This window comes from Bradyrhizobium sp. CCBAU 45384, assembly GCF_028128665.1.
Classification (GTDB): domain Bacteria; phylum Pseudomonadota; class Alphaproteobacteria; order Rhizobiales; family Xanthobacteraceae; genus Bradyrhizobium; species Bradyrhizobium manausense.
This window is the reverse complement of sequence record NZ_LBIZ01000114.1, coordinates 223,603-324,986: the sequence shown is the minus strand read 5'-3', so window position 1 is coordinate 324,986 and position 101,384 is coordinate 223,603. Positions and strand designations below refer to the sequence as shown.

Below are 101,384 nucleotides of genomic sequence, written 5' to 3'. Positions count from 1 at the left end.
GCCGCGATCTGCTCGCGAACTTTGCCGATCTCCGCGGCGACGCCGAGCCCGTTCAGGACAACATCGGCGCCTTCAGCCGCGAGTGCCCTGATGATGCCGAGCCCGATGCCACTGGTCGAACCCGTCACCAGGGCGACCTTGCCGGCGAGTGTTCGTGCGGTCTGGGACGCTTGCGGCTTGAGGGGAATATTCATGGCCGATCCTCCAATGACGCCGGGGCGGCCTCCTGGCCGGGCCCCTGACTGATGCGAATTGTGAGCGATGGCCTCAAGAAGGGGAAATGCCGGATGGCTTCCGAAATGATACGCGCCCGCTATCGGGCGCGGGATGTCCTTCCCCGTCCCGATCGGCTAAGTTCCGTCATGATCCTGCTGGGAGCCGATCCATGGAAATGCACCAGGTCCGCTATTTCCTCGCGGTAGCGCAACTGCTGAACTTCACGCGCGCAGCCGAGGAATGCAACGTGACGCAGCCCTCGCTGACGCGGGCCATCAAGCAGCTCGAGGCCGAGCTTGGTGGTGACCTGTTTCGCCGCGAGCGGCCGGCCGCACAGCTGACTGAGCTCGGTCAGCGGATGCATCCGCTGTTGAAGCAGTGCTATGAGGCCGCCGCCGGAGCACGATCGCTCGCCTCCTCATTCAAGAGCGGTGAAGTCGGCGCGCTGCGCGTTGCCCTGACCCATGCCATCGATCTGTCACTGCTCATTCCGCATCTCAACCAGATCAGGCGGCAGTTCAACCGGCTCGAATTCCGCTTCTTGCGTGGCTCAAGCCGCGAAGTCGCGGAGTATCTCAAGAAGGGTGAAGCCGAGCTCGGCATTGCCGCCGAGATCGACGGGGCCTGGGAGAGGCTCGACGTCTGGCCGCTGTTCACCGAGAATTTCGACCTCGTGATCGGCAAAGGGCACCGGCTTGCAAGCCAGAGCACGATCGAATTCGACGATCTTCGCGCTGAGCAAATGCTGAGCCGAAACTATTGCGAGCATGCCAGCCGGATCTCATCGAGCTTGCGCGAGCACGGCATCGACGTCGATCATGGCCACGAGATCTCCAGCGAGCGCGACCTCATCGAGCTTGTCGAGGCCGACATCGGCATCGCGATGGTGCCGCGCACCTCACCGCTGCCCGACAACCTCAAGCGCGCCGCTGTGAGCGGCCTCGACGCGCGCCGCACCGTTAACCTCTACGGCGTCGCCGGCCGTCAGCGGACCGCCGTCGCCAACGCGGTGATGCGGATGCTGCGCGGCGCGGATTGGCGGGCGATCGCGGGGTGAGCTTGCGGTCCTGCCCGAGAGGATTTCGCAGCGGCAGACCTAATTCTCCCGGCTCGCGCCCTCCAGCGCTGCGAGCAAATCGTCGATCTCCATGCGCTTGCGGAAATCGGGGTCGACGAAGCGGGCTTTGACGAGGCCGTCTCGGCCGACCACGAAGACAGCCGGGATCGGCAGCATCCAGCCGTCATTGCCGTGGAACTTTGCCATGTCCTGGTAAGACAATAACCGCTGGATTTCGGTGCCGAGCCAGATTGCGAGGTTAAGCGACAATGCATAGCCGTTGTCGAGGTCGGTGAGCACCGGAAACGGCGCGCCCGAATCGGCAATGAACTTTTCGGTATATTCCTGCGTCTCCGGCATGATCGCGACGATCTGCGCGCCCATCGCACGGATCCGGTCCTGCGCCTGGATCACGGCGCGGACGTTCAACCGGCAGTAGGGACACCAGTGTCCGCGAAAGAACATCACGGCCACAGGCCCGCGCGCAAGCAATGATGGCAGCCCAACGAGCTGCCCCCGATCGTCGGGCAGCATGAAGGGCGGCATCACCTCGCCCGGACGCGGCGCGTTCTCGCCGCCCCCGTTCTGGCTCAATCGATCCACCAGGCGATCGACCGCCTCCCCGTAAGCGGGGAATATCTCGCGGCCGGCCTCCGCATAGGCACGAAGCTGCTCGTTCAGCGTGCCCTCCATGTCGCGGCAGCGTTGAAAGGCAAGCTTGAGCCGTTCTGCATCGGTTGGGGTCAACGACGTCATCTTCCGCTCCGGTACCATGGGTTCGCATTATTTTGACGTTCGCGCCACCCTGCAAGGGGGCATTGCCATCCGACGCCAGATCGTCGGCCGGTAGAAATGCCATTCCACGATTGGTTCGATAGCCGCTGCCTATCGCGCCGCGATAGCGCGGGGCTATCGCGTCGAGAGCGAGACGGCATTTCATTCAGCGCGCGTCTTCGGCGAGCCTGACGCCATTGCCAATGACCCTCGCGGTTGCGGCCAACAACGGAGACGATCCATGATCACGCATTCGAGACTGTCGCTTACCCTCTTGCCCACCGTCGCTTTGGCCGGCGCGGTCATGTTCGCGATCCAACCCGCCTCTGCCGGCGAATGCCCGGCCGACAAGATGAAGCCGAATGCCCGGCAGATGGTCGATTACAAGCCAGTCGGCGTCACCGACGTCACGCTCGGCTCGATCGACCTCGAGAAGCAGCCGGCCAACATCAGGGATCGCGAGCTGCGCTTTCGCAAGCTGACGATCGAACCCGGCGGCATCGTGCCCTGGCACAGCCATGACGACCGTCCGGCACTGATTTTCGTGCAGCAGGGCGAGATCGTCGAATACGCCTCCAACTGCGTCGATCCGATCGTGCACAAGGCCGGCGATATCAGGCCTGAAGTCTTCGGGACCTCGCACTGGTGGAAGAACCTCGGCAAGCAGACCGTCATTCTCTATGTCGGCGACGTCCGCAAGGATCAGCACGACCACAATATGTAGCGAGTGCATCAAGCCCCTGCCCTCGTTACTGGATGTGGCGCCCGGAATTCCCCATGCTGCCCCGCGTGCCGGGCGTCACATCGTCCTTCTCGTCAGGAGATGCAGTGTCATGACTGATTTGTCCGCCCGCATCAGACCGACCACCATGACGATGCATGGACCCTCGCCGGGCGTCGCCTTCCGTTCGCTCGTCATCGGCTTGACCGCATTCCTGACGGTCGTCGATCTCTTTGCGACGCAGGCGATCCTGCCGTCCCTGACACGCCATTACGGGGTGACGCCGGCGGCGATGGGCTTTGCGGTCAACGCCTCCACCTTCGGCATGGCCATCTCAAGCCTCGTCGTCGGTGTCTTCAGCCCGCATATCGACCGGCGGCTTGGCATTCTTCTCAGTCTCACGCTGCTGGCCATCCCGACCAGTCTGCTTGCGGTGGCGCCCAACCTCGCTGTCTTCACGGGTCTCCGTATCGCGCAAGGCCTGTGCATGGCCTCGGCGTTTGCGCTGACGCTCGCTCATCTCGGCGAACAATGCAGCGCGATGGATGCCGGCGGGGCCTTTGCTGCCTACATCACGGGAAATGTCGCAAGCAATCTGATCGGGCGACTGATCTCGGCCGCGGTCGCCGACAGCCTTGGGCTGTCCTGGAATTTCTACTTCTTTGCCGCACTCAATCTGACCGGCGCTGCTCTGGTCTATTTCACCATCAATCGCGTCCAGCCAATGCATGTGATGTCCACGGCCGCCTCGCCGCTTGCCGCCATGTTCGCGCACTGGCGCAATGAACGGCTGCGCGCGGCCTTCGGCATCGGCTTTTGCATCCTGTTCGCCTTCATCGGCACCTTCACCTTCGTGAATTTCGTCCTGGTGCGGCCGCCACTCTCGCTCGGCATGATGGACCTTGGCCTCGTCTATCTCGTCTTCCTGCCCTCGATCGTCACCACCCTTTTGGCCGGCAAGGTCGCCACCAGCATCGGGACACGACCGGCGATCTGGGGCGCGCTCGCCCTCGCGGCGCTCGGCGTGCTTTTGATGCTGCGCCCGCATCTTGCCGAGGTGCTCACCGGCATGGTCCTGGTCGGCGTCGGGACGTTCTTCGCTCAAGCGGTAGCGACGAGCTTCGTCGGACAGGCCGCGACCGAAAACCGCGGCGTCGCCAGCGGTACCTATCTGGCCTGCTATTTCCTCGGAGGTTTGACGGGTACCGCGGTGCTCGGACAGATATTTGACTTGATGGGATGGACTGCGTGCGCAATTGGCGTCGCGGTTGCTCTTGGTTCAGCAGCACTTTTGACGCTCAAGTTGAGGATCGCCTGAGGCCAACCACATGGCACGCGCGATGCGGCTCACCTCAGCGAGATCGTGATCTCGCTGATATTGGCCGCAAGCTCGAGCCCAGCCTTTGGGCCCTGCAGCACGATGGTGACGCCCTTCTCGTTGCGGAGCTGAACGCCATTGACGCCGCCGACCAGCGCAAAGCCGCCGCCGACCGAACTGTAGGTGCCGGCGAAGTCGCTGACGTCGCTTATATCAGAGGCCCAGCCATCGAAGCGACCGACCGTGGCGCCGGCCGTGATGCCGAGGCTCAGGCCGGTGATTTTGAATGGATAGGTCTTGCCGCGATAGGTCAGCACACCGCGGCCGACGCCGCCACCGACCAGCAGGCCGGCCTTGACGATCTTGACCCTGACATGGCCGGCCGCCTGGGCAAAGGACGGCGTCGCCGGCGCTGCCAGCCCGATCGCGAGCAGGAGGACCGCGATCAGACGGAACGCGCGACGGCGGACGGCGCTGCGCCATTCAAGGTTTTGCGGCATCGACCTTCTTCCAGGTCTGATCGGGATCGAACAGCGTGGTGCGCGCGGCGATGAACTCTGTGCGGTTGCCGAGATCCTTCTGATAGACGGTGCCGGCATGATTGACCAGGAAGGTCATCACGCCGGAATTGCCATATTCGGCGGGCCAGGCGATCAGGGCGAAGCCGCCGATCATCTTGCCCTTGACGACATAGTTGAGCGCGCCACCCGGCGCATCGCGCCCCTGCCCCTTGAGGATGCGGAAGTAGTAGCCGTGATAGGGTGCGGGCCCGACGTCGCTCGCCTCGTAGCCTTCCTTCGAAGCAGCTGCCGCGAAGGGGCCGAGCGGGCTCGGATCGCTGTCGTCGCGCCAGAACAGCCCGTCCTTCTTGCCGGGCGACGAGACGAAGCGCTGGGCATAGACGCCGACGCCCTCGCCGCGGTCCTTGTCCGCGTATTCATTCTGCGCGTCGACATAGGCGAGCGCGGTCTGGATCGCGTCGAGCTCGTTGCGGCCGATGCGCCGGCGAAGCACCTCGATGCGGCCCTCGTCCGTATCGAATTCCCAGCCGTTCTTGGTGTTGACCAGCGGAATCGGGAACGGGAAATCATCCGGTCCCAGCAACAAGGTCGCGGTCTTGTTGCCCTCCGCCTTGATGCCATGCTTGGCGTCATACATCGAGGAGAAGCGCTGGCGGATGTCCTTGTCGGCGACCTCGTCGCCTGACGAGACGATGTCCGCGGCTGCCCGGCCCAGCACTTTCAGGATGTCTTTCGGGCCCGCCTTGACTGCGTCGGCAAGTGCTGCGGCAGCGTCCTCCGGGGACTTGTAGGATTCCTGCGCTGATGACGGCGAGGCGAACAGTGCGAGCACGACCACGCCCGGCATGATCGCACGATGGAACCATGTCGCGCCGTTCATGGCGTCACCTCCGCAGGGATTTTCGCGCCGCCCGCGAGCCAGTCGCGGTAGGTGCGGAATGTCAGCCCGAGCTTTTCGTAATAGACCCTCAGATATCCGTCGCTGCCCCGGGTCACCGCGTCAGGCATTACCTGCTCGACCTCCTGCGCCATCACGCCGACATAGGCCTTGTCGCTGCCGATATAGCTGAAGCGATAATAGCCGAGCCCGTTCAAGAGATGGCCGAGCAGGACGATGTCGTGCTTGAGCGCGAGATCGGAACGCCGGCCACCGCCGCCGCCACCACGACCTCCTCCGCCTCCGAAGCCGCCGCCTCCCCCACGCGCGGCCATTCCTCCGCCACCGCGCCCGGCCATGCTCGGTCCACCGCCGCCGCCGCGCGGCATGCTGGCCATACTCGCGCGTCCGCGTGCCGATGCCGCGGCTGCCGACCGGCCGGACGAGACGTTCATGGCGCCGCCGCGATTGCCACCACCACCGCCGCCGGCACGGTTGGCTGCCTTGGCGCGGTCGCCACCGCCTTTGTTGCCACCCTTGTTGCCACCCTTGGCACGATCACCTGCGCCAGCACGATCACCACCGCCAGGCCGATCGCGCGTCCCTGCGCTGGCACGATCGCCTGCACCCGGACGATCTCCGCGATCACCGACACCGCCGCGATCACCGGCGCCGCCACGATCGCCGGCGCGATCACCAGCCCGATCGCCTGCCCGATCACCGACACGATCGCCTGCACGATCGCCTGCACGGTCGCCCGCGCCGCCCTGACCGGGACGCAGCACCTGGTTGCCGTCGCGCCCGCGAAAATCCATGCGGTCCGACGCGCCGGCCCTGATATTGTTGTTGCCGAAGCGCTGCTGGACGTTGACGTTGTTGTAACGCACCCCGCCGCGATGCGCCGGATTGTGCTGCCAGCCGTTGCCGATGTTGGTGGTGCGATGATTGACGTAGACGTTGCGGTTACCCCAATTGCAGCCGCCGCCCCAGTAATTGCCCCAGCGCCCGATCGCCCAGGCGGTGCCGAAAGCGATGCCGGCTGCGACCACGCCCGCACCGATATAGGAGGGGTAGCCCCAGTAGTACGGCGGATATTCCGCATAGGGCCAGGTGCCGTAGACCGTCGCCGGATCGTAATAGGGCACATACATCGTCGCAGGGTCCGCCTGCTGGATGACGACGACCTGCTTGCCTTCCTGGGACTGGACGCTGACCTTCTGTTGCTTGGTGGTGACCAGCTTGTTGTTGTCGTAGGCCTTGTTGCGCAGACGCTGGATTGCATCCATCACGTCGGGCTGCTGGGCGAGAAAGGCGTCGCCGAGCTTCTGGGTCCATTCGAGCTTGTCGCTCATCATGGCAAGAACATCGGCGGTGCTGGCGAGCGCCTTGACGCTGTCGTCCCAGCTCTGCTTGTCGACCTGCGTCTTCAGCGCGTCGCCCTTGAGGGTCTTGTTATCCTTCAGCCAGCGATCGGCCTGCACCACTTCGAGCGGATAGGTCGATGCCGCCAGCACGTTGGCCAGCAGTTCGTCGGGATAGAGCGCGATCGGCGCGACCAACGCCTCGAGCTGCTCTGGTTTCAGCAGCTCGGCGGCAGCGGCTGGTGGCGTTGCGGGCTGCGTCTGCGCAGCCGGTGCAGCCGGCGTAGTAGCTTGAGCCATTGCCGCGGCAGGAACCGCCATTACCAGCGCAAGCGCCATCAGGATCTTGCCGCAGCGAAACATCACGACCTCCACGAAGCTTTCCGCCCGCGACCATCGGGCCGGGACATCGGCGTTTGTTGATCGAGATCAACGAAACGGAGCCTCCGCGCTGTTGCGACGCGACAGACCATTGGATCCAGATGCCGGTGATCAGCGGAGGAGTGGCAGGCGGATGGTGAACCGTGCCCCGCCCGCCGGCTGGTTCGTCGTGCTGATCGTGCCCTGGTGGGCCTCGACGATAGTTTTCGCGATCGCAAGCCCCATGCCCATGCCTTGAGGCTTGGTGGTAAAGAAGGGATCGAACACATTGGCGAGATCGGGGGCCGTCACCCCCGGCCCGGTATCGACGACATTGACCTCGGCCTCCCGACCGGCGCGCACGGTCCAGACGCGGACCTCACGCTTGCCGGTGTTCGCATCGGAGATCGCGTCCATCGCATTGATAATCAGGTTGAGAACGACCTGCTGAAGCTGGATGGGATCGCCCTTGACGTGCAGATCGATCAACACCGGCGTGCAGGTCAGCGTGATCCGGCGTCCATCGGCAACGGCCCTGGCGAGGCCGACCGCTTCGCGGACCGTGTCGTTGAGCTCGATATCCTTGATCTCGAACGGCGTCTTCTTCAGGACACTGCGCAGCCGGCGGATGACCTCGCTTGCCCGCTGATCGTCCCGCCTGATATCGGCGAGGATCAGCCGGATCTCGTCGATATCGGGGGAATTGCCCTGGAGCATGAGCTCAGCCGTCTCGGTATTGGTCAGGATCGAGCCCAGCGGCTGATTGAGCTCATGCGCGATCGAGGTCGTCAACTCGCCAACGGCCGAATAGCGGTTGGCGTGGGCGAGCTCGGCGAGGCGCTGGCGCGACTCGATCTCCGCACCCCGGCGGCGATGACGCTCATGCAACAATCCACTGATCAAGCCGGCCTGCATCAGGATGATGGCGGCGATCAGCAGCATCTGCCAGCGATAGCGCTCCCACACGGTCGCCTCGCGAAACAGAATCTCGCTGTCGGGAGGCAGACTGCTTTCGCTGATGCCCCAGCGCTGCAATTCGCGCCAGTCGTATTTCGGCCGTCCGAATTCGATCGGCTCGTACGTGATGGCAGACGGCTTCTCGCCTCCGAGAATACGCATCACCGCATCGACCGTCTTGCGGCTTATCTCCGCCGTGAGCTGCATCGGGCCGCCAACGGTGCTGCCGCCGAAGAAGGGGTCCTGGTAAGAGAAAATCGGCGCGTTGGCGACCGCGCGCAGGCTGCGCAAGGCGAGGTCCCCCTCGTGGACGATGCCTGCGGCGTCGACCGACATCTGCCCCCAGAACAGCACGGTATGGGGCGGAAGCCTGGCCGCGCGCGCGAGGATCGCCTCGAACGGCAGGTCCGAATACCAAACGAGGTCGACCCGATCGCCCAGCGGGATCAGATCCCGCTTCAACGCGTCGATCCAGAATTTCTCGAGCGGTGATGCTCCGATCACAATGGCGACGGTTCTTGTGTCCGGCAGGACGCGCAGGATATTGTCAAACACCGCCATGAAATCGAGATGGGCCGACACAACGGCGTCGTTGTCGGTAAGATCAGCGCGATCCACCAGCCGTTCCTCGACCACGGTCAGCACCATCGGCGTATCGGGAAAAAGCTTCGCGCGATATCGCTGCGCGAACCTCGCCGCCGGAGCACCAATGCTCAACACGATGTCGGGCGGCGCGCCCTCGTAAAGCGAATGCAGATATTCGACGAAGGGCGCTTCCGGACCAGGATTGTTGAAACGCGCGCTGAGCAGCGTGTGTTCCTGGATGTCGAGCGGCCAAGCCGATCGCTGCTCGAGCCCAGCCTTGATGCTTCGCGCATACTCGCTCCAGGGGCGGAATTCGCGCCCGAAGGAATGCAGCATGAGCACACGCTTGAGTTCGCCGCGCGCGCTGCGCTGGGCGGCATCCGCGCTGCCGGAGAGAGCGGCCAGCAACAGACTGAGCCAGAGCCAAACCGGCCCCAGCTTGACCGACATCCGGGATTTGCGCCCGCTCATCTCGCCTCCGCCGGCGACCTTTTTCGGCCGCTTCTGACTCATAATTCTAGCGGGAGACGCACCGGCGTGACAGACCTAAGCGACCTTGTTCCAGCCCTCAATGACCGCTCAGGACCAGCGTCTTGATGGGCATCAGCAAGGCCTGGATGCGCAGCAGCATCGCATGCACGAGGCCGACGCCATCGACGACGTGGAGCGCGATGGCCCGGCTGGTGCTGGTATGCGCCGCGGAAATTTCCTCATGATTGCTGGTATAGGCGTTGACGACGCAGCTGCTGCCCGCCGTCACGCCGTCGAGCCCGTTCTTGTACAGCGGTTCGAGAAACACGAGGATCGTGCCGGACTTGGGCGCGTTCTGTGCCTCAATCAGTTGCTGTCCGCTTTGGAACTGTCCTGCAGCGATATAATCCTGCACCGTCGTGATCACCATCGGGATGATGACCCATGGCTTGGAGATGCAGGCGGCTTCCGCCACCATGCCTTCCTGCAATACGCCAGCCTCGATCTGTCCGAAGCCAGCCTGCAGCACTTTTTTGCCCGCGCCCTCCGGAATGAGCACGCCAGCCGGTCGCATCAACTGGTTGACGACGTCGCCGGGGCGAATCAGGAATTGCTCGACCCGGCCGTCGACGCCGGCGCGGACAATGGTTTTGTCGAGATCGACCTGGGCCTGATCAAGCGCCGCTGCGGCACTGGCCTTCTGCGCCGGCAGCAGAATTGAGACCTGCAGGCTTGCGGACTCTTTCGCGGCGGTCGCGGCGTCAACGCCGGATTGACGCTGATCGACCAGCACCTGCAGCTTCTCGATGTCTCGTTGCGGAACAATGCCGGGATTGCGGCGCTGTAGCTCGCTCTTGACGTCGAGTTCATCCTTGGCCTGCTGAAGATTAGCTTTCGCCTCGCCAATTTGCGCTTCCGCCTTGGCTACGTCGGCCTGCGCCGTCTGCATCGCTGCGTCTACCTCGGCAACCTTCCGCTTGGCGGTTTCGAACGCGGCCTGTTGCTTGGAGCTATCCAGCGTGAACAGGACATCGCCCTTCTTCACGGCCTGGCTGAAACCGACCTTTACTTCGGCAACCCGGCCCGATCCCTCCGGCAGGATCGGCACTGTGCGGAAATAGAGCGTTGCGGAGTCCGTGGCCGGATGAAAGTAAAAGATCATGGTGATCAGCGAAATCGTCAGCATCAGGCAGCCGGTGATGCCCCAGCGCAGCTCATACCAGACCGAGAAGAACGTGATCTCCTTGCCAAAGCGCTTGCCCTGGCCATAACGGCGATAAAGGTAATCAGGCACGATCGTGAGGAGCGAGCAGAACATGAGCTCAAACATGGCTATGCTCCTTCTCCTTGGCGGCAACCGGCGTTTCGGCCGGCGACGGTGCTTCAGCTGGTTCGTTCGCTTCTCCCGGTGTCGCGTCGGCAATTTTCTCGACGGAGTCAGCGATGCTGCGCAACGGCGTTCCAAAGTCGGGAATATCGATCAACGCCAGCAGCAGGCCGGCGATCCAGAAGATGTGCATATGGGTGAACAGCGAGATCAGGCCGAGCACGGCAACGAACTCGAATTGCAGCTTCTGCGACTTGTGCGCCATCCGCTCGGGCAGGCTGTGCAGCTTCCAATACAGCGTGCCGACCCACAGCACGGCGCCGACCAGGAATATCCCCATCACCACCATCAGCGTGTCGGCCCCGCTCCCCGGCGCGAGATAGAACGGCAGATGGTGCGGTGCCATCGGATTGAGCTGATTGTCCAATTGCCTCTCTCCCGGTGAAACGCCTTGGGCGGCACTGTGTTCGGCTAGCCTCCCAGATTGCTTGATTTGAATCAAGGGAACGCCGCGCGCCGGACCTAGCGTTGGTCAACGCTGTTCGAACAATCACAGGGAGCCGCAGCCATGCCCGGGCTTGACGATCTCATTCCCAGTGCGACGCAGATCCGCAAAGAGGCCGCACTGAAGGAGGCCGAGAAGGCGGAAGAGTATGTCCGGCTCGCTGCGGCCGCCGAGGCCGAAAAGCACGCGCTGATCGAGCGATTGAGCAAGCCCTCCGGCAAGACCGAGGAGGAGAAGATCAAGCTCGCCGCGACCATCATCCAGCGTGCCGTGCGAAACGGCCTGACCGAAGTGATGGTCTATCGCTTTCCCAACTCGCTCTGCACCGACAAGGGGCGCGCCATCAACCAGATGGAAAAGGGTTGGGAGAATACGCTGACCGGAATCCCCAAAGAGATCTTCCAGCTCTGGAAGGACTATCTCCAGCCACGCGGCTATCGCATCGCCTATCAGGTCATCGAGTTTCCGGGCGGCATGCCCGGCGACATCGGCGTGACCATTGCATGGGACGACTGATAACGACGCTAAGGCGCGATGAGATTCGGTTGAATCGACATCGCGCTTTAGCTCTTTGTTTGAGCATGATCCTATCGGAAAACCGCTTCACACCTTTCCGGATCATGCTCTAGCAGCGAAAGGACAGGCATGGCCAAGAACGAGCCCGCGGAGAAAATGAAGCGCAAGGCTTATGAGAAGGAGCTCGAAAAGCTCCAGGTCGAGCTCTGCCACCTTCAGGAATGGGTCAGGACCCAAAAACTGAAAGTGATCATCATCTTCGAGGGGCGCGACGCCGCCGGCAAGGGAGGGACCATCAAGGCCTTGACCGAAAAGGTCAGCCCGCGCGTCTTCCGCGTCTGCGCCCTGCCCGCCCCCTCCGACCGGCAAAAGACCCAACTCTTCCTGCAACGCTATATCGAGCAATATCCGGCCGGCGGCGAGATCGTGATTTTCGACCGCAGCTGGTACAACCGCGCCGGCGTCGAATATGTCATGGGCTTCTGCTCGCCGGCCGATCACAAGCGCTTCCTGGAATTGTGCCCGCTGGTCGAGAAGTTCGCCGTGGACGCCGGCATCATCCTGATCAAGCTGTGGCTCGAGGTCGGAATGGAGGAGCAGGAGCTCCGCTTCAAGGCGCGGATCGAGGATCCGCTGCGGCAGTGGAAGCTCAGCCCGATGGACACCGAGTCATTTGGCCGCTGGTATGATTACTCCCGCGCGCGCGACATGATGTTCGAGGCGACCGACACCAAGCATGCGCCTTGGCGGCTGATCCGCTCCGACGACAAGCGGCGCGCCCGGCTCAACGTCATCTCGCATATCCTGCAGACGATCCCCTACAAGAAGATCAAGCGCGAGAAGGTCAAGCTGCCGCCGCGCTCCCACAAGGGTCGCTACAACGACCAGGCCAGCCTGCGCGGACTCAAATTCGTCGAGGAGCGATATTGACGTGCACGATCGCCACATGAAAACGGGCTGCATTGACGCAGCCCGTTTTGTTTGCGCAAGCCTTGCTCCCGCTATTTCAGCTTGATCGTGACGCCGCCGACCGCGGCCGACACTTCGGCTCCGACCTTCGGTCCGCTGAGCTGAAGGATCACGCCATTGCCGTTCTGCAATTGCACCGCGCCGGCGCCGGCCGCAACGGCCCCACCCGCTCCGCCCGCGGCATAGGAGCCTTCGATCGACTGCGGCCCCTTCAGGTTGAGCGCTCGACCGACCAGTTTGGTCGTGGAGGCACCGACCGTGAAGCCGACGCTCATCCCTGATACCGTGAAGGGATATTTGTGGCCCCTGTAGAGCAGCACGCCCTCCCCGCCGCCGACGCCGACGATGAAGCCGCCCTTGGTGAAGACCACGGCGACCTGGCCGGTATCGGCACGCGACGGCGTGCCGAAGCCGGCCACACCGACGAGCAGAGCGGCGAGAGCGAGGCGCGTTGCAGACTTTCTCATGAGTAGTTTCCCCTTTGCAGTCACACTGAGTTACTGAGCCAAGATCATTGCGAAGTAGCCGAACACCGTGAGCAGGATGCCCGAAACGGCATAGCCGACCGGGAATCCGATCCAGGGTACGGTGCTCTGGATTTCCACCGCCGCCTCGCGGCACGGGCCGGAGTGCGACCGCGCACCGGCCACACCGCCCATCAGCACGGCCGGATTGATCTTGAAGATGTGGTACCCGATCGCCCAGACGATGAAGGGCGGGATCGTGCAGGCGATGAAGCCGACGATGAAGATTTTCAGGGCCACCGCGCCCGTCAGCTGAGACAGCAATCCGGCGCCCGCATTGATGCCGACGATGGCGACGAAGACCACGAGCCCGAGATCCTCGAGCACGTTGCGCGCCGCATTGGGGGTGTTGCCGAAGAAGCGCAGCCGCGACACGATCGATGAGACCAGGACGCCTGACAGCAGCAGGCCGCCGGCATTGCCGAGGCCGATCTTGGCGCCGAAGGCGGGAAATTGGATCATGCCGATCAGGAAGCCGACGATCATGCCCGCCGAGAGCGTCAGCAGGTCGGTCGAGGTGTTGGTACGCGCGATGCGTCCCCACATCTCACCGAGCTCGTTCACGGCCCCCTTCAGGCCGACCACCGAGACGATGTCCATCCGCTGCAGCTGGGTTTTCAGACCAGCGGGGATCTGCACGCCCCCGCGCTCGACCTTGGTGACCTGCAACTGGCCAGCGATGGCCGTTTCGCGGAAGGATTCGAAAGTGCGCCCGACGACATCCTTGTTGAAGACCACGATTTCGGCCTGATCCATGGGGATGCCGAGCGTCCGGGCATCGGCCACTTCGGGGCCGATCAAACCCATCTTCTCGGTGAGGTGCTCGGTCGAGCCGCCCAGAGCGATGATGTCGCCTTTTTGCAGCACGAACTCGGGATCGGCGCCTTGTGGTTCGCCGTCGCGCCCGACATTGACGATCCGGTATTCCGGATTCATCGCCCGGAACTTGGCAATGCTGAGTCCGGCTATTGCGGGATTCTCCAGCCGATAGGCGCGCAGGCCAAACTGGCGGTAGCCGGTCAGGCCGCCGCCTTCGAGATCCTTGACCCCGAATTCCTTTTCATACTGCTTCGCGGCGGCCCTGGCGTCGACACCCCACCAGCGCGGCAGATATTTGCAGATCAGGATGATGCCCACGGTGCCCCAGATGTAGGTGATGCCGTAGGAGAGCGCGATCATGCCCGAAGCCGCTTCAGGAGCCATGCCCGCTGGCAGCTTGACGACTCCCGAGGTCACGGCCTGTTCGGCCGATCCGATCGCGGCCGACATGGTCTGCGAGCCCGCCAGCATGCCTCCGGCAGCGCCCACCGGCAGATCGAAGAGCTTTGCGCCGACCACGACGAGAGTAAGGCCGATCACGCTCGACACCACGGCGAGGAGGGTGAATTTGAGGCCATCGCCGCCGAGGCTGTTGACGAAGGACGGGCCGACACGCAAGCCGACGCCATACATGAACAGGTAGTAGAACAGGCTCTTGGCAAAGTTGTTGAGCTCGAGTTTCACGCCGTAGGTGGACGCCCAAACCGAGAGGCCGGCACCCACCACAATGGCGCCGGCGACCATGCCGAGGCCATAACCCTTGACACTGGCCCGACCGATCCAAACGGCGAGGCCGACGGTGAAAAACAGCAGCAGATACGGGTTCTGCTGAAGGAATGTGAAAAATCCCTGCATGGCGGTCCCTCCGATACTTATGAAGCCGCCTTGAGCTTCGGCTGCGCGCCGGGCTTGGGCCGGCCGATCTTCGCCAGGGCTTCGGTGCGCACGAGCTTGAGCCCTTCCTTGGCGTCGTAACCATGGATTTCCTTCACATCGAGCTTGCGCATGAAGTCGATGGTCTCCTGGGTGATGACCTGGCCGGGCACCATGATCGGGAAGCCCGGGGGATACGGGATCACGAAGTTCGCCGAGACCAGCTCGGGGCCGGCCTTCAGCCGACGGTCGATTTCGGGATCGTTGAGGCGGATATGCTCGCAGCCCGCGACGTCATAGGCGGCATAGAAGCCGCTGCGAATGTCGCCCTCGTTGGTCTTGGTGCCGGAATCGCCGCGGAAGCTCGGATGAAAGTGGGAGAAGTTCGGCAAGTCAGGCACGTCCTTCATCAGGCTCTTGACGCGCGCCTCGAAGGTCTTGCGCGCGTTTTCGCCGCCCTGCAGCAGCCCGCGGTCGACCTCGCCTGCGATCTCGGCGAGAACCCGAATGAGATGCGCAACATCGCTGCGGGTGTTGTTGATGTTGGACTGGACCAGGACCGAGTTGCGCGAGGTCTTGTTGACCTGAATGTTGTACTCGTTGGCCAGAATGCCCTTGAACTGGGTACCGTCATAGCCGGCCATGCCGCACACCAGCGTCATGCGGGTCGGGTCGAGGCAGAACTCGTCCTCATCCAGGCTCTTGAGCGTATTCGCCCAGTTCACGCCGGGAGCGAGAAAATCCGTGAAGCCGCTCTGGCGGTATTGCGCCGGCACCATGGCGTCGGCGCCGAGGATGCGGAAGTATTTTGAGAGCAGCGGATTGTTGTTGACCGCCTGGCGGATCGCCAGCGCGATCTCGATCGCATTGGCGACGAGCCCATAGCCCTCCAGCTCCATCTGTCGCCGCGAGATGTCGAGGCTGGCGATGAGCTGCTGGTTCGGGCTGGTGGAGGCATGCGTGAACACGGCCTCCTTGAACTGCTGCTCGACCGTGTGGAATTCGACGTCCTTGACCGACAGCATCGAACCCTGCCGGATCGCCGACATCGACTTGTGGGTCGAGTTGGTCTGGTAGACCCGCAGGCGAATCTGGCGCGGATCGGGAACGAGCCTTGTGCTGAGCAGCACCTCATCGGTCGGGTTCTTGCCGAGCTGCGCCTTTTGCTTCTCATAGGCATCGACCGACTTCGGATCGCGCATCCACGCCTCGATCTCGTTGGCGGCGCCGAGGCCGGTGCGGCGGCGCAGGAACGGCGAGAAACGCGCGAAGCCGAACCAGGCCTCGTCCCACAGGAAGATCAGGTCCGGCTTGATGGCGAGACATTCCTCCATCACCCGGCGGGTGTTGTAGATGTGGCCGTCGAAGGTGCAGTTGGTCAGGTCCAGCATCTTGACGCGATCGAGCCGGCCCTCGGCCCTGGCGTTGAGCAGCGCCTGCTTGATCGTCTTCAGCGGCACCGCGCCATACATCGAATATTCCGTCATCGGGAACGCTTCGACATAGAGCGGCTGCGCACCGGCGAGCACCATGCCGTAATGGTGCGACTTGTGGCAGTTGCGATCGACGATCGCGATGTCGCCCGGCGCGAGCAGCGCCTGCACCGCCATTTTGTTCGAGGTCGAGGTGCCGTTGGTGACGAAGAAGACGCGGTCGGCGCCAAGCGCCCTCGCCGCCTTTTCCTGGGCCTTCTTGATGTTGCCAGTCGGCTCCAGCATGCTGTCGAGACCGCCAGTGGTTGCGCTGCTCTCGGCGAGGAACAGGTTCGGACCGTAGAACTCGCCCATGTCGCGGATCCAGTCGGATTTGAAGATCGACTTGCCGCGGGCGATCGGCAGCGCGTGGAAGGTGCCTATGGGGCGCTGCGCGTATTTCTTGAGATTGTCGAAGAACGGCGTGTCGTAGCGATCCTGGATGCCTTCGAGAATCGACAGATGCAGCTCCAACAGCTCTTCCACCGAGTAGAAAATCCGGCGAACGACATTGGTTTCAGGATTGCCGGCAAGCTCTTCGACGTCCCGATTCGAGATCATGTAGATGTCGAGCTCTGGCCTGACGCGCTTGATGATCTGGGCGAGGCGCAAGGCGGACGCATCGGATTCATCCTTGAGGCCGGCCATGGCCGTTAGCGAACGGAGGACCGGCGCGTCGTGCCGCGAACGAAGGCCAAAGCCCTCGTTGATGACGACAGCCCCCAGATTCGGGTTGAGCATGGTCGCGCAGAACGCGTCTTCCAGACTGCCGACGATGACGGGTTCGTAGATGAAGCCATCCTCCGGACGGCGCAGCTTGCGCCATTCGGCCGCAAGAGCCGGCCATTGGCTGGACGATATGCCGGTGACGATCAAAGTCTCGAAATAGGGTCGGCGCGCCTTATGCCCGGCGAAGGTGGGCGAGATCAGTTCGGGCGCATCGCCATTGCCGTCATCCTTCGCATTCCAATCACCGGCATGCTGGCGGAACGATCGCGTGGCCAACGCCTGAGTGATCCGGGTCGCAAGCGACCGCGACGCGGCCGCATCGCCTGACGATGCTGCTTCGCGCAGGGCCGCCATCAATTGCAGGCCGGGATAGCCGTGGAATTCTTCCGTCACCGACAGACTGGCCAGCGCCTCGTCATAGGCAGCGCGATCGCCGCCGCGCGCCCAGGCTTTGGCAGCCTCGACCAGATCACGCCAATCGTCCGCCCGCGCGCCGGGACCGGAGAAGAACTGGTCGATGCGCTTCTGCGCCGCCTTGGTGTCCTTGGACATATGTCTCTCCCGATCCTGACAGGCAAAAGGTGATGCGGGATCGTGCTTTGCGCGCCTGTCGCTCCATTGATCCAAGTCAACGGTCGCGCGCATTCTCGGCAGGCGCTATGCCGTTCGCATTGCAACAAGCTCGTCAAGCCGTTCGCTGAGCCGGACCGCCTGTGCTTTCGCCGAGCACGCTGTCGAGCGAGCGCAGCCACTGACTGCTGTCGGTCTTCTCACTGAGCCCCTCGGCGCGCAGGAGGTCACGAAGCTGCGCATGCGCGCCGACGATGCAGAGGCCCACCCGGCGTGCGGCAAGCTCGTCGCAGAGATCGTGCAGCATGCGCGCGCCCGCCAGATCGATCGTGGGCGACGCCGAAAGGTCGCAGGCGACCAGATGGATGCCCGGCGAACTTCGCAGCGCGGTCAGGACCGCATCCAGGATAGTTTCCGCGTTGATGTAGAGCAGCGACGCCTCGGGGCGAAACGCGATGATTCCAGCAAGCGGCTCGACATCCGCATGCCGCGCACTGTCCGAATAGCGGCCACTGCCCGGCAAGCGGCCGAGAAATGCGACGTTCGGCCGCGAGGCGCGCGCCAGCAGCAGGAAGATCGACGCGACCGAGGCCAGCAGGACACCCTGGAGGATGCCGAGCAACAGCACAGCGATCAGGGCGATCGACGCAGCATAGAAGTCGATCCGGCTCACCTGCCACATCCGCACCAGCGCACGGATATCGACCAGCTTGTAGACCGCGGCAAAGACGATGGCCGCGAGCACCGCCTTGGGCAGGTTGGTCAGCAGCCCCGTGAAGAACAGAAGACAGAGCCCGAGCGTGACCGAGCAGATGACGAGCGCCAGAGGCGTTCGCGCCCCGGCGCTGTCATTGACCGCCGATTGCGACAAGCCGCCGGCGACAGGATAGCCATGGCCGAAGGCGGCCGCGAGGTTCGCGGCGCCCAGCCCCAAAAATTCCTGGCGGACGTCGAGCGGATAGCCGTGCTTGACCGCAAAGCTCCGCGCCGCCGAAACGCCCTCGATGTAAGCCAAGAGCACGCAGCCGGCGGCGAGCGGAAACAATTCGTCGAACTCAAGCAGGCCGAACGTCGGCATGCCCAGCGCCGGGAGCCCTTCCGGGATCTTCCCGGTAACGGGCACACCGAGGCCGGGAAAGCCTGATATCGTCGCCACCGCGATCGCAATCGCCACCACGGTGATACCGACCGGCTTGCCAGGCCATAGCCGCTCGCCGAGCAGAAGCAGCAGGAGGGCGACAGCACCGATCGCGAGCACCAGGAGATCGAGATGACCGAGCTGACCGACCAGCTTGAAGGCACGGTCAAAGAAATTGTGTCCGCCGCCGGCGACGCCGAAAAGGCTCGGCAACTGACTCATGATGATGGTAAGCCCCGCCCCCGCCTTGAATCCGACAAGGATGCTGTCGCTGACGAGCCGGACCAGCACGCTGAGCTTGAACAGCCAGGCGATGAAGCAGAGCACGGCAACGCCGAAAGCCGCGAGACTTGCAATCTGCGCATACTTCACGGCATCGCCACCGGCGAGCGTGCCGACGGTCGCGGCAATCATCAGCGAGATCGCCGAGGTCGGGCCAACCGCCAACTGCCGCGAAGTCCCCAGCAAGGCATAACCAATGCCGCCGAGCATATAGCCATAGACACCGATCTGCGGCTGCAGGCCGGCAAGTGCGGCGTAGGCCAGCGAGACCGGAATGGCGTAAGCGGCGAGTGTGACGCCGGCGACGGCATCGGAGGGAAGCCATTCGCGACGATAGGCGGCAAGCCAGCCGGCCGGTGGAAAGAACCGCGTCCATTTCGATTCGGATGGCGCATTCATGTGACCACCTCGCGTGGTGTGGCTTCGCAGCGCAGCAGGACAATCAGGAGTGCGATCACGGGAATGCCGAGCGCGAGGCTGGGAATGGTCCCGGTGGCGAAAGCCCCGGCGGCTGCGCCGCAGCCGAACAGCGCGCATAGCGCGAAGAAGGTTGCCGACTTGCGCAGCGTCCCCAGCGGGGCACCTCCGTAGGCGACCGCGAAGAGGTTCTCGATGGTCTGACGCATGTTCCCGGTGATCATGACCGTGCTGCAGGCTGCGCCTTCGACCTTGATGAATATGGCCGATTGCATGGCCGCGACCATGGAAATGCCGAGCGTTCCGGCAACATCCGGCAACCTGTTGTGCAAGATTCCGATCACGATCAAGAAGACTATCTCGACCAGGACGCTGAGCGCACTGGCCCGCTCGCCGGCCACGCGGCGCAGCCAGGCGGCCATGACGATGCCGGCGGTGAAGGCCAGGATGGGCGGCACGAAATGCAGTGCCTTGGTCCAATCGCCGGCCATGGCGTTGACCCAGAGAAAGATCACGTTGGCGGTCTGGGCGTTCGCCAACACGCCGTGGATGATCCATGTGTAAGCATCGATGAAGCCGCCGGCGAAGGCCAGCAGCAGGACAATCTCGACCGTTTCGTCGCGGCGGACCGCGCCGGCGGCAATGTTCAAGGTGCTCATGTCGACACTACGGGGCGTAAATCCTTCATCGTTTCATAGACCCCGCCGTGTCCTCGCCGGGGCTTGATCTGGATCAAGCAATCTCCTCCCGCAGCAAATCAAATCGCGGCAAAAGCGCCGGGGAACGTCGACCATGGAAACCGTCAGGTGGATCATCGTCACCGCACCGGAAATCTTCCTGCTGCTGGCGATTGCCATCGGCACCATCCTGGGCCGGATCAAGATCAGCGGATTCTCGATCGGCACCACCGCCTGTATCCTTGTTGTCGCTGTCTTGATCGGACAGCTCGGCTCCTTCTCCTTTCCACCGATCCTGCGGGCGATCCTGTTCAGCCTGTTCGTCTTCACGATCGGCTACCGGTCCGGGCCGGAGTTCTTTGCCTCCTTGAGCGTCCGGACGCTGGCGCAGGTCGTGCTGTCGCTGGTGATCGGGGCAACGGGCCTCGTGCTCGTGCTCATCCTTGCACACCTGCTCAAGCTCGATACCGGCACCGCCGCGGGCCTCACCGCCGGCGCGCTGACCCAGTCCTCGGTGATCGGCACCGCGTCTGGCGCGCTGGCGCAGCTCGGCCTCGCACCCGACATCTTGAAGCAACAGGAAGCCAATATCGCAGCCGGCTATGCTGTTACTTATGTGCTCGGCTACATCCTGACGCTGCTGTTCGTCCCATTCGTCGCGCCGCGGGTGATGCGGGTCGATCTCAAGGCGGAGGCCAAGAAACTCGAGACCGAGCTTGCCGGTGGCGTCCCCGCGAAGACGGATAATCTCTCCTACCGCAAATTCCAGGCACGGGCCTATCGCGTCTCGGCCGCCGCCGGCCGCACCGTCGAAGCCATTGAAGCCGAGATCGGCGGACGTACCGTCGTCGAGCGGATCGTCCGCCATGGCGCCGACGTCGGACCGCATCACGATGTCGTGCTCGAAAACGGTGACGACATCGTCCTGACCGGCCCGACCGCGGCGATCGTCGCGGCCAAGCCGGTCATCGGCGCTGAAATCGACGCCGACGAATTGCTGCGCAACCTGCCTGGCAACGTCGTCGACGTGCTCATAGAAACCCGCAAGCTGCACGGCCGGTCGCTCCGCGAGGTGGTCGACATCGTCGGGGACGCAGCCCGCGGCGTCTTCCTGCGCGCACTGACCCGGATGGGCCGCGAAGTGCCACTCGGGCCCGATACGCGCGTCTATGTCGGCGACGTCATGACGCTGGTCGGCAGCACCGGCAATATTGCGCGGGCGACGGCGCAGGTTGGTTCTGCCCTCAACACGAGCGATCGCACAGATATTGCTTTTCTTGCCGCCGGCATTGCCGTCGGTCTTCTGGCCGGCCTCGCCAGCCTCAAGGTTGGCAACGTGGCGCTGACGCTCGGCGGCGGAGGTGGCGCGTTGATTGCGGGCCTTGTCTGCGGCTGGCTGCGTTCGCGCAGGCCGACCATGGGCGCGATGCCGCCAGCCGCCCAGCAGACCTTGAGTGATATCGGCCTTGGCGGTTTCATTGCGGCGATTGGCCTCGGCAACGGCCTCGCTGCCTGGTCGGCGATCCAGGCCCATGGCCTGCTCCTCGTCGGCATGGGCGTGGTCGTCACCCTCGTCCCGATGACGGTCGGAACGCTGGTCGCCTACTACGTGCTGCGGATGAACCCGGTTGTGACGTGCGGCGCGCTGGCCGGCGCCATGACAGTGGATGCCGCCGTGACCGGTGCCTGCGATGTTGCCGAGAGCAAGACGCCGGTGCTTGGCGTTGCGGTGCCGTATGCGGTCGGCAACGTCGTGCTGACGGTGCTCGGTCCGATCGTCGTCGCCGCCACGTATTCGGGATGACGGAGGGCATGATGGGTCCCTTGCCTGCAATCCTCCGCCGGTTCATGACTGCCGTCCTTGTCCTTCTCGTCCTTGCGGTGCGCGCGCATGCCGAGGACGACGTGCGGATTCAGGAGGAGATCTGGGCCCTGCCGCTGCCGCTGCCAATGTTCGCCTATTTGGCCCGACCGGTCGGTGACGGTCCCTTCCCGCTGGTGATCATGAACCATGGCGTCTCGCTCAAACCGACCGATCGTAGCTTCTTTCCGCTGGTCGAATTCCGCGACGCCGCCAAATGGTTCGCCAAGCGCGGCAATCTGGTGGTGGCGCCGGTCGGAAGCGGCTACGGGGCCGCCGCCATCGATATTCCAGAACGGGCGCTCTACGGTCCGTTCTTCTCCAAAATCGGCAATTGCATCAACCCCAACTTCCACGATGCCGGCCTCGCCCTCGCGCAAGTCGACCTCTGGATCATCGACTACTTGGCGGCCGAGAAACGCATCATTCCGAAAGACGTCGTCGTGGTCGGGCAGTCCGCAGGCGGCTGGGCGGCGATCGCCCTGTCAAGCCTGAACCCGCCGCCGGTGAAGGCGATCATCACCTTCGCCGCCGGCCGCGGCGGCCGTGTCGGTGGCAAGCCCAACAACAACTGTGCGCCTGACAAACTGGTGGAAGCGACCGCCGATTTTGGCGGCACCTCGCGCGTGCCGATGCTTTGGATCTACATCGAGAACGACACGTTCTTCGGCCCCGAATTGTCGAAGCGGATGCGCGATGCGTTCACGGCCGCCGGCGGCAAGGCCGAGTACCATTTGATGCCGCCATTCGGCCACGAGGGCCATTTTTTCATCGGCTCACCGGATGCGATCCCGATCTGGTCGCCACTGGTGGCGAAATTTCTCGATGCGCAAAAATAGCGCCCCGATCCGGAAACGCGAACCATGACCAGCGCTCTCAACTATCTCTCAGCCTTTTTGGTCCTCCTCATCACCGCGACGTCAGCGTTCCCTGCCGAAGTCGCAACGCGTGGTCAGCGCGAGGCCCAGGACATCAACTACGGCGACTGGCGGAAACTATGCTTTAAGGCGGGCGGCGCACCCACGTTGTGCCGGACCACGATCACAGGCAAATTCCCGACCGGTCAGATAGCCGTGCGCATCGACTTGATCGAGCGCGACGATACCCCGACAGCGCGACTGCAGCTGTTCGTGCCCGTTGGCATGTATCTGCAGCAACCGGTCAAACTCACCATCGACGAGGGTGCTCCAGTCCGCGTGCCGTATACCTGGTGCCTGACTAACGCCTGCATCGCGGCCGACGTCGCGTCGGCAGACGTGGTCAAGCAGCTGGAGGCGGGAAAGACGCTGACACTCGAGACCGTCGATTCCAATCTGCTGGCGCTCACGACGTCTATTCCCCTGGCGCAGTTCGCAGCCGCGCACAAGGGCCCACCGGCGAAAACGCTGGAGCAATATGTCGACGAATGAGAGATCCGGCAGATCAGGCGGCCGATGCACGCATCACCGAGGCGATCAGCGATTCCGCCGAGAACGGCTTTGTCAGGTATGCAACGCAGCCTGATGCGATCGCAGCGGCATGATTTGCCGCGCTGTCATTGCCGGTGATGTAGATCACCGGCGCGACAACCCCCTGCCCTGCCAGTCGGAGCCGCAGCTCAATGCCGGACTTTCCGTCAAGATTGATGTCGAGCACGATGCAGATCGCCTCCTCGAACCTGCCCTGATCGAGCAAGGCGTTCGCTGAATCGAACAGCGTCGCAACGAACCCGTGCGCACGAAGCAGCCTGCTCAGGCTGGTCCGCATCGAAGGATCGTCATCGACGACGAAAACTGTTTCGCGGGACGGCAAGGAGCGACCTCTCGGGCCGGCGCTATTTGCTGCGCGACGCTCGCATGGCAGCACCGCCCCACGAACTTTCATATTGTCCCTTGGGGCAGTCCCGTTGCCGCAAACCACGATCCCGGCGCGATCAGAGAGCTAATCGCCCTTCGTATCGAGCAATCCAAGTCGTTCCGCGATCGAAACAAGCTCTGCAAGCGAATGGACTTGCATCTTCTCCATCACCTGGTGGCGGTGGGCCTTCACGGTTCGCTCGGTCGTCCCCAGTTCATAAGCGATCTGCTTGTTGATCTTGCCGCGGACGATGAGATCAAACACCTGTCGTTCACGCTGGGTCAGCCTGGCGAGGTGCGCGCGAAATACCTCCAGCCTGCCACGTTGACTTCGCACCGCGTCCTGCCGCACCAGCGCGCGTTCGATCGCGTCAAGCAGCAACTCTGACGAGACCGGCTTGGTCAGGAAGTCTTCCGCTCCGGCCTTGATCGTCCGCACCGTGGTTGCCGTATCGGCATGTCCGGTCAGGAAGATGATGGGCAGCGTCGAGCCCGATGCTACCAGCCGGCTCTGCAATTCGGGGCCGCTCAGTCCCGGTATCCGCACGTCGAGCAAAATGCATCCGGGCTGATCGTCACCTGGCGCGGCGTCCAGCAGGTCCTGCGCCGATGCATAGGTCGCGACATCATAGCCGGCGAGCTTCAGCCGGCGTTCTATCGCCGTCCGGAACGATGCGTCGTCATCAACTACGTGGACCAGACCGGGCACTCTTCACCTATCGCAGAGTTCAACGATGACGAATGAATGACCGAAGCGATATTCGGCAAATTGAACGAAAATCAAAATATGTGCTTCCTCACGAGATCCCTTCCGTAGGCGGCAAAGGACTTCTCAATCCGCGCAAGTAAGTCCATTCGGTCCCTGGGTACCATGTACCTTGGGACAATGGTTGGGAATACCGCGTTAGTCGTAAATCAACTTCAGCGGGAATGGGATAGCGCGGCCGCATCTCCTGCGACGAGATATTCTGTCCGACGGACCAATTCGGCGTAGAGCTGAGGAGTTGGCCTATGTTCGTTCGCATCACCACTGATTCTGCACCGCGCCCCAATTCGCTCCGCGACCTCGGCATGACCAGCTCTTCAACTGCGCTGGTCAGTCTGAGCGAATTTTCCTACAAGAAAGGCGCTGAAGTCTACGGCGAGAAAGAACCCGCCGAATATGTTTATCAAGTCAAGTCCGGGGCTGTGCGGAGCTACAAGCTGCTGTCGGACGGTCGCAGGCAGATCGGCGCCTTTCATCTCACCGGCGATATCTTTGGGCTGGAAAATGGCAGCGAGCACAGATTCACGGCCGAGGCGATCGTCGATACCACAGTACGTCTGGTCAAGCGGCAGAGCCTCGAACTGGTCGCCGAAAATGACGCGATGGTCGCCAGGAACCTGCTCAGCATGACCACGAACAACCTGCAGCATGCGGAAGATCATATGCTGCTGCTCGGGCGCAAGACCTCGCTGGAGCGCGTTGCGGCGTTCCTGCTCGAGATGGACAGGCGGCTGACCGCGGCAAGTGTCATGGCGCTGCCCATGTCGAGGCGCGATATCGCCGACTATCTCGGCTTGACGCTGGAGACCGTCTCACGCGCCCTGTCGCGTTTGCACGAGCTCGGCATCATCGGCTTTATCGGCAACACGCAGCGTCAGATCGTGCTGCTGGACCGGCACCAGCTTGCAAGCCTCGATCTACCGGCTTGACCTGACGGGAAGTCGCTCATGGACGTTGTGTGGAGCACCATCCAGGATCGTTCGCGCGACGTCCGTTGTCCCGGTGATGATGATCTGCACACCGATGCAGAGCAGGAGGAACGCCGACAGCTTTGTAACCACGCTGGTGCCCTCCTCTCCGAACAGGCGTGCCATCGCGCTCGACTTGCGGTAGGCGTGGTATATTGCCGCGGTTACGGCGAGGGCAACCGCCAGCGAAACGATCGACGATCCAAACATTGCATCCAGGCTGTCGGTCCGGCTGATTCCGATGGCGATGGCGGTTGCTATCGTTCCAGGTCCTGTTGTGAGCGGGATCGTCAGCGGAAAGAACGCCATGCGCTTCATGGTCGCAAGATCGGCGGTCGCCTCGGCGTGGGGGCCGGCCGCACCGGACGTGGCGTTGAGCATCGACCAGCCGGTTGCGGCGACCACGAGGCCCCCGGCAATCCGCAGCGCTGGTATGGTCACGCCGAAGAAGTTCAGAATCTGGCTGCCGAGAAATAGCGAGGCTAACAGAACAGCGAAGGCGTATCCGGCAACGCGCAGCGCAAGATCCGCGCGCTCGTCCTCCGAGAGGCCTCTGGTCCGGTCCAGGAAGATGAAGGCCAGTCCGTAAGGATTGATGATCGCAAACAGCGCGCCAAAACCGAACAAGAAATCGGCAACCCAGCGGGATGTCACGAAATTGGGCATCTGGCCTCAGCTCCGCTTGCGCCACAAAAGGCGCTTGTACGAGCCAGGCCGGCACGGGACGCTGCCGGTCGCGCTCACGGCACGTGTTCCTTTCCTCTGACGACATCGTCCGTGATCAGTCCGACGTGGTCGAGCGTCTTGCGCAAGACCTCGAACAGGATTGCGGCTGACCAGCCGAACAGCAGCACGCCGTTCATCGCGGTCAGCGGCCCGATCAGCCGCCATTCGCGCACCGGCGTGATATCGCCATAGCCAAGCGTCGTGTAGTTGACGAAAGCGAAATAGATGAGGTCGCTCTCGGGAGCGGCCACGGCCTGGACGATGGCATAGGTCCATGCCCATATCAGGACTTCCAGCGCATGCGCGACATTCAGAACCGCTGCGGTCGCAACCATCACGCCCATCAGATGCAATCTCGGCCGCTCGACCTTGCGAAGGCCTGCGCTGCGGGCAATTGCGACGGCGATGAGCGTAACCAGTGCGTGAATGCCGATGTTGACCGCGCTGATCAGCGCGCCGACCGTCAATTGCAACAGCATAGGGTTCGACCAGACCTCAATCGCGCAAGCCGTCCCGGACAGCCGACGCCCCTCTCCGGCATCGACCGCCCCCTGAAGCGCGCCAAACAGCCATCCAAGAGCGGCTGCAATCGTCGACGTTGATTTGGGTCAACGGTCGGCAACAACGTCCGGCACCGGCGCGGCCCGCTCGATGCGGATCCAGGCGGCCGCAAGCTCCCAGGCAACCGCCAGGATGATTGGCCCGATAAAGAGCCCGATGATCCCATGCGCAAGCGTTCCGCCGATCACCCCGATCAGGATCACGAGCGTCGGCGTGGTCAGCCCGCGCCCCATGACCAACGGCTTCAGGATGTTGTCGAGCAGACCCACGATGACGAAGAATATCGTCAGCGGCAGTGCTGCGGTCATGTCCTTGTCCATCCAGATCCAGATGACCACGGGAAGAAGAACGATGGCCGCGCCGATCTGCACGATTGACAGCAATAGAACGATGACAGCGAGTAAGCCCGCGCTCGGAATGGCGGCGAGCTTGAAGCCGATGCCGGCGAGCAACGCCTGGATGATCGCAACGCCGATCACGCCCTGTGACACCGCGCGGATGGTGGCGCCGGAAAGCTCCAGAAAATGCTCGCTCTGTTCCGGCACGATCCGGAACAGAAAGCCACGGATCGCACCGGCAAGCTGCGGGCCGTAGGGAAAAAGGAGCCCGGCGACCAGCACCGACAGCAGGAACTCAAGCATGCCAATGCCGGCGCTGCCGACGAAGGACAGCATGAACCCCGCAAGCGGCTTCAGATACGGCGTCACCTCCTGCAGCACCGCTCGGATGTTGGTGTAGGCCAGATTCCAGAGATCGTAGAGCTGCTGGCCGATCACGGGCCAGCTCTTGATCTGCTCGGGTGCGGCCCGCAACGCGAGTTCGCCAGCACTGATCTGGCTTGCGATGTCCCTGATCCCGTCGACGGCACTCAAGCCCAGCCACGCCGCGGGGCCGATGACGATGCCGAGCATGATCACGGTGAGAATGGCCGCCGCGATACGCGGGCTGCCGCCGAGGAGTTTGGCGAGCCAGCTGAACGCCGGATAGAACGCCACCGCCAGCACCGCGCTCCAGGTCAGGATCGGCACGAACGGCTTGATGATCAGGAAGGTCCACGCCACCAGCAGTCCGAGCAATCCGAGCCGGATCACGAGCTGGATGACGCCGTCGGTCGTCAGAACTTGTCGAATTGTCTTCAAGCGCGGTGCCCGTGTGCTCAGGAGCCTGCTCAGCGTAGCGGCTCCGCTCGTGCAGCCGGCTTGATCCAGATCAAGCAGTTCCGCCGCAGTCACCAGCCTGATCGCCGGATGCTGACGACGGTCGTCGTCTCCGCCTCACGAACGCAGCGAGACACCGATGATCGATGCCGCGAGCTACACGCGCCGGGACACGTTGCGCGACGGCACGTCCGTCGAAATTCGGGCGCTCCACCCTGAGGACGAGGTCGAGATGCTCGCGGCGCTGGGACAGACCAGCGCGCAGTCGCGGCGGCGTCGGTTCTTCGTCCCGAAGCAGCATTTTTCGGACAGGGAGCGCGACTTCTTCATGGAGATCGATTTCGAGCGCCATGTCGCGCTGGTCGCTTGCGTGGACGATGCGGGCATCGTCGGCGGCGGTCGCTACATCGTCGTAGAGCCAGGCCGCGCCGAAATGGCCTTCATGGTGATCGACGCCTGGCAGGGGCGCGGCATCGGTGGCCTGCTCCTGCGTCACCTGATCGCGCTGGCGCGCGACGCCAGGCTGGGCGAACTGACGGCAGAGGTGCTCCCCGAGAATGCAGCCATGCTCCGCCTCTTCGATAGATTTGGATTCGTGCGCGCAAAGGGCTGGGATCCCGATGCCATCCACCTGGAATTGAAGCTGACCTAGATCGGATCAAACTCCAGTTAATTCAGCCAATTAGACGGAATTATTGACGCTGAAATTGAACCTGGCGCCGCACTGCTGCTGTCCAATATACGCGTGTGGACGGCGCTTGCTGTCGGACTTCTCGTGATCGGGTTGTCGGCCGCGCTCATCGCCTTCGCTCAACCCCGTCAATCTGGACGGAATATCGCTATCGGCGACGCTCTGCTGGTGGCGGGATGCGATCGACGATGACGGCGGGCCGGCGGTATTTTCTGACAATCAAACGCTCGTGGCCCGGCGCGGTTCTTGTCCGGTGATCGCGCGCCGGGCCTAACCATTCCCCGCTTCCCCCGTGAGGTTTGGCTAAGGTGAAGATAAAACGATTCTCGGGACAGCTTATACTTGTTTGTGCAAGCCCCAGAACGCGATCAGCAGACGGGTGATGGCCCCCGTTCCGAGAGAACGCTTTCCACACCCACGACGCGCAGTAGCTCGCAATCGTTCCGAGATACCGCTAATCGATAATTTGACTCTCGCGGGTGTCGGGCTTCGATGGCGGGATGAGTGTCCGTCTCATCAAGCACGAAACCGTGCCCGGCACCGGAAGCTTCAAGGTGCGCTTCGCTGATGGGCGCCGAAGTCGTTATTTCTACTTCGACGACCTACCGTCGCGACGGCTACGTCCGGGGCAAGTGCCCCGCGAACAAGCACTCGATTGGGCCAGAATGTTCGCCCGAATTATGCGCGACGTGATCGATCGCTGGGGCCCGCCAGCGAACCGGCGGGCCTTTGATTTCTGAGCCGCCGCTTGACATCTGTCCCCGCAGCAATCGGAGCAACAATTGATGTATCTGCCGTGCCGTGTGCCTGCTAGCCTCCTGAAAAAAGGGGGCGGGCGTGGATCGATTAAAAAGCGCAGTGGCGCACCTCGAGGCGCCTGATTGCCCAAATTGTCACGTCGCCATATCGTCGGCGAAAGCGCGGCTGATGTGGCAATTTGCTGCCGCCGACTTACATGCTGGCCATGCCAAAACAGTTCGAGTTCTGCAGGCCGCAGGCGCGCAAGGTTGTGCCGGTCGGTGATGATTGGATCGACGAGGTTAAATATGACGGCTACCGGGAGCGCGTGATCCGCGACGGCCGCGACGTCAAAATCCTGTCCAAGAGCGGGCTCGATTGGACCTGGCGCTTACCTTGGATCGCCGAGACCGCGCTAAAGATGAAACAGCAGCGCTTCGTCATCGATGGCGAGATCTGCGTGCTCGACGTCCAGGGCATATCGGACTTCAACGCTCTGCAATCGAACAAGCATAACGGAGAAGCCCAGCTCTACGCCTTCGACCTGGTGGCGCCCGAGGGCGATGATCTGCGCGAGCTGCCGCTGTTCGAGCGCAAGGCGCGCCTCGGTAAGCTGCTCGCGCGGCGGCCGGAAGGCATCTTCGTGGCGCCGTTCGAGCGGGGCGAGATCGGTCCGGATCTCTTCCGCAAGGCCTGCGAGCTCGGCCTCGAGGGCATCGTCTCGAAACGCCGCGATCGCCCCTACCAAGCTGGCCGCTCAAGGGGGTTGGATCAGGTCAAGAACCGGAGTCACCCTGCAATGAGCCGGGAGTTATAGGCCCGCCAGCGTGAACCGGCGCCAACAGAAGGGCCGCAGGCTCCGCTCTACAACGGCTCCTGCGGCCCTACACCGCGACGTTCTGCACGATCACGCGGCGCACCTCTGGGCCTAGGACCATCTATCGCCCTAGAGAACGCCACACCCAAACGGCCGATTAAATTTAGAACACTGTATCTTTTTGGACTGAGGGATTGAATCCCGAGCAGAAGGATATGAACCGGCGTGCCGGGTTGAGTTTGGTGCGTCGGGCGGTCTCGGAGCGTCTCGTCTCCAGCCCCCGAGATGCTCGGGACCGTTCGTCTGAAAATAAATCCCGCGACTCACATTTGTTGTGGCCGGAACTAGTGGTGCCGGGAAGATTCGGTAAACCGGGGCTGGCTGATACTTCACTTAAATTTTTCACCCGGAAGTTTTGACCAATGCGCGCGGGCCGCAGCTGCCCCCAGCTGCGGCCTTCGTATTCTGCGAATTCCACTTTCGGAGATCCAATGCCCAACGAACATTGCTTGATCGTACATGCTGCTGGAAGACAATTGGACCTGCTCCGCGGAGAAGCTTCGCGCATCGCAAAGGGAAAACAGATTAACTGGTGGACCGATCGCGGCGACGCCGGTACACGCTTTTGCTTTGAAGACGCGAATGCGAAAGAGACGTTCGCGCTCACTTGCGACAATTTCGGCATCCGTTGTCGAGACGACTAGCACAAAAGAATCCGCCGACCTTGTGAGCCGGCGGGAGTTTCTGAACGCACCGAGTATCAGCGCCTATTGGCGGGGATCCCCGACAGCGCCGACGTCGATCTCGGTCTGGTCAGGTTGCCGGCCAACGCCCTCATTTTTCCTGCCTGCCCGATCCCGGCGAGCCGCTCGACCTTTCGAAGCCGCGCAACCCGCGCAACTTCTCGAAGGAATTTGCCAGGCGTGCCGAGCTCATCGGTTTCGGCGGCATTCGCTTTCACGACCTCCGCGGCATTCACTCGACCGCTCTGCTCGATGGCAACATTCCGGTGCATCGAGTAGCAGAGCGCATCGGTGATGATCCGGCGGTCTTGTTGAGAAACTATTCGAAGCGGAAGCGATCGAAGCAGGCCGACGCGTCAATCGCGACGACGCTAAACACCTTGGCGAAGGGCTTTCTTGCCCCTTAGGGTGGTTGGGTCCAGTTCGCTCATTGTTCAGAAGGCGATGGAAAACGAATTTCAAAAATATTTTTTTGATATCAAGAACTTACTGGCGGAAGGGGTGGGATTCGAACCCACGGTACCCTTGCGGGCACGCCGGTTTTCAAGACCGGTGCCTTAAACCACTCGGCCACCCTTCCAAGACTGGCTGTCAAGTCTGGGTGTCGCTTAACGTAGTCGGCCGCGCAAGGCAACGCGAAGTTAGGGCTGTCCGCATCGAGCCGGCCCACCAAATCCGACCTGTCAGGCGCGCGTCAGGCTGATCTTCTAGCCTGGCAACACTTGGGGAGAGTCAATAGCGCTTCCCCTCAGCCATCCCCGCCATTGGCGATGCCACCCAGGGCGTCGCTGGTCGCGAGGCCCGGTCGGATTCGCCTCCATGTCCGGGCCTCGTTTGGCTTGCCGCAAAGGAAAACGCGGCGCCCCCAAGGACGCCGCGCGAAGTCTGTTGCTGAGTTTGGTGTTGCCCGCCTCAGCTCAGTAGCCGCAGGAGGCGCAACCCATCTGCACCGGCGCGTAATAGGAATAACCCGGCGAGACCATCTCGACGCGCTGGCGCGTCGCGTATTGCGGCGGGATCTGCTCGTACTGAACACCGGGCGGCGCCACCATCACGGTCTGCGGGACCATCACGGTGCGATACTGCGCCGGCGTGCGATGCGCGACGACGGCGCCGGGTGACACCATCACGGTTTCGTCGACGGTGCGGTATTGCGGGGCGACGTATTGCTGCTGATAGCACGTCGTGCACGGCTGCGGCGGCGCGTAGCAATTATAGCAGCCGGCAGAAGCTGCGCTCGTCATCGCAATCGCGGCGACGACTGTTCCGAAAACAACAGCAAGAGTACGAGACATTATGGTGGTGCCCCAATTGCCCGAAATGGATGTGCGAAGGTGGCCGCACTATAAGCCGCAAAACGCATCTCTGCCGAAGTTCGTCGGGGCATCCTCAATGCGAACGGCCGGCTTTCGCCGACCGTTCAGAACTTGTTGACCATGCGCGAGCGCGAGAGTCACGCTCACGCCGATGCAGAACATGCTTACTTCGTGCGACGCTTGACCTCACGCACGGCGCCGCGCGCAGCGCTGGTGGTCAGCGCAGCGTAGGCCTGCAGCGCGGTCGAGACGCTGCGCTTGCGCGCCGCGGGCTGCCAGGCGGCATCGCCCTTCGCCTCCTCCGCCGCACGGCGGCTCGCGAGCTCCTCGTCGGAGATCTCGAGATTGATGCTGCGGTTCGGGATGTCGATGGCGATGCGATCGCCGGTGCGCACCAGAGCGATGTTGCCGCCTTCGGCCGCTTCCGGCGACAGATGGCCGATCGACAGACCCGAGGAGCCGCCGGAGAAGCGGCCGTCGGTGACGAGCGCGCAGGCTTTGCCGAGGCCCATCGATTTCAGATAGCTGGTCGGATACAGCATTTCCTGCATCCCGGGGCCGCCGCGCGGGCCTTCATAAATGATGACCACGACCTCGCCGGCGACGACCTTGCCGCCCAGAATGCCTTCGACGGCAGCGTCCTGGCTCTCGAACACACGTGCGGGGCCGGAGAATTTCAGGATCGAAGAATCGACACCTGCGGTCTTCACGATGCAGCCGTCCTGGGCGAGGTTGCCGTAGAGCACCGCGAGGCCGCCGTCCTTGCTGAAGGCGTGCTCGATGTTGCGGACGACGCCCTTCTCGCGATCGGCATCGAGCTCGTCGCAGCGGCGATCCTGGCTGAAGGCGACCTGTGTGGGGATGCCGCCGGGCGAGGCGCGATAGAAGGTGCGCACAGCCTCGCTCTTGGAGCGCTTGATGTCCCAGCGCTCCAGCGCCTCGTTCATGGTCGGCGCATGCACGGTCGACACTGACGTGTCGATCAGACCGGCACGGTCGAGCTCGCCGAGAATGCCCAAAATGCCGCCGGCGCGATGCACGTCCTCGACATGGACGTCGGCGACCGATGGTGCGACCTTGCAGAGCACGGGCACGCGGCGCGATAGGCGGTCGATGTCCTGCATGGTGAATTCGACCTGCCCTTCATGGGCGGCGGCAAGGAGATGCAGCACGGTATTGGTCGAGCCGCCCATCGCGATGTCGAGCGTCATCGCGTTCTCGAACGCCTTGAAGTTGGCGATGTTGCGCGGGAGCACGGAGGCATCGTCCTGCTCGTAATAGCGGCGGACGAGGTCGACGATGGTGTGTCCGGCCTCGACAAAGAGGCGCTTGCGGTCGGCATGGGTGGCGACAACCGTGCCGTTGCCGGGCAGCGCGAGGCCGAGCGCCTCGGTCAGGCAGTTCATGGAGTTGGCGGTGAACATGCCCGAGCAGGAGCCGCAGGTCGGGCAGGCCGAGCGCTCGATCACCTTGACGTCGTCGTCGCTGACCTTGGAATCGGCCGCAGCCACCATGGCGTCGATGAGATCGACCGCCTTGGTCTTGCCCTGGAGCTTGACCTTGCCGGCCTCCATCGGGCCGCCCGAGACGAACACGGCGGGGATGTTGAGCCTCAGCGCTGCCATCAGCATGCCGGGCGTGATCTTGTCGCAATTGGAGATGCAGACGAGGCCGTCGGCGCAATGGGCGTTGGCCATATACTCGACGCTGTCGGCGATCAGCTCGCGCGACGGCAGGCTATAGAGCATGCCGTCATGGCCCATGGCGATGCCGTCGTCGACCGCGATGGTGTTGAACTCCTTGGCGACGCCGCCGGCCTGCTCGATCTCGCGGGCAACCAGCTGGCCGAGGTCCTTCAGGTGGACGTGGCCGGGCACGAACTGGGTGAAGGAGTTGACGACCGCGATGATCGGCTTGCCGAAATCGCCGTCCTTCATGCCCGTCGCGCGCCAGAGGCCGCGGGCGCCTGCCATGTTGCGGCCGTGGGTGGTGGTGCGGGAGCGATAGGCTGGCATGGCGGTTTCCATCCTCGGGGTTGGGTGGCGCGGGCGGGAAATATGGAGCCGCCTCGCACCTTTCCGGCCGGATAGCGCACGGGGTGATCAGGCGCAACGGGAACTTGGATCGGACAGGGCTCCCCTGCTCCCGGCGCGGGCTTGGAGGCGAACGTCGCGAGCGCCGGGATGAACGAAGCCGTACACGGCTCAACCTCGGTTCGCGCCAACTGCAAGATGCGGATGCACATGATCAGCCAAGAGCACAACGGTATTCTCGTCCGTAGTGCTCCGGAATGGAATCCTATCGGGACCTCGCGTACATCACGCTCATCGATCGGCGGCCACTTCCAAGGGCATCATCCTCTGATCGCGCACTATGGGGTTGGGGGACCACATGGGGCGGGGGATTGAAGGCTGGGGCAAGGTGACGAGGTCCGGACTCCTAGGCACTCCGGACCTCGGAGCTTTTTACTTAGAACGCAGTTTCGCGCCGCCGGCTTTATGAGCCGCGCGGCGCGAATTCGTTGTGACGGCGTCTTGTTGACAGCGTGTTGCCGGTCCCGCGCTCAGCGGGTTTGCGGCTCGATGGTCACCGTGCAATCGCCCTGCCCCAGCGTTGCGACCACGATATCGCCAGCGGCGGCGCCGAGCGGAATCGGGGCGGATGAGCCGCCGCCGGGCATCTGAACCGTCACGCTCAGTGAATCGGTCCGCGCACTCGAGCCCACCGTTGACGGTTCGACTTCGGCCACGTTGCCCGAGGCATCACGCCGCATGATCCGGCAATTGACGCCGCTGCTTGCGTTGCTGCCGCCGGTCGCGGCCATGCTGGTTGATGCACTGCCGCTCATCTCCGCCCGGGCTCGCGACGGATCGCGAGGCACCTGGCTGACGATGCGATGCGTCCGCGGCTCCACGATGACGACGTCATCGTCCGTCGCGAAATACTCGTAGTCGCGATATTCCGGCTCGATCGAGACGATCTCGGGCGGCAGCCTGTACAGACGCACGTGCGGGGGAATTGTCTCGCCGGCGCGGATCGAAATGTTCAGGTTGCGCTCCGGCTCCGCCAGGCGCTCGCGGCTCAGTCGTTCCGAGATTTGCACCTGCTTCTCGGAGCTCACCCGGGTCTGCTGGCTGACCTGCGTGTTGGTCTGGGTGGTTTGATTGGCCTGATTGGTTTGCGTCCCGGTGGCGGGCGGTGCGCTCTGCGCGTTGTTGGTTGGCGGCGTCCGGCTCGTGTCGGTTGCGGTGGCCGGTCGATTGCCCTGCTGCGCAGGGCTCTGCTCCGCGGCGTTGCGCGGAGGTTGGGTCTGGTTACGCTCGCCCTGGTTGGCCGCGGCTCCCGTGCGCTCGTTCTGCTGAGCAGCGGGACCGCTCTTGGATTTCTCGGTCTCGGCCGTTGATTTCTGCGGCGCAGACTTGTCCGACTTGGTCTCGGCGCGGCTCTTGTCGGCGTCGTGGCCCGATTTCGCGCTTTCAGCCTCCCGGTTGCGATCCTTCGATGGCTCGCGGGATTCTTGCGCCTGCTCCCTGGCATTCGGCGCGTTGTGCTCGGCAGCGGTGGCCGGCTGACGCTTGTCCTCACTCGCCTCGTGCTTGGCAGCGCCGCCTTTCTCCTCGCGGGCGGCGCCTTGAAGCTTCTCCTGCCCACCCTGCACGCGTTCCTGGGTGCGTTCTTGGGCGCGTTCCTGGCCAGCGCCACCGCGCTGCGGCGCAGCGCTCTTGGCCGGTTCCTCGGTCCGTTTCTGCTCGTCCTTGCGCTCGGGCGCCTGAGCATAGGCAACGCCGGATGCGAGCATAAGTCCAATCGCCGCGGTCGATAACATCAAGTGCTTACGCATGGTCCCTCTCCTCAACAATTCGCAATGACAGACGCGAACGCTCTGTCGCCGCGAATGTTCCTGAAGCGGGAACGTCGCTTCCAGCCGCCGCCTGCGGCTAAGCCGATGCGTTCGGCACGTTGCGGTCGAGATCCTCGAGCCAGGCCGCAGCGCTCGAATCCGACGGTGCGCGCCAGTCACCGCGCGGCGACAGCGAGCCCCCGGCAGAGACCTTCGGTCCATTTGGCATCGCCGAGCGCTTGAACTGGCTGAAGGCGAAGAAGCGGCGTAGGAAGACCTCGAGCCAGCGTCGGATCTCCGGCAGATCGTAGGCTCTGCGCTTGTCGGCCGGGAACGCCGGGGGCCATTCGCCCGCGGCGACATCCTTCCACGCCTGGAGCGCCATGAAGGCGATCTTGGACGGCCGCATGCCGAAGCGTAGCGTGTAGAACAGGTTGAAATCCTGCAATTCGTAGGGCCCGACAGAAGCCTCTGTGCTTTGCGGCTTCTCACCCGGTTTCACTGGAACCAGCTCCGGCGAGATTTCGGCCGCGAGGATCGAGGCCAGCGTTGCATTCACGTCGGCGCTGAACTGCTTCGATGTAATCACCCAGCGGATCAGATGCTGGATCAGCGTCTTCGGCACGCCGGCGTTGACATTGTAATGCGCCATCTGGTCGCCGACGCCATAGGTGCACCAGCCGAGCGCGAGCTCGGAGAGATCGCCTGTGCCGATCACGATGCCGCCATGATGGTTGGCAAGGCGGAACAGATAGTCTGTGCGCAGACCCGCCTGCACGTTCTCGAAGGTGACGTCGTAGACCTTCTCGCCTTTGCCGAAGGGATGCCCGATATCCTTCAGCATCTGCGTCGCCGTGGTGCGGATGTCGAGTTCCTGCCAGGTGGTCTGCAACGCCTTCATCAGTGCCAGCGCGTTGGTCTTGCTCTCGCTGCCTGTCGCGAAGCCCGGCATGGTGTAAGCGAGGATATTCTCGCGCGGCAGGCCGAGCAGGTCGATGGCCTTGGCGGCGACGATCAGCGCATGGGTGGAATCGAGGCCGCCGGAGACGCCGATCACGACACGCTTGGTACCGGTGGCGCGCATGCGCTGCACAAGGCCCGCGACCTGGATGTTGTAGGCCTCGTAGCAATCCTGCTCGAGCAAATGCTCATCGTTCGGCACGAACGGGAAACGCTCGACCTTGCGCAGGAAGCCGATATCCGCAGACGGCGGCTTCAGGGCAAATGTCACTTTCCGGAATAGCGCCCCGCGCTGGCGGCGGTTGTCGTCGAACGTGCCCATCAAGGCACGCTCCTGCCTGAGCAGGTCGAGGTCGACGTCGGCCATCGTGATCTGGCCGTCTTGCCTGAAGCGCTCGCCCTCGGCCAGCAGCACGCCGTTCTCATAGATCGAGGTCTGGCCGTCCCAGGCCAGATCCGTGGTGGATTCCCCAGCGCCTGCAGCGGAATAAACATAGGCCGCAAGGCAGCGCGCCGAGGTCGACTGGCAGAGCAGCGCACGCGAGCGTGCCCGCCCGATCGTGATCGGGCTGCCGGAGAGGTTGATCAACACGCTGGCGCCGGCCAGGGCCAGCTCGGAGGCCGGCGTCACCGGAATCCACATGTCCTCGCAGATCTCGACGCCGATGGTCAGGCCCGGTACGTCGTCGGCCGTAAACAGCAGGTCAGTGCCGAATGGCGCCCGGAGCTTGCCGATGGCGATCGCCTCACCAGTGATGCCGGCGCCGGAGGCAAAATGGCGACCCTCGTAGAATTCGCGATAGGTCGGCAGATAGCTCTTGGGCACGACGCCGAGAATGCTGCCGCGGTGGATGACGACGGCGCAATTACAGATGCTGACGCCGAAGCGCAGCGGGGCGCCGACGACCAGCACGGTCATCAGGCCTGCAGAGGCCTCGACGATCGAGGCCAGCCCGCGCTCGACCGCATCGAGCAGCGGATCCTGTTGGACGAGGTCCTCGATGGCGTAGCCGGACAGGCACAGCTCGGAAAACACTGAAACCGCGACCGACTGCGCGTCGCAGGTCTTCGCCGCCGCGATCACCGCCTCCGCGTTGGCCGCGGGATCGGCCACATGGGAGGTGGTGACGCAGGCTGCAACGCGCGCAAAGCCATGGGCGTAGATCGAGTGGAAGCTCATCGCGCAAAGGACCCTTAAATCTTGCCAGAAGCCAGCCTCGGCCGACGCTGGACTCTATGTAGCCCATCGACCTGGCCCCGTGCAGGCCATCGGCCATCATGCATAACGGATCTGCAAGCCACGCCTGATGTCAGGCGCTGCGCGCCAGCAGGCCGGCAAGGTCGTTGCGCAGCCATTCGGCGATCCGGGGCCAGGCATGGGCATGGGTCCGCGCCCCCATGAACAGGCCGAGATGGTCGCTCGGCTCGGAGCGTGCTGCAATGAAAGCCGGCGGCGTGCCGAGGAGCTTCGCTGTGGCAAATGCCTGCGCGACCGGTACGACATCGTCGTCAAGCCCGGCCAGAAGGAACACCGGTGCCCTGACATCCCTCAGGTCGATCGCGCGGCCGAGCGCCATGAACTGGCCTGATGCGATCCGGTTCTCGCGAAAGATCCAATTCACGATCTGAAGATAATAGACGCCGGGCAAGTTGAGCGTTTCGCTGTTCCAGCGATCGAAGCGCGCCAGCAGGGCCGTCCCCTCCTCGTCCGAGAGGTCTCGCTGCAACGCGGCTGCGACGTCATCGGGGCCGGGCGCCTTCGACCAGACATGGAGCATCTCCTCGCCACTGACATTACCGCCACCGCGGGCGACGAGCTGATCGTAGACCATCTCGGGTGCATTGCGGGCAAGCTGCGCCAGTCTGGACTCGACCGAGAGGTCGACCGGCGCACCAACCAGCACCAGCCGCCGCACCTTGGCCGGGAAACGCGCCGCGTAGAGCAGCGACAGCCAGCCGCCCTGGCACAGGCCGACCAGATCGACCGGCGCGCCGATCTCGTCGACGGCGACGTTGAGATCGGACAGATAGCTATCGATCGAGAGGTGGCGCATCTCAGGCGTGGCCGAGCGCCAGTCGGTGAGATAGACCCGATCGATACCGCCCTGTTGCAGCGACTGCACCACGCTGTGACCGGATGCGAAATCGGCAATCAGGGCCCGATGCAGCGCATAGGGCGCACACACCAGCGCCGGCTGGCCGGATCGCGTCCGCGCGCAATCGCGCAGCCGCATGGTGGCAAGCTCCAGCGCCACGGTGCCTGATGTGGTCCAGGGCAGCTCGCTCTCGCTCTGCTCGGCCGGACGGCGCTCCAGCCACCAGAAGCAGGCATCCATCGCGAGCTTTGCCGCCGCAAACGGCCACACCATGGGATCATCGGGGCCACGCCCCGCCTCGCCGGGCCGCTCGCCGCTCTTCTCCGCCGCCATTACCTGATGATCCTCACAGGAACGCCTCCAAGCTGATGGTGGAAATGCCGAGCTCCTTAAAGCTGCGATGGGTCGCCGCGACCGAGCCGTCGAGGTCGATACCGCGGCAAGCGTCCTCAATCACCGCAACTTCGAAGCCAGCCTTGCGGGCATCCTCCGCGGAAAAGCGGACGCAAAAATCGAGCGCGAGGCCAGCCACGAAGACGGTCTTCAGCTCGCGCTCGCGCAAATAGCCAAGGAGGCCGGTCGGCGTCTTCTTGTCGTTCTCAAACAGCGCCGAATAGGAATCGATCCCGCGGCGAAAGCCCTTGCGCACCACCAGGCTTGCCCGCGTCAGGTCCAGATCCCGATGAAATTCGGCGCCAGCCGTGCCTTGGACGCAATGGGTCGGCCACAGCACCTGGGTGCCATAATCGAGCTCGATGGTCTGAAACGGCTGCTTGCCCGGATGGTTCGCCGCAAAGGAGATGTGGTTGCCCGGATGCCAGTCCTGCGTCAGCACCACATTGGCGAATTTTTGGGCGATCCGGTTGATGGCGGGCACGACCTTCTCACCGTCGGGAACGGCAAGCGCCCCTCCGGTGCAAAAATCGTTCTGCACATCGATCACCAGCAGCACGTCGCGGTCGGATATCTTCATCGAGAGGGTCCCAATCGCAAGTCTAATGCCATCCGCCCGGCGCATCGGGCGCCGGCCGCTCTCGCCAATGTCGACCTTCCCGGGCGGCTTCGCAACCACCGCCTTGAATGCAACGCTTTGCGGACGACCGTGTTGACTAGCTGTACCTGACCGCGGAATCTCTGTTATCCGCCGTCATACGGATCGGAGCAACGAAGCAGAGGAGATGGGTTCCTGTGGCCAAAGGCCACGGCAGCCAAAAGGCCATGAGTATCGGCAAGACAGGAAACATTCTTCTCGCCGATATCGGCGGCACCAATGCGCGCTTCGCACTGAGCAATGGCGAGCAGATCGGACCGATCGACTACGTGAAGGTCGCCGACCATCCAACGGTCCGCGAGGCCATCACCGACGTGCTGCGGCGGGCCGACAGCGAAAAGCCTGTCAGGGCCGTCCTCGCCGTCGCCGGCCCCGTCACCAATAACCGCTGCGTCATGACCAACAGTCCCTGGGTGATCGACGGCAACGAGCTCCAGCCGGCGCTCGGCTTCGACAGCGTCCATGTGCTCAACGATTTCGAGGTGGTGGCCTGGTCCCTGCCCGCCTTGCAGCCAGCCGACCTGATTCCGCTCGGCGGGCAGGACGGCATGCTTGGAGAGCCACTGCTGGTGGTCGGGCCCGGGACCGGTTTTGGTGTCTCCTGCCTGGTCGAGCGCCACGGCTCCCGGCTCGCTGTCGTCACCGAGGCTGGGCATGCCACCTTGCCGGCGGAGAACGAGCGCGAAGAACGGGTGATCGCCGCGATGCGCCGGCGCTTCGGCCATGTCTCGATCGAGCGCGGCGCCCTGTCCGGTTCTGGGCTGCAATCCCTCTACGAGGCGATAGCCGAGGTCGACGAAGCCCAGGTGCCGCAACGCGACGCGGCTGGCATCACCAAGGCCGCGCTGGACGGTTCTTGCGAGCTCAGCCGCGCGACGCTGGAGATGTTTTGCGCCATCCTCGGCTCCGTCGCCGGCAATCTCGCGGTGACCTTCGGCTCCAGGGGCGGCGTCTACATTGCCGGTGGAATCGTGCCGCGCTTTCCGGGATTCCTTTCGGCTTCAGCGTTCCGCGCGCGTTTCGAGGCCAAGGGGCGCTTCCAGGATTACTTGCGCAACATCCCGACGCGCCTCGTCATGAAGCCTGATGCAAGCTTCGTCGGCCTGAAGATGTTCGCCGACCACAATCTCGATTGAGGGCGGCCGCCTCGCATCGGCGCTCTCCAGCGCTTCACAGCTGACCGCAGCCAATTCGCGGTTCCACGCTGATCGTGCTTGCCCTCAGGCGTCCGATGGGAAACAATCCTGGCGTGTGTGGCGTAACGTACCGGGGGCGTAACATGCGTAAGCAGGATGTTGGATTCGACTATCACCGCTATCACCGGCTGCTGACCGAGGCAGACGATGAAACCAAGCGGATGGCGCTGATCGAGCTGTTGATCGAGGAAAAAGCGCGGGACCGCCTGGCTGCACAGCGCGCCTCGGATCGCGCGGCGATGACGGCCCACACCATCGCGACGGTGCTGCGGGGCGGCCGCAACTAGGGCTTGCAAGGCCTGCTGCCGGCGGCGAGGAGTCCGCGATCGATTGCGATTCCGTTAAGGATCCCTGCCAATCCTGTATCAAACTTTCTGCTCTAGAAGTTCCCTCGCCTGATGCAATTCAGGATCAAACAGAGGGGGAATGACCATGAGCATGATTTCGCTCGCCGAAATGCCGGCTGCCATCCAGACCCGGTCGAACGATTATTCTTTTAAAGCAATTGCCATCTTCTGCTGCCTGGGCCTCATTGCCTCATTCAGCCTGATGGCCCAGGGCGTCGACCTCAGCGCCGGCCTGATGTGAATCCCTGACGGATCGTCCGTCGCGACATGGCCGCCCCTTCCGGGCGGCCATTTTCGTGCACGATTGCCTGCACCGTCGACAGAGTCAGTGCGGGACTTTGGCAGGCATGTCCGGAAACAGCGAGTCGATGATGCTCTTGAGCTGATCGAGCGCAATCGGCTTGCGGAGAATGGGTCGGCGCCGGAGCAAGGACGGCAGCAATTCCGGCCCGTAGCCGGTGGCAAACAGAAACGGCTTGCCGCGCCGCTCGATCAGATCGGCGACCGGATCGACATAAACACCCATCAGATTGATGTCGAGGATCGCGAAATCGTACTGCGCGGTCATCGCAAAGGCGCTCGCATCGCGGACATTGTCTGCTTCTGCGACGACATGGTGGCCAAGCTCTTCCACCATGTCAGCCATCATCATCCGGATCAACGCCTCGTCTTCGACCAGGAAAACGGAGAGTCCGTCCGCCATATCAACCCCGCAAGCCTCGCTGCAAAGCTAAGCATACCCGATTTGCGAAAAGGATACACGAATTCGTGGCCTTCTATTTCCACGAACGCATGCAATCCGATTCAGGCTCGATCAATCCAGTCTGGTCAATCCAGCCCGCGCTCATGGCTGAGGCGAACCATCTCCTGGATGAACACCTGCTTCTGCTTGTCATCGAGGCTCGAATACAGCGGCTCGGCCGCATCGGCGACATTGCGCTGGTCGGCAGCGCGGTCGATCAGGAACTGCGCCTCGTTGCGCATCTGCTCGATGATGTCGTCGGGCGGATCGCGCTTGGCCCGCTCCATCCGCAGGTTGAGTCGCTCCGCGCCATTATGCCCGAGATAATGCATGGCACTGGAGAAGCCGAACCAGTGCTTCTCCTGATCGGGCGTGAGATTCAGCTCGGTCTTGATCCGCTCGATATAGGAATCGCTGTTGGCGACGATCTGTTCGGCGGTCAGTTGCGGCGCGCCGGGCTGGGTCAGGACCGTGACGTCCTTATTGTCCTTGCTGTCCTGGGGGGCGTTCTTGGCTTCCTTGGTCGGCTTGGCCCCCTTGGCGCCTTTTGCCGCCTCCTTGGCGCCTTTGGCATCCTTGTCCTTGGCAGCGCCCGGCTGCTTGGCGTCCTTGCCTGAGTCCTTGCTGGCGTCCTTGGCGGCCGGCGCCTGGCCGCTGTTGTTGTTCCCGACGCCGAGCACGCCGGTGAAGACGCCGACCACGCCGCCGATGGCGCCGCCGAGGACGCCTCCGACAGGACCGGCCGCCTTGTTACCGGCTGCGGCGCCGTCCTGGACGCCCTTGACCAAACCTTGTGCATTCGCGACTGCGGTCGCGCCGACGAGGAGTGTCAGCACGGACCCGAGCGCAAGCCATCGTCGCAGGCCAAGCCGCACAGGCGGCGCCGGGTTGATCATTTGGGTCTCCATCTCGGTCTGCTTGCCTTCTTAAGGAAACGGCAGGCGCCCTGCCGGTTGCAACTCTACAGTTTTCGCCGAGCCGAGGTCTAGCTACGGACCATCACTGTCCCGTTGGAAAGACCTTCGGCGGCGATGCAAGCTCATTTGGAACTGCGGCGTAATTGCGCACGGAGCAATTGGCGGCTTCGCCCGACGTGTGCGTCGCAATAAGGGCTGCCGCGGCTCACGCTGCGACGCAGCCGCTGTCGCGTCCCATACACAACGTTAGTTCTAGAGAGCGATGCATCAGGCTTTCTCGACAGATGCGATCAATCATGATCTGATCGCGCTACCAATTTGCCGCGTCCCCTGCGTGACTTAGCGCTGGAGACGACGAGGCCAACAAGAAACGTCCAACAATAAAATCAAAGAACAAACTTGGGAAATTCAGAGGAAACGACAGAACAATAAACAACACCAAGACGAGGAAACGAGATGTCACGCAAAAAGCTGACACGACGTCAATTTGTAGCTGCCACTGCAATGTCCTCCGCGGCGCTGATCACGGCGCCGTATGTCCGGGGCGCTTACGCTGCCGGTAAACTTTCGATCGGCTTCTGGGACCATTGGGTGCCCGGCGCCAACCAGGCCTCGACCGATCTGGTCAACGAATGGGCCGCGAAGGAAAAGGTCGAGGTTTCGATCGACTACATCACCAGCAACAACAAGAAGATTGAGCTGACCGCGGCGGCCGAAGCACAGGCCAAATCGGGTCACGACATTCTTCAGATGCCGAGCTGGTGGCCGCACGCCTATTCCGAGAATCTCGAACCGCTCAACGACGTGGTGGAGCCGCTCATCAAGCAGAACGGCGAGGTGAACGGCACGGTCAAATATCTTGCACAGTCGGGCGGCAAATGGCTCGCGGTGCCGGCGACGCCCGGCAGTCAGATCAAGGGCCCTTGCACCCGCATCGACCTGATGAAGAAGTTTGCCAACATCGACGTCCAGGAAATGTATCCGGCCGGCAGCCCGCCCAAGGCGGACAACTGGACCATGGATACGTTCCTGAAGGCCGCGGAGGCCTGCCAGAAGGGCGGCTTCCCGTTCGGCATCGGCCTCGGCGAAACCACCGACAGTGTCGATACCGCCGGCGCGATCTTCCAGTCGTTCGGCGCCGAACTCGTCAACGCCAAGGGCGATATCACGATCAAGACAGACCAGGTTCGCCAGGCCATGGAGTATTACAAGAAGCTGATCGCGTTCCTGCCCCCTGACGCGCCGTCCTGGGACGACGCATCGAACAACAAATGGCTGATCTCCGGACGCGGCGCGCTGATCATGAATCCGCCCAGCGCCTGGGCGGTTGCCAAGCGCGACGCGCCCCAGGTTGCCGAGCAGTGCTGGACTCACGGCTTCCCGGCGGGCCCGAAGGGACGTTTTGCGCCCTTCCTGCCTTACTTCTGGGGCGTCTGGAGCTTTGGCAAGAACAAGGAAGCGGCCAAGAGCCTGCTCGTTCACCTGTCCTCGCCCGCAGCGATCGAGAAATTCGTCTCGGTGAGTGGTGGTTACGACCTGCCAGCCTATGCGAACCTGACGAAGCTCAAGACCTGGGCCGAGGAAGGTCCGCCGAAGGGGACGCTCTTTCACTATCCGGACCCCTACCGGCAACAGACGCTCTCGATCGCGGCCTCACCGGCGCCGCCGAAAATCGCGCAGCAGATCTACTTCCAGGCGACGTTGACCAAGATGGCGTTGCGCTTTGCCCGCGGCGAAACGCTGGAGCAATCGCTCGCCTGGGCGGAGGGCGAGTGCGAAGGCTTCATGCGGAGCTAGAGGGCCAATGCAGATAGCTTGCGCGACCCTGCGCAAGCTATCTGTGCCGCCGACATTGCCGCGAGAGCGAAGCCGATCCCATGGCCGGCTTCGCCGTTCGACCGTTTATTTACAAGGAATCTGATTCAGGGAATCTGATATGGCCGATGTCGTCGTTGAGCAAGGTCGCATCGCTCGTGCGACGGGTGCGCGGAAAGGATCGAGCCTGCGCAATACGCTCGGGCGCAAATCGACGGTTGCGTTCCTCCTGACGCTGCCGCTGATCCTCCTGATCGCGCTGCTCGTGCTCTATCCCGCCTTCTTTTCGCTCTATCTGGCGACGCTGAACAAGGCGATGACGAAGTTCGTGGGCCTCGGCAACTTCACCTTCCTGTTCAAGCGCGAAACGTTTTGGATGGTGGTGAAGCAGTCCTGCATCTTCGCGATCACCGCCGTGATCTTCAAGGCACTGATCGGCTTCATCGTCGCCCATTTCGTCCACAACATTCCCGGCAAGAAGCAGCGCAAATGGCGCGGCATGCTGCTGGTGCCCTGGGTTATTCCGCCGGCGATGAGCACGCTGGCCTGGCTCTGGCTGTTCGACCCCTCTTACAGCGCCTTCAATTACACCCTCTCCTTCTTTGGCGTCGGCCCGATCCCCTGGCTTGGCGAGACTTTCTGGGCCCGCTTCTCCGTCATCCTCGTCAACGTCTGGTACGGCGCGCCGTTCTTCCTGATCATGTATCTGGCCGCGCTCAAATCGGTTCCCGACCAGCTCTATGAGGCGGCGGCGATCGACGGCGCCAATTGGTGGCAGAAGATCTGGTACGTCACGCTGCCGATGATGCGCAACATCATCGCCATCACCACGCTGTTCTCGCTGATCGTCACCTTCGCCAATTTCGATATCGTGCGCATCCTGACCTCGGGCGGACCGCTGGACACGACGCATTTGTTCGCCACCTGGGCATTCCAGGTCGGCATCCAGAGCAGCGACATTCCGCTCGGCGCCTGCGTCTCGCTGTTCATGGTGCCGATCCTCGCGGTCGCGGCGATCTTCATCCTGCGCGACGTCTCCAAACGCGGGAATGAAGCCTGATGAGCACGATGGCAATCGACAAAGCCGGACCGAGCCGCAAGGTCAAATACGGCAGCATGAGCCGGGATCGCGCCTGGGCGCTGCGCTGGTCCTATTTCTTCCTGGTGCTGTTTGCGATCTTCTTCCTGACGCCGCCCTTTTACATGGTGATCACCTCGCTCAAGAGCAGCGCGGAGATCTCGGCGGCGACCAATCCGTGGTGGGTGTTTCATCCCACCCTGTCGAACTATGTCGAGCTGCTGACCTCGAACCAGTTTTTGCGCTTTTTCTGGAACTCGTCGATCATCTCGATCGTGGTCGTGATCGTGACCATGCTGATCAGCATCCCCGCCGCGTTTGCGCTGGCACGAATGAAGTTCTGGGGTTCGGCAACGCTGGCTACCGGCGTCTTCCTCACCTATCTGATCCCGGACAGCCTGTTGTTCATTCCGCTGTTCAAGATGCTCGGAGTCATCCAGGACCTGACCGGCATTACGCTGCTGAATCGCTGGTATGTGCTGGTATTCATCTATCCGACGCTGACCGTGCCGTTCTGTACCTGGATCATGATCGGCTATTTCGCCTCGATTCCGAAAGAACTGGATGAGGCCGCGATCATCGACGGCGCGTCCTGGCTCCAGACCCTGCTGCGGATCTTCATTCCGGTGGCACTGCCCGGGCTGATCGCGGCGACGATCTTCGCCTTCACGGTGTCCTGGGCCCAGTTCCTTTACCCGCTTGTATTCACGACGTCGATCGACCAGCTGGTGCTGCCGGTCGGCATCACCACGACGCTGATCAAGGGCGACGTGTTCAACTGGGGGCAGATCATGACCGGCGCGCTGCTCGGCGCGGCGCCGCCGCTGATCATCTACGCCTTCCTGATGGACTACTACATTGCCGGCCTGACCGCCGGCGCGACGAAGGGTTGAAATCGAGGGGTTGAAGTGCAATGGCCGACGTTTCCCTGCGTAAGGTGATCAAGCGTTACGACGATGTCGAAGCGGTACGCGGCATCGATCTTGATATCGCCGACCACGAGTTCATCGTGCTGGTCGGGCCGTCGGGTTGCGGCAAGTCGACGACGCTGCGCATGATCGCCGGCCTCGAGGACATCAGCGACGGCGACATCATGATCGGCGGCGACGTCGTCAACGACGTGCCGCCGAAGGATCGCGACATCGCCATGGTGTTCCAGAACTACGCGCTCTACCCGCACATGACGGTCGCCGAGAACATGTCGTTCGGGCTGCGGCTGAAGCACTATCCCAAGGCCGAGATCAAGGCGCGGGTGACGGAAGCCGCCCGCTTGCTCGACATCACCGACCTGATCGACCGCAAGCCGAAGCAGCTCTCGGGCGGCCAGCGCCAGCGCGTCGCCATGGGCCGTGCCATCGTGCGCAACCCAAAGGTCTTCCTGTTCGACGAGCCGTTGTCCAATCTGGACGCCAAGCTCCGCGTTCAGATGCGGATCGAGATCAAGAAGGTGCACCAGAAGGTGCGCACCACGACGGTCTACGTCACCCACGACCAGGTCGAGGCGATGACGCTGGCCGACCGCGTCGTGGTGATGAACAAGGGGCGGATCGAGCAGATCGGTACGCCGAACGAGCTCTACCACAGGCCGGCGACGCGCTTTGTCGCAGGCTTCATCGGCTCACCCGCGATGAACTTCATTCCGTGCCGTCTGGAGGATGCCGGCGGCACGCTCCGGATCCGCCTCACCGACCGCATCGCCTTCGCGCTGCCGCCGGCCCGCGCCGCGCGCTACAACGCTTTGCCGCGCAGCGACAGACTGCTGCTCGGCATCCGGCCCGAGCATCTTGCGGAGTCGCATCCGCATCTGGAGCCGGGCGTGGAGACCTTCGACACCGTGCTCGACGTCACCGAACCGATGGGGATGGAGACGCTGGTCTATTTCGGCCTCGACGGCACGCCGGTGTGCGGCCGCGTCAATCCCAATGCCGGCGCCAAGGACGGGGCTCCCATGCGTTTGGCGATGGACCTCAACAATATGCACCTGCTAAACGAGGAGACCGGCGTCGTGCTGTGATGCCGGTCTGGGAAGCTCGAAGCAGGCGGGGAGCGATGGCGACCAATAAGAAGAAGATTTTTGTTACACAAACCTTGTCGCAAGGGGCACGCGCTCTCCTCACCCAGCGGGACGATATCGAGCTCGTCGAGTTTGCGAACCTGATCTCCGCCAAGGATTTCGAGGCCCTGCTCAAGAGCCACGCGCCGGTCCACGGCGTGGCGCTTGGCGCCACCGCCTTTGGCGAGACCGAGCTCGAGGCCGCCCGCGACATGAAAGTCGTGACCCGCATCGGCGTCGGCTACGACGCTGTCGATGTGCCCGCGCTCTCCCGCCGCAAGGTGCCGCTGATGGTCGCGGGCAGCGCCAACTCGCCTTCGGTTGCGGAAGCGGCGCTGTTCATGATGCTGACGCTGGCCAAGCGCGCCAATGAGATGCATGCCTGCGTCAAGGACGGCAAATGGGCAGAGCGGCTCAGCATGCTGCCGTTCGATCTCTACGGCAAGACCGTGCTCATCATTGGCTTCGGCCGCATCGGCAGCCGCACCGCAAAGCGCTGTTTGGCCTTCGAGATGAAGGTACAGGTCTACGATCCCTATAAGCCCGCCGCCGATATCAAAGCGGCCGGATGCGAGCCGGTCACCGACCTCGACGCCGTGCTGCCCAGCGCCGACTTCGTCACCATCCACTGCCCGAAGACGCCGGAGACCGTCGGCCTGTTCGACACCGCGCGGATCGGCCGGATGAAGCCGAGATCCTATCTGATCAACACTGCGCGCGGCGGCATCGTCAAGGAGGCCGCACTCTACGACGCGCTGGTGTCCGGCAAGCTCGCCGGCGCGGGTATCGACGTGTTCGAGGTCGAGCCGCCACCGGTCAGCAATGCGCTGTTCGCGCTGCCCAACGTCATCATGGCTCCGCACGTCGCCGGCGTGACCGTCGAGGCGGTCCAGCGCATGAGCGAACAGACCGCGCGCAACATCCTGAGTGTGCTGGACGGCGACCCGATCAGGCAGAACGTCATCAATCAGGACGTGCTCGGCTGAGGCAAGTCCGAAGGCGGTCGACCTGTCCGACCGCCTTCGGAAGGCCAAAATGCGTCCCATTTTGGTGCAGATCGGGCCCCAACTCAGCCTTAATCGAACCCGCGTAATGTATCCGGCCGCGGCGGCAGTGGGACAGACTTGCCGGTCGCGTGGCGCTGGAGGATGGACCCTTGTCAGAGATCGACCCGACCGACCAAGCGCTGGCGACCATCGCCAGCATTTTCGAGCACCCCGAACAGACCCTTGTTGTCCGTGAAACCGAGATCATTCGCGAGACCGAGATAGTCGCCGTCGGTGAGCACTCGGCTGTTGAGGAACATCACGTCGTCGACGAGCATGACGAGCATCCGGTGGTCGAGGAGCAGCCGCTGGTGCCCGATCACACCGACGCCGACGGCTACAGCAAGGTCGGTCCCGGGCCGATGGTGGCGATCCGCCTCAAATGGACGGTCCATCGCGGTGACGACGGCCAATATTACGTGCACGAGACCATCGGCGAGCAATCCGCTCCCGTGGTCAGCGGCCCGATGACCAGCGAGGCCGCCGTGCATTTCGTCGACGAACACGAGAGCGAGGCGCATCGGCGCTTCGAACTCCTGCGCAGCGAGATTTCCGGGCGCAGCTCGCTTGCCGATTACGAGCGCAAGGGCGAGGCGTAAGGCTATTTGCGCCGATCTCTCCGTACACCTCTCCCCGCTGGGGAGAGGTAAACGCGAACTCTACTTCCTTCCTAGAAAATCCTTCTTCACCAGCTCGACGCCCGCGTGCCGCAACAGGTCGTAGGCAGTCGTGACATGAAAGAAGAATTGCGGGATGCTGTTGGTGAGCAGCAGCGTGCGCCCGGTAAAGGGCAGTTCAGTCCCGTTCTTCAGCTTGAAGAAGACCCTCAGCTCCGCCGCCGCATCGATGTCGGCGCGCGGCAGGCTGTCAATGAACTCGATTGAGGTTGCGATCCGCGCCTGAAGCCCGGCCATGTCGTGCTCCAGCGGCGGCAGCGCGACCGGCTCGCACTGCGCCAGCAAGGCCGGCGCGACGGTGGCATGGCGGCAGGCTTCACCAACCTGCTGCGCCAGGTCGTACATGTTCGGCGCAAGGCGCATGCCGAGCAGCACAGCCGGATCGAACTTGCGGGCCTCGGCATAGGCAACGCCCTTGTCGAGCAGCACGGACAGGTTGCGCAGATAGGGCACGAAGAGGCCGACCGAGGCCTCGTACATCGAGATCGTCACGCCGGGATTCCCTTCAATTCCGTCTCGCCAGAAACTGGCATCTGGTCTAAATCCACGTCCACGAGCTGCACAATGACAGCTTGGGCATGGGTGGGAAAGAGATGACTGTTCGAATATCGCTTCGAATCCTGGCGGCTTTGGCCGTGATGTTGCTGGCAAACCTTTCGGCACATGCGCAGCAAGCATCGGCCTCACGGCTCGACGAGATCATCAAGCGCGGCACGTTGCGCGTCGGCATGACCGGCGACTACAAGCCCTTCACCTATCTGGACAAGGCGACGCAGCAGTTCTCCGGCTTCGACGTCGACATGGCGGAGGCTTTGGGCAAGGCGCTCGGCGTCAAGGTCGAGTTCGTGCCGACAGCCTGGCCGAAGCTGATGAAGGATTTCGAGGCCGACCAGTTCGACATCGCGATGGGCGGCGTCTCCGTCACGCTCGATCGCCAGAAGAAGGGCTACTTCTCGATCCCGATCATGCGCGAGGGCAAGACGCCGATCGCGCGCTGCGCCGACGTCGGCAAATACCAGTCCATTGCCGACATCGACAAGAAGGGCACCCGAATCATCGTCAATCCCGGCGGCACCAATGAGCGTTTCGCGCGAGCCAACATCAAGGACGCCGATATCACGGTCTTCCCTGACAACACCGAGATCTTCCATGAGATCGCCAAGGGCAACGCCGACCTGATGATGACGGACGCCTCCGAGACCCGCTATCAGCAGAAGCAGAATTCAGGCGTGCTCTGCGCGGTGCATCCGGATAAGCCGTTCGACTTCTCGGAGAAGGCCTACTGGCTGCAGCGCGACATGGCGCTGAAAGCCTTCGTCGACCAGTGGCTGCACATTTCCATGGAGGACGGCAGCTACAAGAAGATCTACGCGGCCTGGTTCGACTAGCATGCGGCTGACGATCGCGTGGGCGACCGCACTCGCGCTGGCGGGAGCCGGCAGCGCATTCGGGCAGACGCCCTTAACGCCCACGACGGGCCCCGCCTGCAAGGACCAATCCAAGGAAGGGTTCGGTCTGTGGACCTGCCCGGGACCGGCCGGCTACATCGTGCGCTTCGCCGACGAGGGCAACATCGTCTCGCTCACGATTGCGCCGAGGCGTGCGATCGAGAAGGTGCAGGGACCGACGGCGCAATGGCGCGGCGCCGGCAAGGCTTTTGGCGACAAGATGCAGTGGATCATGCGCGCCGGCGTTCCCAAGGCCGCGGTGATCCGGACCTGGAGCCGGGTCGGTGACGACGAGCGTGAAATCCAGGAGCTCTCGGTGTTCGCGATCAACGGCGACAAGGCCTGCCTCTTCGGCGCAGTCGAGATCCACGCCGACAAGGCCAACGCGGTGGCCCTCGCCCGTGCCGAGCAGGCCGCCGATTCGCGCTGCCCGGAAAAGTAGCTGGGCCACCCGTCCAACTCTCGACCGGGTTCGGCGTTATTGAACCCGGGACCCCCGGCAGACGACTCACACGGAGACAGTGATCTAGATCACTTTTTGCAGGTGAACCGGGGCGTAAGCGTCGGTGCGGGGACCAGCTTTTCGGGAGATGGAAAATGAGGAAGCTGTTGGCCACGGCCGCATTCCTTTTGGCGAGCACGGCAGCGCAGGCGCAGTACACGTTCGAGTATGGCGGGCGCACCATCCGCATCGATCCGGACCGCGGCACGGTGCAGATCCCCGGCGTGTATGACAACACCGGCCAGGGCAAAGCCAAGAAAGCCAAGAAGAACGATACCAAGCAGGACCAGCAGGCGCCGCAGCAGGCCAAGGTCGATCCGCAAGCGCCGGCTGCTCCCGCGCCGGCCCCGGCTCCGCTTGCCGCGCCTCCGGCTGCGGAACAGGCCCCCGCGCCGCCCGCCCCGGCAGCCGCAGCATCCCCGCCTGCGCCGCCCCCGCCGGCAGCTCCACCTGCAGCAGCAACTGCCAGCACCGCTCCGGCCGAAGACATGGTCCCGCCGCCGCAACCGGCTCCGAGCGCAGCCCCAGCGGTGGCGGCGGTGCCGCCCGCACCACCCCCGCCACCGGCGCCGACCGTCGCCGCCGCGCCACCGGCACCGGTCCAGCAACCAGCACCCGCGCCGGCTCCTCCTCCTGTTCAGGCCGCCGCCGTCGCACCGCCGCCCCCCGCAGCCGCGCCCGCGCGCGATCTCAATTCGCCGCTCGGCGTCTGGCTCACGGAGGAGAAGGAAGGCAAGGTCCGCATCGAACAGTGCGGCAATAATCTGTGCGGCTATTCGGTCGACAGCAAGTCGAACCAGAATGGCGAGCAGGTTTTGATCAACATGAAGCCCGGCAAGGACCAGAAATGGTCAGGCCGTATCCTCGATCCCAACAGCGGCTCGACCTACGATTCGACCATCACGTTGCGGGGCACGGACCGCCTGCGCGTGCAAGGCTGCGCCTTTGGCGGCATGTTCTGCGGCGGCCAGACCTGGACGCGCGTGAACTAGATCGCGTTCGACAATTTCGAGAAAGACTGGGGGTCCGTGATCCGGGTCCCCTTTGCTTTGCGACGGTGCCCGTGATGTGCGTCAGCTCACAGAGGATCTGGCGCGCGTGACAGTCCTCACATCGCGGATTCCGCGGCGGTGACACGATCCCAGCATAGTCAACCAAAGGGGCGTGTCATGAACGGATTTCGCAAGGGTCTCTTCGCGCCATCATTATCGCGATCGCATTGCCCATCGCGCAGGCGGATGCTGCGGGCTCAACCTTCGACGGGACATGGAATGTCCGCATCTCGTCGTCCAGTGAAACCTGCGGCAATGGCGCGACGGTCGCGATCGGCATCAACAACGGCCAGATCGCCTCGAGCAGCGCGGCAGTGACGGCGTCAGGCCGCGTCGCCGATGCCGGCAGCATCAACGTCACCTTGAGCACCGGCGTCAAGCACGCCGTCGGCTCCGGCCGGCTCAGCGGTACCTCCGGCTCCGGCACATGGCGTGGCGCCATGTGCTCGGGCACGTGGACCGCAGAGCGGATGTAAGCGGCGCGCTCTAGCCCAGCGGCGCGCCGTATTCGGCGTCCGTCACCGGCTCGAGCCAGGTCGAATAGACGCCGTCGAGGGCTTCCTGCATGGCGATATGGCACATGCTGTTGCCTGGCGAGCCGCCGTGCCAGTGCACTTCTCCCGGCGGGATCCAGACGGTGTCGCCGGGACGGATCTCCTTGACCGGGCCGCCCTTGGTCTGGACGCGGCCGACGCCCGAAATCACATAGAGCGTTTGGCCGAGCGGATGATGGTGCCAGTTGGTGCGGGCGCCGGGCTCGAACGAGACGCGCGAGACATTCAGCCGCGCCGGCGCAGGCGCCATGTTGATGGGGTCCTGCAGCACGGTGCCGGTGAAGTGTTCCTTGGGCGCGCGGCGGGTCGGCCGCGCACCTGCGAGCGTGATGTCCATGGGGTCCTCGTTTCCTGTTACTTCTTGCTGGCGGCGTAGCGCGCCTTGGTCTCGGCGTTCATGGGATAGAGACCCGGCAGCACCGCGCCGTTATTCACCTCGTTGACGATCCAGGCTTCCATCCGCTCCTGCTCGACGCCCTCGGCGAGAACGTGCTCGAGCATCGCCGCCGGAATCAGCACACAGCCGTCCTGATCGGCGACGACGATGTCGTTCGGGAATACGGCGACGCCGCCGCAGCCGATCGGCTCGCCCCAGCCGACAAAGGTGAGGCCTGCCACGGACGGCGGCGCGGCATAGCCGTCGCACCAGACCGGCAGATTGGTACCGAGCACGCCCTCGACGTCACGCACGACGCCGTCGGTGACGAGCGCGGTGACGCCGCGCTTGACCATGCGGGCACAGAGGATGTCGCCGAAGATGCCGGCATCCGTGATGCCCATGGCATCGACCACGGCGATGCAGCCCTCGGGCATCGCCTCGATCGCGGTGCGGGTCGAGATCGGCGACGACCAGGATTCCGGCGTCGCCAGATCCTCGCGCGCCGGCACGAAGCGCAGCGTGAAGGCGGGTCCCACCAGGCGCGGCAGGCCCGGGCGCAGTGGACGCGCGCCGCGCATCCACACATTGCGCAGGCCCTTCTTCAGCAGGACCGTGGTGATGGTGGCGGTGGTGATGCCGGCGAGGGTCTTGCGGGCTTCGGGGGACAGCGACATGGACGAGAACGAGCTCCAAGGTGCAGGAAAGAACGCGCGCATCTTGCGAGCCGGGGGCTTCCCGTCAAGGGCCAAAGCCCCGACAAGAATGCGGCCCAGCCGGGCTGGTTATGCGACACGATAACAACGCCTTATCGCCGCACCCGGCATTAATTTATTGGACTTGCGGGCGCATTTACGCGAAGCAGGGTTGAGGCGGAGCTCAAGGTCGAGCCCGCATTTTCTCAAGGCCCGAATTCGACCGCTCATGGCCGCGACGCTTCCACCGCCCCGCCTTCTGCCCAGTGGCGACAGCGCCGTCACGGTCGAGTTCAGCCGCACCATCGACGACGCCGCCAATGAGCGCGTGCTCGCGCTCGACAAGGCGCTCGCAGCTCACCCCATCGAGGGCATCTCCGAGACGATCCCGACCTATCGCTCGCTGCTTGTGCATTACGACCCCGGCAAGATCGGCTTTGACGCGCTCGGCGGAAAGCTGCTTGCGATCGCCAGCCGACCGCTGCCGCCGACCACCAAGGCGCGGCGCTGGCGCATTCCCGTCGCCTATGGCGGCGAGCACGGCATCGATCTCGAGGATGTCGCAAAGGCACTGAACACCACGCCCGACGACATCGTCGCCCGCCACGCCGGCGGCGATTATCGCGTCGCCATGATCGGTTTCACGCCGGGCTGGTCCTATCTCAGCGGCCTCGACAAATCGCTGCATATGTCGCGGCGAGAGAGCCCGCGGCTGTTCACGCCGGCCGGCACGATCTCGATCGGCGGCATTCAAGCGGGCATCCAGTGCCTGGCCGCGCCGAGCGGCTGGCACCTGCTCGGCCGCACGCCGGTCAGGACCTATCAGCTCCACCGCAATCCGACCTTCCTCACCGAGCCCGGCGATCGCGTGACGTTTTTTGCGATCGACCACAAGACGTTCGAGGAGCTGGACCGCGCCGCGGAAGCCGGCGAGATCATCGCCGAGCGGGTCGACGCATGAGCCGGCTCATCGTCGCCAGCATCGGTCCCGCAAGCTCCGTCCAGGACGGCGGACGCTTCGGCGCGCAGCGCTATGGCCTCACCGTCAGCGGCGCGATGGACCGGCTGGCGCTGGCCGCAGCGAATACGCTCGTCGGCAACGCGCCGTTCGCAGCCGCCGTCGAGATCGGCCCGTTCGGCGCCACCTTCACGGCCCGTGACGGCGCGGTGCGCATCGCCATGTCAGGCGCACCGCGCAATGCCGACATCGCCGGCAAACCGGTGGCGATGGACACGTCCGTCACACTGAAGGACGGCGAGACGTTGACACTGGGCTTTGCCCGCGGCGGCGCGTTCACCTATCTGGCGATCGAAGGCGCCATCAAGGGCGAAGAGGTGTTCGGCAGCCTCGCGGTCAACGCCCGCGCCGGGCTCGGCAGCCCCTACCCGCGGCCGCTGCAGGCCGGTGACGAATTCGCGGTCGATGCCGCGAGCGGCGCGCCGGAGCTGCGGATCGAATTGCCGAAGCCGGTGAGCGGTCCGATCCGCGTCGTGCTGGGACCGCAGGACGACGAGTTCGACGACGCCAACAAGGCGCTGTTCCTGGATAGCGAGTGGAAGATCTCGGCGACCTCGGACCGTATGGGTTATCGGCTCGAAGGTCCCGCGATCAAGCATTTGCACGGTCACAACATTGTCTCGGACGGCACCGTCAACGGCAGCATCCAGGTGCCCGGCAACGGCGCGCCGATCGCGCTGATGATGGACCGCGGCACCTCAGGCGGCTATCCCAAGATCGCGACGGTGATCACGGCCGATGTCGGCCGCCTCGCCCAGACCTCGGCGGGCACGGCGTTCCGCTTCAAGGCGGTCAGCATGGCCGAGGCGCAGGACGAGGCGCGCAAGTTTCAGCAGCTGATCCGCACCCTGCCCGATCGCCTGCGCTCGTCCGACACCGTCGAGCTCAACATCGAAGCACTCAGCGATGCCAATGTTGCGGGCTATGCGGTGAGTGCCATGGATGCCGGGACCTGGCAGGTCGTGGCGGAGCCGTAAGCGACAACAAGGCCAAAGGCGGAGAGCAACCATGAAGACGATCGATCTCAATTGCGACCTCGGCGAAGGTTTTGGCGCGTGGGAGATGGGCAACGACGCCGCCATGATCGAGCTCGCAAGCTCGGTCAATGTCGCCTGCGGCTTCCATGCCGGCGACCCCGACATCATGCGGCGGACAGTGGAGCTGGCAAAGGCGCGCGGCGTCTCGGTCGGCGCGCATCCTGGCTATCGCGACCTGCACGGCTTCGGCCGGCATCCGATCGCGGGCCTCAAGGCCTCCGAGATCGAGAACCTCGTCGCCTACCAGATCGGTGCGCTGCAAGCGATCGCGACCGCGGCCGGCCACAAGGTCACGCATGTTAAGGCGCATGGCGCGCTCTCCAATGTCGCCTGTGAGGACGACATGACGGCGAAAGCGATCGCCGCCGGCATCAAGGCGGTCGATCCCAGCCTGATCTTCGTCGTGCTCGCCAATTCGAAACTGGTGAAGGCCGGCGAAGCGGCCAACCTGCCGATGGTGCACGAGGTGTTTGCCGACCGTGCCTATGAGGACGACGGCAACCTCGTCTCGCGCAAGAAGCCCGGCGCGGTGCTGCACGATGCGAAAGCGATCGCGGAGCGCGTGGTCCGCATGGTGCAGGACGGCGCGGTGGTGTCGGTGACAGGCAAGGTCATCAAGATGCGCACCGACACGGTGTGCATCCACGGCGATACGCACGGCGCGGTCGAGATCGCGCGGACGCTGCGCCAGGCCTTGAAGGATGCGGGGATCGAGGTCGCGCCGTTCAAGCGGGCCTAGGGTTAGTGCCGTAGGGTGGGCAAAGCGCAGCGTGCCCACCACATCGAGATGGTGGGCACGGCGCGAAGCGCGCCTTTGCCCACCCTACGAGAGCTGTGAAGAATCGTTAGAACGGGTGCGCCGAGAGAGTGCCGAAGAGAAGCACTGCGATGAGCGCCCACGCGCCGAAGATGCCGATGTGGCGCGCGCTCGCCTTTGTCCTGCGCGAGACCGATCGCGCATAGAGATGAAGCCTGGCTTCCGCCGACAATTCCCGGATGGTCGATTTCCAGCGCACCATCCGTCCAGTATGAACGATTCACCACGACGGCTGTAAGACGGTCGTCCAAATAGCGATAGAAGTGTTTCTTCAGCTCGCTTTGCAGGCGAAAATTCTCGAAACCCGCAGGTTCCAGGAATCCTATTCGTTAAAGTCCGAGCCAAATGGAACCGGTTCCGGTGCCACCCAGACCAAACCCTCGAAAACAACCCCATGCACAGTAGAATCGCCGCCGCCGGAGCGATTGCGCGGCGGCGGCGATTCACGCTGGTCTTGTCGCGCCTTAGTACACGTCAGCCTGGAAACGGCCCTTCTTCTTGAGATCGGCGACAAAGCTGACGGCCTCATCGGTCGAGCGCGCACCGAACTGGGCGACGATGTCGACCAGCGCGCGCTCGACATCCTTGGCCATGCGCTTGGCATCGCCGCAGATGTAGAGATGCGCGCCCTCGGCGAGCCACGTCCACAGCTCGCGGCCGACCTCGCGCATGCGGTCCTGCACGTAAAACTTCTTCTCGCCGTCGCGCGACCAGGCCAGCGACAGGCGCGTCAGCAGACCGGAGGTCTTCATCGCGTTGAGCTCGTCCTGATAGAAGAAATCGCAATCGCTGCGCTGATGGCCGAAGAACAGCCAGTTCCTGCCCGGGGCGCCGGTCGCCTTGCGGTCGAGCAGGAAGGCGCGGAACGGCGCAATGCCGGTGCCGGGACCGATCATGATGATCGGCGTCTTCGGGTCCTGCGGCAAACCGAAGCCGTGGGCCTTCTGCACATAGACCTTGAGCTTGTCGCCCTCGGCGATGCGCTCGCCGAGGAAGGTCGAGGCGACGCCAAGGCGCTTGCGCTTGCCGACGACGTAGCGCACGGAATCGACCGTCAGCGACAGTTTTCCGGGCGTCGCATTGTGCGACGACGAGATCGAATAGAGCCGCGGCTGCAGCGGCTCCAGCGCTTCGACAAATGCTTCCGGATGCGGCCGCGTGCCGGAGAACTTCTGGAGCGCCGCCATCACGTCGAGCGTGGCGGCATCGCCATCGGGATCCTCGCCCTGCGCCAGCGCCCTTGCCTTCTCGCGCTGCGCCCCGCCGGTGATGAAGGAGATCAGCTCGAACAGCGTGTCGGGCGCCGGCGACAGCGAGACGTCATCAATCAATGCTTCACGCAACGTCTTGCCGTTGACTTTGGTGGTGTGCGATGCGCCGAGCAGCGCGATGACCTGGTCGACAAGGCCGACATCGTTGCGCGGGAAGACACCAAAGCTGTCGCCGACCACGTAGTCGAGCTTGCTCTCGGCGAGATCGAACTCGACGTGGTAGGTCTCCTTCTCCGACTTGCCCTTGTTGAGCAGGCTGCGCGACAGGAAGGTCGCGGTCACCGGATTGTCGCGTGAGCGGCCAGGCTCGGCGATGGTCACGGTCACGGCCGGCGCGGCCGCGTCCGGTTTGCCGGCGGCCGCCTTGTCAGCCGCCTTGGCCGCCGGCGCCTTGTCCAGCTCCTCGTAGAGCGATTTCAGCATCCGCGCGGTTTCCTTGCCGCCGGGGACGCAGAGATTGAGCCGCGCTTCGCTGCGGCTCGCAATCGCCTCCGAATAATCGTGGCAATTGTAGCCACACTGGCCGCAATCCTGCTGCGCCATCGCCGCCATCATCTTGCGGCGGACGGGGCGCCCGTCCGCAAGCTTCATGCGATCGGCGATCGGCATGGTCTGGTCATGCCAGGGCGCTTCGCCATCGTCGCCATCGCCACTTGGCATGACAGCGGCGCCCTGCTCGGCCGACAGCGGCGTCGCCACATCGGGCGATAGCAGGCCGGCAAAGAAGCCGTTCAGCCAGGAACGCTGCGCGTCGGAGAACGGCGCGCTGGCGGGAATGATATCGAGCTTCGGCGGAGGCGTGATCTGGTTCATGCGGACACCTGTGCATCGGCAAGCTTGCGCAGCGTTTCGCCGTCATGGCGGCGCGCAAAGGACAGGAAGGTTTCGTCGGGCGACGAACGGTGAGCGAGATAGGCCTTGAGCAGCGCCTCGACCGTCTTCGGCGCATCCTCGGCCTTGAGGTCGTGGTAGACCTCCTGCCCGACGTCAGCGTCGGGGCCGAACCCGCCGCCGGTGAAGAGGTGATAGCCCTCGACCGTATCCTCTTCGCCAACAGGCACGCGTGCGCCGATCAGCCCGATGTCGCTGATGTAGTGCTGCGCGCAGGAATGGTGGCAGCCGGTGACGTGGATGTTGACAGGCTTGTCCATGGCGACACGCGGCTCGCACCAGTCGCCGATCTCGGCCGCATTGCGCTTGGTGTTCGAAGCGGCAAAGCGGCAGCCGGCATTGCCGGTGCAGGCGACCAGTCCGGCGCGGATATGGGAGGCCTCGACCGCGAGCCCGATGTCCTTGATCGCGGCAACCGCAAGGGCGACGTTCTCGTCACGCACGCCTGGTATCAGCAGGTTCTGCCAGACCGTCAGCCGAATCTCGCCATCGCCGAGGTCGCGCGCGACCCTGGCGAGGCCCCGCATCTGCTCGCAGCTCATCTTGCCGAGAGTGAGCGACACGCCGATCCAGTTCAGGCCGTCCTGCTTCTGCTTGTGCACGCCGATATGGGCCATGCGGTCCGCCGCGGGCCGCGCGGCAAACGCTTCTTCCGGCACCCGCGTGAACGGGGTCTTCAGCCGCTCCTCGACGAGCTTGAGGAAGCCGTCATGGCCCATCGCGTCGAGCACGTATTTCAGCCGCGCCTTGTTGCGGTTGGTGCGATCGCCATGCTCGATGAAGACGCGCACGATGGCATCCGCAACTGATGTCGCCTGCTCGGGCTTGACGATGATGCCGGAGTATTTTGCAAAATCCTTGTGGCCGGTGATGCCGCCGAGTCCGAGGCGGAACCAGACCCCGGGCTCGACGCCGAACCCGTCCTTCACCTCATAGGCCGTGAAGGCGATGTCGTTGGTCTCCTCCAGCACCGCGATCCTGCCGGCACCATCGAAGGCGACGTTGAACTTGCGCGGCAGGCCGTAGAGCGAGCGGTCGTTGAGGATGTGGTAGTGCCATTCGCGCGCGAAGGGGCGCGTGTCGATCAGCTCCTGCGGATCGATGCCGGCGGTCGGCGTGCCCGTGACGTTGCGGATGTTGTCGGCGCCGGAGCCGCGCGAGCACAGGCCGAGATCCTGGATGCCCTCGATCAGCCTCGTCGCGTTCTTCGGCGGCAGCTCGCGAAGCTGGAGGTTGGCGCGGGTGGTGACGTGGCTGAAGGGCCCACACAGGTCCTCGGCGAGATCGGCAAGACCCGTGAGCTGCCAGTGCTTCATGATGCCGTTCGGGATGCGCAGGCGACACATGTAGGAGTCCTGCGTCGGCGCGACGTAGAAGATGCCGTAATAGCGCCAGCGGAAATTGTCCGCCGGGCTCGGCGGCGCGTTGTCGAGCGCCTGCTGGCGCAGCCGCGGATAGGCATCGAAGGGATGTTCGTCGCGCTTGAACTTCTCCTGGTCGGCGAGCTTCTTGCCTGCGGCGATGACCTTGTCCTGCGCCTTGATATGCGCGGCATCAGGACCAACAGGCTCGGCATTCGCCTTGCCGCCGCCGCCAAGACCACGGCCAACCTTGCTGATCTGGAGACCGGTCGTGAAACCTTCGAGATAGCGTTTCTGCTCGTCGGTGAAGTCGACTGCGAGCGTTTCGATTTTCATGGTCGGTAACGAAGCTCCTGCGGCCACCGGCGGCGGCATCGACGGAATTGGGAATGACCCGCGAGGAACTCAGCTGGCTCGAAGCCTGCTTCGCTACTCCACGGTCCAATCAGCTTCGTTGCTGTGGGACTTGGCTCAGCAGGCGTCTGCGACAAGCTGGCCGCACTGCATCATACAAGTTGCGTGCCAGCCGCCCTGAAATAGAAAGATACGCGATTTCAATAAGTTATTGAACGGCTCGGGAACTTCCGGGGGACCGCCCTTCACGAAATTCGAGCAACCGGCTTAAAATTTAGCCGACGCTCCCGAGCGCCTTAAAAGCGTGCAGAGCCCGAATCAGGCTTTCCAGCGGCCAACCTCGAAGGCTTCGAGGTGCCCTCTGATGTTCTCGGGGTCGAAGGCCGGGCCGACAAACGCGCCGAACGGCGCGGGCGCTTCGGTGGGCTGCTGATGGCCAAGGGCGGCGTCGTAGAGTTCGGGCCTGAACACGGCCATGGCGGTCTTGACGCCGTCAGCCGTCAGCGCCGTCTGTCCCCAGCGCACCATCTGCGCGTAGAGCCAGGCGGCCTGGACCGGGTCCGGCCGCCCTGCCCCTTCACGTCCGACCAGGAGATAACGGTCGCTCTCGCGCATGGTGCCATCCGGCGAGATCTTCAGTCGCCCATCGAGTGTGCGCTGGATGACTTCGGCATCGACGCCGATCCGCTCCGGCTGCGCCAGGATACGCGCGGCCTCGGTCCGGTTGTCCGGATGCTCGATGAACTCGGCCGCCTTCACCGCCGCCCGCACCAGCGCTGCAACCACATCCGGATTCTTGTCCGCCCAGTTTTGACGCACGGCTAAAACCTTCTCTGCCGCGCGCGCAAGAAAGTCGGAGACAAAATGCAGGATGTGGCCGATGCCGAGATCGACGGCGACGGAGTTCCAGGGCGCCCCGACGCAGAAGGCATCGACATGGCCGCTCTTGAGGCTGTCGACCATGAAAGGCGGCGGCAGCACGACCAGGCGGACGTCCTCGTCGGGATCGACGCCGGCCGCCGCCATCCAGAACCGCAGCTGGTAATTGTGGGTCGAGAACGGAAAGGTCATGCCGAAGGTCAGGGGGTCGGCGCCAGCCTTGCGCCGCTTTGCGACCACCTTCGCGAGCGCCTTTGCTGTCGCCATCGGATCGAAGCGATCGCCGTCGATCTCTTCCATCAGCGCGGCGTGCAGCGCCGGCGACACCGTGATCGCATTGCCATTGATGCCGAGATTGAACGGCGCCGCGATCGGCACCTTGACGTGACCAAGCCCGAGCGAGGACGCGATCGCGACCGGCGCGAGCAGATGCGCGGCATCGAACAGGCCGATATTGAGCTTGTCGCGGACGTTCGACCACGACACCTCGCGCACCAGCTCGACCTCCAGCCCTTCAGCCGCGGCAAATCCCTTGTCGACGGCGACGATCAGCGCGGCGGCATCGACCAGCGGGATGAACCCGATGCGGAGGGGGACGGTCATTTCAGCATCTCCGACGCGGTGATGATCGACTGCGCGATTTCGCCGATTTTCTTCTTCTCGCGCATGGCAGTGGAGCGCAGCAGCACATAGGCCTCGTCCTCGGTGAGGCCCTTGACCTTCATCAGGATGCCCTTGGCCTTCTCGATGACCTTGCGGTCCTCGAGTTGCGACTTGGTCCGCTCCAGCTCCTCCTGGAGTTTTGCGAAGGCGTTGAAGCGGGACACGCAGAGGTCCAGGATCGGCTTGATCCGCTCCTTCTTCAGCCCGTCGACGATATAGGCGGATACCCCCGCCTCGACGGACGCCTGGATCGAGGCGGAGTCGCTCTGGTCGACGAACATGGCGATCGGCCGCTTCACGGCACGGCTGACCTGGAACATCGCCTCCAGCACGTCGCGGCTGGGGTTTTCCAGATCGATCACGATGATATCGGGGTCCACCGCATAAATACGGGCGAGCAGGCTCTGCATCTCGCGGATATGGACCACTTGCGTGAATCCGGCCTCCCGCAAGCCCTCCTCGAGGATCGCGGCCCTGACAGGGCTTTCGTCGACGATCACGATCTTGGGCGACTGTTCGGCGCTCATGGCTCACTCACGGCAGGCGATTCATCCATAGCATGCCGGAGCGCCATGCAAAGGGTTGTAATTATGAGCAATTGGGACTAGCTCAGGCCTGTCAATCAGGCAGATTTGGATATGGATCAGACGGCTGCGCCCAAGGTCAGCTTCGTGTCACTCGGATGTCCCAAGGCATTGGTGGATTCCGAGCGCATCATCACGCGCCTGCGCGCCGAGGGCTACGAGCTCGCCCGCAAGCATGACGGGGCCGATATCGTCATCGTCAACACCTGCGGCTTCCTCGACAGTGCCAAGCAGGAATCGCTCTCGGCGATCGGCGAGGCCATGGCCGAGAACGGCAAGGTGATCGTCACGGGCTGCATGGGTGCGGAACCGGAAGCGATCGAGCAGGCCTATCCCGGCGTGCTCTCGATCACGGGTCCGCAGCAATATGAGAGCGTGCTCGATGCCGTGCACCGCGCGCTGCCGCCGGCGCACAATCCGCATCTCGATTTGGTGCCGCCGCAGGGCATCAAGCTGACGCCGCGCCACTACGCTTACTTGAAGATCTCCGAGGGCTGCAACAACCGCTGCACCTTCTGCATCATCCCGAAGCTGCGCGGCGACCTGGTCTCGCGGCCGGCCAATGACGTGCTGCGCGAGGCCGAGCGCCTGGTCGGCGCCGGCGTCAAGGAGCTGCTGGTGATCTCGCAGGACACTTCGGCCTATGGCGTCGATCTCAAATATGCCGAGAGCCCTTGGAAGGACCGCCAGGTCCGCGCCAAGTTCCTCGATCTCGCGCGCGAGCTCGGCGAGTTAGGTGCCTGGGTCCGGCTGCAATATGTCTACCCCTACCCGCATGTCGACGAGGTCATCGCGCTGATGAACGAGGGCAAGGTGCTGCCCTATCTCGACATCCCGTTCCAGCATGCGAGCCCCGAGGTGCTGAAGGCGATGAAGCGCCCGGCCGCGCAGGACAAGACCCTGGCGCGCATCAAGCGCTGGCGCGAGGAATGTCCTGATCTCGCTCTGCGCTCGACCTTCATCGTCGGCTTCCCCGGCGAGACCGATGCCGACTTCGCCTACCTGCTCGACTGGCTCGATGAAGCCGAGATCGACCGGCTCGGCTGCTTCAAATACGAGCCGGTCGCGGGCGCGACCTCGAACGCGATCGCCAATCCCGTGCCCGAAGAGATCAAGCAGGAGCGCTACAACGCGCTGATGGCGCGGCAGCAGAAGATCTCCGCGCGACGCCTCAAGCGCAAGGTCGGCACGCGCCAGCAGATCATCATCGACGAGGTTGGGCCGACGGTCGCGAAAGGCCGCTCCAAGGCGGATGCGCCGGAGATCGACGGCGCGGTGTATCTGTCAAGCCGCCGCCCCTTGCGCGTCGGCGAGGTCGTCACCGCGAAGATCGAACGCGCGGACGCGTACGATCTGCACGGCAGCGTCGCGGGGTTCTGAGGTCCTCAGCCCGTCTCAGCCCGGCTGACGGGCGAGCGCCGTCAGGCTTTGTCAGCCAACGCGGTCAGCTCTGCGCCGGTGATCCGGAAAAACAGTTTCGCCGGTAGGGCCTGGCCGCCGAGCATCTCGTAGAAGTGCTGAAGCCTCAGATCGTCTGCATCGACCGTCCAATCGATGCGGCCATGCCCGTCCTGCCGTGCGATGACGGCCAGGCGCGACATCAGCTTTTTGCCCAGGCCGCTTCCGCGCCAGGCGCCGCGAACATAGAGTTCCTTCAAAAAGAAGCCCGAGGTCAGACCGGGCCCAGGATAAATGGCGCTGAAGCAGGCAAAGCCGGCGAGTTTGCCGTGCTCATAGGCCAGCAGGATACGTGATCCCGCAGGCGTTGAGTTCAACCCCGCGATGATCGCATCGCGCGGCGGACAAGGGACGCGATAGTACGCCTGCATTTCAATCAACGCGTCGGCCATCGCCTCGAAATCGGCGCTTTCAATCTCTCGCAGTGTGGTCACAGCTTACGGCTCATTCGCGCGTCGATGCTCGTGGCCAGCCAACGCTTCAGCCGCCACAGCGCGGAAGTTTGACATAGACGGCCCTGGTCAGGAAGAGACCAACCATCTTCAGCTCAACAAGGGGGATCGAAGACGAATACGACCGGCACGGCAATCCAGAGTCCCTCCGTGGAGACAGCCTGGATTGCTTCGCTGCGCTCGCAATGACGATGTGGAGGCAGTCAGGCTTCCACCAGCCATTTCGGCACCCAGCGCTCCGGCCGCGGGGCGCGGGCGAGATCGGCCTTGGCTTCGGACAGCAGCGCGGGCTCGCCGGCGATGACCGGGCGCAAATCGTATTCGAAATTCGGCATGACGCGACCGTCGGCATATAGGCCGAATTTCATCGCGTACCACAGGCCGAGCTCGGGCTGGGCGCGGCGCATTTCCTCGCGCAGATCGCGTAGCAGGGATTCGATCGAGGCGGCTTCCTCGAAGGGCTGCGGGCCGCGCGATAGCACGCGGGCCTCGTATTGCTGACCAACGATCGCGACCTCGAAATGGGTCTTGTCCCAGGCATTCCTGCCCTTGGGCAGATGCGCGGCGAGGCGCCAGCCGAGCTCGGCCATCATCTGGTGATTGGCCCAATATTCCTCGCGGTCCCGGCTCCACTTCTCGACGAAACCGCGGAAGTCGGGCAGCTCCCCGTCCTCGCAAGCAACAGGTTCGCCGGCCGGGCGCCGGGCTAGCCATTGCGCAAGCTCAACCGTCTGCGGCTCGACCTCGTCATGCGGCCGCAAATCGTGCCAGGCCTTGTCGAATTGCTGCGACGTCAGCTTCGCAAGCAAGGCGTCGAGCGACGGCGCCAGCAGCTCATAATCGCCCTCCGAGCCCAGCCCCACGATCGGGGGATCGTCGCGGTCGAGGCCGGCGCCATACCAGCCGCCGACGGCTGAGCCGTCAGGCAGGCGCATGAACAGCGCGAAGCGATCGCGCAAAGGACTGCCATCGAAGATCGGGGCCTGATCGGAGAACTGGCCTTGCAGGGAGAAGCAGCCGACGCTGCCCCAGGGGCGACCGTTCAGCCAGCCGGCAAAATCCAGCAGCAGAGGCGGCGCCTCGATGCCCGGCGGGAACGCGCCGCGAATGCTGTCGAGGTCGATCGGGTAAGGCGTGTCGGACAAGGCTGAAAACTATCTTGGTGGTCCCGTCCCCTCTTGGTCTGCCCCGGCCCAAGTCCGGTTCGAACCAATTCGTATCCCGAGATCACAAACGCGCTAGAGGCTCATAGGTTTCTGCGCAGCAATCAGATGACATGCAATCACAAGATCGATATCCGGCCAGCGTTCTGCGCACTGGCAACCGCCTTGACCCTGCTCGCGTTTCCGGCCGCCGCGCAATCCCCATCGGCCGCGCAGGCGCGGCAATGGTGCTTCGGTTCCAAGGAGGTCAATGACCAGCAGCGGCTGGCCGGTTGCTCGGCCGTGCTGCAGGCCAATCCGTCGAATCAACGCGCGCTCGCCAACCGTGGCGAGATCTATCGGCGCAAGCGCGAGACCGAGCGCGCGCTGGCCGATCTCAACCGCGCGGTCGATCTCGACGAGACCGATGCCATCGCGTGGTTCAATCGCGGCATCGTCCATGACGATCTCGGCGACCGCGACCACGCGATCATGGACTACACCCGCGCCATCCGCCTCGTTCCCGATGACGCCTGGTACTACAACAACCGCGGCAATTCCTACATCGGCAAAGGCGACTACGAGCATGCGCTCGCCGACTACAACAAGGCGATCAAGCTCGATCCGAAATTCGCACTCGCCTTCTACAACCGGGGCAGCGCCTATCGCGAACATGGCGAGGCCGATCGCGCGCTGGCCGATCTCGACATCTCGATCAAGCTCGATCCGGCCTATGGCCCGGCCTATGGCAACCGTGCGCGCATCTTTCGCGATCGCGGCGATCGCGATCGTGCGCTCGCGGATTTCGCCAAGTCGATCGAGCTCAAGCCGGACAACGACCGCGATTTCTATGCGCGCGCGAACATGTATTTCGACGCGCATGATTATGCGCTGGCGCTCGCGGATTACGATCGCGCGCTCAAGGCCAATTCAAGCTATTCCGGCGTCTTCAATTCGCGCTGCATGACGCGCGCGATCCTTGGCCGTCTCCAGGAGGCGCTGGCCGATTGCGAGCAGTCGCTGCGGATGGCCCCGAACGACCCTGATACGCTGGACAGCCGCGCCCTCACCTATCTCAAGCTCGGCAATCTCGACGCGGCGATTGCCGACTACGACGCCGCGCTGCGCGCAAAGCCGAAGCTCGACTCATCGCTGTACGGACGCGGGCTTGCGAAGCGAAAGCAGGGCGACACCGCAGGCGCCGAACGCGACATCGCGGCGGCGAAGGCGATCAACGCCGGGATCGCCGAGGTATTTTCGCATTACGGTGTCGATTAGCCCTTACTGCCGTCTTCGCGTGCGAATGTGACACTATAGTGCATTCACGCAGTGGTCACGGACTCGTCCTAATCCTCGCGCGCTTTCAACGCGAGCGAGGATTTTGATGAGCCGCCTCCCGGACATGCTGCGCACGCAGCGCTTCGACGATTACCGCTTCTACCACCAGAGCACCGTCAATCAGACGCTGCACCTGTTCAGCGCGATCATCTTCCTGGCTTGCTATGCGCTGCTGTTCAGGGATCCCGCGCTCGCCGGTTTGGTCGGCTGGCTCGCGATGCTGACGCGGCAGACCGGGCATTTCTTCTTCGAGCCGAACGGCTATGACGCGGTCAACGACGTCAGCAATGAATACAAGGAGGCGGTGAAGGTCGGCTACAACCAGACCCGCAAGATCATCCTCTTGCTGGTCTGGGGCAGCGCGCCGATTGCGCTGTATGCGTATCCGACGCTGTTCGGCCTGTTTGCTGCACCGGTCGATCGCCTCGACTTCATGCGCCATGTCGGCGTGCTCTGGCTCGCGATCGGCGTCAGTGGCGCCCTGGCGCGCATGCTGCAGCTGTTCGTAGCACGCGGCGTCGCGACGGGACTGGTGTGGGGCTTCAAGGTGCTGACCGATCCCCTCCACAACATCGCGCTGTACTGGAATTCGCCGCTCAAGCTGATGCGCGGCGAGCTGATCGACAGCGCGATTGCCGATGCGAACTGGGGCGACGAGGCACCCGAGGAAGCCGCGCATCCGACCTGAGCGATACATGGCAGCCAAAACGACCGGCTTGACAGACCTGTCCTTCGGCTGTACGGACGCGCCTCATGATCAACTCTCGGACCCACCGCCGCGCAGCTTTCCGTCGTCGCTCCAGCGACGATGATGGGTTGCGCCATGTCCGACGACGCCGCTGAACCAGTCATTCAGCTTCAGTTTTCGAGAAGGCCGCACCCGCAAAGTGCGGCCTTCTTGCTTTTTGCGTCCCGTTTTCAACCCGCTTCCAGAGGAGCTCGACATGACCACCGCCACCCATCCGTATGACGCGCTGATGGACATCACTGCACGGCCCAAGGCCGTGTTTGTTCGCGGCGCCGGCTCATACCTCTGGGACGACAGCCGCAAGCGCTATCTCGATTTCGTGCAGGGCTGGGCCGTCAACTGCCTCGGCCATTCCCCGCCGGCGGTTGCGGATGCGCTCGCCTCGCAGGCCAAGCGGCTGCTGACGCCGAGCCCGGCCTTCTACAACGAGCCGAGCCTCAAACTCGCGCAGGCGCTGGTCGAGACCAGCGCCTTCGACCAGGTGTTCTTTGCCAATTCCGGCGCCGAGGCCAATGAGGGCGCGATCAAGCTCGCGCGCAAATATGGCAGCCTCTACAAAGGCGGCGCGTTCGAGATCATCAGCTTCGAAGGCGGCTTCCACGGCCGCACGCTGGCGACGATGTCGGCTTCCGGCAAGAAGGCGTTCGAGCCGCTGTTCGAGCCGAAAGTATCAGGTTTCAAGAAGGCGAAGCTGAACGATATCGCCTCGGTCGAGACGCTGATCAACGGCAACACCGTGGCCGTGATGCTGGAGCCGATCCAGGGCGAGTCAGGCGTGTGGCCGGCGACCGATCAGTTCCTGCGGGAGCTGCGCGCGCTGACCGAGGCGCACGGCGTGCTGCTCATTCTTGACGAGATCCAGACCGGCATGGGCCGGACCGGAAAGCTCTTCCATTACGAGCACACGGGCATCGCGCCTGACATCGTGACGCTCGGCAAGGGCATCGGCGGCGGGGTGCCGCTCGCGGCGCTGCTTGCGACCGAACGCGCCTCCTGCTTCGAGCACGGCGACCAGGGCGGCACCTTCAACGGCAATCCGGTGATGTGCGCGGCCGGGCTCGCGGTGCTGGAAGAGGTCAGCAAGCCGGCGTTCCTGAAACAGGTGACCGAGGCCGGGCTGCTGCTCGAAAGCGAGCTGCAAAAAGTATCAGCGCGGCACGGCCTCGGCGGCGTGCGCGGCCGCGGCCTGTTGCTCGCGCTCGACCTCAAGCTGCCGATCGCACCCGGCATCGTTGCGCAGGCGTTCGAGGCCGGCGTGCTGCTCAACGCACCGCAGCTCGACACGTTGCGCTTCATGCCGGCGCTGAACGTCACGAAGGCTGAGATCGCCGAGATGATCGGTTGTCTCGACGAGATCCTGACCAAGGCCGGCGCGGCGAGAAGGGTTGCGTGAGACGGATCGTCATTCCGGGGCGGTCCGCAGGACCGAACCCGGAATCTCGAGGTTCCGGGTTCGATGCTTCGCATCGCCCCGGAACGACGAGCTTACGGCTTCAGGATCGACGCGCCCGTCGTCTTGCGGCTTTCCAGATCGATATGCGCCTTCGCCGCGTCCTTCAGCGCATAGGCGTGGTTGATCGGCACGTGCAGCTTGCCGTTGATGACGGCGGAGAACAGCGTATCGGCGCCTTCCAGCAGCTCCTTGCGCGTGCCGATATAGTCGTTGAGCTTCGGCCGGGTCGCAAACAGCGAGCCGTGATTGTTCAGCTCGGCGATCGAGAACGGCGGCACCGGGCCCGAGGCGTTGCCGAACGAGACGAACATGCCGCGCGGCTTCAGGCACGACAACGAGCCCGGGAAGGTCGATTTGCCGACGCCATCATAGACGACGTCGCAGCCCTCGTTGCGGCTGATCTGCTTGACGCGCGCGACGAAGTCCTCCTCGTTGTAGAGGACGACGTGATCGCAGCCATTGGCCTCCGCGAGCTCGGCCTTTTCGCGCGAGCCGACCGTGCCGATGACATGCGCGCCGAGCGCCCTCGCCCATTGGCAGGCCAAGAGGCCGATGCCGCCGGCAGCGGCATGGATCAGCACGCGATGATGCGGCTCGACCTTGAAGGTCTTGTGCAGCAGATACCAGACGGTCAGGCCCTTCAGCATCAGCACGGCGCCCTGCTCGTGGGTGATGTGATCGGGCAGCTTGACCAGCCTCTCCCAGGGGATGTTGCGCTCGCTCGTGTATGCGCCGAGATTGTGGTAGTAGGCGACGCGATCGCCTGGATGAAAATTGGTCACGCCCGGCCCGACGGCGACGACCTCGCCCGAGGCCTCGTTGCCCGGGATGAAGGGCAGTGCCGGCGCCTTGTAGAGGCCGGTGCGATAGTAGACGTCGATGAAGTTCAGGCCGACCGCGTGCTGGCGGATGCGCACCTCGCCGGGTCCGGGCGCCGGCAGCTCGACGCTCTCATAGACCAGCGCTTCGGGGCCTCCGACCTTGTGCACACGGACCGCTTTGGTCATCACCTGACCTCCTCTTCGCATCAGCCAGCGAAAGACATCACGCCCGCCTTGTCAACTCGCCCCAGAGTGGAACGGTTACGGCTTGCCGGCCTTCCTGCGATTGCGCTTGGCCAGCACGTTGAAGAATTCCACCGCCGCCGAGAACGCAATTGCGAAATAGATGTAGCCGCGCGGAATGTGGAATTTGAATCCGTCCGCAACCAGGGCGACGCCGATCAGCACCAGAAATGCCAGGGCAAGCATCTTGGTGGTCGGATGTTCGGCGACGAATCGCGCCACGGGTCCTGAGGAAATGTACATGATCAGGCAGGCGATCACGACGGCCGCAATCATGATCTCGAGGTCCTGGGCCATGCCGATCGCGGTGATGATCGAGTCAAGCGAGAACACGATGTCGATGATGACGATCTGGACGATTACCCAGAAGAAAGCGCTGCCAGCGGACTTGCCCTCGCCCTCCTCCTCGTCGGCGTCGACTTCAGCATGGATCTCGTGCGTCGCCTTCGCGATCAGGAACAGGCCGCCGCCGATCAGGATGAGGTCGCGCCAGGAGAAGTCGTAGCCTTGAAGCGAGAACACCGGCGCGGTCAGGCCGATCAGCCAGACCAGCACGCTGAGCAGGATGATGCGGAAGACCAGCGCCAGCGCCAGCCCGATCTGGCGGGCGCGACGGGCCTGCGGTTCGGGGATGCGCGAGACGATCACCGACAGGAAGATGACGTTGTCGATGCCGAGCACGATCTCGAGCGAGGTCAGGGTGAGCAGCGCTGCCCAGGCCTCGGGGCTGGTCAACAGATGCATCATCCGAACGATCTCACAAGGCGGATCAAGGCGTCGCTGAATGCGATCCAGAACGCGATCGCGCAGAGCGCCACCGTCACGCCGGTGCCGACACGGAAATCCATCTCCAGCACGTAGAAGGCGAGCACGCCCCACAGCACGATCAGCGACATCGTCAGCCAGCGCAGTCGCACGACGCGAACCGGATGCAGCACATGGAACGGCACGAAGGTCAGCACCACCAGCGCCGCGACCAGGAGCGTCGACGACAGCGGCGGCCAGTGCAGCAGGAACAAATAGAACGCCGCTGCATTCCACAGCGCCGGAAAGCCGCGGAAATGATTGTCGTCCGCCTTCATGCGCAGATCGGCGAAATACAGCGCGCTGGTGACGATGATGGCGATCCCGAGCAAGGGCGCCGCAACCGGCAGCAGCATGCCGCTCGCAACGATCGCATAGGCCGGCACAAAGACATAGGTGACGAAATCGACCACGAGGTCGAGCACGTCGCCGGACCAGTTCGGCTGCACGGTCTTGACGTCGAGCAGGCGCGCGATCGGCCCGTCGATGGCGTCGATGATCAGGGCAACGCCAAGCCAACCGAACATCGCGGCCCAATGCTCGCGCACGGCCTCGAGCATCGCGAGCAACGCGATCGCCGCGCCGAAGGCCGTGAAGATGTGCACCGAAAACGCCGCGGCACGGACCACCGGCGTCGGCTTCAGCGAATCCTCTTGGCTGTCCATCTGGGTTTCCATGACTTCTGCTACCAGAACGGGACCGGTTTGCACATCCGCCAGCGCGGCATTGCGCCGCGCAACCAGTCATAAAACGCAGCAAAATAGGTGGGCTTGAATTTGCCGCAGGGCGTGTCAAATGTCGTTCCATGACAGACGCATCGACACTTTTTGACGCAAGCGTCATCGGCGGTGGGCCGGCCGGCCTTGCCGCGGCAATTGCGCTCGCGCAGCAAGGAGCGCGCACCGCGCTAGTCGCCCGGCGCCTGCCCTATGCCGACAACAGGACCACCGCGCTGCTCGGTGCCTCCGTCGATCTGCTGGAGAGCCTCGACGTCTGGTCCCGCTGTAGTGACAAGGCCGCGGCGCTCGAGGTCATGCGCCTCGTCGACGACACTGGCCGCCTGTTCCGCGCGCCGGAGGTCCGGTTCTCCTGTCACGAGATCGGGCTCGACGCCTTCGGCTACAACATCGACAACCGCTCACTGATGCTGGCGCTCGAAGCGCGTGCGGCGGAGTTGCCCAATCTCACCCGTTTCGACGACGAGGCCGAGAGCGTCGTCATCGAAGCCGACGACGTCGCGATCCGCGCGGCTGGCGGACAGTTTCTAGGCGCCCGGCTCGTGGTCGGCGCCGACGGCCGGCATTCGCTGTGCCGGGAGGCCGCCGGCATTGCGATGACGCGGCGCGAACTCACGCAAACCGCCCTGACCTTCAACGTCGGTCATGTCAGGCCGCACCGCAGCGTGTCGACCGAGTTCCACACACCGCACGGCCCCTGCGTGTTCGTGCCCCTGCCCGGCAACCGCTCCAGCGTGGTCTGGGTCTCCGCCCCCGCCGAGGCCGAGCGGCTTCGCGCCCTCAGCGACGATGGTCTCTCCGCCGCGATCGAGAAGCAGTCGCATTCCATCCTCGGCCGCATGACGGTCGAGCCGGGCCGCAATCTGTTTCCACTGGCGATCGAGCGGCCGCAATCCTTCGCCCGCGACCGCATCGCGCTGGTCGGCGAAGCCGCCCATGTGGTTCCTCCGATCGGCGCCCAGGGCCTCAATCTCGGCCTGCGGGATGCGGCCGACATCGCCAGGCTCGCCGGCGAGGCCATCGCATCAGGACAGGACCCGGGCTCGAATGAGGTGCTCAGGCGTTACGACCGGGCGCGGCGGCCTGACATTCTGAGCCGGACCTTTGCGATCGACATCGCCAATCGCTCGCTGCTCAACGACTTCCTGCCGCTCCAGCCCGTCCGCGCCGTCGGCATGCATTTGCTGGGTGCCATCGGGCCGCTCCGCCGGTTCGCCATGCGCGAAGGGCTGACGCCGACGTGGCGCAAATGATTTGGCGGCGATAGCTGACTACGGAAACACCAGCCGTCCCGTCTGCAGCAGCCACATCACGCTGGTCAGCGTGACGACCGACGCGAACGTGCCGAGCAGCACGGCGACGGAGGCGGATTCGATCCAGGCATCGTTTTGCCGGGCGATCACGAACACATTCAGCGCCGGCGGCAGCGAGGCCATCAGGACGGCGGTGGCGGCCCAGGGCTGCGCGAACGGGCCGAACGCCAGCATCAGGCCGAACGCGGCGAGCGGATGGATCAGGAGCTTGACCGCGATCACACCCGGCACCTCCCAGGGCACGCGATCGAACGGCCGAAGCGCTACCGTCACGCCGAGCACGAACAGCGCGGACGGCGCAGCCGCGTTCTGAAGGAAGGTGATGGTGCGGTCGAGCGCCACCGGCAGCTCGATATGCAACGCGGCGACGGCGGCGCCAAAACATGCCGACATGATCAGCGGGTTGAGCACGATCTGTTTCAGCACCACGCCGAAGGCGTGGATGATCGAGGGATGGTCGCGATCTGACAGCTCGATCAGAAGCGGCACGATCGTGAACAGGAAGATGCTGTCGCAGCAGAAGATCAGCGCGGTCGGCGCCGCCGCCTTTGACCCGAGCACGGCGAGCGCAAGCCCGGGCCCCATATAGCCGATATTGCCGTAACCGCCGGAGAGGCCGGCGAGCGTCGCCTCACGCAACGTCAGCTTCCCGAGCACCTTGCCGACCACCAGCGCGATGGTGAACGCCGCCACCGTCGACAGCGTGGTCGCCACCAGGAACGGCGGGTTGTTCAACTCCGAGAACGGGGTCTTCGACATGATCGCAAACAGCAGCGCGGGCAATGAGACGTAGAGCAGGAAGAAGTTCATCCATGCGAGCCCCGATTCCGGCAGTGACTTGACCTTACCGCAGGCGAAACCAACGAAGATCAAGCCGAAATAAGGTAGCGCCAGATTGAGGATATCGGCCATTGATAAAGTGTTTTCTGAAGGCTTGGGGGCTATCCGCCCCTTAACGGTAGGTTAATTCCAGCTTTAGGCCACTAGCATCGGCCACAATCCTGGTCTATCGACGGAGGATGATTAAAGCGCGGACAGCCAAATTCCAGATCGGACAGGTCGTGCGCCACCGGATCTTCTCGTTCCGGGGGGTGATCTTCGACATCGATCCGGAATTCAACAACACCCAGGAGTGGTGGCTGTCGATCCCCGAAGAGGTTCGGCCCCACAAGGATCAGCCGTTCTACCATCTGCTCGCGGAGAACGCGGAGTCCGAATACGTGGCTTATGTCTCCGAGCAGAACCTCCTGCCCGACGACTCCGGCGAGCCGATCCGGCATTCCCAGGTGGCCGAGATTTTCATCAAGAACAAGGATGGCGGCTACCGCCCGCGCAATCCTTCGCTGAACTGAAGCGCAAGAGAGTCGTGTGATCGCGCCTCGGGTCCACCTCTCCCCGCTGGGGAGAGGTGGACCGAGCCCTCCAACCAACGATGGCGCGTGGTCGACTAACAGCGGCCAGCAAAAAAGGCGCCCGATCGGGCGCCTTTTTCATGTCCGGGATCTGAGCCCGACTACTTCTGAGCGGCCGGAGCTGCGCCGGGTGCGCCACCCTGCTGCTCGAGCTTCTTGCGCTGCTCTTCGGCCTTCTTCTGAAGCTCTTCCTGCAGCTTCTTCTGGGTTTCCTCGAACACCTTCGGATCGGTCGGCGGACCGTCATAGGCCTTCTGGAATTCACCGGTGAGCGGCAGCGGCAGGGTCAGCGGCGCGCCGTTGGCGTTGATCGCCTGCACCACGAGGTTCTGGCCCTTCTTCAGGTTGGCAATCAGGTCGGGCGTTGCCTCGTAGTCCGACATACAGCCGTTCTGGAAGCAGATCACATACGGGCTCTGCAGCGGCGGGTTGTTGTCGACGATGATGCGGGTGCCGTGCACGAGCTGCATGCCGAGCGGCAGCGTCACGCGCAGGATCTTCTTCGGCTCGCCTTCCGGCTCGATGATCACAGCAGCGATGACCGGCTGGCCTGATTCGATGCGACCGTCCTTGCCGGTGAAGCAGACCTGCTTGGCGTTGGCATCCTGGCCCTTGAGACAGAACTTGGTCCAGGGCGCGTAGATCAGCTGGATCTGCTGATCGGCGGGCTGGCCACCCTGCGCTGCCGGGGCGCCCTGCTGGGCCGGAGCCTGCTGGGCCTGGGGAGCCGGCGCGGGCGCCGGGGCTGGAGCAGCCTTGGGGGCAGCCTTCGGAGCGGCTTTCGGGGCAGCCTTGGGCGCGCCCGGGGCCGGTGCGGGGGTCTGGGCTTCGGCGGCAAACGGGATGGCCAATGCCGTCGCCGTCAACAGAGCGAGAACTCGCCCGCGCGGCCGGACGGACGCGGCCAAATAACGGAAATTCATTGCAGAAAACCCTTTCTGAACGGGAAGTGCCCGAACCGCTCCGAAGCACCGAACCAAGCCGCCTTGGGCGCGGCTCTCTCCCCGTCAATTGAGGCGGATAAGTGACGGGTTCGGCGCTCTTGCGCGATTGCGTGCCTTCTTAACGTGGTCGACGGAAAGATCAATGCCGACAAGCGTCTTTGGCCACATCCGACTGGGCGCCCAGTGAAATCCCTGTGATAGGATTCGCCCACACCACCCCTCGAATCAACGTGTCCGAATGTTCATGTTCCAGCGCCTGCTCGAGGGGCCCGGTCTCCGTCTTTGCAGCCTCGCCGTGATCCTCAGCGTCGGGCTGATTGCAAGCGCTGGGCACGCCGAGGAGGCGTACGCGATCGCCATGCACGGCAAGCCAGCGCTGCCGGCTGATTTCACCCACATGCCCTACGCCAATCCTGACGCCCCCAAGGGCGGCCGGCTGACCTGGGGCATTCTCGGCACGTTCGACAGTCTCAATCCGTTCATCGTGAAGGGATTGGCGGTGCAGCCGATCCGCGCCTACGTGGTCGAAAGCCTGCTGGCCCGCGGCCAGGACGAGCCGTTCACGCTCTACGGCCTGCTCGCCAAATCCGTCGAGACCGATGACGAGCGGAGCTACGTCACATTCCACATCGATCCCCGTGCCCGCTTCTCCGACGGCAAGCCGGTCACCGCCGTGGACGTGCTGTTCTCCTGGCAGCTGCTGCGCGACCACGGCCGTCCCAACCTCCGGCAGTACTATTCCAAGGTCGCCAAGGCGGAGGCGCCCGATCCCCTCACCGTCCGCTTCGATCTCACCGGGGCCAACGACCGCGAGATACCGCTGATCCTCGGGCTGATGCCAATCCTGCCGAAGCACGCAGTCGACGTCGCGACCTTCGAGGAGACGACGCTGTCAGGGCCGATCGCCTCCGGCCCCTACCGCGTCACGGCGGTGAAACCCGGCGCCAGCGTGACCCTCACACGCAATCCCGATTATTGGGGCCGCGATCTCCCTGTTAATCGCGGGCTGTTCAATTTCGACGAGATCCGGCTCGACTATTATCGCGAGGCCAACGGCCAGTTCGAAGCCTTCAAGCGCGGCCTCTATGATTTCCGCGTCGAGAACGAACCGTTGCGCTGGCACGACGGCTATGATTTTCCCGCTGCCAAAAGCGGCGAGGTGATCCGCGATACCTTCAAGCCGGGCGTACCGCAGCCCTCCGAATTCCTGGTGTTCAACACGCGGCGCCCTGTCTTCGCCGACATCCGTGTGCGCCAGGCGCTGACGCTGTTGTTCGATTTCGAGCTGGTCAACCGCAACTATTTCTTCTCGCTCTATTCGCGCGTCGCCGGCTATTTTGCCGGCTCCGAGCTCTCGGCCTATGCGCGGCCCGCGGATGCGCGCGAGCGCGCCCTGCTGAAGCCCTTCGCCGCGCAGATCCCCCAAGACATCATGGATGGCAGCTATCGTCTGCCCGTCACCGACGGCTCGGGCCGCGACCGCACGACGCTGCGTGCGGCGCTGAAGCTGCTGTCGGACGCCGGCTACGATCTCGATGGCACCGTGCTCCGCAACCGCCAGACAAAAGCGCACTTCACCTTCGAGATGCTGGTGACGACCCGCGACCAGGAGCGCATCGCGCTCGCGTTCCAGCGCGACCTCAAGCGTGCCGGCATCGATGTGAGCGTCCGCGCGGTCGATCCGGTGCAATTCGATCAACGCCGGTTGTCCTACGAGTTCGACATGATCCAGAACCGCTGGGACCAGTCGCTGTCGCCCGGCAACGAGCAGTATTTCTATTGGGGCAGCGCCGCCGCCGACAATCCGGGGACCCGCAACTACATGGGCGCGAGGGATCCCGCGGTCGATGCCATGATCAAGGCCCTGCTCGAGGCCCGTGATCATACGGATTTCGTCGATGCGGTGCGGGCGCTCGACCGCGCCTTGATGGCCGGCTTCTACACAATCCCCCTGTTTAACGTATCCGAGCAATGGATCGCGCGCTGGAATCGGATAGAACGGCCACAAGCCACCGCGCTCTCAGGCTATTTGCCGGAGACCTGGTGGTCCAAGGGTGAGCCTCAAGCCAGTCCAGCGAAGTGACGCCGTGAACCAGCCAGCCGTATCACCGACGCTCGACACGCTGTTCCAGCGGACGCTGATACGGCAGCCGCACGCGCCCGCGTTGCTCGACCCCCTCAACAAGTCCCGCATCACCGGCCACCAGCCGCGGCGGATGACCTACGCCGAGGCCGACACCGCCATCGAGGCACTGTCGGCGCATTTCGTCGAATCGGGCCTGCCGGCCAATTCGGTGATCGCGATCCAGTTGCCCTCGACCGTCGAGTTCGTGCTGACGGTGCTCGCCGCCCATCGCGCCGGCCTGGTCGTGGCCGTGCTGCCGCTACTGTGGCGACAGGCGGAACTGGCGGCCGCGCTCAACCGCACGGCGGCGCGCGCCATCGTCACCATGAGCAAGGTCGACAGCGTCAGCTATGCCGATCTCGCGATGCACGCAGCCGCCGAGGCGTTCTCGATTCGCCACGTGTACGGCTTCGGCACTGATTTGCCCGAAGGCATGGCCTCGCTCGACGAGGTGCTGGCGCGGCCGCCCGGCACCACCCGCGCCGTGATCCAGGACGGCCGCAAGGCGGCAATGATCTCCTTCGATGTCACGGCGGAAGGCTTCCGCCCGGTGCCGCGGCCACATTTCAGCCTGATCGCGGGCGGGCTCGCGATGTCGCTGGAGGCCGACATCAAGCAGGGCGCGACCGTGATGTCGGCATTTATGCCGATGTCGTTCGCGGGTCTCGCCTCCTCGCTCGCGGTGTGGCTGCTCTGCGGCGGCACGCTGGCGCTGCACCATCCGTTCGAGAGCGAGGTGCTGGAGCAGCAGGTCAACGAGCACGCCTGCGACGTGCTGTTCGCGCCGGCCCAACTCGCTTTGCGCCTCGGCGATTCCGGTCTGGCGGCGCGGATGCCGACCTTGCGCAACGTCATCGGTCTCTGGCGCGCGCCGGAGCAGGTGGCGGCGAGCGAGGCCTGGATCGCGCCGCATGCGCCGCTCACGGATGTCTATCTGTTCGGCGAGGCAGGGCTGTTCGGCGCCAGGCGCGGCGAGGATGGCGTGCCCGTCGCGGTGATGCCCGGCCCGCACGGCGCGCCGCGCGAACAGTCCGGCTCCTCGATCGCGGGCGAGATCCTGCTGACGCCGAAGGGCACGCTTGGCCTGCGCGGCCCGATGGTGCCGATCGCGGCCTATGCGCCGCCGCAGCCGGTCGGCGAGACGCTGACGGCGCAGCCGCCGCGCGACTATGTCGACACCGGCTACGCCGCCCGGATCGACCGCGCCAGCGGTGCGATCTGCATCACCGCGCCGCCATCGGGCATCATGGCGGTCGGCGGCTATCGCTTCCTGTCAAACGACCTGCAGGAATGGGCGCGACGGCTCGGCCAGGGCGCGCTGCTGACGGCCCTGCCCGACCGGCTCTCAGGTCACCGGCTAGCGGGCCGGGCCCAGGACAATGCAAGGGCCCGGGAGGCGCTCAGCGAACTCGGGCTTAACCCTCTGATGGTTGAGGCTTTTCGCGACCGCTCCGGCCCGGTTTGAGAGCAGTTTTGCCGGGAACATTGACGCCGCATTAAGGCGGCTGGACTAGATTGCGCAGCATCGATTGCGTGATCAGAGTTTCCTGATGTCCCAGGCGGGCCCGATCCTCTTTGTGTCCAATTCCGAGCGCCCGGCCTTCATTGCGGCGCTGGACGAGGCGCGTCTGTTTCCTGTTGTCGACAGCGATTGGGCGAGCGCGTCGCGCGCCGTCGAGGAGGTGCAGCCGGCCGCGGTCCTTGCGGCGATGTCCGGCGGACACGAGCCGTACATGCCCCTGCTCGCGAAGAAAATCGCCGATCAGCCGCTCTATCTGCCGCTGGTCGCGCTGGATGCGCCAGGCGCGCTGCCCCACAATGCGCTGCCTTTCGCCACACGCGGCAATGCCGCCGAGCGCCTGATCGCCCGCCTGCGCGCCGCGATCCGCGTCCGCACGCTGCATGCCACCGTGCTGCGCCGCCTGCCGGAAGTGAGGGTTACGATGCCGGAGGCCGATCCGGTGCGCGATGCCATCGTGCTCTTGATCGGTCGCGGCGCCGCCTACCCCGCGCTATCGGTTGCGCTCGGCGAACGCACCGGGGTCGTCGGCGCGCTCTCGATCGAGGCTGCCGCCAAGCATCTCAATACGCGTGAGATCGACGGTGTGGTTCTGTCCGACGGTTTCACCCCCCGCGTCACCGACGCCTTTCTCACGGTGCTCGCGGAGGATACGCGCTTCCGCAACCTGCCTGTTGTCGTCACCGCGCACCAGCTCACGCAGAGCTACGACCTGCCCAATCTCGAGCTGATCCCGGGCGAGCCCGCCAAGATCGCCGCCAACGCGTTGCCCCTCATCCGCCAGCACGCCATGGCGGCGCAACTGAGCCGCACGCTGCGCTCGATCGATGCCGGCGGCTGGCTCGATCCGCGCAGCGGCCTGTTGACGGTAGAAGCCTTCGCTCGCGATTTCGCCAAGGCGGTGGAGCAGACGCTCGCCCGCGGCGGCGGCCTGTCGGTCGCGCGCTTCGCCTTCGATCCCGGTAATCCGCGCGCGCAGCTCGATGCTGCTCGGATCCTCAGCCGGCTGATGCGGCAGATGGACTTTGGCACGGCGCAGAAGGACGGCTCTGTCATCGTGGTGTTCGCCGAGACCGACTTCCGCACGGCGCACATGATCGCCCGCCGACTGTCGGCGGTGATGAAGCACACGTCGAACGGCAAGCACGAGATGCGCAGCGATCCCGTGGTATCGGTGGATTCGCTGTCGCCGTCGGATACGGCAAGGTCGCTGCTGGCACGGCTGTCGGCGGACGCGTCGCGGGCAGCGTCGTAGTTTTTGCCGCACCTGATTTTACGGATCACCCATTCATAGGACCTTGGGCTGCCCATGAGATCCCACAGAATCTGAAAATCAACCCCATGCAAAGTACCGTCAATGGCTAGAGGTGAGATGCTGCGGATTTTGCGAAATGTATTTGACCCGTCGGGCAAAACAGTAGTATAGTGGCATCATCGAAACAGGTCAGTCGGCCCGCGCGGAGAAATCCGCTGCGGGCTTTTTCATTTTAGTGAGATCCGTCCCCACGACCCAAACGATTCGATCATGCGAGCGCGCCCGCCAATCTTTGCGGCGCCCACGGCTAACGGGAGAATGCCAATTCTTGCAGCGCCGACAAATCAGGGCGTGCTCTCGGCAGCTCCGGCCCATCGCCCTCTCCTCGTCCCCCGAGTCGAGAAAGCTCCGGATCGTCCCGACCCGAATATTCGTGTTCTCCGTAGGATTGTCCCGGATTGAGATAGTCCATCAGATGCTGGGCACCCGCAACGACATCAGCGCTGTCACCAAAGCGCTGATGTCATGAACCGATTGACAATGTTCCCTATATGTTCCAAACGCGTTTGGAACAACCTTTGGGTGAAAAACGCATGACAGTTAGATGCGCCTCAATGTCTTGGCCTGCGGCGCAATGTGTAAGATTCGCAACGGCATTCATGGCTGGGGCCCTGCTCATGGCGTCTGCCGCCTGCGCCAAGGATTACAGTGTGGACTACGGCATTGAAACGTCGACCGACAGCGATGCAGGTTCGACGGTCTGCCCCTATGGGGTTTGCCGCGTGAAGGTCGACAAGCTGAACCTGACGATCATCATTTTCCTGTCTCGCGATGACCTTGGCCATGCACGCATTCAAATCGAGGGCAAGCCCGGCTGCTGCTTCTTCGAACTCGGCGCGCGATCACAGGGGATCGCGCCCAGCAACCCGCCACCGAAGCTTCGCTTCTTTACCGGCGCGGCGGCGCAAGGGCTCTTGTATTTCCAGAATGAACCGGCTGGAAACCTTTACCTGGGATTTCACCTCGATTGATCGTCTCAGCAGGGGTTCGAACGTCGTCCCGTAGGAACCCAGGCGGAGATTCTTACGCCGCCTTTTGCGCGAACTGCGCGTCTCCCAATTCTGGAGGAACACCACCTCCAAAAGAAATATCCGCGCGCTAAACGCGCCCCCTGGACTTAGCGTTGGTCACCAAAGCGGGAGCGGGCGCGGCCAGGAAAATCCCGACGGAGTCATGCAGCAGCTCGTAGGCGCGGTCGACAATGTCGTCGAGCGAGATCGTCTTGGCGAACATGCGCTGCGCTTCTGCCAGCAACTGCTCGCGCGTCGGCATGCTGGACAGGCGCAGATCGGCCTGGTGCTGCAACTGACTGAGCGTGTCCCGAACCGACAATTCGGTCTCTTGGATCGACGTTCTGATCGCATGCGCGATGTGCTCGGGATTGAAGCGGGCTGCGAGCTGTTCGGCCGCCTGCTTGATTACCCGTGATCCCAACCGATGCTCATTGCGCAGCACCTGCTTGGGCGGCATCTTCATATCCCTGATAATGCCGAGCCAGGACAACGTCACCAGCACATAATAGGTGAGGTCGATCTCATACCAGTGGAAACCCTGCCGCGCGCTGGCCTGATAGGCGTGATGGTTGTTGTGCCATCCCTCGCCCATCGTCAGCAAAGCAAGCAGCCAGTTGTTGCGGGAGTCATCGCCGGTCACGTAACGCTTGCGCCCGTGAACATGCGCGAGCGAGTTGATGCAGAATGTGGCGTGATAGAGCAGCACCGTGCTCCAGAGGAATCCGACGACGAGCCCCGACCATCCGGCAACAAGGAAGCACAACACGGCGAGCACGACGGGAGGCAACAGCTCCAGCCGGTGCAACCACATCAGCTCGGGATACGAGGCCAGATCTGCGACCTTCACCAGGTCAGTCGCATCATGCTGCCGGTAAAAGATCCAGCCGACATGGCTGAACACAAACCCCTTGTGCCGGGGTGAATGTACATCCTGCACTGTGTCCGAATGCAGATGATGATGGCGGTGCTTGGCGGCCCACCAAAGCACGCTCTTCTGGGCGCTGCTCTGGGCAAGGAAGGCCAGGATGAACTGGAACACCCGGCTCGTTGCGTAGGATCGATGCGAGAAGTACCGGTGATATCCGCCGGTGATCCCGAACATGCGCAACCCGTACAACGTGGCGCACATCGCAACCGCCTGCCACGTGATGCCCGACCAGATCGCAGCAACGCATCCCGCGTGAATCAAGACGAACGGCAGCACCTGCGGATACATGATATCGTCGTGGCCGTGCTCTGTTTCCTGCTCTGATTCCCGGCCCGACCCGGTATTGATAGACACGCGCGCGACCTCGACTGTTTCGACGTGCGGGCCAACCCGCAAACCGGTGTAAAAAAACCGCGGCCGGTAAACCAGTCGCGGATCGACGGATACGGTACGCAGGACTCAGTTAGCGAATTCGGAATCTGGCGGCTGCTTCGTCATTCCGCAAGTGGCCCTATGTCACTGTTTTCAGGCTTGGCGCGGCGCAGCCTGTATCCTGGTGCGCCGCCTCCGCAATACTACGGACGCTACGCCGCCTTCTTGCTCGTCGCGAGCTGCGCCAATTGCCGCATGATTTCCGTCGTGCCGGCAAGCCGCTCTTCCGGTGTCTCCCAATCCTGCAGGAACACCACCTTCATGTCGGGCCGTACCTTGGCGGCCTGGCCGTGGCTCTTGATGAACGACACCAGGCGATCGGGATAGGCGAAGGAATTGTCGCGGAAGGTGATGACGGCGCCCTTCGGGCCAGCATCGATCTTCTCGACATTGGCGTTTCGGCAGAACGCCTTGATCGCGGCAACCTTGAAGAGATAGCGCACCTCGTCCGGCAGCACGCCGAAACGATCGCGCATTTCGGCGCCAAAATTCTCGATCTCCTCCTCGCTGTCGAGATCGGCGAGGCGCCGATAGAGCGACAGCCGCACCGAGAGATCGCCGACATAGTCCTCCGGAATGAGCACGGGCATGCCGATGGTGATGGTCGGCGACCACCGGTCGGCGGCGGGCTCGGACACGCCGGCCTTGAGGTTGACGATCGCCTCCTCCAGCATCGACTGGTAAAGCTCGAAGCCGACCTCCTTGATGTGGCCGGACTGCTCCTCGCCGAGCAAATTGCCGGCGCCGCGGATATCAAGGTCGTGCGAAGCGAGCTGGAAGCCGGCGCCCAATGTCTCCAGCGACTGCAGCACGGTGAGGCGGCGCTCGGCCTGCGCGGTGATCTTCTGCTGCGACGGCAGCGTGAACAGCGCATAGGCCCGCAGCTTGGAGCGGCCGACGCGGCCGCGCAGCTGGTAGAGCTGGGCAAGGCCGAACATGTCGGCGCGATGCACGATCAGCGTGTTGGCGTTGGGAATGTCGAGGCCGGATTCGACGATCGTGGTCGACAGCAGGATGTCGAACTTGCCATCGTAGAACGCGGTCATGATGTCCTCGATCACGGCGGGCGGCATCTGGCCGTGCGCGACCGCGACCTTCATCTCCGGCACGTTCTTGTCGAGGAAGTCCTTGACCTCGGCGAGATCGTCGATGCGCGGCACGACGTAGAACGCCTGGCCGCCGCGATAACGCTCGCGCAGCAGCGCCTCGCGGATCATCAATGGATCGTGCGGAGCAACGAAGGTACGCACCGCAAGGCGATCGACCGGCGGCGAAGCGATGATCGAGAGCTCGCGCACGCCGGTGAGCGCCAGCTGCAGCGTGCGCGGAATCGGGGTTGCCGACAGCGTCAGCACGTGCACCTCGGAACGCAGCGCCTTCAGCCGCTCCTTGTGGGTGACGCCGAAATGCTGCTCCTCGTCGACGATGACGAGGCCGAGGTCGCGGAACTTGATCGCCTTGCCGAGCAGCGCATGGGTGCCGACGACGATGTCGACGGAGCCGTCTGCAATGCCCTTCTTGACCTGGTTCAGCTCCTTGGCCGGGATCAGGCGCGAGGCCTGCGCCACGTTGACCGGAAAGCCCTTGAAGCGCTCGGTGAAGGTCTTGGCGTGCTGGCGCGCTAGAAGCGTGGTCGGCACCACGACCGCGACCTGCTTGCCTTCGAGCGCAACGGCAAAGGCGGCGCGCAAGGCAACCTCGGTCTTGCCGAAGCCGACATCGCCGCAGATCAACCGGTCCATCGGACGGCCGAGCTCGAGATCCTTGAGGGTGGATTCGATAGCGCCAAGCTGGTCCTCGGTCTCGTCATAGGGGAAGCGCGCGCAGAACTCGTCATAGAGGCCCTGCTGCACCGGCAGCTTCGGCGCCTCGTGCAGATGGCGCGCGGCTGCGATCTTGATCAGCTCGCCCGCGATCTCGCGGATGCGGTTCTTGAGCTTCGCCTTGCGGGTCTGCCAGCCGGAACCACCGAGGCGGTCGAGCTCGACATCGGTCTGGTCGGAGCCGTAGCGTGACAAGAGCTCGATGTTCTCGACCGGCAAGAACAGCTTTGTCTCGGCGGCATAATGCAGCTCGAGACAATCATGCGGCGCGCCGGCGACATCCAGCGTCTGCAAGCCGATAAAGCGGCCGATGCCGTGGTCGACGTGGACCACAATGTCGCCGGCGGTGAGGCTCGTGACTTCCGAGATGAAATTGTCGAGCTTGCGGCTGGCCTTGCGCGGCCGCACCAGGCGGTCGCCCAGAATGTCCTGCTCGCTGATGACAGCGATCTCGTCGGTCTCGAAGCCGCTCTCGAGGCCAAGCACGGCGAGCATGGTCTCGTTGCGCGGCGTCGCCTGCACCGTGCGCCAGGAATTGACGCTGGTGGTGTGGGTCAGCTTGTGATCGCGCAGCATCGAGGTCATGCGGTCGCGCGAGCCTTCGCTCCACAGCGCGATCACGACCTTCTTGCGCTGGGCCTGCAAGGCCATCACATGCGCGACGACGGACTCGAAAACGTTGACCTTGGAGTCGTTACGTTCAGGCGCAAAATCGCGGCCCTTGCGCGCGCCGGCGTCAATGATGCTGGTGCCGTCGGCCGGCACGGAGAATGCCGTCAGCCGAACCAGCGGGATATCGCGTTCGCGCTTGCCCCATTCCTCCTCGGTCAGATAGAGCCTATCAGGCGGCAGCGGCTTGTAGATGGCGCCCCCGCCGGGATGCTCCATCGCATCGCGGCGAGCCTCGTAATAGTCCTGGATCTGCTTGAAGCGCTCGCGGACGGCGTCCTCGGCCTGCGGCTCGATTGCGACGGCGGCACCTTGCAGATAGTCGAACAGCGTATCCATCCGGTCCTGGAACAGCGGCAGCCAGTGCTCCATGCCGGGATGGCGGCGGCCTTCGCTGACCGCTTCATACAGCGCATCATCGCGCTCGGGCGCGCCGAATTCGGCGACATAGCCCATGCGGAAGCGGCGGATCGTGTCGGTGACGAGCTGGAATTCCGAGATCGGCACCAGATCGAGCGAACGCATGTCGAGCAGCGTGCGCTGCGTCTCGGCGTCGAACGAACGGATCGATTCCAGGCTGTCGCCGAAGAAGTCGAAGCGAACAGGCTGCTCGAGGCCGGCCGGAAACAGATCGAGGATGCCGCCGCGCACGGCATATTCGCCGGGCTCGCGCACGGTGGACGACCTGACGTAGCCATTGTGCTCGAGCCAGGCGACGATGGTGTCCATCGGCACCACGTTGCCGGGCGCAACCGACAGCGCCTGCGCCGCAACCAGCTCGCGCGCGGGCACGCGCTGCACGACGGCGTTCACCGTTGTCAGCACGATCAGCGGCTTGTCGCTGCCGGTGAGCGCGGCGAGCCGGGCCAGCGTGGTCAGGCGCTGCGCCAGAATGCCGCCGTGCGGCGAGACGCGGTCATAGGGCTGGCAGTCCCAGGCCGGAAAGGTCAGCACCGGCAGGTCGGGCGCGAAGAATTGCAGCGCGCGTTCGAGCTGCTGCATCCGCCCGCCGTCGCGGCAGACCACCGCGAGGCTGACAGCCGGCTGCTTCGGCCGTGCCGCGATCGCGCGCGCCAGATCGGAGACGATAAGGCCTTCGGCCCCCTCGGCGACATTGGCAAGCGTCAGCGCGCGGCCGGGCGTAAGCAGCTCGGCCGGTGATTTCATTCCTTGCTTCATAAATTGCCGTCCGCGATCGGATAGGCCTTGATGCGGGCGAACAGCGCGCCGGTGACATCTTCTGGCAGCAGCTTGTCACCGGTGATGGCGGCATAGAGATCGGGATCGTTGACCTCGAGCAGGGTCTCGAGCTCGGTCAGCTCCTCGTCCGTGAGGTTGCCGATCTCGGCATCTGCGAAGCGGCCGAGGATCAGGTCCATCTCGCGCGTGCCGCGGTGCCAGCAGCGGAACAGAAGCCGCTTGCGGCGATCGTCCAGCCCGTCGCTCGATCGTGTCGTTCCCGTCATGTCTCAAATCCAGTCAAACGCCGAAAGCCCGGACGTGCCGGGCCGGGGTGATATAGCCATTGGAACTGGCTGTGTCAGCCCTTTGTTATTGCAATTGTTTGGAGACCGTCATTGCCGGGCTTGACCCGGCAATCCATCGTCATTGAAAGATGGATGCGCGGGTCAAGCCCGCGCATGACGAATGTTGCGAGAATGCGCCCCAGCCTGCTCAATCCGCTGTTTGCTCCCGTGACCAGCCTGCCCGGCGTCGGTCCGAAGCAGGACAAGCTGCTGCAATATCTGCTCAGCCGGAGCGAGACGCCGCGGCTGGTCGACCTGCTCCTGCATCTGCCGAGCCAGGTCATCGACCGCCGGGCGCGGCCGAAGATCCGCGACGCCAGCGTTGGAACCATGGTGACGCTGGAGGTCACCGTCGAGCGCCACCGCCCGCCTCCGCCGCGCAATGCGCGCGCGCCGTATCTCGTCTACGCCAGCGACGATACCGGCGACGTCGTGCTGACGTTCTTCCGTGCCAAGCCCGGCTATGTCGAAAAGCTGCTGCCCGTGGGCGAAAAGCGCTACGTCTCCGGCACGCTGCAGATGTATGACGGCATCCCGCAGATCGTCCATCCCGACCGCGTGCTGGACGAGGAAGCGATCGCAAAACTCTCCGGGATCGATCCCGTCTATCCGCTCACCGAGGGTCTCGCGCTCGGCTCGCTCCGCCGCGCCATTGCGCAGGCCTTGCAGAAGCTTCCAGCCTTGCCGGAATGGATCAGCCCGGATGTGCTGCGCCGCTGCAATTTCCCGCCTGTGACCGAAGCGCTCCATCGCGTGCACCAACCGGTCGAGTTGACGGACATCCTGCCCGATCAGCGCTTCTGGTCGCGCCTGGCCTTCGACGAGTTGCTGGCCGGCCAGCTCGCGCTCGCTCTGATCCGTGCGCAGCTGCGGCGGCCTGCCGGCGTGCGCAACGCCGGCGATGGGCATCTGCGCAACAAGATCATCGACGCCCTGCCCTACGCGTTGACACCTTCCCAGCGCAATGCCGCCGCGGCCATCGCCGACGACCTGAAGCAGCCCGTGCGCATGCTGCGTCTGCTCCAGGGCGACGTCGGCTCGGGCAAGACGGTGGTGGCGCTGCTGGCCGCCTCGGCCGTTGCCGAGGTCGGCAAGCAGGCCGCGTTGATGGCCCCGACGGAAATTCTCGCGCGCCAGCACATCAAGACCATTGCGCCGCTGGCCGAGCGCGCCGGCATGCGGGTGGCGATCCTCACCGGCCGCGAAAAAGGCAAGGAGCGGCGCGAGATCATCACCCAGCTCGCCGAGGGCGAGATTGATCTGCTCGTCGGCACCCATGCGCTGATCCAAGACGACGTCGTCTTCCATGGTCTGGCCCTCGCCATCGTCGACGAGCAGCACCGCTTCGGCGTCCGCGAGCGGTTGGCGCTGACGTCAAAGGGCGAAGCCGTCGACGTTCTCGTGCTGAGCGCAACGCCGATCCCGCGCACGCTGGTCCTCACCTATTTCGGCGACATGGACATCAGCGAGCTCCGCGAAAAACCCGCCGGCCGCCAGCCGATCGACACCCGCGCGGTCGCCATGAGCCGGCTCGGTGAGGTCATGGATGGCGTCGGCCGCGCGCTCGACTCCGGTAAGCTGGTCTACTGGATCTGCCCGCTCGTCGAGGAATCCGAGGCCGAGGGCACCGAGCATCTCACCAACGCAACGAAACGTTTCGACAGCCTGCAAAAGCGTTTCGGCGATCGTGTCGGTCTGGTTCATGGCCAGATGAAAGGCACCGAGAAGGATCGTGTCATGGGCCAGTTCGCAGCCCACGAGATCGGCCTTCTGGTCGCGACCACCGTCGTCGAGGTTGGTGTCGACGTGCCGGCCGCCACCATCATGGTGATCGAGAATGCCGAGCGCTTTGGCCTCGCCCAGCTGCACCAGCTGCGCGGCCGCATCGGCCGCGGCTCGGAGGCCTCGACCTGCATTTTGCTTTACAGCGAGCCGCTCGGCGAAATGTCGAAGGCGCGGCTGAAAGTGATCCGTGAGACCACCGACGGCTTTCGCATCGCCGAGGAGGACCTGAAACTCCGCGGCGAAGGCGACGTGCTGGGCGTCCGCCAGAGCGGCCTGCCCGGCTACCGCATCGCGCGCTCGGAGGTGCACGGCCAGCTCATCACGCAGGCGAGAGACGAGGCGCTGCGCATCATGAAGGACGATCCGAAACTGAAGGGCGAGCGCGGCGAAGCGCTGCGCTGCCTGCTGTATCTCTACGAGCGGGACGAGGCGATCCCGCTGATCGGGGCGGGTTAGCTCGCCGCTCGCCGCCGCCCGACTTCATAGGCCGCCACATGCGCTCGCGCCAGATCCAGCAGCGGCGTGTCGACATTCAGCTTGCGGGCCCGGTTGGCCATATCACCCAGGATATGCTCGGACTCGGTAATCGAGCCGCGCTCGATGTCGCGCAGCATCGAAGCCTTGAGCGGCGAGTCCAGGGTCGTGAACAGTTTTCGGTCAAACTCGATGAACGGGGCGCGCGGCTCCAAACCCGAGGCGGTCGCAACAGTGCAGCATTCCGCGAACAGGCGGAAGATCGATTGCTCGCCGTTCGGCACAGCCAGGATGTCGCCGATGCTGGCGCGCATCAGGCAGGTAATGCCGGCGAGCGTCGAGAGCTGGACGAACTTCTCCCACATGTCCTGCATGATCGCTTCGCTGGCGCGCACGTCGATCCCAGGGACCTGGAACAGCTTCTCCAGGGCAAGCGTGCGCTCACTCAGCGAACCCTCGGTTTCCCCGAAGACGATGGTCTGATTGGCCATGAACTGAACGACACGGCCATCCACATCGAGCCCGGCGCTGACATTGGCGAGCCCACCGAGAACGGGCTCAGCACCGAACCGCGCCGTCAGGGCGTCGATGTGTTTCAGCCCGTTCAGGATCGGCAGTATCATCGTGCTCGGGCCAACGGCCGGGGCAAACTGGCTCATGGCGTCGTCGAGCGAATAGGCCTTCACGCCGAGGAGCACGACGTCGAAGGGCTCGCTGAGCTCGTTCGCCATCAGGATCTTCGGCTGCACGGCAAAGTCGCCGTGCGGGCTTTTGATCCGCAATCCATCCCGCCGCAATTGCTCGGCGCGCCCGGCCCGCACCAGAAAGGTCACGTCGGCGCCCGCTCGGACCAGGCAAGCTCCGTAATACCCTCCGAGCGCTCCTGCGCCGATCACCAGCACTCTCATCTGAACTCCTGTGCCATGTTCCCGGCAGGCCAAAGCTTTGGCTGCCGAACAAGTGAAGATCAGGCCTTCTTTGCAGCACCGGTCGCGAACGCCTTCAGGAGCGACGCATCGACTGCCTCGCCTTTGGCATCGGCGGCCAGATGCTCGAACCATCTGGCAAAGCCTTCGTAGATCTGGCTCGCCGGATGATCGGGCCCGAGGAAGCCCGATATCTCTTGCATCTCCGCGACCCAGCGATAGGCCTTCGGGATCATGTCGGGCAGTGCGACCTCGAGCCGGGCCAGGATCGCGGGCTGGCTGAGCGCGAGCTCGTCGTGCAGTGCATCGGCGGCCCCCGCCTTGGTCGCCGCGATCACCATGGCCGAGCCGATGCCGGCGAGGCCCTTGACGATGCCAGCATAGGACATTTTTAGCGCAGAGGCAGCACCCACCGGACCTTCGACGATGCGGATGTCGAGCCCGAAATCCTTGAGCACGGCGAGATCCCTGGCGTGCTCGCCGGACATGTAGAAGGCCGGGCTCTTGCCGCCCGGCTGCGGCGGGAAGCCGATGATGCCGCCATCGACGAAGGGCGCCTGCGCCGAGCCGATGATCTCCTCGATCCGCTTCACCGTGTCGACATTGACGGCGTTGCAGTCGACCACGACCGGCTTCTTGTCGCGCTTCACAATCAATGCGGCCAGCCGCTCCGCCAGCCTCTCCGCCTCGCCCGGCGGCACGATCGAGAGAATGATATCGGCATCCGCGATCGCATCGTCCTCGGCGCCGATCATGCCGGCATCCGCCGCGCGCTTCAGCGTCGCCTCGCTGCGTCCCTTCAAAGACGTCAGCACGCGCGCGCCGTTCTCGCTCAGGCGACGGGCCACCGCGCTGCCCATGGCCCCGGGCGCGAGGATCGCAATGGTCGTTGGCATCGGGGGCACTCCAGTTCGACGTCCGAGCGCTGCGCTCGGTCCGACCGGAACAATAGCAGAGGACGCGAACGCCAGCGTGACCGCAGGCCATCCCGCCGGGGAATAGCCCTACTCCGCCTTCGCAGGCTCAGGCTGGAGCGTGGAGGCATTGGCAATGCGCGCGGCATTGGCCATGCCCGCGAGCGCGGCGGCCTTCTTCGGGTCGGGTGCCGAGCCGGGCTGCACCACGCCGGCGGACATGATCAGCGTTGCGGCATCCTCGGCGGTGAGGTCGACCTCGATGATCTTGCTCTTGGGCACGTAGAAGAAGAATCCGGTGGTCGGGTTCGGCGAGCACGGCAGAAACACCGAGACATGTTCGTCCTGCCCTGGCAGGCTGCGCGAGATCTCTTCGTTCGGCGATTGCGAGATCAGCACGATCGACCACATGCCGGGCGAAGGAAACTCGACCAGGCCCACTTTGCGGAAGCTCGAACCCTTGCCCGAGAACAGCGTCTCGAACACCTGCTTCAGGCCGCGATAGATGGCGCGCACGGCCGGGATCCGGCCGAGGAAAGTCTCGCCGACATCGACCAGCGTGCGGCCGATCAGGTTCGCCGCGAGGAAGCCGACCAGCGTCAGCGTGAAGAATGCGACAATCAATCCCCAGCCGGGAACGCCGTAAGGAAGATAGGTTTCCGGCCGGTAGGCCTGCGGCACGAAGGGTCGCACCACGCCGTCGACCCAGGTGACGAACCACCAGACCAGATACAGCGTGATTGCAATCGGACCGGTGACGATCAGCCCGGTCAGGAAATAATTGCGAAAACGGCCCATCAGGCCGGTATGCGGTTCCGGGATGGGATCAAGTGGCGCAGGCGCGTCGTCGCGGGGGGTCATTCGGGTTCCAGGTCGGTCGCTTCGTCCAAGCTAGGGGCTTCTAGCAGGTTTTGGAAGAGTGCGACGTGATCCCTTCTGCCTATTCCACGGTCACCGATTTCGCGAGGTTGCGCGGCTGATCGACGTCGGTGCCCATCACCACAGCCGTATGATAGGCCAGCAACTGAACCGGAACGGCGTAGACCATCGGGGTGAAGGCCGCGGCCATGTCGGGCAAGACGATGGTGACGAGCGAATTCACCGTCGCTTCCGCCGCCCCCTTGGCGTCCGTCATCAGGATGATGTTGCCGCCGCGGGCGGCGACCTCCTGCATGTTGGAGACGGTCTTCTCGAACACGCGATCGTAGGGCGCGATGACGACAACAGGCATGGTCTCGTCGATCAGCGCGATCGGGCCGTGCTTGAGCTCACCGGCGGCATAGCCTTCGGCGTGGATGTAGGAGATTTCCTTCAGTTTCAGCGCGCCTTCGAGCGCCAGCGGGAAGCTGGTGCCCCGACCGAGATAGAGCACGTCGCGGGATTTTGCGATCCGGTGCGCGAGCTTCTCGATCTGAACCTCATTGGTGAGCGCATCCGACATCAGACGCGGGATCTCGACGAGGCCGTGAACGAGCTTGGTTTCGTCCTCATCGGACAATACGCCGCGCGCTTTGCCCGCGGCAATGGCGAGGTTTGCCAGCACCATGAGCTGGCAGGTGAATGCCTTGGTCGAGGCGACGCCGATCTCGGGGCCGGCCAGCGTCTGCAGCACGGTCTCGCTCTCGCGCGCGATGGTCGAGGTCGGCACGTTGACGATGCCGATGGTGTGCGCGCCCTCCGCCTTGGCGTAGCGCAGCGCCGCCAACGTGTCGGCGGTCTCGCCGGATTGCGAGATGAAGATCGCTAGATCGCCCTTGCGCAGCGGCGCTTCGCGGTAGCGGAACTCGGAGGCGACATCGACCTCGACCGGCAGGCGCGCAAAGCGCTCGAACCAGTATTTGGCGACGATGCCGGCATAGCTCGCGGTGCCGCAGGCCGTGATGTTGATGCGCTGGATATCCTTGAAGTCGAACGGCAGCTTGACCGGCAGCGAGACGCGCTCGGTCGCCATGTCGACATAGCGCGCCAACGTGTGGCCGACCACTTCCGGCTGCTCGTGGATCTCCTTCGCCATGAAATGGCGGTAGTTGGCCTTGTCGACCAGCGAGGTCGAGGCGGCGTGCTTGATCTTGTCGCGTTCGACGGCCTTGCCGTCCTTGTCGAAGATCGTGGCGCTCTTGCGGGTCAGCACCACCCAGTCGCCATCCTCGAGATAGCTGATCGTGTCGGTGAACGGGCCGAGCGCGATCGCATCCGAGCCAAGATACATCTCGCCGTCGCCATAGCCGATCGCGAGCGGCGGCCCGTTGCGGGCGCCGATCATGAGGTCGTCGTCGCCGGCGAAGATGAAGCCGAGCGCGAAGGCGCCGCGCAAGCGCGCCAGCGTCAGCTTGACTGCTTCCACCGGCTTGCTGCCGCGCGTCAGGAGATCGTCGACGAGGTGCAGCACGATCTCGGTGTCGGTCTCGGTGTGGAACACCGTGCCCTTCGTCTCGAGTTCCTCGCGCAGCTCGCGGAAATTCTCGATGATGCCGTTATGCACGACCGCGACGCGATCGGTCGCATGCGGATGGGCATTGTTGACGGTCGGCTTGCCGTGGGTGGCCCAGCGGGTGTGACCGATGCCGGTGGTGCCCAGAAGCGGCTCAGCTTCCAGCCGCTTCTCCAGGTTCTTCAGCTTGCCCTCGGCGCGGCGGCGCGCGAGGTGCTTGCCTTCGAGCGTGGCGACGCCCGCGGAATCGTAGCCGCGATATTCGAGACGTTTGAGCGAATCCACCAATTGCTCCGCAACCGGCTCGCGCCCGAGAATGCCGACAATCCCGCACATGCGGATCAATATCCCCCAAATCGTCGAAAAATCGCCTAAACGACGCGTTCGGTTTTTAGCCAAGTTCCTAAGGAACCAGATACTCAACAATTATGACCGATTGCGACAAGCGTCCGCTGACGGCAATCCCGGGTCCCGTATCGATGTGACCGGCTTTTAACCTCGCACATTAACCCGACGTCAAGAAGTTTGGCCAACGATTCCCGCCCAGGAGATCAAGGCCATGAAAGCCACCACGTCCGACCGCAAAGGCCGGTCATCGCTGTATATTCGTGCCAGTGAGACCTCCGGCACGCACCTAGCGCATTGGCCGCCGCCCCAGCGCGGCAAGGAAAGCAAGCCTGTCTTCATCAAGCATCCCGAAGGCGAGCCGATCAAGCGCGCCAAGCCGCGCGGCTGGCGCCTGACGCGCGCGATCTTCTCCGAATTCGCCGACGACGAATAACGCGTCTTATTTTTCAGCCTTCTTCCCGCCGCTCTTCATCTCGCGATAGCGCGCCGCGCCGCCTTCCCTGATGGTCTGCTGGCTGCGCTCGAGCGCCATCGCATCGTCAGGCACATCTTTCGTGATCACAGAACCCGAGCCGATATAGGCGCCGTTGCCGATCTTGACCGGGGCGACCAGCGAGGAATTGGTGCCGACGAAGGCGCCCTGTCCGATCACCGTCTTGTGCTTCTTGAAGCCATCATAGTTGCAGGTGATGGTGCCGGCGCCGATGTTGGAGGCGGCACCGACGGTGGCATCGCCAATGTAGGAAAGATGGTTGACCTTGACGCCGGCCTCGAGCGTCGCCGCCTTGGTCTCCACGAAATTGCCGATCCGCGCGCCGTCGCCGAGCGACGTGCCGGGCCTGAGCCGCGCATAGGGCCCGACCGAAACCTTCTTGCCGAGCGTGGTCTCGACGATATGCGAGAAGGAATGGATCACGGTGCCGTCGGCGATCGAGACGCCGGGGCCGATCACCACGAACGGCTCGATGGTGACGTCCTTGCCGAACACGGTGTCGGCGGCGAGAAAGACAGTTTCGGGGGCGATCAGCGTCACGCCCGCATCCATCGCGGCCTTGCGCAGCCGCGTCTGCATCACGCCCTCCGCTTCCGCAAGCTGGGCCTTGGTGTTGATGCCGCGCACTTCGTCCTCGCTGGTTTCGATCACCACGGACTCCCATCCATTGTCGTTGGTCACGCCGACCGCATCGGGTAGATAATACTCGCCCTTGGAATTCGCATTGCCTATTCTGTCGAGGATCGCGAGCGCGCGGCGGCCGTCGATCGCCATCACCCCGGCATTGCACAGATCGATCTTGCGCTCATCAGTGCTGGCATCGGCATGCTCGCGGATCGCCACCAGGCGATTGCCCTCGACGATGAAGCGTCCGTAGCCTGTTGGATCCTTGGCGCGGAAGCCGAGCGCGGCGATCGCGGCCCCGCCGGCAAGCGGCGCGCGCAGCCGCGCAAAGGTCTCGGCCGAGATCAGTGGCGTATCACCGAAGGCGATCAGGACGTCATCCACGCCGCGCGCAATCGCCTTTCGCGCCGCCAGCACCGCATGCGCCGTGCCGAGCCGCTCGGCCTGCACGAAGATGAGCGCATCGGGGCGGATACGCTTGGCCTCGTCCGCGACCGCCTGATGATCGGGGCCGATCACGACCGCAAGCGCTGTGCCGGTTCCCTGCGGAGCGGCGCCAAGCACATGGGCGAGTAACGACTGGTGAGCGACGGAATGCAGCACTTTCGGCAGGTTCGATCGCATGCGCGTGCCCTCGCCGGCGGCGAGCACGATCGTGAGGCTGGAGCGGATGGTCATCGCAATCCTGTCAAATACGGCCGAATCGATCATCACATCGGCGGGCGGCACGCCGACGCCGCCTGAGCTTTCAGCCTTGCTACCCCCGCAAACGCCCGGAATTCAAGTGCGCGTGGGTTTTCCTGTTAATGTTCCTTGATTGATTCGGGGAAGCCAGACAGGGCTGGGCACTTAACGTTCATGGCAAGGGATTCCGACCCACTGGCGGATGCCTTCGGCGACAAGGAGACCGGCGGGCTGTTCTCCGGACTTTTGGCCGAGGAAGGCGCGTTCGATCGTCGTTTGCTGTGGCGGCTGGGCTCGTGGGGCGTCGCCGCGGTCGGCGCCGTCGTGGTCGCCGTGATGGCCAACCAGGCCCAGCTCGGCTGGCGGCGCGACCAGGTCGCCTCCGCCGACCTCGCCCGCCAGTCCGACCAGATTCAGGTGCTGACCAAGCAAATCCAGCTCGAAGCCCGCCGCTTCGCCTCCGCGATCGAGACGCTGAACACCGATCGCGACCGGCTCTATTCGCGCGTCACGGTGCTCGAGCAGGGGCTCGATTCCGTCACAGGCGCCATCGCCAAGCAGAACGCGACATCGCAGCCAGCGCCAGCCTCGAAGCCGCAGGACGTTCCCGTCGCCCCTGCACAGCCCCCGGCCCCGGCACCGGAGGTCGCACCGGTTGCCTCGACGGCCGCCTCGCTGGTCGACAGGCCGCGCGTCACGTCCGCCAAGGAGCCCAAGGACGTCGCGAGCAAGGACAGTTCGAGCAAGGACAGCTCGAAAGAGGCTGCGAAGGATCAGCCGAGCCCGTCGCCACAGACAGCGGCTGCCGCCTCGCTGGTTCAGCAGGCGCCGGTAACGCCATCGGCAGCGCCGATGCTTCCGCTGCTGCCATCGAAGTCGATCATGGCACCGCCCGATCCTGCCGCGTCGAAACTGATCCAGCCGGAGCCAGCCGAGAAGGCCGCCGACAAGAAGCCCGAGCCGGCGCCAGCTCCGACCGAAGTCGCAGCAGCCAAGCCAGCTGAGGCGATAGAAGCCGAGGTCCCCGCCATCGCTGTTCAGCAGACGCGCTTTGCCATCGAGCTCGGCGGTGCGAATTCGGTCGACGGCTTACGCGCGCTCTGGCGCGGGCTGAGCAAGTCCAACCCCGAGATCGCCGCACTCCGGCCCATCATCATGATCAAGGAAGGCACGAACGGTCTCGGCATGCAGCTCCGCCTCGGTGCAGGTCCCCTGATCAACGCCGCCGCCGCGGCAAAGCTCTGTGCGGGCCTTGCCGAAAGCGACCGCCATTGCGAGACCACGGTGTTCGACGGCCAGCGCCTGTCGATGCGCGGAGGCTCGGACAAATCCCAAGAAAAGTCCCAAGAGAAATCCCAAGACAAATCCCAAGACAAATCCCAAGAGAAATTCCAGGAGAAATCCCAGGACAAGGGGTCGGAGAAGAACTCCGAGAAGGCGCAAGACTCCGTGCCGCAAGCCGAGACGGCCCCCGCGCCCGCGCCGACCGCCAAGCCCGACAAGCATCGCCGCAGCTACTCCTCCAAACGCTCAAAGCGCGAGGAGCCGGCGCCCGCGCCGCAACCAGCGCCGGCCGCAGCCAAGCCACCGGAGACGGCGTCGGCGGGATCGACGATATCATCCTTCTTCAGGCGATAGGGCTATCAGGACGCTTGATTCATGAGCCGGAGCTCAGCGTCGCGTCAGCGACGCGTTCGGCTAAAAGGCCGTCAGCTGGCTGATCTTGATCACCGCACAGATGATCATGCCCCACAGCGCAAAATTGATCTGCAACGCTTCAGTCATTGCCAATCCTCTCGCGTCCTCCTCAGCGCGCTCTGGAACGAGGGTGATCCGCTCCTAATCGAATCAGCAGTCACGCTCGGCGCGTTCACGTCGAACGTTAGGCCGGGTCGAAACTTTCGCAAATCCGTATCGCTACGGTTCCGAGGCGCGGAGTGCAGCAAAAAAGCCAGCGACCCGAGGGATGCCCCCGGTGTAAAAATGCCCCGCCCCCTGTTGCTCCCTCCCGCCATCCCGACCATATTGCCGGCATGACAAAGAAGCCGTTTCGCCTCACGCCCTATCAGGTCCAGTTTCTCATCGTCGTCGGGTTCGTCACCGTCGGCTGGGCGCTCTATGTGCGCTATCTCGCGATCGAGTTCTCGCAAGTCGCGCTCGCATGCGACGCCGGCCTGCAGACCATGATCTGCAAGGCGCGCTCGGTATCGACGTCGCTGTTCAAGAACTCGGTGTTCGGCATCGTCGCGCTTGTCATCGCCACGCTGAACCTGATGCGGCCTTCGATCGTGCTGCTCACACTCGGCGTCGTCGCAGCCGGCCTCGGCATCGTGCTCTACAACATCGTGCTGTCGGGCCTTGCAATCGGCCTGCTCATCCTTGGCTTTGCTCGGCCCGCGCCCGCCACAGCGTGAGCGCGAACAAGAGATAGATCGCGCAGGTCCACATCGCCTGCCAATTGTCGCGGCCTTCGTTCAGAAGCACGTAGACCGCCGACACCGCCAATAGCCCCGCGAACACCGCTTCCGCGATCGGCCGCGCGCCGATCTGCGGCCGGTTCAACATCAAGAGCGCGAACGGCACCACCGCCATCGTCAGCGAGGCATAGGGGAAGTCGCGGTAGCGCGGATCGAACACGAAGCCGAGCGCGGTCTCGGCCGCGATCACCGCCGTCACCGCCAGGGTCAGGCCGAGCACGGCCGAAAGCTTCGACCATTTGCGTCCCTCGCGCGGCCCGAGCAGGTCGAGGAAGCTCGGCAGATTGCGACCGATCACAAGCGCCTGCGCGCAGAAGATCGGCGAGAAGATGCCGGCGAGCAGCAGCGCGCCCCATTGCAGCCAGCCACCCCAGCCATAGCTCTCGTAGTACATCTTGTCGGCGGCGATCCCGAGCAGGATGCCCGCCGATGTCGCGGAGATGCCGACGGCGAGCCAGGCCGAGAAGCGCGGCGTCCAGGGCCGGCGCCGCAGCGTGATGAGGGCGACCGCGAACACCAGCACGCTGAGGCCCATGCCTGACCCCATGTACCATTTCCAGAGGGGGAAATTGCTGATCGGCTCGCCCGGCGGATATTTCAGCTGGCGCCGCACGGAATCGAGCAGACCCCAATAGCCGCCGACGGTGCCTTCCAGCCGCCGCTTCCATGGCTGGTCATAAGCCTCGATGAGATTGACGCGAAACTTCAGCGTCTTCGCAAGCGCCAGAATCTCCGAGACGACGCGCGCCTGGTTGGTGCGCGACGGCAGCGCGCCTTCGCGCATGCGGCCCTCGCTCGGCCAGCCGGTTTCACCGATCAGGATTTCCTTGTCAGGGAACGCCACCGCCATCCGCTCGCGGATCGCCTCAACATGGGACGAGGCGAATTTCGCCTTCACCGGCATGTCCTCCCAGTAAGGCAGGATGTGAATGGTGACGAAGTCGACGGCGTCATAGACCTCGCGGTTCTTCAGCCAGTATTCCCAGACGTCGGCATAGGTCACGGGCACGGTGACCTGCGCCTTCACCGAGCGGATGATCGCGATGAGATCCTGCGTCGTCATCTCGCCGCGCAGCAACACCTCGTTGCCGACGACGAGCGCGGAGATGGTGTCGGGGAATTCCTTGGTGAGGCGGACCGCGGTCGCCACCTGCGCAAAGTTCTTGGCACGGTTGCTGCCGAGCCAGATGCCCTGGATCACCTTCAGCCCGCCGACCTTGGTCGCAACCGCCGGCACCTGGTCGAGCCCGTTCTCAATGGAGTAGGTGCGGACGCAGTCGGTGATCTCCTTGAGCTGGCGCAGATCCTGCTCGATCTGGTCGGCCTCGATCTGAGTCCACGCGTTCAACGGCGTCTGCTCGCCGCGGAACGGCGCATAGGAGACGCATTGGACCTTGTCATTGGGATCGATGGGGGCGCGCGCGAGCGTGATCGGCGTGGCAAGCCACCACCACACGGCAGCAATCGCACCCAGTGAGACGAGCAGGAGCGCCAGTGGCGTACGAAGTGAAATTTGTTCCGTCCTCCGCGAAGGGTCCGTCGATTACCCGCTCGCACGCCGTCTGCCAAGGGGGGACCGGGGCCGCACGCGCCCTCTCCCCGACGAATTAGGCTGCGGCGGTTCGACCATTCCCTAGGATCGTGACTTTGCTGGACAAAAATCCAAATACAGGCCAATGGATTTCGCGGGACTTTTCCGCCGCATTGGAGACCCATTTGGACGCCATCACGACCGGCGTCCGCGAGGTCCTCCCGCGGGCGGACGGCTGAGACATTGGGGAATTCATGCGGCGACGGGTGTTCGAGTTACGAAATGCGGTCCTGCGGCAGTTCGCCGCCTCGTTGGCCGTTTCCTCCCTTGTCCTTCTGGCCGGCCTCGACGGTGCCTCCGCCCAGAGCGGGACGCCCGCCCCCGACCAGGGCAAGGCCGCTGCCCAGCCTGCCGACGCCGCCAAGGACGCCACCGCCCAGAACCAGCGCCGCACCGACGAATTCGCCGAGGCCGCCCAGGCCATCAACGGGCCGGCCGGCAATCCCGAATGCGTCTGGCTCGGCCGGCGTGTGGTGCGGCTGATGTGGCGGGATGACCTCGATACCGCGTTCCGCCATCTCGACCTTTATGATCGCTTCGGCTGCCCCGGCGGCCACATCCAGGCTGCGTTCCGCTGCCTGACCCGCTTCGGCGCCCAGATCGATCCCAAGGTCGCCGAGACCCTGGACAGCCGCGTCCACGCCTGCTGGATCAATCCAGCCGCCCAGCCGCAGCAGGCGGCGGCTGCAGCCTCCCAGCCTCCGGCGCCCACGACCGGCAATTCGCAGCCACCCCAGCCGCCCGCGAGCCCAGCACCTGCGGCAAGCCCCTCGCCCGCGCCCCAGAAATAGCCGCGATCGTTTCACCTGTCGTTCAGGAACGATCGGCGATAGCTGGGGTTGGCACTGCCGCTCCGAAAAGGCCATGCCCTCATAAGGACATGAGG

At 63.9% G+C, this 101,384-nt stretch carries 92 protein-coding genes, 1 tRNA gene and 1 pseudogene; 44 read left to right on the top strand and 50 right to left on the bottom strand.

Annotated features, from left to right (window positions below; genetic code table 11):
• Window positions 1-194: pseudogene (locus XH80_RS27820) on the bottom strand (3-hydroxybutyrate dehydrogenase); the annotation flags it as partial.
• Between the two features lie 191 nt (window positions 195-385).
• On the opposite strand from XH80_RS27820, the gene XH80_RS27815 reads away from it, so the two are divergent.
• On the top strand, window positions 386-1,273 hold the full coding sequence (locus XH80_RS27815; RefSeq protein ID WP_271601311.1) for a LysR family transcriptional regulator: 888 nt from the start codon (window positions 386-388) through the stop codon (window positions 1,271-1,273).
• A 39-nt stretch (window positions 1,274-1,312) separates the two neighbouring features.
• On the opposite strand, the gene XH80_RS27810 is transcribed toward XH80_RS27815, so the two are convergent.
• On the bottom strand, window positions 1,313-2,029 hold the full coding sequence (locus XH80_RS27810) for a peroxiredoxin-like family protein (protein ID WP_271601310.1): 717 nt from the start codon (window positions 2,027-2,029) through the stop codon (window positions 1,313-1,315).
• A gap of 259 nt (window positions 2,030-2,288) precedes the next feature.
• On the opposite strand from XH80_RS27810, the gene XH80_RS27805 reads away from it, so the two are divergent.
• Together XH80_RS27805 and XH80_RS27800 are read left to right on the top strand one after the other, a co-directional pair.
• On the top strand, window positions 2,289-2,771 hold the full coding sequence (locus XH80_RS27805) for a cupin domain-containing protein (protein WP_271601309.1): 483 nt from the start codon (window positions 2,289-2,291) through the stop codon (window positions 2,769-2,771).
• A 109-nt stretch (window positions 2,772-2,880) separates the two neighbouring features.
• Entirely contained in the window at window positions 2,881-4,086 is a 1,206-nt protein-coding gene (locus XH80_RS27800) for an MFS transporter (protein ID WP_271601308.1), read from the top strand.
• 29 nt (window positions 4,087-4,115) lie between these two features.
• Here XH80_RS27800 and XH80_RS27795 read toward each other — a convergent pair whose 3' ends face one another.
• From XH80_RS27795 to XH80_RS27770, 6 genes are all read right to left on the bottom strand, one after another.
• Window positions 4,116-4,586, bottom strand: coding sequence for a hypothetical protein (locus XH80_RS27795; RefSeq protein ID WP_271601307.1), 471 nt, complete (start codon window positions 4,584-4,586; stop codon window positions 4,116-4,118).
• The gene (locus XH80_RS27790; protein ID WP_271601306.1) at window positions 4,570-5,487 is read right to left on the bottom strand and encodes a DUF2950 domain-containing protein; all 918 of its coding nucleotides are present in this window, start codon (window positions 5,485-5,487) and stop codon (window positions 4,570-4,572) included. The genes XH80_RS27795 and XH80_RS27790 overlap by 17 nt, the downstream gene beginning before the upstream one ends.
• Window positions 5,484-7,208: a DUF3300 domain-containing protein gene (locus XH80_RS27785; RefSeq protein ID WP_271601329.1), complete on the bottom strand. Its 1,725-nt coding sequence runs from the start codon at window positions 7,206-7,208 to the stop codon at window positions 5,484-5,486. Before XH80_RS27785 ends, XH80_RS27790 begins: the two co-directional genes overlap by 4 nt.
• A gap of 129 nt (window positions 7,209-7,337) precedes the next feature.
• Entirely contained in the window at window positions 7,338-9,218 is a 1,881-nt protein-coding gene (locus XH80_RS27780) for a sensor histidine kinase (RefSeq protein WP_271601305.1), read from the bottom strand.
• A gap of 97 nt (window positions 9,219-9,315) precedes the next feature.
• Window positions 9,316-10,548 carry an HlyD family secretion protein gene (locus tag XH80_RS27775; protein WP_271601304.1) on the bottom strand — a complete coding sequence of 411 codons (1,233 nt, stop codon included), beginning with the start codon at window positions 10,546-10,548 and terminating at the stop codon, window positions 9,316-9,318.
• Window positions 10,541-10,951: a hypothetical protein gene (locus tag XH80_RS27770; RefSeq protein WP_271601328.1), complete on the bottom strand. Its 411-nt coding sequence runs from the start codon at window positions 10,949-10,951 to the stop codon at window positions 10,541-10,543. Before XH80_RS27770 ends, XH80_RS27775 begins: the two co-directional genes overlap by 8 nt.
• A gap of 162 nt (window positions 10,952-11,113) precedes the next feature.
• Between XH80_RS27770 and XH80_RS27765 the strand changes: the two genes are divergently transcribed.
• Together XH80_RS27765 and ppk2 are read left to right on the top strand one after the other, a co-directional pair.
• Window positions 11,114-11,566: a hypothetical protein gene (locus XH80_RS27765; protein ID WP_271601303.1), complete on the top strand. Its 453-nt coding sequence runs from the start codon at window positions 11,114-11,116 to the stop codon at window positions 11,564-11,566.
• A gap of 129 nt (window positions 11,567-11,695) precedes the next feature.
• A complete protein-coding gene (gene ppk2 / locus XH80_RS27760) occupies window positions 11,696-12,496 on the top strand; it encodes a polyphosphate kinase 2 (protein ID WP_271601302.1) in 801 nt (266 codons plus the stop codon).
• Window positions 12,497-12,567: 71 nt separating this feature from the next.
• Here ppk2 and XH80_RS27755 read toward each other — a convergent pair whose 3' ends face one another.
• The 5 genes from XH80_RS27755 to XH80_RS27735 all read right to left on the bottom strand — a co-directional run bounded on the left by XH80_RS27755 (window position 12,568) and on the right by XH80_RS27735 (window position 20,018).
• Entirely contained in the window at window positions 12,568-13,002 is a 435-nt protein-coding gene (locus XH80_RS27755; RefSeq protein ID WP_271601301.1) for a hypothetical protein, read from the bottom strand.
• 30 nt (window positions 13,003-13,032) lie between these two features.
• A complete protein-coding gene (locus XH80_RS27750) occupies window positions 13,033-14,733 on the bottom strand; it encodes an aspartate:alanine exchanger family transporter (RefSeq protein ID WP_271601300.1) in 1,701 nt (566 codons plus the stop codon).
• A 17-nt stretch (window positions 14,734-14,750) separates the two neighbouring features.
• Window positions 14,751-17,504, bottom strand: coding sequence for a decarboxylase (locus XH80_RS27745; RefSeq protein ID WP_271601299.1), 2,754 nt, complete (start codon window positions 17,502-17,504; stop codon window positions 14,751-14,753).
• Window positions 17,505-17,637: 133 nt separating this feature from the next.
• Entirely contained in the window at window positions 17,638-19,341 is a 1,704-nt protein-coding gene (locus XH80_RS27740) for a SulP family inorganic anion transporter (protein ID WP_271601298.1), read from the bottom strand.
• Complete coding sequence (locus XH80_RS27735; protein WP_271601297.1) at window positions 19,338-20,018, bottom strand: YoaK family protein; 681 nt, start codon at window positions 20,016-20,018, stop codon at window positions 19,338-19,340. The genes XH80_RS27740 and XH80_RS27735 overlap by 4 nt, the downstream gene beginning before the upstream one ends.
• Before the next feature lie 133 nt (window positions 20,019-20,151).
• Here XH80_RS27735 and XH80_RS27730 point away from each other — a divergent pair, with 133 nt between their 5' ends.
• From XH80_RS27730 to XH80_RS27720, 3 genes are read left to right on the top strand one after another with little or no spacing between them, the layout of a single operon-like run.
• On the top strand, window positions 20,152-21,840 hold the full coding sequence (locus XH80_RS27730; RefSeq protein WP_271601296.1) for an aspartate:alanine exchanger family transporter: 1,689 nt from the start codon (window positions 20,152-20,154) through the stop codon (window positions 21,838-21,840).
• 44 nt (window positions 21,841-21,884) lie between these two features.
• Window positions 21,885-22,736: a dienelactone hydrolase family protein gene (locus tag XH80_RS27725; RefSeq protein ID WP_271601327.1), complete on the top strand. Its 852-nt coding sequence runs from the start codon at window positions 21,885-21,887 to the stop codon at window positions 22,734-22,736.
• Between the two features lie 24 nt (window positions 22,737-22,760).
• A complete protein-coding gene (locus XH80_RS27720) occupies window positions 22,761-23,306 on the top strand; it encodes an invasion associated locus B family protein (RefSeq protein WP_271601295.1) in 546 nt (181 codons plus the stop codon).
• A gap of 13 nt (window positions 23,307-23,319) precedes the next feature.
• Here XH80_RS27720 and XH80_RS27715 read toward each other — a convergent pair whose 3' ends face one another.
• Window positions 23,320-23,760: a response regulator gene (locus XH80_RS27715; protein ID WP_442868585.1), complete on the bottom strand. Its 441-nt coding sequence runs from the start codon at window positions 23,758-23,760 to the stop codon at window positions 23,320-23,322.
• A gap of 57 nt (window positions 23,761-23,817) precedes the next feature.
• Entirely contained in the window at window positions 23,818-24,441 is a 624-nt protein-coding gene (locus tag XH80_RS27710; RefSeq protein WP_271601293.1) for a response regulator transcription factor, read from the bottom strand.
• Window positions 24,442-24,743: 302 nt separating this feature from the next.
• On the opposite strand from XH80_RS27710, the gene XH80_RS27705 reads away from it, so the two are divergent.
• On the top strand, window positions 24,744-25,427 hold the full coding sequence (locus XH80_RS27705) for a helix-turn-helix domain-containing protein (RefSeq protein WP_057755158.1): 684 nt from the start codon (window positions 24,744-24,746) through the stop codon (window positions 25,425-25,427).
• Here XH80_RS27705 and XH80_RS27700 read toward each other — a convergent pair.
• From XH80_RS27700 to XH80_RS27690, 3 genes are all read right to left on the bottom strand, one after another.
• Window positions 25,416-26,132, bottom strand: coding sequence for a MarC family protein (locus tag XH80_RS27700; protein ID WP_271601292.1), 717 nt, complete (start codon window positions 26,130-26,132; stop codon window positions 25,416-25,418). The two genes, XH80_RS27705 and XH80_RS27700, sit on opposite strands and share 12 nt — an antisense overlap.
• 74 nt (window positions 26,133-26,206) lie before the next feature.
• Window positions 26,207-26,671, bottom strand: a complete 465-nt coding sequence (locus tag XH80_RS27695; protein ID WP_271601291.1) for a potassium channel family protein — start codon at window positions 26,669-26,671, stop codon at window positions 26,207-26,209.
• A gap of 129 nt (window positions 26,672-26,800) precedes the next feature.
• On the bottom strand, window positions 26,801-27,892 hold the full coding sequence (locus XH80_RS27690; RefSeq protein WP_271601290.1) for an AI-2E family transporter: 1,092 nt from the start codon (window positions 27,890-27,892) through the stop codon (window positions 26,801-26,803).
• Window positions 27,893-28,049: 157 nt separating this feature from the next.
• Between XH80_RS27690 and XH80_RS27685 the strand changes: the two genes are divergently transcribed.
• The 4 genes from XH80_RS27685 to XH80_RS27670 all read left to right on the top strand — a co-directional run bounded on the left by XH80_RS27685 (window position 28,050) and on the right by XH80_RS27670 (window position 30,860).
• Window positions 28,050-28,562: a GNAT family N-acetyltransferase gene (locus XH80_RS27685; RefSeq protein ID WP_271601289.1), complete on the top strand. Its 513-nt coding sequence runs from the start codon at window positions 28,050-28,052 to the stop codon at window positions 28,560-28,562.
• A 539-nt stretch (window positions 28,563-29,101) separates the two neighbouring features.
• Window positions 29,102-29,341 (top strand): hypothetical protein, encoded by a 240-nt coding sequence (locus tag XH80_RS27680; protein WP_271601288.1) that lies wholly within the window; start codon window positions 29,102-29,104, stop codon window positions 29,339-29,341.
• Window positions 29,342-29,565: 224 nt separating this feature from the next.
• Entirely contained in the window at window positions 29,566-30,156 is a 591-nt protein-coding gene (locus XH80_RS27675) for an ATP-dependent DNA ligase (protein ID WP_271601287.1), read from the top strand.
• 491 nt (window positions 30,157-30,647) lie between these two features.
• The gene (locus XH80_RS27670; RefSeq protein WP_083514618.1) at window positions 30,648-30,860 is read left to right on the top strand and encodes a hypothetical protein; all 213 of its coding nucleotides are present in this window, start codon (window positions 30,648-30,650) and stop codon (window positions 30,858-30,860) included.
• 529 nt (window positions 30,861-31,389) lie between these two features.
• On the opposite strand, the gene XH80_RS27665 is transcribed toward XH80_RS27670, so the two are convergent.
• The 7 genes from XH80_RS27665 to pncA all read right to left on the bottom strand — a co-directional run bounded on the left by XH80_RS27665 (window position 31,390) and on the right by pncA (window position 40,085).
• Window positions 31,390-31,479: transfer RNA gene (locus tag XH80_RS27665), tRNA-Ser, on the bottom strand.
• A 337-nt stretch (window positions 31,480-31,816) separates the two neighbouring features.
• Window positions 31,817-32,143, bottom strand: a complete 327-nt coding sequence (locus tag XH80_RS27660; RefSeq protein WP_057755178.1) for a hypothetical protein — start codon at window positions 32,141-32,143, stop codon at window positions 31,817-31,819.
• A 236-nt stretch (window positions 32,144-32,379) separates the two neighbouring features.
• On the bottom strand, window positions 32,380-34,230 hold the full coding sequence (gene ilvD, locus XH80_RS27655) for a dihydroxy-acid dehydratase (protein WP_271601286.1): 1,851 nt from the start codon (window positions 34,228-34,230) through the stop codon (window positions 32,380-32,382).
• Between the two features lie 548 nt (window positions 34,231-34,778).
• Window positions 34,779-36,056, bottom strand: coding sequence for a DUF1236 domain-containing protein (locus XH80_RS27650; protein ID WP_271601285.1), 1,278 nt, complete (start codon window positions 36,054-36,056; stop codon window positions 34,779-34,781).
• Window positions 36,057-36,153: 97 nt separating this feature from the next.
• Window positions 36,154-38,196, bottom strand: coding sequence for an NAD(+) synthase (locus XH80_RS27645; protein ID WP_271601284.1), 2,043 nt, complete (start codon window positions 38,194-38,196; stop codon window positions 36,154-36,156).
• Between the two features lie 130 nt (window positions 38,197-38,326).
• Complete coding sequence (locus XH80_RS27640) at window positions 38,327-39,445, bottom strand: alpha/beta fold hydrolase (protein WP_271601283.1); 1,119 nt, start codon at window positions 39,443-39,445, stop codon at window positions 38,327-38,329.
• 13 nt (window positions 39,446-39,458) lie between these two features.
• The gene (pncA, locus tag XH80_RS27635) at window positions 39,459-40,085 is read right to left on the bottom strand and encodes a bifunctional nicotinamidase/pyrazinamidase (protein WP_271601282.1); all 627 of its coding nucleotides are present in this window, start codon (window positions 40,083-40,085) and stop codon (window positions 39,459-39,461) included.
• 245 nt (window positions 40,086-40,330) lie between these two features.
• Here pncA and glk point away from each other — a divergent pair, with 245 nt between their 5' ends.
• From glk to XH80_RS27620, 3 genes are all read left to right on the top strand, one after another.
• Window positions 40,331-41,299: a glucokinase gene (gene glk / locus XH80_RS27630; protein WP_271601326.1), complete on the top strand. Its 969-nt coding sequence runs from the start codon at window positions 40,331-40,333 to the stop codon at window positions 41,297-41,299.
• A 143-nt stretch (window positions 41,300-41,442) separates the two neighbouring features.
• Window positions 41,443-41,646 carry a hypothetical protein gene (locus tag XH80_RS27625; RefSeq protein ID WP_057755196.1) on the top strand — a complete coding sequence of 68 codons (204 nt, stop codon included), beginning with the start codon at window positions 41,443-41,445 and terminating at the stop codon, window positions 41,644-41,646.
• Window positions 41,647-41,791: 145 nt separating this feature from the next.
• Entirely contained in the window at window positions 41,792-41,947 is a 156-nt protein-coding gene (locus tag XH80_RS27620) for a hypothetical protein (protein ID WP_271601281.1), read from the top strand.
• A gap of 84 nt (window positions 41,948-42,031) precedes the next feature.
• On the opposite strand, the gene XH80_RS27615 is transcribed toward XH80_RS27620, so the two are convergent.
• Together XH80_RS27615 and XH80_RS27610 are read right to left on the bottom strand one after the other, a co-directional pair.
• Window positions 42,032-42,409: a response regulator gene (locus tag XH80_RS27615; RefSeq protein ID WP_237862328.1), complete on the bottom strand. Its 378-nt coding sequence runs from the start codon at window positions 42,407-42,409 to the stop codon at window positions 42,032-42,034.
• 125 nt (window positions 42,410-42,534) lie between these two features.
• Window positions 42,535-43,344 carry a Spy/CpxP family protein refolding chaperone gene (locus XH80_RS27610; RefSeq protein ID WP_271601280.1) on the bottom strand — a complete coding sequence of 270 codons (810 nt, stop codon included), beginning with the start codon at window positions 43,342-43,344 and terminating at the stop codon, window positions 42,535-42,537.
• A 477-nt stretch (window positions 43,345-43,821) separates the two neighbouring features.
• Here XH80_RS27610 and XH80_RS27605 point away from each other — a divergent pair, with 477 nt between their 5' ends.
• The 6 genes from XH80_RS27605 (at window position 43,822) to XH80_RS27580 (ending at window position 49,956) form a co-directional block, all read left to right on the top strand.
• The gene (locus XH80_RS27605) at window positions 43,822-45,162 is read left to right on the top strand and encodes an ABC transporter substrate-binding protein (RefSeq protein ID WP_271601279.1); all 1,341 of its coding nucleotides are present in this window, start codon (window positions 43,822-43,824) and stop codon (window positions 45,160-45,162) included.
• 139 nt (window positions 45,163-45,301) lie between these two features.
• Entirely contained in the window at window positions 45,302-46,240 is a 939-nt protein-coding gene (locus XH80_RS27600; protein WP_271601278.1) for a carbohydrate ABC transporter permease, read from the top strand.
• Complete coding sequence (locus XH80_RS27595; RefSeq protein WP_271601277.1) at window positions 46,240-47,151, top strand: carbohydrate ABC transporter permease; 912 nt, start codon at window positions 46,240-46,242, stop codon at window positions 47,149-47,151. Before XH80_RS27600 ends, XH80_RS27595 begins: the two co-directional genes overlap by 1 nt.
• A gap of 20 nt (window positions 47,152-47,171) precedes the next feature.
• Complete coding sequence (locus XH80_RS27590) at window positions 47,172-48,272, top strand: ABC transporter ATP-binding protein (RefSeq protein ID WP_271601276.1); 1,101 nt, start codon at window positions 47,172-47,174, stop codon at window positions 48,270-48,272.
• Between the two features lie 35 nt (window positions 48,273-48,307).
• A complete protein-coding gene (locus XH80_RS27585) occupies window positions 48,308-49,297 on the top strand; it encodes a hydroxyacid dehydrogenase (RefSeq protein WP_271601275.1) in 990 nt (329 codons plus the stop codon).
• Window positions 49,298-49,467: 170 nt separating this feature from the next.
• The gene (locus tag XH80_RS27580; RefSeq protein ID WP_057755222.1) at window positions 49,468-49,956 is read left to right on the top strand and encodes a hypothetical protein; all 489 of its coding nucleotides are present in this window, start codon (window positions 49,468-49,470) and stop codon (window positions 49,954-49,956) included.
• A gap of 60 nt (window positions 49,957-50,016) precedes the next feature.
• Here XH80_RS27580 and XH80_RS27575 read toward each other — a convergent pair whose 3' ends face one another.
• On the bottom strand, window positions 50,017-50,514 hold the full coding sequence (locus tag XH80_RS27575; RefSeq protein WP_271601325.1) for a DUF1993 domain-containing protein: 498 nt from the start codon (window positions 50,512-50,514) through the stop codon (window positions 50,017-50,019).
• A gap of 113 nt (window positions 50,515-50,627) precedes the next feature.
• Here XH80_RS27575 and XH80_RS27570 point away from each other — a divergent pair, with 113 nt between their 5' ends.
• The 4 genes from XH80_RS27570 to XH80_RS27555 all read left to right on the top strand — a co-directional run bounded on the left by XH80_RS27570 (window position 50,628) and on the right by XH80_RS27555 (window position 53,512).
• The gene (locus tag XH80_RS27570) at window positions 50,628-51,422 is read left to right on the top strand and encodes a transporter substrate-binding domain-containing protein (RefSeq protein ID WP_271601274.1); all 795 of its coding nucleotides are present in this window, start codon (window positions 50,628-50,630) and stop codon (window positions 51,420-51,422) included.
• A 1-nt stretch (window position 51,423) separates the two neighbouring features.
• Window positions 51,424-51,924 carry a hypothetical protein gene (locus XH80_RS27565; RefSeq protein ID WP_271601273.1) on the top strand — a complete coding sequence of 167 codons (501 nt, stop codon included), beginning with the start codon at window positions 51,424-51,426 and terminating at the stop codon, window positions 51,922-51,924.
• 155 nt (window positions 51,925-52,079) lie between these two features.
• Complete coding sequence (locus XH80_RS27560) at window positions 52,080-52,976, top strand: DUF2147 domain-containing protein (protein WP_271601272.1); 897 nt, start codon at window positions 52,080-52,082, stop codon at window positions 52,974-52,976.
• Between the two features lie 227 nt (window positions 52,977-53,203).
• Entirely contained in the window at window positions 53,204-53,512 is a 309-nt protein-coding gene (locus XH80_RS27555; RefSeq protein ID WP_271601271.1) for a hypothetical protein, read from the top strand.
• Window positions 53,513-53,522: 10 nt separating this feature from the next.
• Here XH80_RS27555 and XH80_RS27550 read toward each other — a convergent pair whose 3' ends face one another.
• Window positions 53,523-53,927: a (R)-mandelonitrile lyase gene (locus tag XH80_RS27550; RefSeq protein WP_271601270.1), complete on the bottom strand. Its 405-nt coding sequence runs from the start codon at window positions 53,925-53,927 to the stop codon at window positions 53,523-53,525.
• Between the two features lie 17 nt (window positions 53,928-53,944).
• The gene (locus XH80_RS27545) at window positions 53,945-54,643 is read right to left on the bottom strand and encodes a ribonuclease activity regulator RraA (protein ID WP_271601269.1); all 699 of its coding nucleotides are present in this window, start codon (window positions 54,641-54,643) and stop codon (window positions 53,945-53,947) included.
• A gap of 247 nt (window positions 54,644-54,890) precedes the next feature.
• On the opposite strand from XH80_RS27545, the gene pxpB reads away from it, so the two are divergent.
• Genes pxpB through XH80_RS27530 form a run of 3 tightly spaced genes read left to right on the top strand, consistent with a single transcriptional unit; the run spans window position 54,891 to window position 57,455 of the window.
• A complete protein-coding gene (gene pxpB, locus XH80_RS27540; RefSeq protein WP_271601268.1) occupies window positions 54,891-55,622 on the top strand; it encodes a 5-oxoprolinase subunit PxpB in 732 nt (243 codons plus the stop codon).
• Window positions 55,619-56,656, top strand: a complete 1,038-nt coding sequence (locus tag XH80_RS27535) for a biotin-dependent carboxyltransferase family protein (protein WP_271601267.1) — start codon at window positions 55,619-55,621, stop codon at window positions 56,654-56,656. The genes pxpB and XH80_RS27535 overlap by 4 nt, the downstream gene beginning before the upstream one ends.
• A gap of 31 nt (window positions 56,657-56,687) precedes the next feature.
• Complete coding sequence (locus XH80_RS27530) at window positions 56,688-57,455, top strand: LamB/YcsF family protein (RefSeq protein WP_271601266.1); 768 nt, start codon at window positions 56,688-56,690, stop codon at window positions 57,453-57,455.
• 542 nt (window positions 57,456-57,997) lie between these two features.
• On the opposite strand, the gene XH80_RS27525 is transcribed toward XH80_RS27530, so the two are convergent.
• The 4 genes from XH80_RS27525 to XH80_RS27510 form a co-directional block, all read right to left on the bottom strand.
• Entirely contained in the window at window positions 57,998-59,617 is a 1,620-nt protein-coding gene (locus tag XH80_RS27525) for a sulfite reductase subunit alpha (protein ID WP_271601265.1), read from the bottom strand.
• Window positions 59,614-61,392, bottom strand: a complete 1,779-nt coding sequence (locus tag XH80_RS27520; RefSeq protein WP_271601264.1) for a NirA family protein — start codon at window positions 61,390-61,392, stop codon at window positions 59,614-59,616. Before XH80_RS27520 ends, XH80_RS27525 begins: the two co-directional genes overlap by 4 nt.
• A 336-nt stretch (window positions 61,393-61,728) precedes the next feature.
• Window positions 61,729-62,892: a CmpA/NrtA family ABC transporter substrate-binding protein gene (locus tag XH80_RS27515; RefSeq protein ID WP_271601263.1), complete on the bottom strand. Its 1,164-nt coding sequence runs from the start codon at window positions 62,890-62,892 to the stop codon at window positions 61,729-61,731.
• On the bottom strand, window positions 62,889-63,479 hold the full coding sequence (locus XH80_RS27510; protein ID WP_271601262.1) for an ANTAR domain-containing response regulator: 591 nt from the start codon (window positions 63,477-63,479) through the stop codon (window positions 62,889-62,891). The genes XH80_RS27515 and XH80_RS27510 overlap by 4 nt, the downstream gene beginning before the upstream one ends.
• A 111-nt stretch (window positions 63,480-63,590) precedes the next feature.
• On the opposite strand from XH80_RS27510, the gene rimO reads away from it, so the two are divergent.
• Complete coding sequence (rimO, locus tag XH80_RS27505; protein ID WP_271601261.1) at window positions 63,591-64,916, top strand: 30S ribosomal protein S12 methylthiotransferase RimO; 1,326 nt, start codon at window positions 63,591-63,593, stop codon at window positions 64,914-64,916.
• Between the two features lie 41 nt (window positions 64,917-64,957).
• On the opposite strand, the gene XH80_RS27500 is transcribed toward rimO, so the two are convergent.
• Both XH80_RS27500 and XH80_RS27495 read right to left on the bottom strand, forming a co-directional pair.
• Window positions 64,958-65,386: a GNAT family N-acetyltransferase gene (locus XH80_RS27500; protein WP_271601324.1), complete on the bottom strand. Its 429-nt coding sequence runs from the start codon at window positions 65,384-65,386 to the stop codon at window positions 64,958-64,960.
• Window positions 65,387-65,649: 263 nt separating this feature from the next.
• Complete coding sequence (locus XH80_RS27495) at window positions 65,650-66,591, bottom strand: hypothetical protein (protein ID WP_271601260.1); 942 nt, start codon at window positions 66,589-66,591, stop codon at window positions 65,650-65,652.
• Window positions 66,592-66,717: 126 nt separating this feature from the next.
• Between XH80_RS27495 and XH80_RS27490 the strand changes: the two genes are divergently transcribed.
• From XH80_RS27490 to XH80_RS27480, 3 genes are all read left to right on the top strand, one after another.
• Window positions 66,718-67,866 carry a tetratricopeptide repeat protein gene (locus XH80_RS27490; protein ID WP_271601259.1) on the top strand — a complete coding sequence of 383 codons (1,149 nt, stop codon included), beginning with the start codon at window positions 66,718-66,720 and terminating at the stop codon, window positions 67,864-67,866.
• Window positions 67,867-67,972: 106 nt separating this feature from the next.
• A complete protein-coding gene (locus tag XH80_RS27485) occupies window positions 67,973-68,614 on the top strand; it encodes a hypothetical protein (protein WP_271601258.1) in 642 nt (213 codons plus the stop codon).
• Window positions 68,615-68,870: 256 nt separating this feature from the next.
• A complete protein-coding gene (locus XH80_RS27480; RefSeq protein ID WP_271601257.1) occupies window positions 68,871-70,067 on the top strand; it encodes an acetylornithine transaminase in 1,197 nt (398 codons plus the stop codon).
• Between the two features lie 92 nt (window positions 70,068-70,159).
• On the opposite strand, the gene XH80_RS27475 is transcribed toward XH80_RS27480, so the two are convergent.
• The 3 genes from XH80_RS27475 to pcsA all read right to left on the bottom strand — a co-directional run bounded on the left by XH80_RS27475 (window position 70,160) and on the right by pcsA (window position 72,660).
• Window positions 70,160-71,134, bottom strand: coding sequence for a quinone oxidoreductase family protein (locus tag XH80_RS27475; protein ID WP_271601256.1), 975 nt, complete (start codon window positions 71,132-71,134; stop codon window positions 70,160-70,162).
• Between the two features lie 75 nt (window positions 71,135-71,209).
• Complete coding sequence (locus XH80_RS27470) at window positions 71,210-71,938, bottom strand: TerC family protein (RefSeq protein WP_271601255.1); 729 nt, start codon at window positions 71,936-71,938, stop codon at window positions 71,210-71,212.
• Window positions 71,935-72,660, bottom strand: coding sequence for a phosphatidylcholine synthase (gene pcsA / locus XH80_RS27465; protein ID WP_228749685.1), 726 nt, complete (start codon window positions 72,658-72,660; stop codon window positions 71,935-71,937). The genes XH80_RS27470 and pcsA overlap by 4 nt, the downstream gene beginning before the upstream one ends.
• Window positions 72,661-72,800: 140 nt before the next feature.
• Between pcsA and XH80_RS27460 the strand changes: the two genes are divergently transcribed.
• Window positions 72,801-73,985, top strand: coding sequence for a UbiH/UbiF family hydroxylase (locus tag XH80_RS27460; RefSeq protein ID WP_271601254.1), 1,185 nt, complete (start codon window positions 72,801-72,803; stop codon window positions 73,983-73,985).
• An 18-nt stretch (window positions 73,986-74,003) separates the two neighbouring features.
• Here XH80_RS27460 and XH80_RS27455 read toward each other — a convergent pair whose 3' ends face one another.
• The gene (locus tag XH80_RS27455; RefSeq protein WP_271601253.1) at window positions 74,004-74,957 is read right to left on the bottom strand and encodes an AEC family transporter; all 954 of its coding nucleotides are present in this window, start codon (window positions 74,955-74,957) and stop codon (window positions 74,004-74,006) included.
• Between the two features lie 107 nt (window positions 74,958-75,064).
• On the opposite strand from XH80_RS27455, the gene hspQ reads away from it, so the two are divergent.
• Window positions 75,065-75,397 carry a heat shock protein HspQ gene (gene hspQ, locus XH80_RS27450; protein WP_057755286.1) on the top strand — a complete coding sequence of 111 codons (333 nt, stop codon included), beginning with the start codon at window positions 75,065-75,067 and terminating at the stop codon, window positions 75,395-75,397.
• Window positions 75,398-75,558: 161 nt separating this feature from the next.
• Here hspQ and XH80_RS27445 read toward each other — a convergent pair whose 3' ends face one another.
• Window positions 75,559-76,380: an invasion associated locus B family protein gene (locus XH80_RS27445; RefSeq protein ID WP_271601252.1), complete on the bottom strand. Its 822-nt coding sequence runs from the start codon at window positions 76,378-76,380 to the stop codon at window positions 75,559-75,561.
• Between the two features lie 259 nt (window positions 76,381-76,639).
• On the opposite strand from XH80_RS27445, the gene XH80_RS27440 reads away from it, so the two are divergent.
• The 4 genes from XH80_RS27440 to XH80_RS27425 all read left to right on the top strand — a co-directional run bounded on the left by XH80_RS27440 (window position 76,640) and on the right by XH80_RS27425 (window position 82,331).
• Window positions 76,640-78,484, top strand: coding sequence for an extracellular solute-binding protein (locus XH80_RS27440; RefSeq protein WP_271601251.1), 1,845 nt, complete (start codon window positions 76,640-76,642; stop codon window positions 78,482-78,484).
• A 4-nt stretch (window positions 78,485-78,488) separates the two neighbouring features.
• Window positions 78,489-79,991, top strand: coding sequence for an AMP-binding protein (locus tag XH80_RS27435; RefSeq protein WP_271601250.1), 1,503 nt, complete (start codon window positions 78,489-78,491; stop codon window positions 79,989-79,991).
• Window positions 79,992-80,076: 85 nt separating this feature from the next.
• Window positions 80,077-81,300 carry a GGDEF domain-containing protein gene (locus XH80_RS27430; protein WP_271601249.1) on the top strand — a complete coding sequence of 408 codons (1,224 nt, stop codon included), beginning with the start codon at window positions 80,077-80,079 and terminating at the stop codon, window positions 81,298-81,300.
• Between the two features lie 677 nt (window positions 81,301-81,977).
• Window positions 81,978-82,331, top strand: coding sequence for a hypothetical protein (locus tag XH80_RS27425; RefSeq protein WP_271601248.1), 354 nt, complete (start codon window positions 81,978-81,980; stop codon window positions 82,329-82,331).
• 127 nt (window positions 82,332-82,458) lie between these two features.
• On the opposite strand, the gene XH80_RS27420 is transcribed toward XH80_RS27425, so the two are convergent.
• The 3 genes from XH80_RS27420 to XH80_RS27410 all read right to left on the bottom strand — a co-directional run bounded on the left by XH80_RS27420 (window position 82,459) and on the right by XH80_RS27410 (window position 87,691).
• On the bottom strand, window positions 82,459-83,589 hold the full coding sequence (locus tag XH80_RS27420) for an acyl-CoA desaturase (RefSeq protein ID WP_271601323.1): 1,131 nt from the start codon (window positions 83,587-83,589) through the stop codon (window positions 82,459-82,461).
• A 296-nt stretch (window positions 83,590-83,885) separates the two neighbouring features.
• Complete coding sequence (gene mfd / locus XH80_RS27415) at window positions 83,886-87,404, bottom strand: transcription-repair coupling factor (RefSeq protein WP_271601247.1); 3,519 nt, start codon at window positions 87,402-87,404, stop codon at window positions 83,886-83,888.
• Window positions 87,401-87,691, bottom strand: a complete 291-nt coding sequence (locus XH80_RS27410) for an FAD assembly factor SdhE (RefSeq protein ID WP_271601246.1) — start codon at window positions 87,689-87,691, stop codon at window positions 87,401-87,403. The genes mfd and XH80_RS27410 overlap by 4 nt, the downstream gene beginning before the upstream one ends.
• Before the next feature lie 192 nt (window positions 87,692-87,883).
• Between XH80_RS27410 and recG the strand changes: the two genes are divergently transcribed.
• Window positions 87,884-89,992 carry an ATP-dependent DNA helicase RecG gene (gene recG, locus XH80_RS27405; protein ID WP_271601245.1) on the top strand — a complete coding sequence of 703 codons (2,109 nt, stop codon included), beginning with the start codon at window positions 87,884-87,886 and terminating at the stop codon, window positions 89,990-89,992.
• On the opposite strand, the gene panE is transcribed toward recG, so the two are convergent.
• The 4 genes from panE to glmS all read right to left on the bottom strand — a co-directional run bounded on the left by panE (window position 89,989) and on the right by glmS (window position 94,617).
• Window positions 89,989-90,918 carry a 2-dehydropantoate 2-reductase gene (gene panE / locus XH80_RS27400; protein WP_271601244.1) on the bottom strand — a complete coding sequence of 310 codons (930 nt, stop codon included), beginning with the start codon at window positions 90,916-90,918 and terminating at the stop codon, window positions 89,989-89,991. The two genes, recG and panE, sit on opposite strands and share 4 nt — an antisense overlap.
• Before the next feature lie 59 nt (window positions 90,919-90,977).
• Window positions 90,978-91,832, bottom strand: coding sequence for an NAD(P)-dependent oxidoreductase (locus XH80_RS27395; RefSeq protein WP_271601243.1), 855 nt, complete (start codon window positions 91,830-91,832; stop codon window positions 90,978-90,980).
• Between the two features lie 108 nt (window positions 91,833-91,940).
• Window positions 91,941-92,711: a DUF502 domain-containing protein gene (locus XH80_RS27390; protein ID WP_271601242.1), complete on the bottom strand. Its 771-nt coding sequence runs from the start codon at window positions 92,709-92,711 to the stop codon at window positions 91,941-91,943.
• 79 nt (window positions 92,712-92,790) lie between these two features.
• Window positions 92,791-94,617, bottom strand: a complete 1,827-nt coding sequence (gene glmS / locus XH80_RS27385; protein WP_271601241.1) for a glutamine--fructose-6-phosphate transaminase (isomerizing) — start codon at window positions 94,615-94,617, stop codon at window positions 92,791-92,793.
• Window positions 94,618-94,840: 223 nt separating this feature from the next.
• On the opposite strand from glmS, the gene XH80_RS27380 reads away from it, so the two are divergent.
• Complete coding sequence (locus tag XH80_RS27380; protein WP_057755420.1) at window positions 94,841-95,062, top strand: hypothetical protein; 222 nt, start codon at window positions 94,841-94,843, stop codon at window positions 95,060-95,062.
• 6 nt (window positions 95,063-95,068) lie between these two features.
• Here the strand turns inward: XH80_RS27380 and glmU are convergent, their stop codons facing one another.
• Window positions 95,069-96,424 (bottom strand): bifunctional UDP-N-acetylglucosamine diphosphorylase/glucosamine-1-phosphate N-acetyltransferase GlmU, encoded by a 1,356-nt coding sequence (glmU, locus tag XH80_RS27375; protein ID WP_271601322.1) that lies wholly within the window; start codon window positions 96,422-96,424, stop codon window positions 95,069-95,071.
• 180 nt (window positions 96,425-96,604) lie between these two features.
• Between glmU and XH80_RS27370 the strand changes: the two genes are divergently transcribed.
• Both XH80_RS27370 and XH80_RS27365 read left to right on the top strand, forming a co-directional pair.
• Entirely contained in the window at window positions 96,605-98,068 is a 1,464-nt protein-coding gene (locus XH80_RS27370) for a hypothetical protein (RefSeq protein WP_271601240.1), read from the top strand.
• Between the two features lie 395 nt (window positions 98,069-98,463).
• Window positions 98,464-98,844: a hypothetical protein gene (locus XH80_RS27365; protein WP_027534560.1), complete on the top strand. Its 381-nt coding sequence runs from the start codon at window positions 98,464-98,466 to the stop codon at window positions 98,842-98,844.
• Here the strand turns inward: XH80_RS27365 and XH80_RS27360 are convergent.
• Window positions 98,804-100,363 carry a glycoside hydrolase family 17 protein gene (locus tag XH80_RS27360; protein ID WP_271601239.1) on the bottom strand — a complete coding sequence of 520 codons (1,560 nt, stop codon included), beginning with the start codon at window positions 100,361-100,363 and terminating at the stop codon, window positions 98,804-98,806. The genes XH80_RS27365 and XH80_RS27360 overlap by 41 nt on opposite strands.
• 329 nt (window positions 100,364-100,692) lie before the next feature.
• Between XH80_RS27360 and XH80_RS27355 the strand changes: the two genes are divergently transcribed.
• On the top strand, window positions 100,693-101,289 hold the full coding sequence (locus XH80_RS27355; RefSeq protein WP_271601238.1) for a beta-1-3, beta-1-6-glucan biosynthesis protein: 597 nt from the start codon (window positions 100,693-100,695) through the stop codon (window positions 101,287-101,289).
• The last annotated feature ends 95 nt before the right edge of the window (window positions 101,290-101,384 follow it).

Coding starts and splice junctions, on each gene's coding strand:
- XH80_RS27815 (WP_271601311.1), top strand. CDS start 386: ATGGAAATGCACCAGGTCCGCTATTTCCTCGCGGTAGCGCAACTGCTG.
- XH80_RS27810 (WP_271601310.1), bottom strand. CDS start 2,029: ATGACGTCGTTGACCCCAACCGATGCAGAACGGCTCAAGCTTGCCTTT.
- XH80_RS27805 (WP_271601309.1), top strand. CDS start 2,289: ATGATCACGCATTCGAGACTGTCGCTTACCCTCTTGCCCACCGTCGCT.
- XH80_RS27800 (WP_271601308.1), top strand. CDS start 2,881: ATGACTGATTTGTCCGCCCGCATCAGACCGACCACCATGACGATGCAT.
- XH80_RS27795 (WP_271601307.1), bottom strand. CDS start 4,586: ATGCCGCAAAACCTTGAATGGCGCAGCGCCGTCCGCCGTCGCGCGTTC.
- XH80_RS27790 (WP_271601306.1), bottom strand. CDS start 5,487: ATGAACGGCGCGACATGGTTCCATCGTGCGATCATGCCGGGCGTGGTC.
- XH80_RS27785 (WP_271601329.1), bottom strand. CDS start 7,208: ATGTTTCGCTGCGGCAAGATCCTGATGGCGCTTGCGCTGGTAATGGCG.
- XH80_RS27780 (WP_271601305.1), bottom strand. CDS start 9,218: ATGAGCGGGCGCAAATCCCGGATGTCGGTCAAGCTGGGGCCGGTTTGG.
- XH80_RS27775 (WP_271601304.1), bottom strand. CDS start 10,548: ATGTTTGAGCTCATGTTCTGCTCGCTCCTCACGATCGTGCCTGATTAC.
- XH80_RS27770 (WP_271601328.1), bottom strand. CDS start 10,951: ATGGCACCGCACCATCTGCCGTTCTATCTCGCGCCGGGGAGCGGGGCC.
- XH80_RS27765 (WP_271601303.1), top strand. CDS start 11,114: ATGCCCGGGCTTGACGATCTCATTCCCAGTGCGACGCAGATCCGCAAA.
- ppk2 (WP_271601302.1), top strand. CDS start 11,696: ATGGCCAAGAACGAGCCCGCGGAGAAAATGAAGCGCAAGGCTTATGAG.
- XH80_RS27755 (WP_271601301.1), bottom strand. CDS start 13,002: ATGAGAAAGTCTGCAACGCGCCTCGCTCTCGCCGCTCTGCTCGTCGGT.
- XH80_RS27750 (WP_271601300.1), bottom strand. CDS start 14,733: ATGCAGGGATTTTTCACATTCCTTCAGCAGAACCCGTATCTGCTGCTG.
- XH80_RS27745 (WP_271601299.1), bottom strand. CDS start 17,504: ATGTCCAAGGACACCAAGGCGGCGCAGAAGCGCATCGACCAGTTCTTC.
- XH80_RS27740 (WP_271601298.1), bottom strand. CDS start 19,341: ATGAATGCGCCATCCGAATCGAAATGGACGCGGTTCTTTCCACCGGCC.
- XH80_RS27735 (WP_271601297.1), bottom strand. CDS start 20,018: ATGAGCACCTTGAACATTGCCGCCGGCGCGGTCCGCCGCGACGAAACG.
- XH80_RS27730 (WP_271601296.1), top strand. CDS start 20,152: ATGGAAACCGTCAGGTGGATCATCGTCACCGCACCGGAAATCTTCCTG.
- XH80_RS27725 (WP_271601327.1), top strand. CDS start 21,885: ATGACTGCCGTCCTTGTCCTTCTCGTCCTTGCGGTGCGCGCGCATGCC.
- XH80_RS27720 (WP_271601295.1), top strand. CDS start 22,761: ATGACCAGCGCTCTCAACTATCTCTCAGCCTTTTTGGTCCTCCTCATC.
- XH80_RS27715 (WP_442868585.1), bottom strand. CDS start 23,760: ATGAAAGTTCGTGGGGCGGTGCTGCCATGCGAGCGTCGCGCAGCAAAT.
- XH80_RS27705 (WP_057755158.1), top strand. CDS start 24,744: ATGTTCGTTCGCATCACCACTGATTCTGCACCGCGCCCCAATTCGCTC.
- XH80_RS27700 (WP_271601292.1), bottom strand. CDS start 26,132: ATGCCCAATTTCGTGACATCCCGCTGGGTTGCCGATTTCTTGTTCGGT.
- XH80_RS27695 (WP_271601291.1), bottom strand. CDS start 26,671: ATGCTGTTGCAATTGACGGTCGGCGCGCTGATCAGCGCGGTCAACATC.
- XH80_RS27685 (WP_271601289.1), top strand. CDS start 28,050: ATGATCGATGCCGCGAGCTACACGCGCCGGGACACGTTGCGCGACGGC.
- XH80_RS27680 (WP_271601288.1), top strand. CDS start 29,102: ATGAGTGTCCGTCTCATCAAGCACGAAACCGTGCCCGGCACCGGAAGC.
- XH80_RS27675 (WP_271601287.1), top strand. CDS start 29,566: ATGCCAAAACAGTTCGAGTTCTGCAGGCCGCAGGCGCGCAAGGTTGTG.
- XH80_RS27670 (WP_083514618.1), top strand. CDS start 30,648: ATGCCCAACGAACATTGCTTGATCGTACATGCTGCTGGAAGACAATTG.
- XH80_RS27660 (WP_057755178.1), bottom strand. CDS start 32,143: ATGACGAGCGCAGCTTCTGCCGGCTGCTATAATTGCTACGCGCCGCCG.
- ilvD (WP_271601286.1), bottom strand. CDS start 34,230: ATGCCAGCCTATCGCTCCCGCACCACCACCCACGGCCGCAACATGGCA.
- XH80_RS27650 (WP_271601285.1), bottom strand. CDS start 36,056: ATGCGTAAGCACTTGATGTTATCGACCGCGGCGATTGGACTTATGCTC.
- XH80_RS27645 (WP_271601284.1), bottom strand. CDS start 38,196: ATGAGCTTCCACTCGATCTACGCCCATGGCTTTGCGCGCGTTGCAGCC.
- XH80_RS27640 (WP_271601283.1), bottom strand. CDS start 39,445: ATGGCGGCGGAGAAGAGCGGCGAGCGGCCCGGCGAGGCGGGGCGTGGC.
- pncA (WP_271601282.1), bottom strand. CDS start 40,085: ATGAAGATATCCGACCGCGACGTGCTGCTGGTGATCGATGTGCAGAAC.
- glk (WP_271601326.1), top strand. CDS start 40,331: ATGAGTATCGGCAAGACAGGAAACATTCTTCTCGCCGATATCGGCGGC.
- XH80_RS27625 (WP_057755196.1), top strand. CDS start 41,443: ATGCGTAAGCAGGATGTTGGATTCGACTATCACCGCTATCACCGGCTG.
- XH80_RS27620 (WP_271601281.1), top strand. CDS start 41,792: ATGAGCATGATTTCGCTCGCCGAAATGCCGGCTGCCATCCAGACCCGG.
- XH80_RS27615 (WP_237862328.1), bottom strand. CDS start 42,409: ATGGCGGACGGACTCTCCGTTTTCCTGGTCGAAGACGAGGCGTTGATC.
- XH80_RS27610 (WP_271601280.1), bottom strand. CDS start 43,344: ATGATCAACCCGGCGCCGCCTGTGCGGCTTGGCCTGCGACGATGGCTT.
- XH80_RS27605 (WP_271601279.1), top strand. CDS start 43,822: ATGTCACGCAAAAAGCTGACACGACGTCAATTTGTAGCTGCCACTGCA.
- XH80_RS27600 (WP_271601278.1), top strand. CDS start 45,302: ATGGCCGATGTCGTCGTTGAGCAAGGTCGCATCGCTCGTGCGACGGGT.
- XH80_RS27595 (WP_271601277.1), top strand. CDS start 46,240: ATGAGCACGATGGCAATCGACAAAGCCGGACCGAGCCGCAAGGTCAAA.
- XH80_RS27590 (WP_271601276.1), top strand. CDS start 47,172: ATGGCCGACGTTTCCCTGCGTAAGGTGATCAAGCGTTACGACGATGTC.
- XH80_RS27585 (WP_271601275.1), top strand. CDS start 48,308: ATGGCGACCAATAAGAAGAAGATTTTTGTTACACAAACCTTGTCGCAA.
- XH80_RS27575 (WP_271601325.1), bottom strand. CDS start 50,514: ATGTACGAGGCCTCGGTCGGCCTCTTCGTGCCCTATCTGCGCAACCTG.
- XH80_RS27570 (WP_271601274.1), top strand. CDS start 50,628: ATGACTGTTCGAATATCGCTTCGAATCCTGGCGGCTTTGGCCGTGATG.
- XH80_RS27565 (WP_271601273.1), top strand. CDS start 51,424: ATGCGGCTGACGATCGCGTGGGCGACCGCACTCGCGCTGGCGGGAGCC.
- XH80_RS27560 (WP_271601272.1), top strand. CDS start 52,080: ATGAGGAAGCTGTTGGCCACGGCCGCATTCCTTTTGGCGAGCACGGCA.
- XH80_RS27550 (WP_271601270.1), bottom strand. CDS start 53,927: ATGGACATCACGCTCGCAGGTGCGCGGCCGACCCGCCGCGCGCCCAAG.
- XH80_RS27545 (WP_271601269.1), bottom strand. CDS start 54,643: ATGTCGCTGTCCCCCGAAGCCCGCAAGACCCTCGCCGGCATCACCACC.
- pxpB (WP_271601268.1), top strand. CDS start 54,891: ATGGCCGCGACGCTTCCACCGCCCCGCCTTCTGCCCAGTGGCGACAGC.
- XH80_RS27535 (WP_271601267.1), top strand. CDS start 55,619: ATGAGCCGGCTCATCGTCGCCAGCATCGGTCCCGCAAGCTCCGTCCAG.
- XH80_RS27530 (WP_271601266.1), top strand. CDS start 56,688: ATGAAGACGATCGATCTCAATTGCGACCTCGGCGAAGGTTTTGGCGCG.
- XH80_RS27525 (WP_271601265.1), bottom strand. CDS start 59,617: ATGAACCAGATCACGCCTCCGCCGAAGCTCGATATCATTCCCGCCAGC.
- XH80_RS27520 (WP_271601264.1), bottom strand. CDS start 61,392: ATGAAAATCGAAACGCTCGCAGTCGACTTCACCGACGAGCAGAAACGC.
- XH80_RS27515 (WP_271601263.1), bottom strand. CDS start 62,892: ATGACCGTCCCCCTCCGCATCGGGTTCATCCCGCTGGTCGATGCCGCC.
- XH80_RS27510 (WP_271601262.1), bottom strand. CDS start 63,479: ATGAGCGCCGAACAGTCGCCCAAGATCGTGATCGTCGACGAAAGCCCT.
- rimO (WP_271601261.1), top strand. CDS start 63,591: ATGGATCAGACGGCTGCGCCCAAGGTCAGCTTCGTGTCACTCGGATGT.
- XH80_RS27500 (WP_271601324.1), bottom strand. CDS start 65,386: ATGGCCGACGCGTTGATTGAAATGCAGGCGTACTATCGCGTCCCTTGT.
- XH80_RS27490 (WP_271601259.1), top strand. CDS start 66,718: ATGACATGCAATCACAAGATCGATATCCGGCCAGCGTTCTGCGCACTG.
- XH80_RS27485 (WP_271601258.1), top strand. CDS start 67,973: ATGAGCCGCCTCCCGGACATGCTGCGCACGCAGCGCTTCGACGATTAC.
- XH80_RS27480 (WP_271601257.1), top strand. CDS start 68,871: ATGACCACCGCCACCCATCCGTATGACGCGCTGATGGACATCACTGCA.
- XH80_RS27475 (WP_271601256.1), bottom strand. CDS start 71,134: ATGACCAAAGCGGTCCGTGTGCACAAGGTCGGAGGCCCCGAAGCGCTG.
- XH80_RS27470 (WP_271601255.1), bottom strand. CDS start 71,938: ATGATGCATCTGTTGACCAGCCCCGAGGCCTGGGCAGCGCTGCTCACC.
- pcsA (WP_228749685.1), bottom strand. CDS start 72,660: ATGGACAGCCAAGAGGATTCGCTGAAGCCGACGCCGGTGGTCCGTGCC.
- XH80_RS27460 (WP_271601254.1), top strand. CDS start 72,801: ATGACAGACGCATCGACACTTTTTGACGCAAGCGTCATCGGCGGTGGG.
- XH80_RS27455 (WP_271601253.1), bottom strand. CDS start 74,957: ATGGCCGATATCCTCAATCTGGCGCTACCTTATTTCGGCTTGATCTTC.
- hspQ (WP_057755286.1), top strand. CDS start 75,065: ATGATTAAAGCGCGGACAGCCAAATTCCAGATCGGACAGGTCGTGCGC.
- XH80_RS27445 (WP_271601252.1), bottom strand. CDS start 76,380: ATGAATTTCCGTTATTTGGCCGCGTCCGTCCGGCCGCGCGGGCGAGTT.
- XH80_RS27440 (WP_271601251.1), top strand. CDS start 76,640: ATGTTCATGTTCCAGCGCCTGCTCGAGGGGCCCGGTCTCCGTCTTTGC.
- XH80_RS27430 (WP_271601249.1), top strand. CDS start 80,077: ATGTCCCAGGCGGGCCCGATCCTCTTTGTGTCCAATTCCGAGCGCCCG.
- XH80_RS27425 (WP_271601248.1), top strand. CDS start 81,978: ATGGCGTCTGCCGCCTGCGCCAAGGATTACAGTGTGGACTACGGCATT.
- XH80_RS27420 (WP_271601323.1), bottom strand. CDS start 83,589: ATGTATCCGCAGGTGCTGCCGTTCGTCTTGATTCACGCGGGATGCGTT.
- mfd (WP_271601247.1), bottom strand. CDS start 87,404: ATGAAGCAAGGAATGAAATCACCGGCCGAGCTGCTTACGCCCGGCCGC.
- XH80_RS27410 (WP_271601246.1), bottom strand. CDS start 87,691: ATGACGGGAACGACACGATCGAGCGACGGGCTGGACGATCGCCGCAAG.
- recG (WP_271601245.1), top strand. CDS start 87,884: ATGCGCCCCAGCCTGCTCAATCCGCTGTTTGCTCCCGTGACCAGCCTG.
- panE (WP_271601244.1), bottom strand. CDS start 90,918: ATGAGAGTGCTGGTGATCGGCGCAGGAGCGCTCGGAGGGTATTACGGA.
- XH80_RS27395 (WP_271601243.1), bottom strand. CDS start 91,832: ATGCCAACGACCATTGCGATCCTCGCGCCCGGGGCCATGGGCAGCGCG.
- XH80_RS27390 (WP_271601242.1), bottom strand. CDS start 92,711: ATGACCCCCCGCGACGACGCGCCTGCGCCACTTGATCCCATCCCGGAA.
- glmS (WP_271601241.1), bottom strand. CDS start 94,617: ATGTGCGGGATTGTCGGCATTCTCGGGCGCGAGCCGGTTGCGGAGCAA.
- XH80_RS27380 (WP_057755420.1), top strand. CDS start 94,841: ATGAAAGCCACCACGTCCGACCGCAAAGGCCGGTCATCGCTGTATATT.
- glmU (WP_271601322.1), bottom strand. CDS start 96,424: ATGACCATCCGCTCCAGCCTCACGATCGTGCTCGCCGCCGGCGAGGGC.
- XH80_RS27370 (WP_271601240.1), top strand. CDS start 96,605: ATGGCAAGGGATTCCGACCCACTGGCGGATGCCTTCGGCGACAAGGAG.
- XH80_RS27365 (WP_027534560.1), top strand. CDS start 98,464: ATGACAAAGAAGCCGTTTCGCCTCACGCCCTATCAGGTCCAGTTTCTC.
- XH80_RS27355 (WP_271601238.1), top strand. CDS start 100,693: ATGCGGCGACGGGTGTTCGAGTTACGAAATGCGGTCCTGCGGCAGTTC.